The organism is Ornithinimicrobium cerasi (assembly GCF_003702705.1).
GTDB lineage: Bacteria > Actinomycetota > Actinomycetes > Actinomycetales > Dermatophilaceae > Ornithinicoccus > Ornithinicoccus cerasi.
In genome coordinates, this window is the sequence record NZ_QZMN01000002.1 from 282562 (window position 1) to 382903 (window position 100342).

The 100342-nt window shown below is 73.0% G+C and carries 84 protein-coding genes, 1 tRNA gene and 1 pseudogene (1 of these 86 cut by a window edge); 20 read left to right on the forward strand and 66 right to left on the reverse strand.

The genetic code is table 11. The features are described from left to right. The 3 genes from D4B81_RS03190 to D4B81_RS03200 all read left to right on the forward strand — a co-directional run. Positions 1-571, forward strand: partial view of a glutamate synthase subunit beta gene (locus D4B81_RS03190; protein WP_122261044.1) — the end only. It extends 887 nt beyond the left edge of the window; only the last 571 of its 1458 coding nucleotides appear in the window; its start codon lies off the left edge, out of view; it ends in the stop codon at positions 569-571. 66 nt (positions 572-637) lie between these two features. Beyond that, a complete protein-coding gene (locus D4B81_RS03195; RefSeq protein WP_122261045.1) occupies positions 638-1327 on the forward strand; it encodes an MBL fold metallo-hydrolase in 690 nt (229 codons plus the stop codon). Further along, positions 1324-2253: an EamA family transporter gene (locus tag D4B81_RS03200; RefSeq protein WP_122261129.1), complete on the forward strand. Its 930-nt coding sequence runs from the start codon at positions 1324-1326 to the stop codon at positions 2251-2253. The genes D4B81_RS03195 and D4B81_RS03200 overlap by 4 nt, the downstream gene beginning before the upstream one ends. A gap of 229 nt (positions 2254-2482) precedes the next feature. On the opposite strand, the pseudogene D4B81_RS03205 reads toward D4B81_RS03200, so the two are convergent. From D4B81_RS03205 to rpsA, 3 genes and pseudogenes are all read right to left on the reverse strand, one after another. Beyond that, positions 2483-3466 (reverse strand): annotated as a pseudogene (locus D4B81_RS03205) (TerC family protein); the annotation flags it as partial. A 208-nt stretch (positions 3467-3674) separates the two neighbouring features. Next, the gene (gene uvrB / locus D4B81_RS03210; protein WP_122261047.1) at positions 3675-5780 is read right to left on the reverse strand and encodes an excinuclease ABC subunit UvrB; all 2106 of its coding nucleotides are present in this window, start codon (positions 5778-5780) and stop codon (positions 3675-3677) included. A gap of 141 nt (positions 5781-5921) precedes the next feature. Next, complete coding sequence (gene rpsA / locus D4B81_RS03215; protein WP_097187556.1) at positions 5922-7379, reverse strand: 30S ribosomal protein S1; 1458 nt, start codon at positions 7377-7379, stop codon at positions 5922-5924. A gap of 141 nt (positions 7380-7520) precedes the next feature. Between rpsA and D4B81_RS03220 the strand changes: the two genes are divergently transcribed. The 5 genes from D4B81_RS03220 (at position 7521) to D4B81_RS03240 (ending at position 12547) form a co-directional block, all read left to right on the forward strand. After that, a complete protein-coding gene (locus tag D4B81_RS03220) occupies positions 7521-8354 on the forward strand; it encodes a class I SAM-dependent methyltransferase (protein ID WP_122261048.1) in 834 nt (277 codons plus the stop codon). 190 nt (positions 8355-8544) lie between these two features. After that, the gene (locus D4B81_RS03225) at positions 8545-9828 is read left to right on the forward strand and encodes a branched-chain amino acid ABC transporter permease (RefSeq protein ID WP_419866231.1); all 1284 of its coding nucleotides are present in this window, start codon (positions 8545-8547) and stop codon (positions 9826-9828) included. Between the two features lie 13 nt (positions 9829-9841). Next, positions 9842-10819 carry a branched-chain amino acid ABC transporter permease gene (locus D4B81_RS03230; protein WP_122261050.1) on the forward strand — a complete coding sequence of 326 codons (978 nt, stop codon included), beginning with the start codon at positions 9842-9844 and terminating at the stop codon, positions 10817-10819. A gap of 73 nt (positions 10820-10892) precedes the next feature. Further along, complete coding sequence (locus tag D4B81_RS03235; protein ID WP_122261130.1) at positions 10893-11765, forward strand: ABC transporter ATP-binding protein; 873 nt, start codon at positions 10893-10895, stop codon at positions 11763-11765. Continuing rightward, positions 11762-12547, forward strand: coding sequence for an ABC transporter ATP-binding protein (locus tag D4B81_RS03240; RefSeq protein ID WP_122261051.1), 786 nt, complete (start codon positions 11762-11764; stop codon positions 12545-12547). The genes D4B81_RS03235 and D4B81_RS03240 overlap by 4 nt, the downstream gene beginning before the upstream one ends. A gap of 95 nt (positions 12548-12642) precedes the next feature. Here D4B81_RS03240 and D4B81_RS03245 read toward each other — a convergent pair whose 3' ends face one another. After that, the gene (locus D4B81_RS03245; protein ID WP_122261052.1) at positions 12643-13950 is read right to left on the reverse strand and encodes an ABC transporter substrate-binding protein; all 1308 of its coding nucleotides are present in this window, start codon (positions 13948-13950) and stop codon (positions 12643-12645) included. A 136-nt stretch (positions 13951-14086) separates the two neighbouring features. Then, complete coding sequence (polA, locus tag D4B81_RS03250; protein WP_122261053.1) at positions 14087-16795, reverse strand: DNA polymerase I; 2709 nt, start codon at positions 16793-16795, stop codon at positions 14087-14089. A gap of 20 nt (positions 16796-16815) precedes the next feature. On the opposite strand from polA, the gene D4B81_RS03255 reads away from it, so the two are divergent. Both D4B81_RS03255 and D4B81_RS03260 read left to right on the forward strand, forming a co-directional pair. Further along, the gene (locus D4B81_RS03255; protein WP_122261054.1) at positions 16816-17253 is read left to right on the forward strand and encodes a PaaI family thioesterase; all 438 of its coding nucleotides are present in this window, start codon (positions 16816-16818) and stop codon (positions 17251-17253) included. A 24-nt stretch (positions 17254-17277) separates the two neighbouring features. Further along, positions 17278-18048: a DUF554 domain-containing protein gene (locus D4B81_RS03260; RefSeq protein WP_122261055.1), complete on the forward strand. Its 771-nt coding sequence runs from the start codon at positions 17278-17280 to the stop codon at positions 18046-18048. A gap of 102 nt (positions 18049-18150) precedes the next feature. On the opposite strand, the gene D4B81_RS03265 is transcribed toward D4B81_RS03260, so the two are convergent. The 12 genes from D4B81_RS03265 to D4B81_RS03320 form a co-directional block, all read right to left on the reverse strand. Continuing rightward, complete coding sequence (locus D4B81_RS03265; protein WP_122261131.1) at positions 18151-18762, reverse strand: ANTAR domain-containing response regulator; 612 nt, start codon at positions 18760-18762, stop codon at positions 18151-18153. Positions 18763-18861: 99 nt separating this feature from the next. After that, positions 18862-18944: transfer RNA gene (locus D4B81_RS03270), tRNA-Leu, on the reverse strand. 56 nt (positions 18945-19000) lie between these two features. After that, complete coding sequence (pyk, locus tag D4B81_RS03275; protein ID WP_097187565.1) at positions 19001-20458, reverse strand: pyruvate kinase; 1458 nt, start codon at positions 20456-20458, stop codon at positions 19001-19003. Between the two features lie 65 nt (positions 20459-20523). Beyond that, positions 20524-21252: a DsbA family protein gene (locus D4B81_RS03280; RefSeq protein ID WP_122261056.1), complete on the reverse strand. Its 729-nt coding sequence runs from the start codon at positions 21250-21252 to the stop codon at positions 20524-20526. Positions 21253-21255: 3 nt separating this feature from the next. After that, positions 21256-21789 carry a MauE/DoxX family redox-associated membrane protein gene (locus D4B81_RS03285; RefSeq protein ID WP_122261057.1) on the reverse strand — a complete coding sequence of 178 codons (534 nt, stop codon included), beginning with the start codon at positions 21787-21789 and terminating at the stop codon, positions 21256-21258. A 28-nt stretch (positions 21790-21817) separates the two neighbouring features. Further along, a complete protein-coding gene (gene trpA / locus D4B81_RS03290) occupies positions 21818-22600 on the reverse strand; it encodes a tryptophan synthase subunit alpha (RefSeq protein WP_122261058.1) in 783 nt (260 codons plus the stop codon). Continuing rightward, the gene (gene trpB / locus D4B81_RS03295) at positions 22597-23865 is read right to left on the reverse strand and encodes a tryptophan synthase subunit beta (RefSeq protein ID WP_122261059.1); all 1269 of its coding nucleotides are present in this window, start codon (positions 23863-23865) and stop codon (positions 22597-22599) included. Before trpB ends, trpA begins: the two co-directional genes overlap by 4 nt. Beyond that, complete coding sequence (trpC, locus tag D4B81_RS03300; RefSeq protein WP_122261060.1) at positions 23862-24695, reverse strand: indole-3-glycerol phosphate synthase TrpC; 834 nt, start codon at positions 24693-24695, stop codon at positions 23862-23864. Before trpC ends, trpB begins: the two co-directional genes overlap by 4 nt. Before the next feature lie 71 nt (positions 24696-24766). Next, positions 24767-24976, reverse strand: a complete 210-nt coding sequence (locus tag D4B81_RS03305; protein ID WP_122261061.1) for an HGxxPAAW family protein — start codon at positions 24974-24976, stop codon at positions 24767-24769. An 83-nt stretch (positions 24977-25059) separates the two neighbouring features. After that, complete coding sequence (locus D4B81_RS03310) at positions 25060-25590, reverse strand: Trp biosynthesis-associated membrane protein (protein ID WP_122261062.1); 531 nt, start codon at positions 25588-25590, stop codon at positions 25060-25062. Positions 25591-25615: 25 nt separating this feature from the next. Then, positions 25616-27436: an ABC transporter ATP-binding protein gene (locus D4B81_RS03315; protein WP_122261063.1), complete on the reverse strand. Its 1821-nt coding sequence runs from the start codon at positions 27434-27436 to the stop codon at positions 25616-25618. Next, the gene (locus D4B81_RS03320) at positions 27433-29268 is read right to left on the reverse strand and encodes an ABC transporter ATP-binding protein (RefSeq protein ID WP_237565779.1); all 1836 of its coding nucleotides are present in this window, start codon (positions 29266-29268) and stop codon (positions 27433-27435) included. Before D4B81_RS03320 ends, D4B81_RS03315 begins: the two co-directional genes overlap by 4 nt. 114 nt (positions 29269-29382) lie before the next feature. Between D4B81_RS03320 and D4B81_RS03325 the strand changes: the two genes are divergently transcribed. Genes D4B81_RS03325 through D4B81_RS03335 form a run of 3 tightly spaced genes read left to right on the forward strand, consistent with a single transcriptional unit; the run spans position 29383 to position 31835 of the window. Continuing rightward, positions 29383-30027, forward strand: a complete 645-nt coding sequence (locus D4B81_RS03325) for a TIGR03085 family metal-binding protein (protein WP_122261064.1) — start codon at positions 29383-29385, stop codon at positions 30025-30027. After that, entirely contained in the window at positions 30017-30598 is a 582-nt protein-coding gene (locus D4B81_RS03330; RefSeq protein WP_237565780.1) for a nucleoside/nucleotide kinase family protein, read from the forward strand. The genes D4B81_RS03325 and D4B81_RS03330 overlap by 11 nt, the downstream gene beginning before the upstream one ends. A gap of 4 nt (positions 30599-30602) precedes the next feature. Beyond that, positions 30603-31835 carry an FUSC family protein gene (locus D4B81_RS03335; RefSeq protein ID WP_122261065.1) on the forward strand — a complete coding sequence of 411 codons (1233 nt, stop codon included), beginning with the start codon at positions 30603-30605 and terminating at the stop codon, positions 31833-31835. Here D4B81_RS03335 and D4B81_RS03340 read toward each other — a convergent pair. The 9 genes from D4B81_RS03340 to D4B81_RS03380 form a co-directional block, all read right to left on the reverse strand. Continuing rightward, positions 31823-32299 carry a PH domain-containing protein gene (locus tag D4B81_RS03340; protein ID WP_122261066.1) on the reverse strand — a complete coding sequence of 159 codons (477 nt, stop codon included), beginning with the start codon at positions 32297-32299 and terminating at the stop codon, positions 31823-31825. The genes D4B81_RS03335 and D4B81_RS03340 overlap by 13 nt on opposite strands. Further along, positions 32296-33012 (reverse strand): nicotinamide riboside transporter PnuC, encoded by a 717-nt coding sequence (gene pnuC / locus D4B81_RS03345; protein ID WP_122261067.1) that lies wholly within the window; start codon positions 33010-33012, stop codon positions 32296-32298. Before pnuC ends, D4B81_RS03340 begins: the two co-directional genes overlap by 4 nt. Continuing rightward, positions 33009-33707, reverse strand: a complete 699-nt coding sequence (gene rpe / locus D4B81_RS03350) for a ribulose-phosphate 3-epimerase (RefSeq protein WP_237565781.1) — start codon at positions 33705-33707, stop codon at positions 33009-33011. The genes pnuC and rpe overlap by 4 nt, the downstream gene beginning before the upstream one ends. A gap of 5 nt (positions 33708-33712) precedes the next feature. Next, positions 33713-35215, reverse strand: coding sequence for an RsmB/NOP family class I SAM-dependent RNA methyltransferase (locus D4B81_RS03355; protein ID WP_419866228.1), 1503 nt, complete (start codon positions 35213-35215; stop codon positions 33713-33715). Beyond that, positions 35196-36134, reverse strand: coding sequence for a methionyl-tRNA formyltransferase (fmt, locus tag D4B81_RS03360; RefSeq protein WP_122261068.1), 939 nt, complete (start codon positions 36132-36134; stop codon positions 35196-35198). Before fmt ends, D4B81_RS03355 begins: the two co-directional genes overlap by 20 nt. Positions 36135-36162: 28 nt before the next feature. Further along, positions 36163-37965 (reverse strand): ABC transporter ATP-binding protein, encoded by a 1803-nt coding sequence (locus D4B81_RS03365; RefSeq protein ID WP_122261069.1) that lies wholly within the window; start codon positions 37963-37965, stop codon positions 36163-36165. Beyond that, on the reverse strand, positions 37965-39086 hold the full coding sequence (locus tag D4B81_RS03370) for an ABC transporter permease (RefSeq protein WP_237565782.1): 1122 nt from the start codon (positions 39084-39086) through the stop codon (positions 37965-37967). Before D4B81_RS03370 ends, D4B81_RS03365 begins: the two co-directional genes overlap by 1 nt. 55 nt (positions 39087-39141) lie before the next feature. After that, the gene (locus tag D4B81_RS03375) at positions 39142-40662 is read right to left on the reverse strand and encodes an ABC transporter permease (protein WP_122261070.1); all 1521 of its coding nucleotides are present in this window, start codon (positions 40660-40662) and stop codon (positions 39142-39144) included. A 252-nt stretch (positions 40663-40914) separates the two neighbouring features. Further along, positions 40915-42768, reverse strand: a complete 1854-nt coding sequence (locus D4B81_RS03380) for an ABC transporter substrate-binding protein (protein ID WP_122261071.1) — start codon at positions 42766-42768, stop codon at positions 40915-40917. A gap of 315 nt (positions 42769-43083) precedes the next feature. On the opposite strand from D4B81_RS03380, the gene D4B81_RS03385 reads away from it, so the two are divergent. Then, positions 43084-44073: an IS481 family transposase gene (locus D4B81_RS03385; protein WP_122261072.1), complete on the forward strand. Its 990-nt coding sequence runs from the start codon at positions 43084-43086 to the stop codon at positions 44071-44073. Here the strand turns inward: D4B81_RS03385 and D4B81_RS03390 are convergent. From D4B81_RS03390 to pyrR, 14 genes are all read right to left on the reverse strand, one after another. Beyond that, the gene (locus D4B81_RS03390; protein ID WP_161964973.1) at positions 44070-46250 is read right to left on the reverse strand and encodes a primosomal protein N' family DNA-binding protein; all 2181 of its coding nucleotides are present in this window, start codon (positions 46248-46250) and stop codon (positions 44070-44072) included. The genes D4B81_RS03385 and D4B81_RS03390 overlap by 4 nt on opposite strands. Continuing rightward, positions 46247-47461: a methionine adenosyltransferase gene (metK, locus tag D4B81_RS03395; protein ID WP_122261073.1), complete on the reverse strand. Its 1215-nt coding sequence runs from the start codon at positions 47459-47461 to the stop codon at positions 46247-46249. Before metK ends, D4B81_RS03390 begins: the two co-directional genes overlap by 4 nt. A 131-nt stretch (positions 47462-47592) precedes the next feature. Continuing rightward, positions 47593-48843, reverse strand: coding sequence for a bifunctional phosphopantothenoylcysteine decarboxylase/phosphopantothenate--cysteine ligase CoaBC (gene coaBC, locus D4B81_RS03400; protein WP_122261074.1), 1251 nt, complete (start codon positions 48841-48843; stop codon positions 47593-47595). Positions 48844-48857: 14 nt separating this feature from the next. Then, the gene (gene rpoZ / locus D4B81_RS03405; protein WP_097187584.1) at positions 48858-49121 is read right to left on the reverse strand and encodes a DNA-directed RNA polymerase subunit omega; all 264 of its coding nucleotides are present in this window, start codon (positions 49119-49121) and stop codon (positions 48858-48860) included. 4 nt (positions 49122-49125) lie between these two features. Continuing rightward, the gene (gene gmk, locus D4B81_RS03410) at positions 49126-49710 is read right to left on the reverse strand and encodes a guanylate kinase (protein ID WP_202613547.1); all 585 of its coding nucleotides are present in this window, start codon (positions 49708-49710) and stop codon (positions 49126-49128) included. 53 nt (positions 49711-49763) lie between these two features. After that, complete coding sequence (mihF, locus tag D4B81_RS03415) at positions 49764-50081, reverse strand: integration host factor, actinobacterial type (protein WP_097187586.1); 318 nt, start codon at positions 50079-50081, stop codon at positions 49764-49766. A 108-nt stretch (positions 50082-50189) separates the two neighbouring features. Then, complete coding sequence (pyrF, locus tag D4B81_RS03420) at positions 50190-51035, reverse strand: orotidine-5'-phosphate decarboxylase (RefSeq protein WP_122261075.1); 846 nt, start codon at positions 51033-51035, stop codon at positions 50190-50192. Between the two features lie 11 nt (positions 51036-51046). Next, positions 51047-51910, reverse strand: a complete 864-nt coding sequence (locus D4B81_RS03425) for a beta/alpha barrel domain-containing protein (protein WP_122261076.1) — start codon at positions 51908-51910, stop codon at positions 51047-51049. After that, entirely contained in the window at positions 51907-52713 is an 807-nt protein-coding gene (locus D4B81_RS03430) for an iron-sulfur cluster-binding protein (RefSeq protein ID WP_122261077.1), read from the reverse strand. The genes D4B81_RS03425 and D4B81_RS03430 overlap by 4 nt, the downstream gene beginning before the upstream one ends. Then, positions 52710-56126, reverse strand: a complete 3417-nt coding sequence (gene carB, locus D4B81_RS03435) for a carbamoyl-phosphate synthase large subunit (protein ID WP_122261078.1) — start codon at positions 56124-56126, stop codon at positions 52710-52712. The genes D4B81_RS03430 and carB overlap by 4 nt, the downstream gene beginning before the upstream one ends. Beyond that, complete coding sequence (gene carA / locus D4B81_RS03440) at positions 56113-57291, reverse strand: glutamine-hydrolyzing carbamoyl-phosphate synthase small subunit (protein ID WP_122261079.1); 1179 nt, start codon at positions 57289-57291, stop codon at positions 56113-56115. Before carA ends, carB begins: the two co-directional genes overlap by 14 nt. 74 nt (positions 57292-57365) lie before the next feature. Next, positions 57366-58688 (reverse strand): dihydroorotase, encoded by a 1323-nt coding sequence (locus D4B81_RS03445; protein WP_122261080.1) that lies wholly within the window; start codon positions 58686-58688, stop codon positions 57366-57368. Beyond that, the gene (locus D4B81_RS03450) at positions 58685-59617 is read right to left on the reverse strand and encodes an aspartate carbamoyltransferase catalytic subunit (RefSeq protein ID WP_122261081.1); all 933 of its coding nucleotides are present in this window, start codon (positions 59615-59617) and stop codon (positions 58685-58687) included. The genes D4B81_RS03445 and D4B81_RS03450 overlap by 4 nt, the downstream gene beginning before the upstream one ends. Then, positions 59614-60192, reverse strand: a complete 579-nt coding sequence (pyrR, locus tag D4B81_RS03455; protein WP_122261139.1) for a bifunctional pyr operon transcriptional regulator/uracil phosphoribosyltransferase PyrR — start codon at positions 60190-60192, stop codon at positions 59614-59616. Before pyrR ends, D4B81_RS03450 begins: the two co-directional genes overlap by 4 nt. Before the next feature lie 138 nt (positions 60193-60330). Here pyrR and D4B81_RS03460 point away from each other — a divergent pair, with 138 nt between their 5' ends. After that, positions 60331-62007, forward strand: coding sequence for a SulP family inorganic anion transporter (locus tag D4B81_RS03460; RefSeq protein WP_161964974.1), 1677 nt, complete (start codon positions 60331-60333; stop codon positions 62005-62007). A 27-nt stretch (positions 62008-62034) separates the two neighbouring features. Here D4B81_RS03460 and nusB read toward each other — a convergent pair whose 3' ends face one another. Then, positions 62035-62448: a transcription antitermination factor NusB gene (gene nusB / locus D4B81_RS03465; RefSeq protein ID WP_122261083.1), complete on the reverse strand. Its 414-nt coding sequence runs from the start codon at positions 62446-62448 to the stop codon at positions 62035-62037. A 1-nt stretch (position 62449) separates the two neighbouring features. Beyond that, complete coding sequence (gene efp, locus D4B81_RS03470; protein ID WP_097187596.1) at positions 62450-63010, reverse strand: elongation factor P; 561 nt, start codon at positions 63008-63010, stop codon at positions 62450-62452. Positions 63011-63136: 126 nt separating this feature from the next. On the opposite strand from efp, the gene D4B81_RS03475 reads away from it, so the two are divergent. Continuing rightward, positions 63137-64798, forward strand: coding sequence for an FMN-binding glutamate synthase family protein (locus D4B81_RS03475; RefSeq protein WP_122261084.1), 1662 nt, complete (start codon positions 63137-63139; stop codon positions 64796-64798). Positions 64799-64815: 17 nt separating this feature from the next. Here the strand turns inward: D4B81_RS03475 and aroB are convergent, their stop codons facing one another. The 10 genes from aroB to D4B81_RS03525 all read right to left on the reverse strand — a co-directional run bounded on the left by aroB (position 64816) and on the right by D4B81_RS03525 (position 79863). Further along, positions 64816-65901 (reverse strand): 3-dehydroquinate synthase, encoded by a 1086-nt coding sequence (gene aroB, locus D4B81_RS03480; RefSeq protein WP_237565796.1) that lies wholly within the window; start codon positions 65899-65901, stop codon positions 64816-64818. A 2-nt stretch (positions 65902-65903) separates the two neighbouring features. Next, a complete protein-coding gene (locus tag D4B81_RS03485) occupies positions 65904-66413 on the reverse strand; it encodes a shikimate kinase (RefSeq protein WP_202613548.1) in 510 nt (169 codons plus the stop codon). Beyond that, positions 66410-67675 (reverse strand): chorismate synthase, encoded by a 1266-nt coding sequence (gene aroC / locus D4B81_RS03490; protein ID WP_122261085.1) that lies wholly within the window; start codon positions 67673-67675, stop codon positions 66410-66412. The genes D4B81_RS03485 and aroC overlap by 4 nt, the downstream gene beginning before the upstream one ends. A gap of 62 nt (positions 67676-67737) precedes the next feature. Then, entirely contained in the window at positions 67738-68460 is a 723-nt protein-coding gene (locus D4B81_RS03495; RefSeq protein WP_122261086.1) for a prepilin peptidase, read from the reverse strand. Further along, on the reverse strand, positions 68457-69329 hold the full coding sequence (locus tag D4B81_RS03500) for a shikimate dehydrogenase (RefSeq protein WP_337189857.1): 873 nt from the start codon (positions 69327-69329) through the stop codon (positions 68457-68459). The genes D4B81_RS03495 and D4B81_RS03500 overlap by 4 nt, the downstream gene beginning before the upstream one ends. Then, positions 69299-70549 carry an endolytic transglycosylase MltG gene (mltG, locus tag D4B81_RS03505; protein WP_122261087.1) on the reverse strand — a complete coding sequence of 417 codons (1251 nt, stop codon included), beginning with the start codon at positions 70547-70549 and terminating at the stop codon, positions 69299-69301. Before mltG ends, D4B81_RS03500 begins: the two co-directional genes overlap by 31 nt. A gap of 7 nt (positions 70550-70556) precedes the next feature. Next, positions 70557-71081, reverse strand: coding sequence for a Holliday junction resolvase RuvX (gene ruvX / locus D4B81_RS03510; protein WP_237565784.1), 525 nt, complete (start codon positions 71079-71081; stop codon positions 70557-70559). Between the two features lie 6 nt (positions 71082-71087). Then, entirely contained in the window at positions 71088-73787 is a 2700-nt protein-coding gene (alaS, locus tag D4B81_RS03515) for an alanine--tRNA ligase (RefSeq protein ID WP_122261088.1), read from the reverse strand. A gap of 140 nt (positions 73788-73927) precedes the next feature. Further along, positions 73928-78316, reverse strand: coding sequence for a multicopper oxidase domain-containing protein (locus D4B81_RS03520; RefSeq protein WP_202613549.1), 4389 nt, complete (start codon positions 78314-78316; stop codon positions 73928-73930). Positions 78317-78474: 158 nt separating this feature from the next. After that, the gene (locus tag D4B81_RS03525) at positions 78475-79863 is read right to left on the reverse strand and encodes a replication-associated recombination protein A (protein ID WP_419866229.1); all 1389 of its coding nucleotides are present in this window, start codon (positions 79861-79863) and stop codon (positions 78475-78477) included. Positions 79864-79980: 117 nt separating this feature from the next. Between D4B81_RS03525 and D4B81_RS03530 the strand changes: the two genes are divergently transcribed. The 3 genes from D4B81_RS03530 to D4B81_RS03540 all read left to right on the forward strand — a co-directional run bounded on the left by D4B81_RS03530 (position 79981) and on the right by D4B81_RS03540 (position 83075). Further along, positions 79981-81165, forward strand: coding sequence for a phosphotransferase family protein (locus D4B81_RS03530; protein WP_122261089.1), 1185 nt, complete (start codon positions 79981-79983; stop codon positions 81163-81165). Positions 81166-81341: 176 nt separating this feature from the next. After that, the gene (locus tag D4B81_RS03535; protein WP_122261090.1) at positions 81342-82100 is read left to right on the forward strand and encodes a hypothetical protein; all 759 of its coding nucleotides are present in this window, start codon (positions 81342-81344) and stop codon (positions 82098-82100) included. Positions 82101-82223: 123 nt separating this feature from the next. Beyond that, the gene (locus tag D4B81_RS03540; RefSeq protein ID WP_122261091.1) at positions 82224-83075 is read left to right on the forward strand and encodes a GNAT family N-acetyltransferase; all 852 of its coding nucleotides are present in this window, start codon (positions 82224-82226) and stop codon (positions 83073-83075) included. On the opposite strand, the gene aspS is transcribed toward D4B81_RS03540, so the two are convergent. Then, positions 83056-84882: an aspartate--tRNA ligase gene (aspS, locus tag D4B81_RS03545; protein ID WP_122261092.1), complete on the reverse strand. Its 1827-nt coding sequence runs from the start codon at positions 84880-84882 to the stop codon at positions 83056-83058. The two genes, D4B81_RS03540 and aspS, sit on opposite strands and share 20 nt — an antisense overlap. Before the next feature lie 276 nt (positions 84883-85158). Between aspS and D4B81_RS03550 the strand changes: the two genes are divergently transcribed. Continuing rightward, complete coding sequence (locus D4B81_RS03550) at positions 85159-85947, forward strand: DUF1109 domain-containing protein (RefSeq protein ID WP_122261093.1); 789 nt, start codon at positions 85159-85161, stop codon at positions 85945-85947. Positions 85948-85957: 10 nt separating this feature from the next. Here D4B81_RS03550 and D4B81_RS03555 read toward each other — a convergent pair whose 3' ends face one another. From D4B81_RS03555 to D4B81_RS03615, 13 genes are all read right to left on the reverse strand, one after another. Next, complete coding sequence (locus D4B81_RS03555; RefSeq protein WP_122261094.1) at positions 85958-86560, reverse strand: NUDIX domain-containing protein; 603 nt, start codon at positions 86558-86560, stop codon at positions 85958-85960. A gap of 28 nt (positions 86561-86588) precedes the next feature. After that, a complete protein-coding gene (locus D4B81_RS03560; protein ID WP_237565785.1) occupies positions 86589-88277 on the reverse strand; it encodes a CTP synthase in 1689 nt (562 codons plus the stop codon). Positions 88278-88425: 148 nt separating this feature from the next. Then, positions 88426-89571: a glycosyltransferase family 4 protein gene (locus tag D4B81_RS03565; protein WP_122261096.1), complete on the reverse strand. Its 1146-nt coding sequence runs from the start codon at positions 89569-89571 to the stop codon at positions 88426-88428. Further along, positions 89568-91196, reverse strand: a complete 1629-nt coding sequence (locus tag D4B81_RS03570) for a lipid II flippase MurJ (RefSeq protein ID WP_161964975.1) — start codon at positions 91194-91196, stop codon at positions 89568-89570. The genes D4B81_RS03565 and D4B81_RS03570 overlap by 4 nt, the downstream gene beginning before the upstream one ends. Beyond that, on the reverse strand, positions 91193-92062 hold the full coding sequence (locus D4B81_RS03575; protein ID WP_122261098.1) for a hypothetical protein: 870 nt from the start codon (positions 92060-92062) through the stop codon (positions 91193-91195). The genes D4B81_RS03570 and D4B81_RS03575 overlap by 4 nt, the downstream gene beginning before the upstream one ends. After that, complete coding sequence (locus D4B81_RS03580) at positions 92059-93138, reverse strand: copper transporter (protein ID WP_122261099.1); 1080 nt, start codon at positions 93136-93138, stop codon at positions 92059-92061. Before D4B81_RS03580 ends, D4B81_RS03575 begins: the two co-directional genes overlap by 4 nt. Continuing rightward, positions 93135-94319, reverse strand: coding sequence for a putative cytokinetic ring protein SteA (gene steA, locus D4B81_RS03585; protein WP_122261100.1), 1185 nt, complete (start codon positions 94317-94319; stop codon positions 93135-93137). The genes D4B81_RS03580 and steA overlap by 4 nt, the downstream gene beginning before the upstream one ends. Then, positions 94316-96133, reverse strand: coding sequence for a DNA repair protein RecN (gene recN, locus D4B81_RS03590; RefSeq protein ID WP_122261101.1), 1818 nt, complete (start codon positions 96131-96133; stop codon positions 94316-94318). Before recN ends, steA begins: the two co-directional genes overlap by 4 nt. Then, positions 96130-97128 (reverse strand): NAD kinase, encoded by a 999-nt coding sequence (locus D4B81_RS03595; RefSeq protein WP_122261102.1) that lies wholly within the window; start codon positions 97126-97128, stop codon positions 96130-96132. Before D4B81_RS03595 ends, recN begins: the two co-directional genes overlap by 4 nt. Continuing rightward, a complete protein-coding gene (locus tag D4B81_RS03600; protein ID WP_237565786.1) occupies positions 97125-97991 on the reverse strand; it encodes a TlyA family RNA methyltransferase in 867 nt (288 codons plus the stop codon). Before D4B81_RS03600 ends, D4B81_RS03595 begins: the two co-directional genes overlap by 4 nt. Beyond that, on the reverse strand, positions 97988-98209 hold the full coding sequence (locus D4B81_RS03605) for a hypothetical protein (RefSeq protein ID WP_097187617.1): 222 nt from the start codon (positions 98207-98209) through the stop codon (positions 97988-97990). Before D4B81_RS03605 ends, D4B81_RS03600 begins: the two co-directional genes overlap by 4 nt. Continuing rightward, positions 98209-99057: an HAD-IIA family hydrolase gene (locus D4B81_RS03610; RefSeq protein ID WP_237565787.1), complete on the reverse strand. Its 849-nt coding sequence runs from the start codon at positions 99055-99057 to the stop codon at positions 98209-98211. Before D4B81_RS03610 ends, D4B81_RS03605 begins: the two co-directional genes overlap by 1 nt. After that, positions 99054-100178: a tetratricopeptide repeat protein gene (locus D4B81_RS03615; RefSeq protein ID WP_122261103.1), complete on the reverse strand. Its 1125-nt coding sequence runs from the start codon at positions 100176-100178 to the stop codon at positions 99054-99056. Before D4B81_RS03615 ends, D4B81_RS03610 begins: the two co-directional genes overlap by 4 nt. Between the last annotated feature and the right edge of the window lie 164 nt (positions 100179-100342).

Consider the following 100342-nt stretch of genomic DNA (forward strand, 5'->3'; position numbering starts at 1 on the left):
TGCGGACTGCCTGGGCACCGCCCACCGCCACGGGGCCCGCAGCGTGGTGCAGCTGGAGATCCTGCCCACCCCGCCGTCGGAGCGGCCGTCCTCGCAGCCCTGGCCGACGTACCCGATGCTCTACAAGGTGTCCGAGGCTCACGAGGAGGGCGGTGAGCGGTCCTACGGCGTGTCGACGCTGGAGGTCCTCGGCGAGGACGGGAGGGTCAGCGGGCTCCGTCTCGCCGACGCCCGCTTCGTCGACGGGCGGGTCGAGATCGTCGCGGGGACCGAGCGCGAGGTGCCGGCGCAGCTGGTCCTGCTCGCCATGGGCTTCGTCGGTCCCGACGAGTCCGCCGCCCCGGCGGCCGATCTCCCCCGCACGTCCCGCAACACCTACGAGCGGGACGACGCCTTCGCCACCCCGCTCGAGGGGGTCTTCGCCGCCGGGGACTGCGGTCGCGGCCAGTCCCTCATCGTCTGGGCGATCGCGGAGGGACGGGCGGCGGCGGCCTCGGTGGATCGCTATCTGACCGGACACACCACCCTCCCTGCGCCGATCCGGCCCACGGACCGGCCGCTCACGGTCTAGGGCGGGCCGACCTCGGGCGGAGGCAGGGGCGGGTCGCGGTCGGCCGCTCCTGCCTAGACTCGGGCCATGAGCCACGACAGCGACCGCGTCGGCCACGTCTCGCCCGGCGGGTCGGCCTGGGGTCTCCCCCTCCCGGGAGCGGTGGTGACGAAGTTCAGCGTCTCCACCATGGACAACAACGTCTACCTCGTGCGGTGCACCGCCACGGGTGAACGGCTGCTCGTGGACGCGGCCGACGACCCGGGTCGGATCCTCGCCGGCCTGGACGACGACGCGCGCGACGGGGGGCGCGGGCTGAGCGGCATCCTGACCACCCATCGCCACGCGGACCACCACCGCGCGCTGCCCGAGGTCACCCGTGCCACCGGGGCCCCGACGCTCGCCGGCTCCGACGACGCCGACCACCTGCCCGTCCGGGTGGACGTCCGGCTCGTCGACGGGGACGTGGTCCGCGTGGGTGACCTGATCCTGGACGTCATCGGTCTGCGCGGTCACACCCCCGGCTCTGTGGCGCTCGCGCTCAGCGCCGCCGGCGACGTCCCACGCACTGTCCTGCTGACCGGTGACAGCCTCTTCCCCGGAGGGCCCGGCAGGACCACCACCCCGGGTGACTTCGTCTCCCTCATGGACGACCTGCAGGCGCGCGTCTTCGACGTGTATGACGACGATGCCCTCGTCCTGCCGGGTCACGGCGACAACACCTGGCTCGGTGCCGAGCGTCCGCAGCTGCCCGAGTGGCGGGCCCGCGGCTGGTGACCGACCTCGCGACGCCGGAGCGGCGCCTGCCGCACCCCGTCGTCCTCGTCCTCGTGGCCGTGGTCTCCGTGCAGTTCGGGGGGGCCCTCGCGGCGACCCTGCTGCCTCTGGTCGGCGTGTTCGGGTCGGTCGCCCTGCGGCTCGCCCTGTCGGGCCTGCTGCTGTGGGTGGTGGTCCGTCCCCGGGTCCGGGGCCGGAGCCGCCAGGACTGGCTCGTCGTGTCCCTCTTCGCCGTGGCGCTCACGGCGATGAACCTGACGTTCTACGGGAGCCTGACCCGGCTTCCGATCGGCGTCGCCGTCACGATCGAGTTCCTCGGGCCGCTGGCGCTCGCAGCCGTCCTCTCCCGCCGGCCGCGGGACCTGCTGGCGGTCGCGTCCGCGCTCGTCGGGGTCGTGCTGATCTCGGGGGCCGTCGGCACACCCTGGGCGGAGCTGGACCTGGTCGGGATCGCCCTGGCCGGCACGGCCGGCGTCTGCTGGGCCGCCTACATCGTGCTCAGCCGCCGCACCGGGGCGCGGTTCGAACGGTTGGACGGGATAGCGCTCTGCCTGGCCATCGGCGCCGTCATCGCCGTGCCGGCCGGTCTCCTCACCGCCGGGTCGGCCCTGTGGGAGCCTGAGTCGCTGCTGCGGGGCCTCGGGATCGCGTTGCTGTCCTCGGCCATCCCGTACTCGCTGGAGCTGCTCGCCCTGCGGCGCCTCACCGCCGGCACCTTCGGGGTGCTGCTGAGCCTGGAGCCCGCGGCGGCCGCGCTGGCGGGCCTGCTGGTGCTGGGCCAGGTGCTCAGCGTGGTGCAGCTGGTCGGCATGCTCCTCGTCGTGACCGCCAGCGTCGTGGTCCTGGGCCGACCGAGCGGCTCCGGGGCCGACAAGGGGGCCGATCCTGGTGACGGGGGCCACCTGGTCCCCGACACCCCGGCGTGACCACCGGGGCTCAGCCCCTCCCGTCCGGGTCCGAGCCCGCCCTGCCCTCGCTGCCGGTCCCGGCGTTCGTGGTGTCCTGGGGCGCTGCCGCGTCACCGGTCTTCTCCGCCGGTCGACGACCGGAGGACGAGCCGTCCTCGGGCCGGTCGTGGTGGTGCTGGCTCTCGCCGAAGAGACTGACGTCGTCGAGGTGGAGCCGGTCGGCTCCCTCCGGGTCCACCAGCCCGGCCCTGACGTCCCGCCGGGTCTTGAGCAGGCTGGCCACGGCCGTCACGGCGAGGATGCCCACGATCGCGCCGAGGGAGAGCCAGATCGGGATCTCCGGCACGTCGAAGTGCTCGCCGCCGTTGAGGAACGGCAGCTCGTTCTCGTGCATGGCGTGCAGGATCAGCTTGATGCCGATGAAGGCCAGCAGGACGGCCAGGCCCAGCCCCAGGTAGACCAGGCGCTTGAGGAGGTCGCCCAGGAGGAAGTAGAGCTGTCGCAGCCCCATCAGGGCGAAGACGTTGGCCATGAGGACCAGGTAGGGCTCCTGGGTGAGGCCGAAGATCGCCGGGATGGAGTCCAGGGCGAAGAGCAGGTCCGTGGTGCCCAGGGCCAGGATGACGATGAACATCGGGGTGAGGACCCTCTTGCCGTTCTCCACGACGCGCAGCTTCGTCCCCCCGTCCCACGACTGGGTCACCGGGAAACGCTTCTCCACGGCCCGCAGGAGGGCGTTCTCCTGGTACTCCTCGTCCCCGTCGTCGTCGTGCGCGAGGTTCTCGCGGGCGAGCTTCACCGCGGTGTAGATGAGGAACGCACCGAAGATGTAGAACACCCACGACCAGCGCTCGATCGCGGCCGCCCCCACGAGGATGAAGATGGCCCGCATGACCAGCGCCATGACGATGCCCACCATGAGCGCGAACTGCTGGTACTTCCTCGGCACGCCGAACTTGGCCATGATGATGAGGAAGATGAACAGGTTGTCGATGGACAGGGAGTACTCGGTCAACCAACCGGCGAAGAACTCGCCCGCGAGCTGCCCCCCGCTGGTGACCAGGACACCCAGTCCGAAGAGGATCGCCATCCCCACGTAGATGGACAGTGCCACCGACACCTCACGCCGCGACGGTTCGTGCGGGCGACGCCCGAGCACGAGAAGGTCGAACGCGAAGATGGCGGCGATCACGACGAGTGTGAGGATCCAGACCCACGAGGGGACGGTCATTCCAGCACCTTCCGGTCAGTTCTGCGGACCGGAGGTCTCTCCCGCACCGCAGACCCACGGGGGGCCTTCCCGGTGCCGGCTCCCCGGGTCCGGTCGTGGCACGACCGAACCGTCCTGACGAGGACGCCGCCGGGGATACTCCCCTCCGATGGACGTCGTCCATTTTGACACAGCCGCGCGGGCCGTCGAGCCAGCCCGGCCCGGACGGTCACCCGGTGGCTTCCCGCATCTGCCGCAGCTCCTTCTTCAGCTCACCGATCTCGTCCCGCAACCGGGCCGCGAGCTCGAAGTGCAGCGTCGTGGCGGCCTCGTGCATCTGGTCGGTCAGCTCGTGGATCAGCTGGGCCAGCTCGGTCGCCGGCATGTCGTCGGTCGAACGCCGGTCGAGAACGCTCGTGCCCACCGCCGCCGCCGCGCCCCGACCCCTGCCCGTGCCCCGGGACTGCCGCCGGCCGCTGCCCATGAGCGACTCGGTGTCCGCGTCCTCCCGCTCGAGCATGTCGGTGATGTCCGCGATCTTCTTGCGGAGCGGCGTCGGGTCGATGCCGTGGGCGGCGTTGTAGGCGAGCTGCTTGTCGCGACGCCGGTTCGTCTCGTCGATGGCCTCCTGCATGGAGGGGGTGACGCTGTCGGCGTACATGTGCACCTGGCCGGAGACGTTGCGGGCCGCCCTCCCGATGGTCTGGATCAGCGAGCGGGCGGAGCGCAGGAAACCTTCCTTGTCGGCGTCGAGGATGCTCACGAGGGAGACCTCGGGCAGGTCCAGGCCCTCGCGGAGCAGGTTGATCCCGACGAGGACGTCGTACTCCCCCAGCCGCAGCTCCCGCAGCAGCTCGACGCGACGCAGCGTGTCGACCTCGGAGTGCAGGTAGCGGACGCGCACGCCCTTGTCGAGGAGGTAGTCCGTGAGGTCCTCGGCCATCTTCTTGGTGAGCGTGGTGACGAGGACCCGCTCGTCCCGGGCGGTCCGCTGGCCGATCTCGTGCAGCAGGTCGTCGATCTGGCCACGCGTCGGCTTGAGCACGATCTGGGGGTCGACCAGCCCCGTCGGCCGGATGATCTGCTCGACGGCGCCGTCCCCCTTGGCCAGCTCGTAGCTGCCCGGCGTGGCGGACAGGTAGACCGTCTGCCCGATCCGCTCGAGGAACTCCTCCCACTTCAGCGGCCGGTTGTCCATCGCGCTGGGCAGGCGGAAGCCGTGCTCGACGAGGGTGCGCTTGCGGGACATGTCACCCTCGTACATCGCCCCGATCTGCGGCACGGTGACGTGCGACTCGTCGATCACCAGGAGGAAGTCCTCGGGGAAGTAGTCGATGAGGCAGTTGGGGGCCGAGCCGGACTCGCGCCCGTCGATGTGCCGGGAGTAGTTCTCGATGCCCGAGCAGGACCCGACCTGCCGCATCATCTCGATGTCGTAGGTCGTGCGCATCCGCAGCCGCTGGGCCTCGAGCAGCTTCCCCTCGCGCTCGAACCGCGCCAGCTGCTCCTCCAGCTCGCTCTCGATCCCGCCGATGGCCCGCTCCATGCGCTCGGGGCCGGCGACGTAGTGGGAGGCCGGGAAGACGTACATCTCCTGCTCCTCCCGGACGACCTCACCGGTGACCGGGTGGAGGGTGTACAGCCGGTCGATCTCGTCACCGAAGAACTCCACCCGCAGCGCCAGCTCCTCGTACTGCGGGATGATCTCGACGGTGTCCCCACGGACCCGGAACGTGCCCCGGGTGAAGGCCATGTCGTTGCGGGTGTACTGCATCGTCACGAAGTTGCGGAGCAGCTGGTCGCGCTCGATCGTCTGCCCCACCTTGAGGCGGACCATGCGGTCGACGTACTCCTGGGGCGTGCCCAGCCCGTAGATGCACGAGACGGACGCCACCACGACCACGTCGCGGCGGGTCAGCAGGCTGTTGGTCGCCGAGTGGCGCAGACGCTCCACCTCGTCGTTGACGGAGGAGTCCTTCTCGATGTAGGTGTCCGTCTGCGGGACGTACGCCTCCGGCTGGTAGTAGTCGTAGTAGCTGACGAAGTACTCGACGGCGTTGTTCGGCAGGAGCTCACGGAACTCGTTGGCCAGCTGGGCGGCGAGCGTCTTGTTGGGTGCCATCACCAGGGTCGGGCGCTGCACCTGCTCGATCAGCCAGGCCGTGGTCGCGGACTTGCCGGTGCCGGTGGCGCCGAGGAGCACGATGTCCTCCTCGCCCGCGTTGACGCGCTCGGTGAGCTGGCCGATGGCCGCCGGCTGGTCGCCGCTGGGCTGGAACTCCGAGATGACGCGGAACGGGTTGACCGTTCGCTGGAGGTCGGTGGTGGGGCGCATGTCACCACGCTAACGCCGCGCGCCGACATACCCTTCCCGGCGGAGCCCGCCGTCGGCCGCCGTCCGCCCGGCACGCCGACGGGCCCGGCTCCCCCGAGGGGGAACCGGGCCCGGAGGCACCCCGGCGGCCGGGGCGTCGGCTCAGTTGCCGGTGAGCTTCTCGCGCAGGGCGGCGAGAGCCTCGTCCGAGGCGAGCGTGCCGGTCGCCTCGTCAGGCGTCTCCGAGGAGTAGGACGTCGACGCCGGGGCGGCAGCCTCCACGCCGTCCGAGGACTCGACCGCGTTGGCCGCAGCCTCGACCTGCGCCTTGTGCGCCTCCCAGCGGGAGTGGGCGTCGGCGTACTCCTTCTCCCACTTGTCGCGCTGGGTCTCGAAGCCCTCCAGCCAGTCGTTGGTCTCCGGGTCGAAGCCCTCGGGGTACTTGTAGTTCCCCTGGTCGTCGTACTCGGCGGCCATGCCGTACAGGGTGGGGTCGAACTCGTTGGCGACAGCCTCGTTGGCCTGCTTGAGCGACAGCGAGATCCGACGACGCTCGAGGTCGATGTCGATGACCTTGACGAAGACCTCGCCACCGACGGTGACGATCTGCTCCGGGAGCTCCACGTGGCGCTCGGCCAGCTCGGAGATGTGCACCAGGCCCTCGATGCCGTCCTCGACGCGCACGAACGCACCGAACGGGACGAGCTTGGTCACCTTGCCCGGCACGACCTGACCGATCGCGTGGGTGCGCGCGAAGGTCTGCCACGGGTCCTCGAGGGTCGCCTTGAGCGACAGCGACACGCGCTCGCGGTCCATGTCGACGTCCAGGACCTCGACGGTGACCTCGTCGCCGACCTCGACGACCTCGCCCGGGTGGTCGATGTGCTTCCAGGACAGCTCGGACACGTGGACCAGCCCGTCCACGCCGCCGCCGAGGTCGACGAACGCACCGAAGTTGACGATGCTGCTGACGACACCGGACCGGACCTGGCCCTTCTGCAGCTCGCGCAGGAAGGTCGTGCGGACCTCGGACTGGGTCTGCTCGAGCCAGGCACGACGGGACAGGACCACGTTGTTGCGGTTCTTGTCCAGCTCGATGATCTTCGCCTCGATCTGCTTGCCGACGTAGGGCTGCAGGTCCCGGACCCGGCGCATCTCCACCAGGGAGGCGGGCAGGAAGCCACGCAGGCCGATGTCGAGGATGAGGCCGCCCTTGACGACCTCGATGACGGTGCCGGTGACGACGCCGTCCTCCTCCTTGACCTTCTCGATCGAGCCCCAGGCGCGCTCGTACTGGGCGCGCTTCTTGGACAGGATGAGGCGCCCCTCCTTGTCCTCCTTCTGGAGGACCAGGGCCTCGACCTCGTCGCCGACGGAGACGACCTCGGAGGGGTCGACGTCGTGCTTGATGGCCAGCTCGCGGGCGGGGATGACTCCCTCGGTCTTGTAGCCGATGTCGAGCAGGACCTCGTCCCGGTCGACCTTGACGATGACACCCTCGACGATGTCGCCGTCGTTGAAGTTCTTGATCGTTGCGTCGATCGCTGCGAGCAGCTCTTCCTCAGTGCCGATGTCGTTGATGGCGATCTGGGTGGGCTGCTCGGCCGTAGTGGCAGTCATGTAGTAGGGGCTCCGATTGTGGACAGGCTGGTGAGATGGACAGTTGCAGCTGGCTCGGGGCATGCAGAACGCACGCTACGCGCCCCGCCATCTTAGGTGCTGGGGCCAGCACCGTCAAAGACGGTCCGGCAGGATGGCGGGATGACCACACCGCCCACCCCTGACCGGGTCAGCCGGCGCCCGGTCTCCCACGAGGAGTCCGTCCGTGCGGTGCGTTCCTGGTGGGACGCGGAGGCCGAGTCGTACCACGCCGAGCACGGCACCTTCCTCGGCGACGCCAGCCTGACCTGGGGGCCCGAGGGGTGGACGGAGGAGGACCTGGGCCTCCTCGGGCCGGTCGCCGGTCGCGACGTCCTGGAGGTCGGTGCGGGCGCCGGCCAGGGCGCGCGCTGGTGCGCCGCCCAGGGCGCGCGTGCGGTGGCGACGGACCTGTCCGCGGGGATGCTGCGCGTGGCCCGCCGGATCGACGCCGCGACCACTGCCCCGCCAGGTATGGCGACCGGCCGGCCGGTCGGGTACGTCCAGTGCGACGGAGCTCGCCTGCCGTTCCCGGACGCCTCGTTCGACCTCGTCATCACGGCCCACGGCGTGCTCTCCTTCATCCCCGACCTCCAGGACGCCCTGGACCAGTGGGCCCGGGTGCTCCGGCCTGGTGGACGGTGCGTCGCCTCAGTCTCGCACCCGTTCCGCTGGGCCTTCCCCGACGTGCCGGGACCGGAGGGGCTCACGGTCGGGTTCAGCTACTTCGACCGGCGCGCCTACGTCGAGGAGTCCGAGGACGGCGAGGCCACCTACACCGAGCACCACCGCACCGTCGGGGACCTCGTGCGAGCGGTGGCGGCGAGCGGTCTGCGACTGCTGGACCTGGTGGAGCCCGCCTGGCCGGACGGCGGGGACCACGTCTGGGGCGGCTGGAGCCGCCTGCGCGGCGAGCTGATCCCGGGGACCCTCGTCCTCGTGTGCGTCAAGGGCTGACAGCCGATCAAGGTCACGATCCGGACACGGTCGAGCCGAGGCCCGCCCACCCGGGCGCCCGTCGCTTATGCTCCGTCGCAGTCACGCACCATTCCGTGCGTGCAGCACCATCCGTGACCCCCAGGCTGGAGGAGCAGTGCAGCCCACCACCCCCCACCGGGTCCGTCGTCCTGCCCGGGCACCCCTGCACGTGCTCGGGCTGCTGCTGACGACGTTGACCCTGGTCCTGTTCCCCCTGCTCGTCCCTGCCGTCGCGTCCGCGCAGGCCCCGGACGACCAGTCCCAGGTGAACGTCGAGGAGCACGACCAGAACATCGCGATCAACGTCCGCTACGACAACGAGCCGGTGGCGGACGTGCGCGTCGTCGTGACCGGCGGCGGCTACGAGGCAGAGGCGCTCACCAACGACCGTGGCCAGGCCCGGGTCGGCGTCCCGACCACGGACGCCTACGAGGTGCTCATCGACGAGGAGAGTCTCCCGGAGGGCGTCACCGTCACGGGTGAGAACCCGCTGAACGTCGAGTACGGCTCGCAGTTCTTCCAGCCGGCCAACTTCTTCCTCGGCGAGGGAGAACGGCAGACCACCGGCCTGATGGCCCAGTTCGTCGAGCGGCTCGTCAACGGCCTCAACTTCGGCCTGATGCTGGCGCTGGCCTCCATCGGGCTCTCGCTGATCTTCGGCACCACCGGGCTGACCAACTTCGCCCACGCGGAGATGGTGACGTTCGGAGCGGTCGCGGCGCTCGCGCTCGGCGTCTTCGCCGACTGGCCGATCTGGATCGCCATCATCGTGGCGGTGGCGCTCAGCGGCGCCTTCGGCTGGGTGGTCGACGCCGGCATCTGGCGACCCCTGCGACGACGCGGGATCGGCCTCGTCCAGCTGATGATCCTCACCATCGGTCTCTCGCTGGCCGGGCGCTACGTCTTCCAGTTCTTCATCGGCGGCGGCACCTACCAGCTGCCCGGTGCCGGTGGCACGCGCCACCAGATCCTGGGACCCATCCGCCTGAGCACCGTCGACATGGTGAGCATGGGGATCAGCCTGACGGTCCTGCTCCTCGTCGCCTACTGGCTGCTGCGCACCCGCACCGGGAAGGCGACGCGCGCCGTCTCCGACAACCGCTCGCTCGCGGCGGCCAGCGGTATCGACGTGGACGCCGTGACCCGCATCGTGTGGGTCGCCGGCGCCGCGCTGGCCGGCCTCTCCGGCGTGCTGTGGGCCTACTTCCGGCCCGGCATCAAGTGGGACATGGGTGTGCAGATCCTGCTGCTCATCTTCGCCGCGGTGGTCCTGGGCGGTCTCGGGACGGCCTTCGGGGCCCTGCTCGGCGCTCTGGTGATCGGCGTCCTCGTCGAGGTCTCGACGCTGTGGATCCCCTCCGACATCAAGTACGTCGGAGCGCTCGGCGTCCTCATCATCATCCTCCTCGTGCGGCCCCAGGGAATCCTGGGCCGACGAGCACGTATCGGATAACGGAGGCACCGAGATGGACTGGGGCCAGATCCTCAACAACACCGCCAGCTTCATGCTCTCGGCCGAGACGATCGGTTTCATGCTCGCGGCCCTGGGGCTGTCGATCCACTTCGGGTATGCCGGGCTGCTCAACTTCGGGATGGCCGGGTTCATGGCCATCGGCGCCTACGGGTACGCCATCTCGATCCTCAGCTTCGGGCTGCCGTGGTGGGCAGCCATGGGGGTGAGCATGCTGGGGGCGATCGTCTTCGCCGTCGTGCTCGGCATCCCCACCCTGCGGCTGCGTGCCGACTACCTGGCCATCGTCACCATCGCGGCGGCCGAGATCGTGCGCCTCCTGTTCCAGACCCAGCTGTTCGACCGGTGGACCAACAGCGCGGACGGTCTGGGCGGTTACCACGCGAGCTTCCGCGCCGCCAACCCGCTGCCGACCGGCACGTACGGTCTCGGTCCGTGGACCTACACGGAGACGGGCTGGTGGGCCCGGGTCTTCGGCCTCCTCCTCGTCGCCCTCGCGGTCGTCCTGGTGTGGCTGCTCATGCGCAGCCCGTGGGGCCGCGTCCTCAAGGGCATCCGTGAGGACGAGGACGCGGTCCGGTCGCTGGGCAAGAACGTTTTTCTCTACAAGATGCAGGCGCTCATCATCGGAGGTGTGCTGGGCGCGCTGGGCGGCGTCGTGATCGCGCTGCCCTCGGCCGTCATCCCGCAGTACTACCTGCCCAGCCTCACGTTCTTCGTCTGGACCGCCCTGCTGCTCGGCGGGGCGGCGACGATCTTCGGCCCGGTCCTCGGTTCGATGCTGTACTGGATGCTCATGGCCTTCCTCTCGGGGGTGCTCCCCGCGATGGCGGCCGAGGGCTGGCTGCCGATCAGCACGACCCAGGCCGGCAACCTGCGCTTCGTCGTCGTCGGTGTGGCGCTGATGCTCCTCGTGGCGTTCCGGCCCCAGGGGATCCTGGGGAACAAGAAGGAGATGACCTTTGTCAAGTGACGAGCTGGCCCCGGCCCCGCACGACGACCACGAGATCCTCGTCGAGACGCAGGAGGTCGCACCGACGCACGAGATCCATGCCACGCACGACCTGGCCACCGGACCGGCCGCCCCCGGGGTGTCCAAGAAGGACCCGATCCTGGTCGCCGACCACGTCTCCCGCTCCTTCGGCGGCATCAAGGCCGTCGACGTCGAGCACCTGGAGATCCCACGCAACGCCATCACCGCCCTGATCGGGCCCAACGGTGCCGGCAAGACCACCCTGTTCAACCTGCTCAGCGGGTTCGACCAGCCGGACAGCGGCGAGTGGTCCTTCAACGGGCGCTCCCTCGCCGGCATCCCCGCCTGGAAGGCCGCGCGGCGCGGACAGGTCCGCACCTTCCAGCTGACGAAGGTGCTCCAGCGCCTCACCGTGCTGGAGAGCATGAAGCTCGGTGCCACGGGACAGACGGGTGAGCGCATCCTGGCCAGCGTCCTCCCGTTCCTGTGGCGGGCGCAGGAGAAGGCGATCGAGACGCGCGCGCTGGACCTCCTGCGCAAGTTCAAGCTCTACGACAAGCGGGCCGACTACTCGGCGTCCCTGTCGGGGGGCCAGCGCAAGCTGCTCGAGATGGCGCGAGCCCTCATGACCGAGCCCGAGTTCGTGCTCCTCGACGAGCCCATGGCCGGGGTCAACCCGGCTCTCGTCCAGTCGTTGCTCGACCACGTCATCGACCTCAAGAGCGAGGGGATGACCGTGCTCTTCGTGGAGCACGACATGCACATGGTCCGGCACATCGCCGACTGGGTCGTGGTGATGGCCGAGGGGCGCATCGTCGCCGAGGGACCCCCGCGGGAGGTCATGATGGACCCGGCCGTGGTGGACGCCTACCTCGGCTCGCACCTGGACGAGGACATCGGTGTCATCACCGGTCGGTACGACGAGGAGGGCAACCGCATCTCATGAGCACCATCGACACCGAGACCGCGTCGGGCGGCACAGGCGCACCCCGGACCACCGGCGAGCCCGTGGTGGCCGTGGACAACGTCACGGCCGGCTACCTCCCGGGCATCGACATCCTCACCGACACCAACCTGCGCGCCTACGACGGCGAGCTCATCGGGATCATCGGCCCCAACGGGGCCGGCAAGTCGACGCTGCTCAAGGCCATCTTCGGCCTGGTGACGGTCCGCTCGGGAACGATCTCCCTGCGGGGGGAGGACATCACCAACCTCAAGGCCAACAAGCTGGTCGCCAAGGGCGTGGGCCTGGTGCCCCAGACCGAGAACGTCTTCTCGACCCTGACGATCCGGGAGAACCTCGAGATGGGGGCCTACCAGCGGCCCTCCAAGCTCAAGGAGAGCCTCGACTTCGTCATCGACATCTTCCCCCCGCTCGGGGACCGCCTCAACCAGGTCGCCGGCTCCCTCAGCGGCGGTGAGCGGCAGATGGTCGCGATGTCCAGGGCGCTGATGATGCGGCCCGACGTGCTGCTGCTGGACGAGCCCTCGGCCGGCCTCTCGCCGGTGCGTCAGGACGACGCGTTCATCCGGGTCTCCTCCATCAACCAGGCCGGCGTGACCGTCATCATGGTGGAGCAGAACGCCCGACGCTGCCTGCAGATCTGTGACCGTGCCTACGTCCTCGACCAGGGCAAGGACGCGCACACGGGCACCGGACGAGAGCTACTCAACGACGAGCGCGTGATCGGCCTGTACCTCGGCACCCTGGGTCAGGCCGAGGCCTGAACCAGGACGCCCCACCACCTCACCCAGGCACGGCGAAGGCCCCGGGACCGTTCTTCGGTCCCGGGGCCTCGTCGTGGCGCTCGCGCGCCGGTGCCTCAGTTGAGGCGGGTCAGGCTGTTCTCGGCGTCGTACTCGAAGATGCCGATGGTCGCCTCGGTCGGGTCACCGTTCTCGTCGAAGGAGATCGGGCCGGAGGGGCCGTCGTAGTCCACGACGCCACCGTCGATGATGATCTGCGCGGCGGCCGCGAAGTCGGTGGCCTTCTCGCCACCACCGGTCCCGCCGGAGACCTCCTGCATCTTGCCGGCCATGGCCGGGCCCTCGACGGAGTTGGCGGCCAGGGCCGACAGCGCCGCGAGGATGACGGCGTCGTAGGACTCCGCCGCGTAGTTGTAGTCCACGAGCTCGGGGTTGCCGGCCTCGGTCCAGACGGTGTTGAGCTCCTCGCGGAACTCGTCACCCAGGTCCGGGCCGGGCTGGGTGCCCTTGGCGCCCTCGAGCAGGCCCGGGTCGAAGTCCTCGCTGTAGTCGGCGATGTTGCCGTCGACGAAGTACAGGTTGGTCGTGTCGAAGCCCGCCGCGTCGATCGCGGGGATGATCGTCTTGACCTCCTCGAAGGTGATCAGCACGATGGCGTCCGGGTTCTGGGCGATCACCGAGCTGATCTGCGCGTCGAACGTCGTGTCTCCGGCGTTGTAGGACTCGCTGGCCACGACGGTGCCGTTGGCCGCCTCGAACGTCTCCGTGAGCACGGCCTCGAGGCCGGTGCCGTAGGCGTCGTTGAGGTAGATGATGCCGAGGTTGGCCACCCCGTCCTGGGCGATGAGGTTGCCGAGCACCTCACCCTGGAGCAGGTCCGAGGGGGCGGTGCGCCAGTAGAGGTTGTCGTCGTCCCAGGTGGTGAAGTCCGGGGAGGTGTTCGCCGGCGAGATCATCAGCCGCTCGGCGGCCACGACCTCGTCGATGAACAGCTTGGACACACCGGAGGACGCCGCGCCGATGATGGCGTGTACGCCCGCGTTGAGCAGCTGGGGGACGGTCGTCGCGTAGGCGCGGTTGTCCGGGTCACCGGAGTCACCGAGCGTGACGTTGACGGTGATACCCAGGTCGGCCTCGTTGATGTGCTTCTCGGCGAGCAGCACCCCCGCCTCCTCGGGCGGGCCCAGGAAGGCGAGGGCGCCGGTCTGCGGGAGCACGGTGCCGATCTCCAGGGTCAGGTCGCGGTCCCCCGCCTCACCGGTGCCGGCTGCCTCATCCTCCTGGGTCTGCTCGTCGTCCTCGCCGGCGGGCGTCTCGTCGTCGCCGCCGTTGCCGCACGCCGTGAGCACCAGCGCGGAGGCGGCGAGCACGGCGATGCCGCGCGCGGCCACGGACCCACGCGGGCGGAGAGAGGTTCGGATCATGATGCTCCTCTGAATCGTCGGGGTGGGACTACTGTGTCTCCACTGCGCCGACCGTAGGTGTCCGGAGGGTCGCGCACAAGGGTTTGCGCGGCCGGTCCCACGATCGTTCCCACATCGTTATCAGGGGCGGCGCTGCTCAGTGTGCCGCGTCGTGCCAGGTCCGGCCCACGCCGACGCTGACGTCGAGGGGAACGGTCAGGTCCGCGGCGGCACCCATCTGCTCGCGGACGACCGACTCGACCAGATCGCGTTCGCCGGGGGCGATCTCCAGGACCAGCTCGTCGTGAACCTGGAGCAGCATCCGCGAGCGCACACCCGCCTCCGTGAGGGCACGCTCGGTGCGCAGCATCGCCACCTTGATGAGGTCGGCGGCCGACCCCTGGATGGGTGCGTTGAGCGCCATACGCTCCGCCATCTCCCGGCGCTGCCGGTTGTCGCTGGTCAGGTCGGGCAGGTAACGGCGCCGACCCAGCAGGGTCTCGGTGAAGCCGCTGCGCCTGGCCTCGCCCACGATGTCCCGCAGGTAGTCCCGGACGCCCCCGAAGCGCTCGAAGTACTCGTCCATGAGCGCCTTGGCCTCCGCGGTGGCGATGCCGAGCTGCTTGGACAGGCCGAAGGCGGACAGGCCGTAGGCCAGCCCGTAGCTCATCGCCTTGACCTTCGAGCGCATCTCGGGCGTGACGTCGTCCGGCGCGACACCGAAGACCCTGGACCCGACGAACCGGTGCAGGTCCTCCCCGCTCCGGAAGGCCTCGGTGAGACCCTCGTCCCCGGACAGGTGCGCCATGATGCGCATCTCGATCTGGCTGTAGTCGGCCGACATCAGCGCCTCGTACGGCCCGTCGGCGTCGGCGCCCACGACGAAGATCTCCCGGAGGCGGCGCCCCTCCTCCGTCCGGATCGGGATGTTCTGCAGGTTGGGCTCGGTCGAGCTCAGCCGGCCCGTGGCCGCGATCGTCTGCTGGTACGTGGTGTGGATGCGTCCGTCGTCGGCGACCGACTTCAGCAACCCCTCGGCGGTCACCCGGAGGCGAGCCTTGTCCCGGTGCCGCAGCAACGCCTCGAGGAAGGGGTGCTCGGTCTGGGCGTACAACCCGGCGAGCGCGTCGGCGTCCGTCGTGTAACCGGTCTTCGTGCGCCGCGTCTTCGGCAGCCCGAGCGTCTCGAAGAGCACGACCTGCAGCTGCTTCGGCGAGCCGAGGTTGACAGTGTCGTCCCCGAGGGACTCCCAGGCGTCGAGCTGCGCCTGCTCCATGGCGTCGCCGAACTCCCCCTCCAGCGCCTCCAGGGCGGGCAGGTCGACGGCGATGCCAGCCTGCTCCATCCGGCGCAGCACGCCGACCAGCGGCAGCTCGACCTCGGCGAGAAGACGGCGCTCCGCCTCCTCCGCGAGCTCGGTGTCGAGCGCGAGCGACAGGTCGTGCACCGCGCGGGCGTGCACCATCGCCGAGCGTGCGGCCGCACGGTCACCCGGATCCTGCTCCGCCTCCCCCCACGCGAGGTCGAGCGTCCCCTCCTCCCCGGCCTCCTCCTCCAGCCTCAGCTCACGCCGGAGGTAGCGCAGGGACAGGTCCGCCAGGTCGTAGGACCGCTGGTCCGGACGCACCAGGTAGGCGGCGAGCGCGGTGTCGCTGACCACGCCCTCGACGTCGAGCCCCCGGAGCTGGAGCGAGGACACCTGCCCCTTCGCGTCGTGCAGCACCTTGGGGCAGGCGGGATCGCGCAGGAACGCGGCGAGGGCAGCCTCGTCCGCCTCGGTGGCCTCGAGCAGGTCCAGGTATGCCGCGTGCTCGGCTCCCGCGAGACCCAGCGCCGTCGCCTCCCCCGGGCCGGCCGGGGTCCGGGGGCCGGCGTGCACGACGACCGCGACCCGCTGCCCGGGGCCGGCGTGCGCCGACAGCCAGGCCGCGGACTCGCCCTGGGACAGGGTCGTCCCCTCGACCTCGATCCCCTCCTCGGCCTCGGTCTCCGCCGACTCGAGCGTCGCGAAGAGCCGCTCGCGCAGCACCCGGAACTCCAGGCCGTCGAAGACCCGGTGCACCTCCTCGCGGTCCCAGCCGCGCGCCTGGAGGTCCGCGACGCCGACCTCGAGCGGCACGTCTGCCACGAGCTGGTTGAGCCGGCGGTTGCGCAGGACCTGGGGCAGGTGGTCGCGCAGCGCCTGACCGGCCTTGCCGGGGAGCTGGTCGGCCCCGTCCACGATCCCGGCCAGGTCGCCGAACTGCCCGAGCCACTTGGCCGCCGTCTTCGGTCCCACGCCCGGCACGCCCGGCAGGTTGTCCGAGGACTCCCCCACCATCGCCGCCAGGTCGCTGTAGCGCTCGGGCCGCACCCCGTACTTCTCCTCGATCTTCTCCGGCGTCATCCGCCAGGTCTCGGACACCCCGCGGACGGGGTAGAGCAGGAGCGTCCCCTCGTCGACGAGCTGGAAGGCGTCCCGGTCCCCGGAGACGATGACGACCTCCATCCCCTCGGCCCGCGCCTGGGCGGTGAGGGTGGCGATGATGTCGTCAGCCTCGTAGCCCTCCACCTCCAGGTGGGTGATCCGCAGCGCGTCGAGGATCTGCTTGACGAGGTCGACCTGGCCGACGAACTCCCCGGGCGTCGTGGCGCGCCCGGCCTTGTACTCGGCATACTCCGCGCTGCGGAACGTCTGGCGCGAGATGTCGAAGGCGACCGCCACGTGGGTCGGCGCCTCGTCCCGGAGCACGTTGATGAGCATCGAGGTGAAGCCGTAGACGGCGTTGGTGCTCTGACCCGTGGTGGTGGAGAAGTTCTCCACGGGAAGGGCGAAGAAGGCCCGGTAGGCCAGGGAATGTCCGTCCAGCAGCAGCAGTCGACTCACAGCATGGCAGCCTATGTCCCATGACCGACATCCCCCAGCCCCAGCCTCCGGGCACCCCGGTGGCTCTGCCGTTCCCCACCGAGGGGACGCTGCCGGAGCGGATGGGCATGGAGGTCCTGGAGATCGGCCCGGAGCGGACCGTCGGGCGGATGCCGGTGGCCGGCAACACCCAGCCCTACGGGTTGCTGCACGGCGGCGCCTCCGCGGCTCTGGCGGAGACGGTCGCCTCCGTCGCCGCTGCCGCACACGCCGGGGGGGACCGGATCGCGGTGGGCGTGGACCTCAACGCCACGCACCACCGTGCGGTGCGGGAGGGCTGGGTGACGGCGGTCGCGACGCCCCTGTCGCTCGGCCGGTCGGTCGCGAGCTACGAGGTCGTCGTGCAGGACGACGAGGGGCGCCGGGTCTGCACCGCCCGCCTCACCTGCGCGCTGAGGGACCGGCCCCCGGGCGCCTGACCGCAGCCGCCTAGGGTGTCCGCCATGGACGGTGGGTTCCCGGGTCTGGGCACGGTGATCAACGTGGTGGCCGTGGTCTTCGGCGCCCTGCTCGGCATGGTGGCCGGGCACCGCTTCCCCGTGCGGGTCCGGGACGTCGTCACCGACTGTCTGGGCCTCGTCACCCTGCTGGTGGCGGGTCTGTCCGCCCTGGAGGTGACCTCCCCGGCCCTCAGCGGCGCCGTGGGGTCCGGGGTCCCGGTGCTCGTGGTGCTCGGCAGCCTGCTGCTCGGGGGGATCCTCGGTTCGCTGCTGCGGATAGAGGACCGGCTGGAGTCGCTCGCGGGCGTGGTCCAGGGGTTCGTGCGCCGGGTCTGGGGCGGGGCGGACGACGGGCACGAGGGCCGGGAGCGGTTCATCGAGGGGTGGCTCACCGCGTCCCTGCTCTTCTGCGTGGGTCCGCTGACCATCCTCGGGTCGCTGTCCGACGGGCTGGGCCGCGGCATCGACCAGCTGGCGCTGAAGTCGGCGCTGGACTTCTTCGCCGCCACCGCCTTCGCCTCGACGTTCGGCGTCGGTGTGCTGGTGTCGGCGGTCTCGGTGGCGCTCGTGCAGGGACTGCTCACCGTGGTCGGGGTCACCCTGGGCGCGGTCGCCCCGGAGGCGCACATCGCCGCGCTGACGGCGGTCGGGGGCCTGCTCCTGGTGGGCATCGCGCTGCGGCTGCTCCGCATCCGCCAGGTGCCCGTGGGCGACCTGCTCCCGGCCCTGGTCGTCGCACCGCTGCTGGTCTCGGTCGTCGCGGCACTGCGCTGACCGTGCGGGGCTCCCGGTGCGCTCGTACCGACGGGTCGGTGCGACCGTGCGGTCCCGTCGTTGCGACCGTGCCGGCCGACCGGCGGTGCGTACCCGGGGGGTCTACTTCTTGCCGGGCATGCCCGCGATGACCGCGTCGGCCACCTCACGCATCGAGAGGCGCCGGTCCATGGCGGCCTTCTGGATCCAGCGGAACGCGTCGGCCTCGGTCAGCTTGAGCTGGCTCATCAGGAGGCCCTTGGCACGGTCGACGCGCTTGCGGGTCTCGAAGCGCTCGCCCAGGTCCGCGACCTCGCTCTCCAGCGCCTTGCGCTCGGCCCAGCGGGCCCGGGCGATGTCGATGGCCGGCAGGACGTCGGCCGCGCTGAAGGGCTTGACGACGTAGGACATCACGCCGGCGTCGCGGGCCCGCTCGACGAGGTTCTTGTCGCTGAAGGCGGTGAGCATGACGACGGGGGCGAGACCCTCGCGGCCGATCTGCTCCGCCGCCGAGATGCCGTCCATCCCGGGCATCTTGATGTCCATGACCACCAGGTCGGGGCTGGTCTCGGTGACCAGCGCCACCGCCTGCTCCCCGTCCGCGGCCTGACCGACGATCTCGTGCCCCGCCTCGGTCAGCATCTCCGCCAGGTCCATCCGGATGAGCGCCTCGTCCTCCGCCAGGACGATCCGCAGGCCGCCGTCCGTCCGGACCTCCGGCTGCTCCTCGGTCAGCTCACCGTCGTCCGGGGTCTGCGTCTGCGCATCGGTCACCGCGTCAGCCTATCTGTGAGTCTCGGCCTCCGACCATCGGGTCCGGGTCGGAGGATGCCGTGCCGGGAGCGGGACTTGAACCCGCACGCCCTTGCGGGCAGAGCATTTTGAGTGCCCCGTGTCTGCCATTCCACCACCCCGGCCGGGCGGGTGGAGCCGCCAGCGGACCAGCATACCCGCCGGGGAGCCCGGCCCCGGGTCAGACGACCGGGTCGTCCGTGTAGGCGGGTGCCTGCCCGTAGACGGCGTCCCCGATGCGGTGCATCCGCAGCGCGTTGGTGGTGCCGGACACGCCGGGGGGTGAGCCGGCGACGATGACGATGAGGTCGCCCCGGTCGCAGCGGCCCTCGCGCAGCAGCGCCTCCTCCACCTGCATGACCATCTGGTCGGTGTGCCAGACGAAGGGCACCAGGAAGGTCTCCACCCCCCAGGTCAGCGCCAGCCGCGACCGGGTCGACTGCTCCGTGGTGAAGGCCAGCATGGGGGTGGCTGCCCGCATCCGGGCCATCCGTCGCGTGGTGTCGCCGCTCTGGGTGAAGGTGGCGACGAAGCGGATGTCCTCGAGCGAGTCCGTCAGGCCCATCGCTGCCCGGGTCACCGCCCCGCCGGGGGTGCGCGGCTTGGTGAGGATCGGGGCGATCCGCGACAGGCCGTGGTCCTCGGTGGCCTCGATGATGTCGGCCATGGTCTCCACGCAGCGCACCGGCCAGGCGCCGATCGAGGTCTCACCGGAGAGCATGATCGCGTCAGCGCCGTCGAGCACCGCGTTCGCGCAGTCGCTCGCCTCGGCCCGGGTGGGCCGGGGGTTCTCGATCATCGACTCCAGGACCTGGGTGGCGACGATGACCGGCTTGGCGCTCTCCCGGCACATCTGGATGGCGTCCTTCTGCACCAGCGGCACCTGCTGCAGCGGCAGCTCGACGCCGAGGTCGCCGCGGGCCACCATGATGCCGTCGAAGGCGGCCACGATGCTCTCGAGATTCTCCACGGCCTGCGGCTTCTCGATCTTGGCGATGACCGGGAGGACCCGACCCTCCTCCTCCATGATGGCCCGGACCGGGTCCACGTCGGCGGCGGAGCGCACGAAGGAGAGGGCGATGAAGTCGGCGCCGGTGCGGATCCCCCAGCGCAGGTCCTCCTCGTCCTTCTCCGACATCGCCGGGACGCTGACCGCCGTACCGGGGAGGTTGATGCCCTTGTTGTTGGAGATGACGCCGCCGACCTCGACGCGGCAGACGACGTCGGTCTCGCTGACCTCGACCGCCCGCAGGAGGACCTTCCCGTCGTCGACCAGCAGGTCGTCGCCGACGGACACGTCCCCGGGCAGCCCCTTGTAGGTGGTGCCCACCTCGCGGTGGTCACCCGGCACGTCCCGGCTGGTGATGGTGAAGGTGTCACCGGGAGCCAGGGTGACCGGTCCCGAGGCGAAGGTGGCGGTCCGGATCTTGGGGCCCTGCAGGTCGACCAGCACCGCCACGGCATGCCCGGTCGCGTCACCGGCGCGCCGGACGTTGAGGTAGCGCTCGTGGTGCTCCTCGTAGGCGCCGTGGGAGAGGTTGAGCCGCGCCACGTCCATACCGGCCCGCACGAGGGCCTCGATCTGCTCGTAGGAGTCGGAGGCGGGACCGAGGGTGCAGACGATCTTGGCTCGACGCATGGGGGAGAGCCTAGTCCGACCGGGGCCGCCGTCGCGCGCCGCAGCCGCAGGGTCGCCGGAACCGGTCAGGAATGGTCGGCGAGGACCTCGTCCAGCGCGCCCGGGTCCTGCATCAGCCGGCTCATCTCCTCGTTGCCGACGGTCTCACCGTTGACGACGAGCGTCGGCGTGCCGGTGACGCCGTCCTGGTTGGCCCGGGTCTGCATGTCCTCGACGTAGCCGGTGTGGGGCAGGTCCTCGACGCACCGGCCGAAGGTCTCCAGCGCCTCTCCCTCCACCCCGGCCTCCTCCGCCCAGCGCAGGAACTGCTCGTCGGTGAATCCGGCGCCCTCCTGCTGCGGCTGGTTGGCGAAGACCGCCGCGTGGAAGTCGAGGAAGACGTCCGCGTCGTCCGCGCACAGCGCGGCGTTGGCGGCCCGGACCGAGGAGTCGTTGCCGAGGGAGCCGTCCAGGAAGGACATGATCTGGAACGTGACGTTGACCTCACCGGCCTCGATCTTCTCGGTGAGCGCCGGTCCGATCGAGTTCTCCAGGACCCCGCACCACGGGCACTGGAAGTCCTCGTAGATGCGGATCTGCGTGACGTCCGCGTCCGTCCCCGGGCCCAGGCTGACCCCACCCCCCTCCGGGAGGGTGCTTCCGGTGCCCTGCGAGTCGAGGCCGCCGGGGTCGCGCGTCGCGGCCCACACCAGCGCAGCCACGAGCACGACCACGAGGACGACCACCCCGCCGATGAGCGCCGTCGACGGCCCCTTGGAGACCGTCCTGACCTGGGGGGCGGGCGGACGCGGCATGGGTCAACGACCTTTCGGGAGGTGCCCGTCCAGCGAGAACGGGCTGCGGGGCCGGACGACGAGCCATCCGGCCAGGGCGAGGAGCCCGAGGTCGCGCAGGATCTCGGACAGGTAGCGGGTGTCCTCGGGGTCCACGGGTCCCCCGGTCCCGAAGCAGCCGCAGTCGATCGTGAGACCCCGGGACCAGGCCGAGACGATGCCGGCCACGAAGGCGACCATCAGCACGCCGCCGACCACCGCGGCGGACCGGGTGAGCAGACCGGCCAGCAGCAGCACCCCGGCGGCGATCTCCACGACGGGCAGGGTGGTGCCGATGAGCCTGGCCACCTCGTAGGGGAAGAGCTGGTAGGCCACCACGCTCTGCACCGAGCCGGTGAGGTCGGTGATCTTGAACAGGCCCGCCGCGAGGAGCACCCCGCCGAGCAGCAACCGGGCCACCAGCCCGACCGCGTCGGGCCACCCACGTCCTGGCGGGGTCGGGGCCGGGGCGGGGGCCGCCGGTGCATCGTGGTGCGCGTGGGTCGGGGCGCTGGTCATGGCAGTGGCGCGGCGGCGGGGACGAGGCTCACCGACGCACCCCCTCCGCGAGCTCCTGCGTGAGCTCCCGCAGACGCCCGAGGGTGGGGTCCTCCCCCACGGCGCGCACGAGCGCCGAGCCGACGATCGCGCCGTCCGCGAAGGCGGCGACCTCGGCCGCCTGGTCCCCGGTGCTCAGGCCCAGGCCGACGCACAGAGGGAGGTCGGTGAGGCTGCGGGTCCGCTCCACCAGGGTCCGGGCACTGGCGCCGACGCTCGAGCGGACCCCCGTGACGCCCATCGTCGCGGCGACGTAGACGAATCCCCGGCACGCCTCGACCGTCGTCCGCAGCCGTTCGTCGGTCGAGCTGGGGGCGACGAGGAAGATGGGGGCGAGGCCATGCTCGTCGGCGGCGGCACGCCATGCCCCGGCCTCGTCAGGGATGAGGTCCGGCGTGATCAGGCCGGCGCCGCCGGCCGCGGCGAGGTCTGCCGCGAACCGGTCTGGGCCGTAGCGCAGGACGGGGTTCCAGTAGGCCATGACCACCGGGACGGCACCGGCCTCGGCGACGGCACGGACGACGTCGAAGAGCTGGGAGAGCCGGAAGCCGTTCTTCAGCGCGGCGGTGGCGGCCCGCTCCACCACGGGCCCGTCCATGAGCGGGTCGGTGTAGGGGACACCGACCTCCACGATGTCGGCGCCCGCCTCCGCGAGGACCCGGACGGCGGCGACCGAGGTCGCCAGGTCGGGGTACCCCGCGGGGAGGTAGGCCACCAGGGCGGCTCGACCCTCGTCACGGCAGCGGGAGAACACCTCCTCCAGGGGGCTCACCAGCCGCTCCCCTCCGCCTCGGCCACGGGTTCGTCGGCCTTGAGCTGCTCGGCCTCCACGAGGTCCTGCCCGTCGACGAGGCCGAACCAGCGAGCGGCGGTGTCGACGTCCTTGTCGCCGCGGCCGGACAGGTTGACGAGGAGCACGGGCGGCTCCTCATTCGCGTCGCGCGCCATCGCCTGTCCCAGGCGCAACGTGCCGGCGAGGGCGTGCGCGCTCTCGATGGCGGGGATGATGCCCTCGGTGCGGCACAGCAGGGCGAAGGCGTCCATCGCCTCGTCGTCGGTGACCGGTTCGTAGGTGACCCGGCCGCTGTCGTGGAGGAACGCGTGCTCGGGACCGACGCTCGGGTAGTCCAGGCCGGCGGAGACGGAGTGCGTCTCCATGGTCTGCCCGTCCTCGTCCTGAAGGACGTAGGTCGCGGCCCCGTGCAGGACCCCCGGCACCCCTCCGGAGAACCGCGAGGCGTGCCTGCCGGGCGCGATCCCCTCGCCCCCCGCCTCATAGCCGTGCAGGCGCACGGCCGGGTCGTCGAGGAAGGCGGAGAAGATCCCGATCGCGTTGGAGCCTCCACCGACGCACGCGCACACGGCGTCGGGGAGTCGCCCGACGCGCTCGAGCACCTGCTCTCGCGCCTCGCGGCCGATCACCGAGTGGAAGTCGCGGACCATGCTGGGGAACGGGTGCGGCCCGGTGACGGTGCCGAGCAGGTAGTGCGTCCCCTCGACGTTGGTGACCCAGTCGCGCATGGCCTCGTTGATCGCGTCCTTGAGCGTGGCGCTCCCGGTCGCGACCGGCACCACCTCGGCGCCGAGGAGTCGCATGCGAGCCACGTTCAGCGCCTGCCTGCGGGTGTCGACCTCGCCCATGTACACGGTGCAGTCCAGACCCATGAGCGCGGCGGCGGTCGCGGTGGCCACGCCGTGCTGCCCCGCACCGGTCTCGGCGATCACCCGCCGCTTGCCCATCCGCACGGTCAGCAGGGCCTGGCCCAGCACGTTGTTGATCTTGTGGGAGCCGGTGTGGTTGAGGTCCTCCCGCTTCAGGAAGACCCTCGCGCCGCCCGCGTGCTCGGCGAATCGCCGGACCTCGGTGAGCGGCGACGGCCGGCCGGTGTAGTCCCGCTGCAGCTGGTCGAGCTCGGCGACGAACTTCGGGTCGGCCACCGCGTCGGTCCAGGCGCCCTCCAGCTCCTCCAGCGCGGCGACCAGCGCCTCCGGCACGTAGCGGCCGCCGAACGCGCCGAAGCGCCCGGGGGCGCTCACCCGCGACCGCCGGTGCGGTGGGCGTGGTCGGAATGGACGGCCGGGTGGGACCCGGCGGCGACCAGCTCGGCCACCGCCTCCCGCGGCGAGGCTCCGGTGACGAGGGCCTCACCGACGAGGACCGCGTCGGCGCCCGCCTCGGCGAAGGCCATGACGTCCAGGGGTCCGCGGACCCCCGACTCGGCCACCCGCAGGACGCCCTCGGGCACGAGGGGCGCGAGGGAGGCGAAGGTGGACCGGTCCACCTCCAGCGTCTTGAGGTTGCGGTTGTTCACGCCGAGGATGCGCGCACCGGCCGAGACGGCGCGGTGCAGCTCGGCCTCGTCGTGCACCTCGACGAGGGCGTGCATCCCGAGGGACTCCACGCGCTCGAGCAGGCTGACGAGCACCTCCTGCTCGAGGGCCGCGACGATGAGCAGGACCATGTCGGCGCCGTGCGCGCGCGCCTCCCAGACCTGGTAGGGGTCGACGACGAAGTCCTTGCGCAGCACCGGGACGTCGACCCGGGACCGGACTGCGTCGAGGTCGGCGAGCGAGCCACCGAAGCGGCGCCCCTCCGTGAGCACGCTGATGACGCTGGCCCCGCCGGCGGCGTAGTCCGCGGCCAGGGCCGCCGGGTCGGCGATCGCCGCGAGCGCCCCCTTGCTGGGGCTGCTGCGCTTGACCTCGGCGATGACGTGCACCCCCTCCCCCCGCAGCCGCCGCAGGGCGTCGACGGGCGACGGGACGTCGGCGGTCCGCTCGCGCAGGGCGTCGAGCGGCAGGGCGGCGCGCCGTTCGGCGAGGTCGGCGCGGACCCCCTCGATGATCTGGTCCAGGACGGTCGGCACGACCTCAGCGTAGGCGACCCCGGAGGCGGTCCGTGCACGCGGGTCGCTCGGTCAGGACGGGCGCACGAGGCTCAGGCGCGGGACCGCTCGGGGTCGCTCCCCAGACCGGCCCGGGCCATGGCGTACCAGACGACGGCCCCCAGGACGAAGCCCACCACGCCCGCCCAGAGCAGCCAGGCGGGGCCGAACACGGCGGCGTAGCACCCCAGGACGGTGGAGACCAGCATCACGGCGACCCCGGTCCAGGCGGCCTTGCTGTGACCGTGGTTGTCCTCGTGCATGGGTGCTCCTCCGTCAGGTCGGTCGGCCGTGCGGCCTGGGTACGTCACCGGTCATTGTGCCAGCCCGGGCACCGGGGCGGTGTTCACGCCCCGCCGGTCGGGTCGCCGCCCTCGCTGAGCATGCGCCACTGCTCCGAGGCCGCACGACGGTCCCGCTCGGCCGGGGTGTCGTCGGGCCCGGGTGGGCGTCCGGCCGGGCCCCGGGACGGTGCGCGAGGCGACCACAGGGCCGTCGCCGTCGCGGCCGGGGCCAGGACAGCCGCGGACCAGGCCCAGGCCGTCGTGCGTGCGGAGACCACCTCGGCACCGGTCAGGACGCCCGTCGGGTCCAGGGTGACGCGCACCGCCGCGGCCGCCGCCACGGCCCCTGCCGCCGCGACGACCAGCCTGGGCCACCTCCCGGTCGTTCGCGCGGCTCCGGACGCGGCAGCGGACGCCAGCCCGACCAGGGCGGCGGCCGGTCCCCAGGCCACCGCGGCCGCACCGGTCGTGGACGTCCTCACGGACGGCGCTCCGGGCGCCGGCTCGACCACCGCGACCACCCACTGCTGGGTCGTCACGAGGAGGAAGAGGGCCAGCGCGCCGGCGGCGAGGAGCACGGCATACCTGCTCATGGGTGTTCGGACCTGCGCGGCCGGGTCACGGCGCGACGACGTCGCTGCCCTGCTGCGACGACCAGGAGGCGTGCATCCGGCTGTAGACCCCGCCGCGCCCCACCAGGTCGGCGTGCCGCCCGAGCTCGACCACCCGGCCCCGGTCCACCACCACGACGAGGTCGGCCGCCTCCGCCGTGGAGAGCCGGTGCGCGATGGCGACCGACGTGCGACCCCTCGTCAGCCCCTCCAGCGCCCGCTGCACGCGGACCTCCGTCGACGGGTCGACGGCACTGGTCGCCTCGTCCAGGACGAGCAGGTCCGGGTCGGCGAGGTACGCGCGGGCGATCGCCACCAGCTGCCGCTCCCCCGCCGAGAGCGACTCCCCGCGCTGGCCGACCCGCGTCGCCAGCCCGTGCGGGAGCCCGTCGACCCAGGCGTCCAGACCGAGCTCGGTCACGGCCAGGGCGAGGTCGTCGTCGCTCGCCTCCGGCCGCCCGAAGCGGATGTTCTCGGCGAGGTCCTCGTCGAAGAGGAAGCCCTCCTGGGGCACCAGCACCACGCGGCGGCGCAGGGAGGCGAAGGCGATGTCCCGCAGGTCCACCCCGTCGAGCAGCACCCTGCCGCCGCTGGGGTCCATCAGCCGGGTCAGCAGCTTGGCCAGGGTGGTCTTGCCGGAGCCCGTCTCCCCCACCACGGCGACGCGCGTGTGCGGCTCGAGGCGCAGGGTGACCTCCTCCAGGACGGTCGGCCCGTCGGGGTAGGCGTAGGAGACGTCCTCGAAGTCCACGGTGATCGGCCCGCGCTCCTGGTGCACACCCTCGGCGCCGGGGTCGGAGACGTCGGCCTGGGTGTCGACCACGCCGATGACCCGCCGCCAGCCGGCCACCGCGTTCTGCATCTCGTTGAGGATCTCGGTGGCCATCAGGACCGGCTGGGTGAAGAGGTTGACCAGGAAGAGGAAGGCCAGGAGCTGGCCCAGGGACAGGTCCCCGCGGGTGGCCAGCACGGTGCCCACGACGAGCACGACCGCCGTCGTGAGGCCGGCGAACGCCTGTCCGGAGACGAAGGCCATCACCGACCGGACCTGCGCCCGGATCGCCGCGGCGCGGTGCTCCTCGATCGCCTTGTCGATCCGCTCGGCGGTCCGCTCCTCCACGCCGTAGGCGCGGATCGTCACCGCCCCGACGATGGACTCGCTGACCGCGCCGAGCAGGTCGCCGACCCGTTCCCGCACGACCCCGTAGGCCCGCCCGAGCATCGGCTGGAACCGCCGGATCAGGAAGACCAGGGGCACGAAGCACAGGTAGACCACGAGCGCGAGCAGCGGGCTGTAGACGAGCATGAGCACCGTCGCCAGCATGATCTGGGCCGTGGAGATGAGCAGCATCAGGCCGCCGAACTGCACGAACATCGAGATCGTGTCGACGTCGCTCGTCACCCGCGAGACGAGGGAGCCGCGCCGCTCGGTGCTCTGGGTGAGCACCGAGAGGTCGTGGATGTGGCGGAACGCCGTCATCCGCAGCGTCGCCAGCCCGCTCTCGGCGGAGGTGAACAGCCGCACGTTGACGAAGTACTGCGCCACGCTGGTGAGGGCGACCACCACCGCGGCACCGCCGATGGCGCGGGCCACGAACGCGATGTCCGGCCCGCCGGAGGCGAGGATGCCGTTGTCGGTCACCTGCTGCACGACGAACGGGATGATGACGCGGCCCAGGGTCGCGACCACGGCGAGCACCACCGTGACCAGCAGCCCGCGCCGCAGCTCCGGCGACAGCTCCAGCCCTCGGCGCAGGGTGGCCAGCGTCCCCAGCTCGGACTGCGCCCCGATCCGGCTGCTCGTGGGGTCGTGGTGCTCTGTGCTCATCGCGCCTCCTCCTCGGAACGCTCGACGGCTGCCCGTTCTGCCGCCTCGCGCGCGTAGGCGTGGACGAGGTCGGCGTAGCCCCGGCAGCGGTCCACCAGCTCGGCGTGCGTGCCGCGGTCGAGGACCCGCCCGTGCTCGAGGTAGACGACCTGGTCGGCGAGCGTGATGGTGGCCATCCGGTAGGCGACGACCAGGACGGTCATCCCGTCGCTGGCCTCGCGCAGCCCGGCGAGGATCGCCTGCTCCACCGAGGGGTCGACGGCGCTCGTGGCGTCGTCGAGCACGAGCAGGCGCGGCCGGCGCCACACGGCGCGCGCCAGCGCGACGCGCTGGCGCTGGCCACCGGACAGCATGCCCCCACGCTCGCCGATCATGGCGTCCAGCCCGCCGGGCAGGGCACGCACGAAGCCCTCGGCCTGGGCGACGCGCAGCGCGGCCCACACCGACTCGTCCGAGGCGTCGGCGCCCAGCGTGACGTTGTTGCGGACGGTGTCGTCGAAGAGGAACGTCTGCTGGGGCACGAGGGTGGCCACCGCGGGGATCTCCCCCTTGCCGAGGTCGCGCACGTCCGCGCCGTCCAGCGTCACCGCACCCCCCTCGACGTCCACGAGACGCAGCGCCAGGTTGGTGAGGGTCGACTTGCCCGACCCGGTCGGGCCGACGAGGGCGGTCGTGGAGCCCGCCGGGACCACCAGGTCGACCGCGTGGAGGGCAGGCTCCTCCTCGCCCTCGTGGCGGTAGGTCACGCCGTCGAGGCGCGACGCCGCCGGACCCCCGTCCCGACGGGCGCGACCCTCGCCGAACTCCAGTCCACCCCGCGCCGTGAGCACGTGCTGCACCCGGTCGTAGCCGACGACGGAGCGGGGGATCTCGGCGAGCACCCAGCCCAGCGCCCGGACGGGGAAGGCCAGGATCGAGAAGAGGTAGGCCATCTGGACGACCTGGGCGGCGTCCAGGTCCCCCTGCGCCACCTGCCAGGTGCCGACGCCGAGGACGGCGAGCGTGCCCAGCGTCGGGATCGCCTCGATGACCGGCTCGAACGTGCCACGGGTGCGGCCGACCTCCACGAGGCTGTCGCGCAGCTCCAGCGTGCGAGTGCGGAACCGGTCCGCCTCCTCGTCCTCGCGACCCATGGACTTGACGACGAGCGCGGCCTCGAAGGACTCGTGGGCCACCTGCGCCACCTCGGCCCGCAGCTCCTGCGCCCGGGTGATGCGGGGCGACATCGCGCGCTGGAAGACCAGGTTGGCCGCGAACAGGCCGGGGAAGACCAGCAGGCCGATGAAGGCCAGGAACGGGTCGACGAGGATCATCATGCCGCCGGCGATCAGCAGCATGAAGATCACCCCGATCGCCATCGGCAGGGGGTTGAAGACCTGCCAGGTGGCCTCGACGTCCGCGTGCGCGTTGGAGAGCAGCTGGCCGGACGGGTGCCGGTGGTGCCAGGCGAGCGGGAGCCGGAGGTACTGCCGGGTGACCCCACGGCGGTACCGCGCCTGCAGGTTGAAGCCGGCGACCGTGGCGTAGACCCGCCGCAGGATCACCCCGACCACGTTCACGGCGAGCACGAGGGCGAGGAGGCCGAAGATCGCCCACAGGTCGGCGGCCGAGACCGAGCGCCGCCCGACGGCGGGCTCGATGACGGCGTCGGTGAGCCAGCCGATGGCCCCCGCCGTGCCGACCGTCGCCGCCGCCCACAGCACCGAGCCCACGACCGCCAGCGCGAACGGGCGCCGCTCCACCCGGATACCTCCCCAGATGACCCTCAGCCCTCGGCGCAGCACCGCCCTGGTGGCGGGCTGGCGCGGGACCGGGGCGCTGACGACGGACACGGCGGGACCGACCTCTCCGGGGCTTGGGTGGGTGCGGGCGATCGCCCGACCATGCATTGTGTCACCGTTCCCGGGCACTCCCGCACCCGAGCCCACCGCGTGATGAGATGGGGTATGCCGTCCGCACCCCTCCGCGAGCTCGTCGCCTCGACCGCGCTGCGCCTGGGCCCCGAGGCCCCCACCCTGTGCTCCCCCTGGACCGTGCAGGACCTGCTGGCCCACCTGGTGGCCCGCGAGTCCCGCCCCGACGTGCTGCCCGGTCTCGGGGCGCGCTCCGGCCGGCTGGCCGACCACACCGCGTCGGTGCAGCGCGACCTGGCCCGCGGCTCGACGCTCCCCGAGCTGGCCGAGCAGGTGCGGACCGGACCACCCCGGTGGTGGCCCACGCGGCTGCGCGTGCTCGACGACGCGGTCAACACCGCCGAGCTGGCCATCCATCACGAGGACATGGTCCGCGCCCAGGAGGGGTGGGAACCGACGGCGCTGCCCCCGGACGTGGAGGCCGCGCTGTGGCGGACGCTTCGCACGGGAGGACGGCTCTTCTACCGCAGCGCCCCGGTGGGCGTCGTCGTCGTGGCCGAGGGGCACGGGCGTGCCTCCCTGCGCCGCCCGCCGGCCGAGGCGGGCACCGTGGTGGTGCGGGGGCGGCCGCTGGAGCTGCTCCTGCACGCCTTCGGCCGGACGGACGTGGCCCGGGTCGTGGAGGAGGGTGACCCGGCCGACCTGGCGTCGCTGGCGGCCTCCCCCCGTGCCGCCTGACGGCGAGGATCAGCTCGCCGCGACGGTCCTGGACGCCCTGGCTCGCACCTCCCGGCGCCCGGTGCTCGTGGGCCTGGACGGTCGCAGCGGCTCAGGCAAGACCGAGCTCGCGGAACGGCTGAGGGCCGGGCTCGTCAGCCGGGGACGGACAGTGACGGCGGTCCACCTCGACGACCTCTACCCCGGCTGGACCGGGCTGGCCGCCGGGGTGGGCGTCCTGCGCGAGCACGTCCTGGAACCCCTGCGCGCGGGGCGGGAGGCGGCATACCCCAGCTGGGACTGGACCGCGGACGCACCCGGGCCCCGTCGGGCGGTCGAGCCCGCCGAGGTGGTGGTCGTCGAGGGCGTGGGAGCCCTGGCCGGGGGCTGCGCGGACCTGCTGGACGTGCGGGTGTGGCTCGAGGCACCGACGGACGTGCGCCGGTCCCGGGCGCTGGGGCGTGACGGCGCGACCACCGCCCCCTGGTGGGACATGTGGGCCGCGCAGGAGGACCTCGTGCTGGCCGCCGGACGCCCGGTGGCTGACGTGGTGGTCGACACCACCACGGTCCGGGTGGCTGGGACAGACTGAGGGCATGAGCTCCTCCAGGAGAGGGTTCCGGACGGGCGGGCAACGGCTCTGGGAACCGGTCCGCGACCAGCTCGGCCCCGCCAGCGCCAGGGGTCGGCTGCTGCGGCTGCGGGCTCGCGCCTGGCTCATCGTCCAGGCGGCCTCCGGCGCGGCGCTGGCGTGGTGGGTCGCGCAGGACCTCCTCGGGCACCCCCTGCCGTTCTTCGCCCCGGTGACGGCGGTGATCTGCCTCGGGCTCACCTATGACGACCGGGTACGCCGGATCCTCGAGCTGACGATCGGCGTGGCGATCGGCATCCTCGTGGGCGACCTCTTCGTGCAGGTCTTCGGCTCCGGGGTGTGGCAGATCCTCGCCGTGTGCGTGGTGGCCATGTCGCTGGCCGTCCTGCTCGGCGCCGGGCAGCTGCTCATGATGCAGGCCGGGATCCAGGGGGTCATCATCACCACGCTGGTCGCCGGTGAGGGTGAGGCCCTGGGCCGGTGGGTCGACGCCCTGGTCGGGGGTGGGGTGGCGCTCGCCATCGCCATGCTCGCGCCGATGCGCTCGACGACCGAGCGCCCGCGCGAGCGGGCGATCGACGTCGTGGGCCACCTGTCCCAGGTGCTGACCGACACCGCGCAGGGTCTGCGCAACCGTGACCCGGGCCGGACCCGGGGGGCGCTGACCACGGCGCGTGAGCTGTCCCGTGAGCTGGACGCCCTGCGGGACGCGACGGCCGAGGCCCGGGCGGCCGCCCGGCTCGCGCCGCTGCTGAACCGCTCGCACAAGGAGGACGTGCGGGAGGTCGGCGAGCTCCTGGGCCCCCTCGACCTGGCGATCCGCAGCGTGCGGGTGCTCGTGCGACGGGCCGAGATCGCGGTGCGTGAGGAGGAGTTCGTGCCCGATACCTACATCGACATGGTCACCGGGCTGGCCGAGGCGAGCGCCACCATCCAGGAGCACCTGCGCAGCCGCACCCCGCTGGAGGCCGCCCGTGAGGACCTCGTCCACGTGGCCCGTGCCTCCACCTGGAGCCACTCGCGCGCCGGGCTCTCCGCAGAGGTGATGCGGGCCCAGGTGCGGTCAGCGGTGGTCGACCTGCTCGTCGTGTCGGGCATGACCACGGCCGAGGCGCGCCGTCGCGTACCGGAGACGCCGGAGGAGTTCGACCCGAGCCACCCTCCTGAGGAGGAGGACGGACCGGCCCGGTCGCGGGCGGAGCGGCCGGGGCGGCCGGGCCCGGCTCAGTCGTCCTGACCGCCGGACGGCCGGTGGTGGTGCTGGACGAGCGCCGCCAACCGGGCCGCCTCGCGGCGCGCACGCTCCCCGTCCGCCCGCTGGATGGCCATGACGGCGACCTCCTCGGTGTCTGTCAGCTCGAGGACGGCCCACGGGTCGCCCCCGGAGAAGCCGACCCGGACGATCTGCTCCCACGCCAGGTCGTGGGTGCGGACCAGGTTGACCACCCGCAGCCCCTCCGTCGACGGCTCGGCGCGGATCACGGCGTACCTCCAGAGGAAGGCGGCCCCCACCAGCCCGATCAGCGCGATGGCGACCCGGCTCACCAGGGACATCGTGGGGTCGGTGCCCAGCGGCATCGGCGAGAGGGCCGCCACCAGCACGAAGACGACGGCCGAGGCGAGGGCCATCGCCCTGGCCACCCACGCCCCGGTCACCGGTCGGAAGGTGTCGTAGGGCCTCCGTGACGTCGTGGGGGTCATGGCGCCAGGGTACGGTCCTCCACCAGTGGTGGCGGACCTCCCGTGGGGGCCTCGACGCGGGCGGCGCGGCGCCAGACGACGAAGCCCCAGAGGACGAAGACCCCGTAGACGGCGTAGAGGATCGCCGAGGGGTAGTAGCCCGAGTGCCACAGCAGCGGCACCCCGACGAGGTCCACGGCGATCCACACCAGCCAGAAGTCGACCCACCCGCGCGCCATGGCGTAGGTGGCCAGCATCGACCCCACGAAGATCCAGGCGTCGGTCCAGTAGTACCAGCGGGGTGCCGGCCAGCCGGCGCCGACCTGGGCGAAGAGCCACTGGGACAGCACCACCAGGACGACCGCCGCGAGGAGGTATGTCGTGCGCTCGGCCGCAGTCGCCCAGCGCGGCGTGATCGCGGGGGCACCCTTGGCCCGCCCGCGCCGGGAGCGGTTCCAGACCCACCAGCCGTAGACGCTGGTGGCGATGAAGAAGACCTGGCGCGCGGCCTGGCCGAAGAGGCTGTGCTCCTGCGGGGTGGCGAACCACACCCCCATGAAGACGGTGAAGAGCAGGGCGTTGCCCACGATGCCCACCGGCCACGCCCAGACCGTGCGGCGCATGCCCAGGACGGCGGAGGCCAGGCCGAAGACGTTCCCGACGACCTCCCGCCAGGCGATGGTGTGTCCCATCACGGTGAGCTGGGCGTCGAAGAGGTCGTTCCAGACGGTCACGACCGCGTCCCCGGCGGGCGGGTGGCCGGGGTGGCCTCCCTGGCCCGGGACCGCAGCAGATCGATCCGGGCGGGCACGTCCTCGGCTCCGTAGACCGCGGAGCCGGCGACGAAGACGTCCGCCCCCGCCTCGACGCACCGCCCGATGGTGTCCAGGGACACCCCGCCGTCGACCTGCACCCAGATCTCGCCGCCGTGGCGCCGCACCGCCTGCCGGACCTCGCGCACCTTGTCCATCTGGTCGACGAGGAAGGACTGCCCGCCGAACCCCGGCTCGACGGTCATGACGAGGACCATGTCGACCTCGGGCAGCAGCTCCTCGTAGGGGGCGAACGGTGTCCCGGGCTTGACCGCGAAGGCCGCGCGGGCACCCTCGGCCCGGATCGCCCGAGCGGTGCCCACGGCGTCCCGCACGGCCTCGACGTGGAAGGTCACCGACCGGGCTCCCGCCTCGGCGTAACCGGGCGCCCAGCGGTCGGGGTCCTCGATCATCAGGTGGCAGTCCAGGGGCACCGGGCTGACCCGTGCCAGCGCCTCGACCACCGGCAGGCCGAGGGTGAGGTTGGGGACGAAGTGGTTGTCCATCACGTCCACGTGCGCCCAGTCGGCGTCGCTGATGCGACCCAGCTCGCGCTCGAGGTTGGCGAAGTCCGCGGACAGGATCGAGGGGCTGATCTGCAGGTGCGGGTGCGACATGCGGATCACCCTAGGCGGCGCAGCAGGGCCACGAACATGCCGTCCGTGTCGTGCCGGTGCGACCACAGCTGCGCCCAGAGCTCGCCCTCGGCGCCGGTGCCCCCGAGCACCTCCCCCGACCGGTCGCGCAGCCACGGCCGCACGTCGACCAGCTCCACGTCCGGGCGGCGCTTGAGGACGTCCCGGACGACGAGGGTCGTCTCGGCGATGTGCGGGGAGCAGGTGGCGTAGGCGACGAGCCCGCCGGGGCGGACGGCGTCGAGGGCCGAGCGGAGGAGGTCGCGCTGGAGCGGACCGAGCCCGCTCAGGTCGTCGGGGCTGCGTCGCCAGCGGGACTCGGGACGCCGCCGCAGGGCGCCGAGCCCCGTGCACGGCGCGTCCACGAGCACGCGGTCGTAGGCGGCCGGCTCCTGGGCACCCACCTCCCGCCCGTCGGCCACCGTCACCTCGACCCGGGCGCCGGCGGCCACGGCCGCGCGCAGGGTGTGCCGGACCAGCTCGGCCCGGTGGGGTGAGACCTCGTTGGCGCGCAGCGACGCACGGCGCGGCAGCGCCAGCGCGGCCAGCAGCCCGGCCTTGCCGCCCGGGCCGGCGCACAGGTCGAGCCAGCGCTCGTCCGGACCCTCCAGGGGTGCGTCGACGAGGGCCAGCGTCAGCAGCTGGGACCCGGCGTCCTGGACGGCCACCCGGCCGTCGCGGACGGCAGAGAGCACCCCGGGGTCCCCGGACGGCAGCGTCCAGGCCGTCGGGGCGACCGGGGACGGGACGGCTCCGGCGTCCTCCAGGGCGGCCGGGTCCACGAGCCCGGGCCGGGCGACCAGGGTGAGAGGGCCGGGGTCGTTGTGGGCGGCGAGCAGGGCGGGCAGCTCCGCGTCCGCCCCCGCCGCCGTGCTGCCGTGCGCGACGAGCGCGGCGCGAAGGGCACGGACGACCCACTCCGGGTGCGAGTGCTCGAGGGCCAGCCGGGAGAGCGGGTCGGGGACGTCCGCCGTGACGGCCTGCACCCAGTCCTCGCGGCTGCGCTCGGACACCCGGCGCAGGACCGCGTTGGCGAAACCTCCGGCCCCCTGGCTCACGTGCTGGCGCGCGAGCGCCACGGTGGCGCTGACGGCGGCATGAGCCGGCACGCGCATCCCGAGGAGCTGGTGCGCACCCAGGCGCAGCACGTCCAGGACCGGGGGGTCGATGCTCGCGGCGGCCCGGTCGGCGGCCACCGCGACGACGGCGTCGTAGAGGCCCTGCAGCCGCAGCGTGCCGTAGGTCAGCTCCGTGGCGAACGCCGCGTCCCGGCCCCGAAGGCGGGCCCGGCGCAGGGCGGCGGGGAGCTCGAGGTTCGCGTACGCCCCGTCGCTGCCGACGGCGCGCAGGACCTGGTAGGCCACGTCGCGGGCCGGGTCACCCTGCCTCGACCGTTCGGCCGGCCGCTGGGCGGACCGTGGCCGGGGCCCCCTCCGCCCGGTCCCGTCAGGACCTCGGCCCTGCCCGCGCTCACCCGCCAAGTCGCTCACCCTCCTCCGGACGCACGCCCCGAGCCCAGTCCGCCGCGGGCATGTCCTTGCGCCCGTGGGGGCGGACGGTCCCCAGCCTCACCGGCGTCGTGGCGGTGCCGACGAGGACCTCCTTCCTGCCCGCGTGCAGCTGCCCCGGCCCCAGGCGCGGCACCGTCCCCCCGTCCTCGACCGGCCGCACGGGGTCCAGCTTGAGCCGTTCCCCCCGCCAGGTGGTCCACGCGCCGGGGGCCGGGGTCATGGCGCGCACCAGCCGGTCGACCGCGAAGGCCGGGCGTGCCCAGTCCACCCGCGCGTCCGCGACCTCGAGGCGGGGGGCGTGGCTGACGCCGTCGGCCGGCTGCGGGGCGGGGACCAGGGTGCCCGCCTCGAGCGCGTCGAAGGTGGCCACGAGGAGCTCAGCCCCGGACACCGCCAGCCTGCCCAGCAGGTCACCGCTGGTGTCGCGCGGCCGGACCGACTCGGTCAGTCGCCCCAGCACCGGCCCGGTGTCCAGTCCCTCCTCCAGGACGAAGGTGACCGCCCCCGTGACGTCGTCACCGGCCAGCACCGCGTGCTGCACCGGGGCGGCGCCCCGCCACGCGGGCAGCAGCGAGAAGTGGAGGTTGACCCAGCCGTGCGGCGCGAGCGCGAGCAGGTCGGGCGGCACCAGGGCGCCGTAGGCGACCACCGCGCACCCGTCGGGCCGCAGCGCCTCGAGCTGGGACCGCACGCCCTCGTCGCGCAGGCGCTCCGGGGCCAGCACGGGCAGGCCGGCGGCCTCGGCCACCGCGCGCACCGGCGAGGACCGGGTATGCCGTCCCCGTCCCGAGCGGGCGTCGGGACGGGTCAGCACTCCGACCACCTCGTGCCCGGAGGCCAGGAGCGCCTCCAGCGACGGGACGGCCACCTGGGGCGTGCCCGCGAACAGGACCCTCACGTCATACCCCCGCCGGCGCGGACGGCGGTCAGAAGGTGTCCTTCTCGTCCGAGATGGTCCCGCGGAACTCGCTGATGTCGTCCACCTGAAGCTCGGCGATCTCCTCCCCCTGGGCGAGGAGCAGCTCGTGGCGTTCGCGACGGCGGCGCTCCTGCTCGATCGGGTCGGGGACGGGGGCCGCCGCGATGAGGCGCTGGGTGTACTCCTCCTGCGGGTTCTCCATGATCTGCTCGCGGGGACCGGCCTCGACGACCTTGCCGTTCTGCAGGACGACGACCTTGTGCGCGAGCAGGTCGATCACCGCCAGGTCGTGGCTGATGAAGAGGCAGGCGAAGCCGAACTGGTCCTGCAGCTCGGCGAAGATCTTCAGCACCCGCGCCTGTACCGACACGTCCAGCGCCGAGGTCGGCTCGTCCGCCACGAGCAGCTCGGGGTCGAGCGTCAGGGCGCGGGCCACGCAGATGCGCTGTCGCTGACCGCCGGAGACCTCGTGGGGGTAGCGGTTGTAGACCTCCCGCGGCAGCTGCACCGCCTCGAGCAGGTCGTAGACCCGCTGCTGGCGGCTCTTGCGGTCACCGACCTTGTGGACCACCAACGGCTCGGCGATGCAGTCCCCGATGGGGAGCCGGGGGTTGAGCGAGGCCGCGGGGTCCTGGAAGATGACGCCGATCCGCTTCCGCAGGCTCTTCAGCTGCCCGCGGTTCATCGAGATGACGTCCTCGCCGAGCAGCTTGAAGTCGCCGCTGGCGGCCGGGATGAGACCCAGGGCGCAGCGTCCGATGGTCGACTTGCCGGAACCGGACTCGCCAACCAGCCCGACGATCTCCCCCTTGCGGACGTCGAAGCTCACGTCGTCCACGGCGCGGAACGGGGGCTTGCCCAGGCGCTGGTACTCGATGACGAGGTTGCGCAGCTCGATCGCCATCGGCGCCTGCGCGTCGACCTCCTCACGGACGCGGATGCCCATCTGGCCGCGTCCGGCGCCCATCCTCGGGACCGATCCGAGCAGCATCCGGGTGTACTCGTGCTGGGGGCGCAGCAGCACCTCCTCCACCGTGCCGCGCTCGACGATCTCACCCTTGAACATCACCGCGACGCGGTCGGCCATGTCGGCGACGACGCCCATGTTGTGGGTGATGAGCAGGATGCCCGTGTTCAGCTTGTCCTTGAGCGAGCGCAGCAGGTCGAGGATGTCCGCCTGCACCGTGACGTCGAGGGCGGTCGTGGGCTCGTCGGCGATGATGACCTTGGGGTCGCAGCTGATGGCCATGGCGATGACGACCCGCTGGCGCTGACCGCCGGAGAGCTCGTGCGGGTACTTCTTCATCTGGCGCTCGGGCTCGGGGATGCCGACCATGCCGAGCAGCTCGACGGCGCGGTCGTGGGCCGCCTGGCCACGGGCGACGGCGTGCAGCTCCATCGACTCGATCATCTGGGTGGCGATGGTCAGCACCGGGTTGAGCGCGGTCATCGGCTCCTGGAAGACCATGGCCACGTCGTTGCCTCGCAGCCGGCGCATGTTTCGCTCGGACAGCCGACCGACGTCCTTGCCGGCCACGTTGACCGCCCCGCCGATCCGGGCGTTGCTCGGGAGCAGGCGCATCGCCGTCATCGAGGTCACCGACTTGCCCGAGCCGGACTCGCCGACGAGCGCGACGACCTCACCGGGGCGGACGCGAAGGTCTACACCCTTGACGGCGTGGACGCTGCCGAACTCGGTCCTGAACCGGACGTCGACGTCGTCGAAGGCGAGCACGACCTCCTCGCCCTCGAGCGGCGTGCCGGAGCCGGTGTAGGTCTGGTCGCCGTAGTTGTCCGTCGTCGTGGTCATCAGTCGGCGGTCCTGTTCTGACGGGGGTCGAAGGCGTCGCGCAGACCGTCTCCGAGGAAGTTCACGGCGAGGGCGATGGCCAGGATGATCATGCCGGGCCACCAGAAGAGCCAGGGCCGGGACTGGAAGCTGTTCTGGTAGGTGGAGATGAGCAGCCCGAGCGAGGTGTCCGGCGCACGCACCCCCCAGCCGAGGAAGGACAGGGCTGACTCGGTCAGGATGGTCGCGGCGATCGCCAGGGTGGCGCTGACGATGATCGTCCCGACCGTGTTGGGCAGGATGTGCTTGAAGATGATCCTGCCCGAACCGGTGCCGATGGCCTCGGCGGCGGCCACGAATTCGCGCTCGCGCAGCGAGAGCACCTCGCCGCGCACCAGGCGGGCCAGGCCGGTCCAGCCGATCACCGAGAGCAGGAAGGCGAGCGGCCAGATGCCGCCGTTGGCCATCTTGCCGAAGACCGCCGCCAGGACAAGGGCCGGGATGACGATGAACAGGTCGGTGATGCGCATCAGGATCGCCTCGATCCACCCGCGGTAGAACCCCGCGACGGCGCCGATGATGGTGCCGATGATGGTGGAAAGGAGGCCCACGGTGAAGGCCACGATCAGCGAGCGCTGGGTGCCACGCATGGTCAGGGCGAAGTAGTCCTTGCCCGCGTTGTCCTGGCCGAACGGGTGCTCGCCCAGCGCGGGCGGCCAGAGCTCAAGCGTCGGCCGACCCTGGTCCAGTACCAGTCCGCCGCGCCAGTACTCCTTCTCCCACCACCCCGGGAACCACCCGTAGCCGATGGAGCTGAAAGCGAAGACCGTGATGACGACCAGACCCGCCAGCGAGACCATAGCCCCACGGTGACGCAGGAAACGGCGACGCACGAGCTGGCCCTGGGAGTACGACTTCTGCGACAGGTCGAGTGGCTTCTCGACCGAGTAGGTGGTCGCGTCTCCGTCGGCGCCCGCGCCGTCTGCGCGGTCCGTGACGTCGTCCATCCGGTCGGGGTCCTGGGGCGCGGCCTTGTCCTGCTGGTACGGGACGGGCGAGAGGCCCTCACGGCCGCTGCCGGGCGTCCTGGGCAGGTCCTGGTCGGGTCGGTCGTCACCTGGCGGGGTAGGCCGGTCGCTCATACGGAGGTCCTTCGGGTGCGGGCGGGCGTCAGGTAGCGTCGGGTCACGGGCACGCTCACCGCCGGATCCGCGGGTCGAGGAAGGCATAGGCGATGTCGGCCAGCATGTTCATGATCACGGCGGCACCGCCTGCCACCAGGTAGTACCCCATGACCGGCGCGGGATCCACGGTGTTGAGGCCGTCCCGGAACACCGCGCCCAGACCCTTCCAACCGAAGATCGTCTCGGTGATCACCGCACCACCCAGCAGGCTGGCGAAGTCGAAGGCGACGATGGTGGTGATAGGGATCAGCGCGTTGCGCAGCGCGTGCTTGGAGTACACCACCCGATCCGACAACCCCTTGGATCGCGCGGTGCGGATGTAGTCCTGGTTGATCGTCTCCAGCATGGAGGCGCGTGTGTAGCGGCTGTAGCCGGCGATCGAGACCAGGGTCAGGACCATGGTCGGCAGGATGAGCTGGACGCCCCAGTCGAAGATCTCCGCCCAAAAGGTGTCGTCGAACTGCGGGATGCCGGAGCCGATGGTGGAGATGGGGCGCGGCTTGATCTCCAGGAACGCGCCCCAGTTGCGCAGCAGGCGGTCCATGAAGACGAGGAAGCCGAACGCCACCCCGGTGCCGATCGTGACGAACATCGAGAGCTTTCGCTCGAACCCGCCGAAGAACCAGCCGATCGCGCCGGAGACCACCACGGTCGCCGCGAGCAGCCCGAGGATGACCAGCCACCCGGAGGGGTCGGCCATGATCGGGGCGGTCACGAAGTAGGCGACCAGCCCGGCGGCGACCGTGACGAGGCCTGCTACGACGATCTTGCGCTGGGAGAGCCCGACGGTGAGGGTGAGGAAGAAGGCGAGGGCGAGGAGCGCGCCGACGAGGATGAGCGGCAGGCCCAGGGCGGGCCGGCGCCACCAGCCGACCTGGTCGAAGGCGAAGACCGCTCCGAACACGGCGGCGCCGGTCACGAGGAAGGTCAGCGCCTGCCGTCGGATGTCGCCGCCGAGGACGGAGGCCACCAGGAGCGCGAAGACCAGCGCGACCACCGCCATGGCTGTCGTCGACAGGGCCGGGTCCGCGATCCAGTTGTTGAAGCGGATCGCGCCGAAGTCCTTCAGCAGCACGGCCGCCCAGAAGACGGGCAGGGAGAAGAAGAGGAAGGCGAGGAAGGTGATGCTGTAGTCGAAGCCGGAGTACTGCCGGATGGCGGACAGCACGCCGAGCGCGATGCCGATGACGATGGCGAGGATCACCGACAGGGTGACCAGGCGCAGGCTCGCCCCCGCGGCGTTGACGATCATCGTGTTGACGTTGGCCCCGTTGCGCGTCGTGCCCAGGTCGCAGCTCAGCACCAAGCACTTGCTCGCCCCCACCAGCCAGGTCAGGTAGCGCTGCCACCAGGGCTGGTCGAGGTTCATGTTCGCTCTGCGCGCCGCGATGAGCTGGTCGCGGTTCTCCGCGTTGCTTTCCCGCAGGTCAGCGAGGGGGTCACCGGAGTTGATGGTCGCGAAGAACATCAACGCAGATCCCATGAGCAGGACCACCGAGGAGATGGCGATCCTGCGAACAATGAACTGAAGCACGGGGGCTTACCTTCCTCGGAGAGCCACAGCTGCGTGGCTCGGTGACCGGGAGACTCTAGCCGACTCCCTGGTGAAGTGCCATCGCGTCAGGGTAGGCCGGTCGGGACTGGTCTGACCGCTTGCCGCGCCGTAGCCGCCGGCGTTTCCCGCTGGTCGCGCCACGGGGCGGGAGGGCGGTAGCCCTCCCGCCCCGTGGCGGTGAGCGGCCCGGGTGACGGAGTCACCGCGGACGGTGCGGGATGACCGGGTCGATCAGTTGGCGCGGACCCACTGCTCGGCGTTCCACGACACACCCGTCTGGGTGGAGTTGTGGCGGACGTTCTCGAGCGTGTTGTCGTAACCGACGACACCCGGGTGCGCGAACACCGGGATGCCGAACAGGTCGTCCCACAGGAGCTTCTCGATGATCTTGGTCTGCTCCAGGTGGACTGCGGGATCGGTGGAGGCGGCGAGAGTGTCCCAGGCAGCGTCCACTTCCTCGTTGCTGTACTTGCCGTAGTTCTGCGGACCGTCGGTCTGGTAGATGCCCGCACCGGAGGCGATCTGGCCCGAACCGGCCCACGCGAACAGGGCGACCTCGTAGTCACCGGTGTCCAGCGGACCGCCGGGCTCGAACATCTTCGGGTCGGCCGCGTCCGTGATGTTGAAGCCCGCCTCGTCGCAGGAGGACTTGATCGCGGCGACCTGGTCGGTGCGGCGCTGGTTGGGCGCCGAGTAGGCGATCCTGACCTCGACCGGCGCGGTGAGGCCGGCCTCCTCCAGCTTGGCCTTGGAAGCCTCGATGTCGGCGGTGTCGTAGCGGCCGTCGTAGGCCGCGTCCACAACCTCCTGGTAGTCGGGCATGAAGTTGAACTTCTCCCGCAGGTTCAGGACCTCAGCCTCGGGGTTGATGGGCTGGATCAGGTTCTGGACGATCTGCTGGCGCGGCACGCACAGGGCGAATGCCTCGCGGGCGGCCAGGCCACCCTCGTCGTTGGAGAACACACCAGTGCCGTGGTTGAAGTCCAGGTGCTCCCAGGTCATCTCGTCGCCCTTGAGGATGCCGATCGTGTCGGACATGCCCTCCAGCTGGGTGACGGTGTCAACCGTGGCCTGCGGCTCGATGACGTTGATGTCACCGTTCTGCAGGGCCTGGACCTGGGCCTCGGGGGCCACGAACCGGAACGTCAGGTTGGCCGTGGCCGGAGCCGGGCCGAAGAACGACTCGTTCGGCACGAGCCCCAGGGACTGGCCGGACTCCCAGGTGGAGCCCTCGAGGGTGTAGGGCCCCGAGGACGGCACGAGGGACTCGTCGGAGATCTGGTAATCCGGGAAGAGCCAGCCGGTGTTCCAGAACTCGGCCACGGTGGCCACCGTCTCGGCGTCACCGTCGAGGATGGCCTGCGCAAGAGCATCGGGCTCAAGGCCGGCTTGCTCTGCTGCCACATGGGACGGCAACGCGCTGCTGATCAGCAGTTCCCAGTCCGGGTAGGGCTCGGGATAGGTGACCGTGAAGGTCTTCGACCCCGGCTCGGTCTCCGGCGCCTCGGTGACGTACTGCGCGGTGGTGCCGACGGGGTTGAAGCCCAGCGCCTCAGCGCCGCCCATGGACTCGGGGTTGGTGGAGACCCAGTCCAGGAGGTAGTCATTGGCCGTTACGGGCGTGCCGTCAGACCATACGGCCTCGTCGGAGATGGTGTACTCGACGGTCAGCGGGTCGTCCGAGGTCTTCTCGTAGGAACCGAACCACTCGTTGGGGTAGATCGTGCCATCGGTGCCCCAGTACCAGAAGCCACTGAACAGTTGGTTGTTGACGACCGAGTTGTACGTGGAGTTCGTGTCCGCGGTCACGCCGTTGTAGGCGTTGTACTCCTCGGCGCCGCTGGAGAAGGTGACGACGTCGTCCTTCGGGGTCACGTCGCCGAGGTCGGCCTTGGCGGTGTCGCCCTCGGCGCCGGTCTCGCCACCGGCGGCGTCGGAGGTGGCTGAGCCGTCGTCGCCGCCTGTCTCCTCGCCCGTGTCGTCACCGGTCTCGTCGGCCGCGGGCGCCGAGGTGGTGTCCTCGGTCGTCTCGGGGTCGGACGTGCAGCCGGCCAGGACGAGGGCTCCGGCCGCCACTACGGCCATGGTCGCGCGCCTGATCTTCAATGTTCCTCCTAGTGAAAGGCTCGGGTCGGAGCGCGGCCGGGGCGGCCGACACCCAGGGTCGACGCCGAGCCGGGGGGTTGCTCACCGAACATAGGCACGACGACGGCCGCAGGTCCAGCGCTGTGTCCACACGGTGACTCGATCGTTACGCATTCGAGACTTGCCCGGCGCACCCCCGGACCCGCCTAGGTGTACCCGGCCAGGAGGTTGGTGACAGTGGGGTGTTGACGTGAGAAGGACCTCCGAGTGAGGTGTGGCTTGTCAAGAGTCACGACCCAGAGCCCGGAGGTCCTCATGCCCCACGCTAATGCCCGCCTGACCGTTCGTGGTCGTCTGCTACTCGTGCGTCGTGTCCGAGAGCAGGGCTGGGCCGTCGCTCACGCCGCCAAGGCGATGGGCATCTCGCGCCAGTGCGCCCACCGGTGGTTGGCCCGCTATGACCAGCACGGTGTCGCCGGCCTGGGTGAACGCTCCAGCCGTCCGCACAGCACCCCGCGCCGCACTCCGCCGCAGGTCGAGGAGCAGATCCTGGCCTGCCGAGACCAGCACCGGCGCGGGCAGGACTGGATCGCCGGCGAGCTCGGCCTGGCCCCGCGCACCGTGGGCCGGGTGCTGCGTCGCGCCGGCGTGCCACACCTGTCCTGCCTGGACCCGATGACCGGTGAGGTCATCCGCTCCTCCAAGGCCACCGCGGTCCGGTACGAGCGCGAGCGGCCCGGGGAGCTGGTCCACGTGGACGTCAAGAAACTGGGCAAGATCCCCGACGGTGGCGGGTGGCGCGCCCACGGCCGGGCGGCGACCGTGGCCCACAGACACAAGGCGGCGCGGGTCGGGTACGACTACGTGCACTCGATGGTCGATGACCACTCCCGCCTGGCCTACTCCGAGATCCATGACGACGAGAAGGTCGACACCTGCGCCGGCTTCCTGACCAGGGCCGCGGCCCACTGCGCCGACCACGGCATCCCCAGGATCGAGCGGGTGATGACCGACAACGCCTTCGCCTACCGGCACGGGCGCGCGTTCGTCGACGCCGTCGCCGCGATCGGTGCGGTGCAGAAGTTCATCAAGCCGCACTGCCCCTGGCAGAACGGCAAGGTCGAGCGGTTCAACCGCACCCTGCAGACCGAGTGGGCATACCGGTACGTCTTCACCTCCAACCAGGCCCGACGTGACGCCCTTGCGCCCTGGCTGAACTCCTACAACACTGAACGACGCCACAGCGCGCTCGGCGGACTCCCACCGACCAGCCGTGTCACCAACCTGATGGCCGAGTACACCTAGGACGCGGCTTCCGCGACGTCAAGGACGAGGCGGACGGAGTCCTCCGTCTTCCGTGCGCTGCGGGTCGCCCGGACGGCCCTCACCGCCGGCGCCAGGGTCCCGGCGGCCCCCTCCCTGACGACGGCTGCGCGGCGACCGTCCGGCCCTGCGGGCGAGGCTGCCCCGAGCACGACCTGACCCGCGGCCCCCAGGGCCTCGACGACGTCACGCACCCCCGACCCCGGGCCGCTGACGGTGACGTGGCGTCGCACCGGCGGGAGCCCGAGCGTCGTCCGCTCCGCCAGCTCGCGGGCGGCCAGGGAGACGGGGTCCCACCGCACCAGAGCCTCCACCGCGGGGACCCCGGCGTGCGCTGGAACCCCGCACAGGACGACCCCCGGGCGGGGACCGTCACCCCCGGGGCTCCTGACCAGGGCGGCGGCGGACAGCCAGCGGCGGTGGGCCTCCACCGAGGCGTCCAGGGCGGCACGGTCCAGCAGCCGCCACCCGTCCAGCAGCACCACGGCGCGGTAGCCCTCCTCGGCGACCGGTTCGGCACCGGGGGTGGCGACGACGAGCGCCGGGGCGTCCGGCACGCGGGCGACCACGTGCTCGCCGCCCGAGCGGACCACGCGCGCCCCGGGGAAGGCCCGGCCCAGCTCCTCGGCGGTGCGCCCCGCCCCCACGCCCGCCGCTCGCAGGCGTGGCGAACCGCAGCTGCGGCAGCCGGCGCCGCGCGGCAGGCCGTCGCCGCACCACCGGCAGGTCGCGGCCGCGGCCGCCCCGGGAAGGCCGACAGGGCCCTCGCACCGCGGGCAGCGGGCGGGGGTCCGGCACCCGGGCTCGGCACAGGTGAGGGACACGACATACCCCTGCCGGGGAACCTGCACGAGGACGGGTCCGAGCGTCAGACCGTCCCGCAGCGCGCGCCAGGCGGTCGAGGGGATCCGCGCCGTGCGGGCCGCCGGGTCCCGCTCCTCCGCCCGCCCCTCCCCCGCGACGGTCACCCTGGGGGCGCAGCTGCGCACGACGGCCCGCGGCGGCTCGATCCGGGCCACCACCCCGGCGGCGGCCCAGGCCTCCAGCTCGACGCTGCGGGCGTAGCCGCCCACCAGGAGGGCCGCCTCCTCGTGCCGGGCGCGCTCGAGCAGGACCTTCCGGACGTGGGGGTAGGGGGCGCGGGGCTCCTGGTGGAGGTCGTCACCGTCGTCCCAGCAGACGAACAGACCCGGGCGCACGACCGGCGCCCACGCGGCGGACCGGGTGCCCACCGCGACCCGGGCGTGACCGCGGAGGAGGCTGAGGAAGGCCCGGTAGCGTGCTTCCGGCCCGAGGTCGGCGGTCAGCCGCGCGCACACCCCCTCCCCGGCCTCGGCGGTGACGGCGTCGACCACCCGGTCGACGTCGCGGTGGTCGGGGACGACGACCACCGCCCCTCGACCGCCCCGCAGCGCCGCACCCACGGCGGCCCCGACGGCGGCCGGCCAGTCGGTCCCGGGACCGCGGGCCGGCAGCGCCGTCCACGCGGCGGCCGGCGACTCACCCGCCTCGGTCCGTCGCAGGAAGGCAGGCCCCGCCGGGTAGGGGTCCCACGGCACCGCGACGAGAGAGCGGTCGGTGGGAGCGGCCTCCGGGCCGGTCGCCGCAGGCGACGGCGTCCCGGTCGACGGAGGCACCTGCGGGTCGGTCGACGGGTCGCCCGCCCGTGGCGGCACGCCACGCTCGGCCCGGGCGTGCCTCGGGGGGATCGCCAGCCGCAGCACGTCGGGCAGCGTCCCGCCGTAGTGCTCCGCCACCGACGTGGCGGCCGCCAGCACCGCCGGGGTCAGCACGCCCTCGGGGCTCACGACCGACCGCAGCGGGGCCAGTCTCCCCGGGTGGTCGGGCTCCGCGCGCCGCTCGAGCAGGAACCCGTCGTGGTCCCGCCCGGCGAAGCGCACCCGGACCCGGCAGCCGGGCCGGGCGTCGACGTCGAGGTCGGCGGGGACGAGGTACTCGAAGGGACGGTCGAGGTGCGCCAGGCCGGTGTCCACGAGGACGGCCGCGACCGGGTCGACCTCCGCGGCCGGGCGCTCGGACTCCGTCTTCCGCCGTCGTGACCGGGTGCCGGGCGGGGTGGGTGCGGGAGCCGGCACGAGGGCGAGCTGCCCGGTGGCCTCCCCCGACCCGTCCGGAGGGGTGCCCGCACCCCCGCTCACAGCGCCGCGCGCAGCTCCTCGACGCGGTCGAGCCGTTCCCACGTGAACCCGTCGACCAGCCCCTCGGCCTCCCGGCGTCCGAAGTGCCCGTAGGCGGCCGTGGGCTGGTAGATCGGGCGCAGCAGGTCGAGCTCGGCGACGAGGGCGGCCGGTCGTAGGTCGAAGACGGTCGTGATGGCCGCCTGGATGCGGTCGACGGGCACCGTCTCGGTGCCGAAGGTCTCCACGTAGAGGCCGACCGGTCGGGCCGTCCCGATGGCGTAGGCCACCTGGATCTCGCACCGGCGTGCCAGCCCGGCGGCCACCACGTGCTTGGCGACCCAGCGCATGGCGTAGGCCGCGGAACGGTCCACCTTGGAGGGGTCCTTCCCCGAGAACGCCCCTCCCCCGTGCCGGGCCATGCCGCCGTAGGTGTCCACGATGATCTTGCGCCCGGTGAGGCCGGCGTCGCCCATCGGCCCGCCGATCGTGAAGACCCCGGTGGGGTTGACGAGCAGCCGGTAGCCGTCGGTCCGCAGCTCCAGACCGGCGTCGTGCGCCTTGGCCAGCACGGGACTGATGACGCGCTCCCGGATGTCCGGGGTCAGCTGCTCGGGCAGCGAGATGTCCGACGCGTGCTGGGTGGACAGCACGACCGTGTCCAGCCGGACCGCCCGGTCACCCTCGTAGGCGATGGTCACCTGGGTCTTGCCGTCGGGGCGGAGGTAGTCGAGCTCGCCGCTCTTGCGGACCGAGGCGAGCCGCTCGGCCAGCCGGTGGGCCAGGTAGATCGGCAGCGGCATCAGCTCGGGGGTGTCGTCGCAGGCGTAGCCGAACATCAGCCCCTGGTCACCCGCCCCCTGCACGTCGTAGGCGTCTGCGCCGGAGTCCTCGCGGCTGGCCAGGGCAGTGTCCACACCGACGGCGATGTCCATGGACTGCTCGCCGATCGACACCTCGACGCCGCATGTGCGACCGTCGAAGCCCTTGTGCGAGTTGTCGTAGCCGATCGCCAGGATCGTCTCCCGCACGATGCGGGGGATGTCGGCGTAGCCGGAGGTGCGCACCTCGCCCGCCACGTGCACGAGGCCGGTCGTGACCAGGGTCTCCACGGCGACGCGCGACTGGGGGTCCTGGCGGAGGAGCTCGTCGAGGATGCCGTCGCTGATCTGGTCGCAGATCTTGTCGGGGTGACCCTCGGTGACGGACTCGGACGTGAACAGGCGGGCCATGGATCTCCTCGGGTGGCAGCGGCTGCTGACTGACCCCGGCAGTCTACGACCCGGCCCCGACAGACCCAGGGGCCGCGGTCGGCCGTCGCCGGGGTCTCCCACGGGTGCGTGCGGGGTGCGGTCGAACGGGCTCAGACGAGCTCGGGCGCCACCGCGTCCCACACGGCGGCGGCCACCAGCGCCTTGGTCGCCGGTCCGACGGTCACCACCTCGTCGGTGCCGGGACGCAGCAGGTGGACGGTGTTCTCGTCCTGCCCGAACGCCTTGTCGTCCCCGACGTCGTTGGCCACCAGCAGGTCGCAGCCCTTGCGCCGCAGCTTGGCCCGGGCGAGCGTCAGGACGTCGCCGGAGGCGTCCCCGGTCTCCGCCGCGAACCCGACCAGGTAGGGGGTGCGAGCTCCTGCCCGGCGGGCCACGAGAGCGGCCAGGACGTCGGGGTTGCGGACCAGCTCCACGACGGGCGCGCTGTCGTCCCCCTCGTCGTCGTGCGTCTTCTTGATCTTCGTGACGGCGTACGTCGCCGGCCGGAAGTCGGCGACCGCGGCCGCCATGACGACGGCGTCGACCCCTCCCCCGTCCAGGACGGCACTGAGCGCGGCCTCGAGCTCGCGGGCCGACCCGACGGGGACGACCTCGCACCCGTCCGGGTCCGGGAGTGCGACGTTTGCCGCCACGAGCGTGACGCGCGCGCCGCGCAGGGCCGCCTCAGCGGCGACGGCATACCCCTGCTTGCCGGAGGAGCGGTTGCCGAGGAAGCGCACCGGGTCGAGCGGCTCCCGCGTGCCACCCGCCGAGACCACGACATGACGGCCGGCGAGGTCCCGTGGGGATGCGGCCCCGTCCGGAGGACCTCCGGGTCCGGGGACGGCCGCCAGCGCGGCGGTGACGATCTCCTCGGGCTCCGGCAGGCGCCCGGGACCGCTGTCCCGACCCGTCAGCCGACCGGTGGCCGGCTCGATGACCGTGACCCCGCGCGAGCGCAGGAGCTCGACGTTGGCGACGGTGGCGGGGTGCGACCACATCTCCGTGTGCATCGCCGGGGCCAGGACGACCGGGCAGCGGGCCGTGAGCAGCGTGGTGGTGAGGAGGTCGTCGGCCAGCCCGTGGGCGGCGCGCGCGAGCAGGTCGGCCGTCGCCGGGGCGACGAGGACGAGGTCGGCCTCCTGGCCGAGCCGGACGTGGTTGACGGCCGGCACCTCGTCCCAGACCTCGCTCGTCACCGGCCGGCCGCTGAGGGCCTCCCACGTCGGCGCGCCGACGAAGCGCAGCGCCGCCGGGGTGGGCACGACGGTGACGGCGTGACCGGCCTCGGTGAGCAGCCGGAGCACGAGGGCGGCCTTGTAGGCGGCGATGCCGCCGGACACCCCCAGGACGACGCGCATGCCGGGGGTGGTCGTCAGCTCTCGGGGCTGCTCAGCTGCAGCTTGCCCTGGTCGACCTCGTGCAGGGCGATGGACAGCGGCTTGTCGGTCGCGTCGGCCTCGACGAGGGGACCGACGTACTCGAGCAGCCCCTCGGACAGCTGGGCGTAGTAGGCGTTGATCTGGCGGGCCCGCTTCGCGGCGTAGATCACCAGGGCGTACTTGCTGTCCGCACGCTCGAGCAGGGAGTCGATGGGCGGGTTGGTGATGCCGTCCGGGTGGGCGATGGTGCCGGTCACGTTGTCACGAATCCTTTGCGGGGTGGGGGTCAACCATCAATGATACGAGTTCCTCGGCCGCCCGGGCGACATCGTCGTTGACGATGGTCGCGTCGAACTCGTCCGCGGCGGCCAGCTCGGTGCGGGCCGTGGCCAGCCGGGTCTCCCGCTCCTGCGGGGTCTCGGTGCCCCGCCCGACGAGGCGGTGCACGAGCTCCTCCCAGGACGGCGGCGCCAGGAAGACGAAAAAGGCGTCGGGCAGCGAGGCCCGGACCTGCCGGGCCCCCTGCAGGTCGATCTCCAGCATGGCCGGACGGCCCTGCGCCAGGGCCTGGAGCACCGGGGCACGGGGGGTGCCGTAGCTGGCCCGTCCGTGCACGACCGCCGACTCCAGCAGCTCGCCCTCGTGCTCGAGGCGGGCGAACTCGTCTTCGTCGACGAAGAAGTAGTGCTCCCCGTGCACCTCCCCGGGCCGCGGCCGCCGGGTCGTGGCCGAGACCGACAGCCAGATCTCCGGGTGGTGCTCGCGCACGTAGGCGGCGACGGTCCCCTTGCCGACCGCCGTCGGACCGGCCAGCACCACGAGGCGTCGACCCGCCGCGCCGGTCACCTGGCCGGGCGCGGCGGGGAGCTCACCCGGGGGCAGGGGGGCTGGGGTGCCGATCAGCGCTCGCCGAAGCGCTCGAGCAGATGCGCGACCTGGTTGGCGCCGAGACCTCGCACCCGACGGCTCTCGGAGATCCCGATGTCCTCCATCATCTGGCGGGCCCGCACCCGTCCGACACCGGGCATGGACTCCAGCAGGGCCGAGACCTTCATCTTGCCGATGACGTCGTCGGTGCGACCCTTCTCGATGACGTCCTTGAGCGAGCCCTGCGCGTTCTTCAGCTGGTTCTTGACCACCGCACGCTTCCGGCGCGCGTCGGCGGCCTTGGCGAGCGCCTCGGCGCGCTGCTCGGGCGTCAGCTGGGGAAGGGCCACGGTCGAACTCCTCGATGGTCTCGGGATGGGCGTGGGACGGCGTCGCACGCACGCTCACAGGCGAACCTAGCGACTTGCGCACAGGTCTGCCAACCCTGGGTGCGACGCTCAGCGCGCCCTGGCCAGCGCCTCGCGCAGCTCCTCGGACCAGCGGCTGACCCGGTCGCGCAGCGCCACCGCGTCCGGACCGGCCGACAGCACGCCGCGGCTGACCGGGACCAGCACCCGCTCCGTCATGCCCGCGAAGGTGCGGGCCACGTCCTCGGCGCCCGCACCCTGTGCCCCCACGCCGGGTGCCAGGACCGGCGCGGCGGCAGCCACGACGTCGACGCCCAGCTCGCCCGGGGTGGCCCCCAGGGTGGCGCCCACCACCAGCCCCACGTCGCCGAACGGGACGAGGCCGGCGTTGTCGCGGGCGACCTCGGCGACGACCCGGGCCGCCACGCTCGGCTGCCCGACGAGCTGGACGTCGCGTCCCTCCGGGTTGGAGGTCAGTCCCAGCACCCACACCCCGCGGCCACCCCGGCGGGCGAGCTCGACCGCGGGTCGCAGCGAGCCGTAGCCGAGGTAGGGGCTGAGCGTGACGGAGTCGGCCGCCAGGGGACGACCCTCGGCGAGGTACGCCTCCGCATACCCGGCCATGGTGGAGCCGATGTCGCCGCGCTTGACGTCGAGGACCGAGAGCAGGCCGCGGTCCCGGCACCCGGCGAGCACCTCCTCGAGCACCGCCACCCCGGCGGCCCCGTGCCTCTCGTAGAAGGCGGACTGCGGCTTGACCGCCGCGCACCGGCCCTCGGCAGCCTCCAGCACGGCCTCCCCGAGGCTGCGCAGCCCGTCGGGGGTGTCCGGCAGCCCCCAGCGAGCGAGGAGGTCGGCGCTCGGGTCCAGCCCGACGCAGAGGGGTCCGTGCTCCTCCATCGCCGCGGCCAGGCGGGTGCCGAAGTGCGGTCTCATGACAGGGCTCCTCAGGTGCTCTCGGGCGGACGGGGACCGCCCCGGGTGTGGGGGTGCGGCGCGTGCGCGGGTCGTCCCGGCTCCAGGGCCGACCGCACCGCCCAGAGGAGCAGCGGGTCGGCCCACAGCGCGGTGCCGAGCTGGACGGCGCAGGCCCCGGCGTCGACGGCCGCGAGGGCGCTCGCGGCGTCGTGGACGCCGCCGGCGGCGACGAGCGGCGCTCCCGGCCAGCGCTGCTCCGCCGCCGCCGCGCGCAGCTCGCGCAGACCGCTCAGGCACAGGGCGGCCGTGGAGGGCCCGGACCACCAGCGGCCGGGCCCGAGCGGCACCTGGGCGCTGACGACCACCGCACCCGCTCCCCCGGCGACCGCGGCCCGGGCGCGGGCCACGAGGTCAGGGGCCACGATGGACAGCCGGGCGAGGAGCAGCTGGCCCCGGGGTGCCGCCTCGCGGACGCGGGCCATGCTCCGCAGGACCTGCTGGTCGTCCGCCGTCCTGAGGTCGACCTCGACCGCGGCGACGGCCGAGCCCACGCTGCTCCGCCGCAGCCGGTCGAGCACCGAGGCCAGGTCCTCGGGGCTCTCCCCCCGCAGGGCGACGCACACGGACAACCCGCGGGCGGTGGCCCAGCCCAGCAGCTCCTCGGCGGCGCCCACGCCCACAGCGCGCGCGTCCTGGTGGTCCACCCCGCCGACGCCGAGGCCGTGGACCACCGTGCGCCCGGTGCGGCGGCGGCGGGCGCCGGCCGCCACCGGACCGGCCACGAGCGGGACGCCGGCGAGGTCACCGAACCGGGCGAGGGCCCGCGGGTCGCTCACCGCTCCCGGGCCGAGCCAGACGCGGGGCAGGCCCTGACGGTCGCTCGTCGTCGTCATCGCGGGGGTGCCTCGACAAGCCACTCACCGGGCACGACGGGCCCCTCCAGGCACGGGCGGACCACCGTGGTGGACCGGTCCAGGGTCACCTCGAGGTCGCAGGCGCCGCACAGCCCGGTGCCGCACACCACCGGTCCGGCGAGGTCGAGGGCCGCCACCCGCACCACCCGTCCACGCCTCAGGGCGGCGGCGGCGACGGTGCGCAGCACGGGGATCGGGGCGGCGGCGTAGACGACGGCGGGGTCGACGCCCGGGTCGCCGAGGGCCCGCTCGAGCGCCGCGGGCAGGTCCTCGGGCAGGGTGAGGACGACGCTGCGGGCGTGCCGGCGCAGGTGCACGAGGTCGAGGTGGAGCTCGGGGTCGGAGGCGCTGAGCAGCACGTGCGCGGGGCAGCCGCGCTCGCGCAGCACCTCGACGAGCCAGCGCAGCGGGACCGCGCCCCCCTCGTGCCCCACCAGGAGCGCCGGCACCGGCTGGGCGGGAGGGGCGAAGCCGCGGCCGAGCGGGCCGAGCACCCGCAGCACCTCGCCCGCCTGGGTCTCCCGGGTCGCGGGCAGCAGCAGCACGACGCCGGTGCCGTGGACCGGGTCGTCGTGCACACCGGCGAGCCAGTGGACCTGCGCGAGCACCGAGCCGCACCGCGGGTCCACCGGCACGACCACCAGCTGCCCGGGGCGCGCGCCCGCCCAGGGCGACGGCCCGGGGACCTGCAGGGACACCACGTCGAAGGCTCCCGCCGGCCGCACCGCGGTGACGACCGCCTCGACACCCGTCCGCAGGAGGGCACCCCGCTCCGCGTTCACGCCTCCGGGTGACCCGCCGCCCGGCGCCCGAAGAGGTCGAGCGCCGCGGCGTGCTCCTGCAGGGTCGCCACCCCGAGCGGACCGGCGCGCATGGCCTCGATCCCGAGCACCGCCACCGCCAGCTGCTGCACCGTGGTGATGATCGGCTTGTCGAGGCTGGTCGTGGCGGCGCGGATGGCGTAGCCGTCCGCCCGTGCGTCGCGCCCGGAGGGGGTGTTGATGACCATGTCCACCTCCCCGGCGGTGATCCGGTCGACGATCGTCCGCGCCGTGCCGTCCGACCCCCGTCCCGAGCTGTGCTTGCGGACGACCTCGGCCTGGATGCCGTTGCGGCGCAGCACGTCCGCCGTGCCAGCGGTCGCCAGCACCCGGAACCCCAGGTCGACGAGCCGCTTCACCGGGAAGATCATCGAGCGCTTGTCGCGGTTGGCGACCGACACGAAGACGGTGCCGCCGGTCGGCAGGCTCGAGCCGGCCCGCAGCTGGCTCTTGGCGAACGCCGCGCCGAACGAGGCGTCGATGCCCATGACCTCGCCGGTCGAGCGCATCTCCGGGCCCAGGATCGAGTCCACGGCCTCTCCGGTCTGGGTGCGGAACCGCCGGAACGGCAGGATCGCCTCCTTGACCGAGAACGGCGCGTCGTCCGGCATCGCCCCGCCGTCCACCTCCCCGGGCAGCACCCCCTCCTCGCGGAGCTGGGCGATCGTCGTCCCCATCATCACGCGCGCGGCCGCCCGGGCCAGGGCGACCCCGGTGGCCTTGGCCACGAAGGGCACGGTCCGGCTGGCGCGGGGGTTCGCCTCGAGGACGTAGAGGACGTCCTGGGCCAGCGCGAACTGCACGTTGATCAGTCCGCGGACCCCGATCGCCTCCGCGAGCCTGCGGGTGGCCGACCGCACCTCCTCCAGCTCGGTCCGGCCGAGGGTGAAGGGCGGCAGCACGCAGGCCGAGTCCCCGGAGTGGATGCCGGCCTCCTCGATGTGCTCCATGATCCCGCCGAGGTAGAGGTCCACCCCGTCGTAGAGCGCGTCGACGTCGATCTCCACGGCCGTGTCCAGGAACCGGTCGACGAGGACCGGGTGGACGGCCCGCCCCGGGGTGGTCTGGGTGGCCCGGCCCACGTAGCCCGCAAGGGACTCGTCGTCGTAGACGATCTCCATCCCGCGACCGCCCAGGACGTAGGAGGGACGGACGAGCACGGGGTAGCCGATCTCGTGCGCCACCTCGAGAGCGTCCTCGACGGAGTATGCCGTCCCGTGCCGGGGTGCCGTCAGGCCCGTCTCGGCCAGCACCCGGCCGAAGGCTCCCCGGTCCTCGGCGAGGTGGATGGCCTCCGGCGAGGTCCCGACCACGGGCACCCCCTCGGCCTTGAGGGCGGCGGCCAGGCCCAGCGGGGTCTGGCCCCCCAGCTGGACGATGACCCCCGCCAGCGGACCGGCCTGCCGCTCGGCGTGCACGACCTCAAGAACGTCCTCGAGGGTGAGCGGCTCGAAGTAGAGGCGGCTCGAGGTGTCGTAGTCGGTGGACACGGTCTCCGGGTTGCAGTTGACCATCACCGTGTCGAAGCCGTGCTCGCGGAGCGTGAGCGAGGCGTGCACGCAGGAGTAGTCGAACTCGATGCCCTGCCCGATCCGGTTAGGACCCGATCCCAGGATGATCACCGCCGGCCGCTCGCGCGGCGCGACCTCGGTCTCCTCGTCGTAGGAGGAGTAGTGGTACGGGGTCCTCGCCGCGAACTCCCCCGCGCACGTGTCGACGGTCTTGTAGACGGGCCGCACCCCGAGGGCGTGCCGCACCCCGCGGACGACGGCCTCGTCCATGCCGGTGAGCTCGGCGAGCTGGGCGTCGGAGAAGCCGTGGCGCTTCGCGTGCCGGAGCAGCTCCGGGGTGAGGCGGCCCCCGTCGGAGCGCACCTCGTGCTGGACCCGCGCGGCGATGTCGTTGAGGAGCGCGATCTGGTCGAGAAACCAGGGGTCGATGCCGGTGCCGTGGTGCACCTCCTCGACGGTGCACCCGCCGCGGAGGGCCTGCTGGACGAGCACGAGCCGTCCGTCGGTCGGGGTGCCGGCCTGCTCGAGGAGGGCGTGCGCCATACCCGGGGTGGGTGCCTCCTCCTCACGCCAGTGGAAGGAGCTGTTGCTGCGCTCGACGGAGCGGAGCGCCTTCTGCAGGGCCTCGGTGAAGTTGCGGCCCAGGGACATCGCCTCCCCCACGGACTTCATCGTCGTGGTCAGCGTCGGGTCCGCCGCGGGAAACTTCTCGAAGGCGAACCGGGGCACCTTGACCACGACGTAGTCGAGGGTCGGCTCGAACGCCGCCGAGTAGAAACGCTCGGGGGGCTCCGCCCCCCGAGTCCCCCCCGGACCGCCTGCGGCGCGCCCGCCGCGGGCCGAGGTAATGTCGTTGGGCACCTCGTCGAGCGTGTAGCCCAGCGCCATCTTGGCCGCGATCTTGGCGATCGGGTAGCCGGTGGCCTTGGACGCCAGCGCCGAGGAGCGGGACACCCGGGGGTTCATCTCGATGACGATGACGCGGCCGTCCTCGGGGTTCACCGCGAACTGGATGTTGCAGCCGCCCGTGTCGACGCCGACCTCGCGGATGACCGCGATACCGATGTCGCGGAGCCGCTGGTACTCCCTGTCGGTCAGCGTCATCGCCGGTGCGACCGTGATGGAGTCGCCGGTGTGCACGCCCATGGGGTCGAGGTTCTCGATGGAGCAGACCACGACGACGTTGTCCGCGCGGTCGCGCATGACCTCGAGCTCGTACTCCTTCCACCCCATGATCGACTCCTCGAGGAGGACCTCGGTCGTGGGGCTGTCCTGGAGGCCGGCACCGGCGATCCGGCGCAGGCTCGCCTCGTCGTGGGCGAAGCCGGAACCCAGACCGCCCATCGTGAACGAGGGCCGGACGACGACGGGGTAGCCGAGGTCCTGGGCCGCTGCGAGCGCCTCGTCGAGGGTGTGGCAGATGGCGCTGCGCGCGACCTCTGCCCCGCACCGGCTCACCACGCCCTTGAAGAGCTGCCGGTCCTCGCCCAGCTGGATCGCCTCGACGTTGGCGCCGATGAGGGGGCAGCCGTAGCGCTCCAGCGTCCCTGCCTCGTGCAGCGCGATGGCGGTGTTGAGCGCGGTCTGGCCGCCGAGCGTCGCGAGCACGGCGTCGGGCCGCTCCTTGGCGATGATCGCCTCGACGATCTCGGGCGTGATGGGCTCGACGTACGTGGCGTCCGCGACGCCGGGGTCCGTCATGATCGTCGCCGGGTTGGAGTTGACGAGGATGACGCGCACGCCCTCCTCGCGAAGCACGCGGCAGGCCTGGGTGCCGGAGTAGTCGAACTCCGCCGCCTGGCCGATGACGATCGGGCCGGACCCGATCACCAGGACGCTCCTGATGTCCTCACGCCTGGGCACGGTGGTCCCTCTCCTGCTGGTGGGTGGTGAGCAGCTCGACGAAGCGGTCGAAGAGGTACTCGGCGTCGTGCGGGCCCGCGGCCGCCTCGGGGTGGTACTGCACGCTGAAGGCGGGTGCGTCCTCGCAGCGCAGGCCCTCGACGACGTCGTCGTTGAGGGCCACGTGCGAGCAGCTGACCCGGCCGTAGGACGTCTCGACCGGCTCGTCGGTCGGGATCCCGGCGGGCCACCCGACGGCGAAGCCGTGGTTGTGGCTGGTGACCTCCACCTTGCCGGTGGAGCGGTCCAGCACCGGCTGGTTGAGGCCCCGGTGGCCGAACGGCAGCTTGTAGGTGCCGAGCCCCAGCGCCCGTCCCAGCAGCTGGTTGCCGAAGCAGATGCCGAAGAACGGGATCCGCTCGTCCAGCACGCGGCGCAGCAGCTCCACCTCGTGGTCGGCCGTCGCCGGGTCGCCCGGCCCGTTGGAGAAGAAGACACCGTCGGGTCGGAGGGCGGCGACGTCCTCGAAGCTGCTGGTCGCGGGCAGCACGTGGACGCGCACGCCCCGCGCGGCGAGGAGGGCGGGGGTGGTCTCCTTGATGCCCAGGTCGAGCGCCGCGACGGTGAAGCGCACCGGCGCCCCCTCCGGCGGGGACACGACGTAGGGCTCCTTCGTCGAGACCTCCGCGGCGAGCGCCGAGCCGACCATGACGGGCGCGGAGGTGACGGCGCCGAGCAGCTCGTCGACGGGGGCCCGGGCGGCGTCGCCGGAGAAGATGCCGACGCGCATCGCACCCCGGTCCCGCAGGTGGCGGGTCAGGGCGCGGGTGTCGACACCGCTGATCCCGACGACCCCCGCCTCGCGCAGGGCCTGCTCGAGGTCACCCTGCGAGCGCCAGTTCGAGGGCCGGATCGCGGGGTCGCGGACGACGTAGCCGGCGACCCAGATGCGTCGGCTCTCCATGTCCGCGCTGTTGACCCCGGTGTTGCCGATGTGCGGTGCCGTCATCACGACGACCTGACGGTGGTAGGAGGGATCCGTGAGGGTCTCCTGGTAGCCGGTCATGCCGGTGGAGAAGACCGCCTCGCCGACGGTCCGGCCGACGGCTCCGTAGGCCGCTCCGTGAAAGGTGCGCCCGTCCTCGAGGACCAGGATGGCCGGCTCGTGTCCTCGCGCTGTCGTCACTGCTCCTCCTCCCTGGTCGCGTTCCTCGGCGCTCCGGGCCTCGCTCGTCCCTCGCTCGTGTCCTCGGCCGGTCGTCACTGCTCCTCCTCCCCCCAGACCAGCCCCTCGCGGGCGGTCACCCGGCCGCGGAGCATGGTCAGGTGGACCGCCCCGGTGAGCTCGCGCCCGTGCCAGGGGTTGTTGCGGGACAACGACCTCGACCGGGCCGCGTCGACGGTGACGACGCGGGTCGGGTCGACCAGCGTCAGGTTGGCGGGGGCTCCGGTCTGCACGCCGCGGCCCTGGCTGGTCAGGCCGGCGATCCGCGCCGGGGCGGTGGACATCACCCGGGCGACGTCCGCCCAGCCCATGCGGCCTCCGGTCACCATCGTGCTGGTGACCACGGCCAGGGCTGTCTCCAGACCGAGCATCCCGAAGGCCGCGTCCACGAACGCGTGCTCCTTGTCCTGCCGGACGTGCGGCGCGTGGTCGGTGGCGACCGCGTCGATGGTGCCGTCCGCGAGCGCCTCGCGGAGCACCTCGACGTCCTCGGCGGGACGCAGCGGCGGGTTCACCTTGAAGGTGGGGTCGTAGTCGGAGAGGAGGTCCTGGGTGAGCATCAGGTGGTGCGGCGTCACCTCGGCGGTGACGGCGACGCCCTGGGCCTTGGCCCAGCGCAGCACCTCGACGCTGCCCGCCGTGGAGACGTGGGCGACGTGCACCCGCGACCCGGTGTGGCGGGCCAGCATGACGTCGCGCGCCACCACCACCTCCTCCGCGACCGAGGGCCAGCCCGGCAGCCCCAGCCGGCCGGAGAGCTCACCCTCGTGGCAGCAGGCGGTGCCGTCCGCCAGGCGGGGGTCCTGGCTGTGCTGGGAGATGACCCCCCCGAAGGCCTTGACGTACTCCAGCGCTCGACGCATGAGGCGGGCGTCCTGGACGCAGCGGCCGTCGTCGGAGAACACGCGCACGCGGGCCCGCGACCGGGCCATCAGCCCCAGCTCGGCCAGCTCCTCCCCCCGCAGGCCCTTCGTGACGGCCCCGACCGGGTGGACGTCGACGTAGCCGGCTCGGCGGCCGAGGTCGTGCACCCGCTCCGCCACCTCGGCGTTGTCGGTCACCGGGTCGGTGTTGGCCATCGCCAGGACCGCCGTGAACCCGCCGAGGGCGGCCGCCTGGGACCCGGTCGCGACGGTCTCGGCGTCCTCCCGGCCGGGCTCGCGCAGGTGGGTGTGCAGGTCGACGAGGCCGGGGAGCAGGACGAGGCCGTCGGCGTGCAGCTGCTGGGTGCCCCCGGGTGCCTGGGTGGCGGCGTCCGGGCCGGTGGCCACGACCGTGCCGTCGACGACGAGGACGTCCCGGGAACCCTCCCCGAGGACGTCGGCTCCGCGGATGAGAAGTGCGGGCTGCGTGCTCACTGGTCGTTCCCTTCCCCGGCGAGGAGGTGGTAGAGGATGGACATCCGGACCGCGACGCCGGCCGACACCTGGTCCAGGACGATGGACCGGGCGGCGTCGGCGGCCTCTGCGGAGATCTCCAGCCCGCGGTTCATCGGGCCGGGGTGGGCGATGACCGCGTGCTCCGGGAGGAGCGCGAGGCGACGGGCGGTCAGGCCGTAGGTGACGGCATACTCCTTGGCGGTCGGGAAGTAGCCGCCGCTCATCCGCTCGCGCTGGACACGCAGCATCATCACCGCGTCGACCGTGGGCAGGACCGCGTCGAGGTCGTAGGAGGTGGCGAACCCGTCGGCGGTGGACCACGAGTCGATGCCGCTGGGCATCAGGGTCGGTGGCGCCACCAGGGTGATCTGCGCACCGAGGGCGCGCAGGCACAGCAGGTTGGAGCGCAGCACCCGCGAGTGCGTCAGGTCGCCGACGATGGCGACGTGCCGGCCGGCGAGGTCGCCGAGCGCGGCGCGGAGCGTGTAGGCGTCGAGCAGGGCCTGGGAGGGGTGCTCGTGCGTGCCGTCCCCGGCGTTGACCACGGAGCAGTCGACCCACTCGGCGATCTGCCGGGGTGCGCCGCTGGCGGGGTGGCGCACGATGATCATGTCCACGCCCATGGCGTCGATGGTCAGCACCGTGTCCCGCAGGCTCTCGCCCTTGGAGATCGCGGTGCCCTTGCCGGTGAGGTTGATCGTGTCGGCGCTCATCCACTTGCCGGCGATCTCGAAGCTGCTCCGGGTGCGCGTCGAGTCCTCGAAGAAGAAGTTGATGATGGTGCGCCCGCGCAGGGTCGGCAGCTTCTTCACGTCGCGCCGCTGCACCTCGTGCATCGAGACGGCGGTGTCGAGGACCGCGCGGATCTCCTGCGCCGAGAGGTCGGCGATCGAGAGCAGGTGCTTCACGGGGTCCCCTCCTGGGCCGGCGGGGCGGCGATCCGCACGCCCTCGTCGCCGTCGTCGCTCTCGGCGAGGCGGACCATGACCCGCTCGCTGTGGCTGGTCGGCAGGTTCTTGCCCACGTAGTCGGCCCGGACGGGCAGCTCGCGGTGGCCGCGGTCGACGAGGACGGCCAGCCGGACGGCGCGCGGGCGGCCGAGGTCGGCGAGCGCGTCGAGCGCGCTGCGCACGGTGCGGCCGGAGTAGAGGACGTCGTCCACCAGGACGACGACCTTGCCGTCGACACCGGGTGGCGGGATGTGCGTGGGCTCGACCGCCCGGGTGGGCTGGTGCCGGAGGTCGTCGCGGTACATCGTCACGTCCAGCGAGCCGACGGGGACCTCGACGTCCTCGACCTGGCGGAGCGCGTCGCCCAGCCGACGGGCGAGGTGGGCGCCACGGGTGGGGATGCCGAGCAGGACCAGGTCCTGCGCCCCCCGGTTGCCCTCGAGGATCTCGTGGGCGATGCGCCGCAACGCGCGGCTGATGTCGTCGCTGGTGAGGACCTCACGTCCTGGACCAGCATCGTGGGCAGAGCTCAACGGCCCGGTCTCCTTCCCCGCCTCACAGGACGGTGGTTAAAGGATGGTGCTCGGTGGCCGTCACTGTACTGCACCGGCAGCAGCGACCCGCTCCCGGCCCGGGCCCGACCCAGCCCGGGGTTGGACTACCGTCTGAGCGTGACACTCCTGCCCGGCCTGGCCGTGCTGCGCGGCTACCAGCGCGGGTGGTGGCGACCCGACCTGGTCGCCGGCGCGACGGTCGGCGCCATGCTCATCCCCCAGTCGATGGCCTACGCCGAGCTGGCCGGGATGCCGCCGGAGTACGGCTTCTACGCCGTCCTCGCACCGCTGGTGGTCTACGCGCTGGTGGGGACCAGCCGGCACCTGGGGGTGGGGCCGGAGCCCGGGACGGCCATCCTCGCGGCCACTGGTGTCGGGGCCATCGCCGCCGGGGACCCGGCCCGCTACCTCGTGCTCATGTCCGGCCTGGCCCTGGTGGTCGGTGCCGTCGCCGTGCTGGGCTCGCTGGCGCGCCTGGGGTTCATCGCGTCGGTGCTCTCCAAGCCGGTCCTGGTCGGCTACATCACCGGGATCGGGCTGACCCTGCTCTCCAGCCAGATCGCGGCGTTCACGGGAGTGCCGATCGAGGCGGGACGCTTCTTCCCGAGGGTGGCCGAGCTCCTGCGCGGCCTGGACGACGTGGACGCGGCGACCCTGGCCGTGGGGGCCGGGTCGCTCGCCGTGGTGCTGGGGCTGCGCCGCTGGGCCCCGCAGGTCCCCGGCGCCCTCGTCGCGGTGGGCTCGGCGACGCTGCTCGTGTGGGCCCTTCCCGGGGTCGCCCCGGGGGTGCCGGTGGTCGGGGCCGTCCCCCAGGGGCTGCCGTCGCCGGCCCTGCCCCCCGTCAGCCTCCGGGACGTGCTCGCCCTCGTCCCGGTCGCCCTCGGCATCGTGCTCGTCGGCTTCACCGACAACGTCCTGACCGCCCGGTCGATCGCCGCCCGCCACGGCTACCGGATCGACCCGAACCAGGAGCTCTTCGCGCTGGGCGTCACCAACCTGTCCTCCGGCGCCCTCCAGGGTTTCCCGGTCTCCTCCAGCGCCAGCCGGACCGCGGTGCCGGCCGCGCTGGGGAGCCGCACCCAGGTCGTCTCCCTCGTGGCGGCGGCGCTCGTCGTCGCCACCCTGCTGTTCCTGGGGCCGGTGCTGGGGCAGATCCCCCGCGCCGCGCTGGCGGCGGTGATCGTGGCGGCCGCCTTCGCCATCATCGACGTCCGCGGCTACCGCGCGCTGTGGCGGGTGAGCCGGTCCGAGGCGCTGCTCGCCGTGGCCGCCGCCCTGGGGGTCGTCGTCTTCGACGTCCTCGTGGGCGTGCTCCTGGCCGTCACGCTGTCCGTCGTGGTCGCGCTGGGGCGGATCGCCCGGCCGCACGACGCGGTGCTCGGCGACCAGCCCGAGCTGGACGGCTGGGTCGAGGTCGACGCCTACCCCGGGGCGCGGATCGAGCCCGGCCTGCTCGTCTACCGCTTCGACGCGCCGCTCTTCTTCCTCAACACCGACCGGTTCCGGACCAGGGTGCTGGACACGCTGGAGCGCAACCCCGGGGACGAGGAGTGGCTGGTGCTCGACTTCGAGGGCGTCGGGGGCCTGGACGCGACCGCTCTCGACGGGCTGACCGACCTGACGGGCTCCCTGGCCGGGCTGGGCCTGAAGCGGGTCGCGGTCGCCCGGGCCAACGACCAGGTGGTCCGGCGGCTGCGCAAGGTGCACCTCCTCGCCCCGGAGGGGCCCCTGCACCACTACCCGACGATCAACGCCGCCGTCCGCGACTTCCGGTCGGCGCGGGGCACCGGCTGAGCACCGCGGCCCGGTGCCCGGGAGCGCTCAGACGAGCGTGGGCTTGATCTCCAGGACGCGGGCGAGCAACCCGTTGACGAACCGCGGCGAGTCGTCGGTCGACATGTCCTGCACCAGCGCCACCGCCTCGGAGATGGCCACCCCGTCGGGCACCTGGTCGTTCCACACGATCTCCCACGTGCCCAGCCGCAGCGCCGCCCGGTCCACCGCCGCCATCCGCTCCAGGGCCCAGCCCTGCGAGTAGGTCGTCAGCGTCTCGTTGATCTCGCCCCAGTGCTCGAGCACCCCCCGGACCAGCTGCACGGCATACTCGGGGAGCGGGTGCTGGGTGGTGGGGGCGGCGATCCGCTCCTCGAGCAGGGTGCCGACGTTCACGCCCCGCTGCTCCGCCTCGAACAGGAGCTCCAGGGCACGCTTGCGCGCCTTGGTGCGGGCGGCCACGTCAGCTCACGCGGCCCAGGTAGGAGCCGTCGCGGGTGTCGACCTTGACCTTGGTGCCGGTCTCCAGGAAGAGCGGCACCTGGATCTCGGCACCGGTCTCCAGGGTCGCGGGCTTGGTGCCGCCGGTGGAGCGGTCACCCTGCAGGCCGGGCTCGGTGTGGGTGATCTCCAGCACCACCGAGGCGGGCAGCTCGACGTAGAGCACCGAGCCCTCGTGCTGGGCGATCATCGCCCGGCCGTTCTCGAGCAGGTACTTGGCGGCGTCCCCCATGGCCTCCGGGGAGACGTGGATCTGCTCGTACGTCTTCTCGTCCATGAAGATGTAGTCGGTGCCGTCGTTGTACAGGTACTGGAAGTCGGACCGGTCCACGGTCGCGGTCTCCACCTTGGTGCCGGCGTTGAAGGTCTTGTCGACGATCTTGCCGCTGGTGACGTTCTTGAGCTTGGTGCGCACGAAGGCCGGGCCCTTGCCGGGCTTGACGTGCTGGAACTCCAGCACCTGCCACAGGCCGTTGTCCATGTCCAGGACCAGGCCGTTCTTCAGGTCGTTCGTCGATGCCACAGGTGTCTCGTCTCCTCGGGTATGACGTGCGCGGGGCCGGGCGGACGGGCCTGCCCGCGCCAAACCTGGGCAAGTCTACCGGCGTCCGGGACTGCGGCCTGCATCGTTCCGCGCGAGAGTGTGCTGATGAAGTGGACCCGAGCACTCGCCCTGCCGGCCGCCGCCGTCGCGGCCGTCGCCGTCCGTGACCTCACCCAGAAGCAGCACGCGATCCTGCACAACTTCCCGGTGCTCGGCCACGCGCGCTACCTGCTGGAGAAGGTCGGTCCGGAGCTGCGGCAGTACATCGTCACCGACAACAACGACGAGCGACCCTTCAGCCGCGACCAGCGTCGGTGGGTGTACGCCTCCGCGAAGCGGCAGAACCCCTACTTCGGGTTCGGCACCGACAACGACGTCGAACGCAACGAGGGGTACGCCGTCATCAAGCACCGCACCTTCGCCGACGTCCAGCCGGCGGTGCACCCCAACGTCGGGGAGGAGACGCCGCTTCCCTGCGCCAAGGTGCTGGGTGCGCCCCGCGGTCGTCGGCACGCCTTCCGGCCCGCGTCCACCATCAACGTGTCGGCGATGAGCTACGGGGCGCTGTCCGGCCCCGCGGTCGAGGCGCTCAACCGCGGCTGCGCTCTCGCGGGTGCCCTCCACAACACCGGTGAGGGAGGGATCTCGGTCCACCACCGTCACGGTGCGGACCTGGTCTTCCAGATCGGCACCGCCTACTTCGGCTGCCGCGACGGGCGCGGTCGCTTCGACCTCGAGCGGCTCAAGGACCTCGTGGCGGCCGACCCGGTCCGGGCGATCGAGGTGAAGCTCTCCCAGGGCGCCAAGCCGGGTCTGGGCGGCCTCCTGCCCGCCGCCAAGATCAGCGAGGAGATCGCCCAGATCCGCGGCATACCGCTGGGTGAGGACTGCCACTCCCCCTCCCGGCACGCCGAGTTCTCCGACGTCGACTCGATGCTGGACTTCGTCGAGCTGCTCGCGGCGGAGACGGGGCTGCCCGTGGGGATCAAGTCGGCCGTGGGCCAGGACGACCTGTGGCAGGACCTGGCGCGGATGATGAGCTCCGGCGACCGTGGCGTGGACTTCATCGCCGTGGACGGCGGCGAGGGCGGGACCGGCGCCGCGCCGCTCATCTTCAGCGACTCCGTCTCCCTGCCCTTCCGGCTCGGCTTCCCGCAGGCGTATGCCGCGTTCGCCCGGGAGGGGATCGCCGACCGGGTCGTGTGGATCGGCGCCGGAAAGCTGGGGCTGCCCGAGAACGCCGCCGTGGCGTTCGCCCTCGGCGTCGACCTCGTCAACGTGGCCCGCGAGGCAATGATGTCCATCGGCTGCATCCAGGCCCAGCGCTGCCACGACGACCGGTGCCCCACGGGGGTGGCCACGCAGAACGCCTGGCTCACCCGCGGCCTCGACCCCGACACCAAGTCGGAGCGGGCGGCGAACTACCTGCGGTCCTGGCGCCGGGAGATGCTCAAGGTCGCCGAGGCGTGCGGGGTCCAGCACCCGGGGCTGATGGGCGGCGACATGGTGGACATCCTGCTCGGCACCCGGCTGGCCACACCGTTGTGGCAGACGGTCGGTTACGACGACCCGGGCTGGGGCCTCCCGTCCCGGCAGCAGCAGGAGGACATCAGGCGGCTCATGGTCGGGGCGCCGGAGGGCGGCTCGGCACCCCCGTCCGCGACCGCGGTGGACGCCCCCGACGAGGGCCGGGAGGAGGGGGCGCCGAGCAGCGGCGACGGTCCTGCACGGGACTCCCGGATCGAGGACTCCGCCACGCCCGGCTGAGGCCGGTCGGGCACCACTCAGCTCACGGCGACGTGGGCTGCCCGCAGCAGCGCCTCGTCCGGCGCCTCGAGCCGGGTCGGGCGGGCCAGGCCCTCCAGCACGACGAACCGCAGCGTGTCGCCGCGGGACTTCTTGTCGCGGGCCATGGCGGCGCGCAGGTCCGGCCACCGTGCCGCCCCGCCGGGGTAGGAGGTCGGCAGCCCCACGGCCGTCAGCACGGTGCGGTGCCGGTCCAGCAGCCCCCGGTCGAGGAGCCCGGCGCGGTGGGCCAGCTCGGCGACGAAGACCATGCCCACCGCCACCGCGTCACCGTGCCGCCAGGTGTAGTCCTCGACCAGCTCGACCGCGTGCGCGAACGTGTGCCCGTAGTTGAGGATCTCGCGCAGCGACGCCTCGCGCAGGTCGGCTCCGACCACGTCCGCCTTGACCTGCACGGCGCGGGCGATGAGCTCGACGGCGAGCGCGGGGTCGGCCGTGGGGTCGGTGGCCCGGCCCGGGTCCGCCTCCACCAGCTCGAGGATGACCGGGTCGGCGATGAGGCCGCACTTGAGCACCTCGGCCAGCCCGGAGACGTAGTCGGCCCGCGCCATGCCCGCGAGCCAGGTCGGGTCGCAGATGACGGCGCGCGGCGGGTGGAAGGCGCCGACGAGGTTCTTGCCCTCGGCGGTGTTGATGCCGGTCTTGCCGCCGACGGCCGCGTCGACGACCCCGAGGAGAGACGTGGGCAGCAGCACGGCGTCGACGCCCCGCAGCCAGGTCGCGGCCACGAAGCCCGCCAGGTCGGTGACCGCACCCCCGCCCACCCCGACCACGAGGTCGTCGCGGGTGAAGCCCTCCCTGCCCAGGGTGGACCAGAGGCCGGTGAGCACCTCGGCGGTCTTGGCCCCCTCGGCGTCGGGCACCGTGACCGGGACCACCCGCGCGCCCGCGCCCTCCAGCACCGAGGACGCCCCGGCGACCGGCCCCTCACGTCCGGGCTGCGCGACGAGCAGCACACGCCGGCCCGCCCGTCCGTGGCGGGCCAGGTGGTCGAGCGCGCCGGGGCCGACGTGCACGTCATACCCGGGCTCGCCGCGCACCTCGATGGTGCGGGCCGCAGGCACGCTCACCGGTGCTCCCCCAGCCCGGCCAGGATCTCGTCCACGACCTCCTCCGGGGCGCGGGAGCCCGTCGGCACGGTGAGAGCGGCGAGGGCCTCGTAGGTCGGCCGGCGAAGGGTCATCAGGCGGGTCCACGCCGCCCGCGGGTTGACCAGGAGCAGCGGGCGCGAGGTGTCGAAGCCGACCCGGGAGGCCGCGTCCGCGATCGTCACGTCGAGGAAGACGACGCGGTGGCGCGCGTCCCGGAGGGCCTCGGCGACCTCGGGCTGCATCACCGCTCCCCCGCCCAGGGAGAGCACGCCCGGGTCCTCGCCGAGCGCGCGGACGACGACCTGCCGCTCGAGCACCCGGAACGCGGCCTCGCCGTCCTGGACGAAGATGTCGCTGATCGGACGGCCTGCCTCGCTCTCGACGGCGGCGTCGGTGTCGGTGAACGGCACGCCCAGTCTCTCCGCGAGCAGCGCGCCCACGGTCGACTTGCCCGCGCCCGGCGGTCCGATCAGCACGACGCTCACGGCGCCACCTCCCCGGTGGCGGGGGTGCGCAGGTGCTGCGGCACGGCGGCGAGGTATGCCGCGTGGTTGCGGGCCACCTCGGTCACCGAGTCGCCGCCGAACTTCTCCAGGACCGCGTCGGCCAGGACGAGCGCGACCATGGCCTCGGCGACCACCCCGGCGGCGGGCACCGCGCACACGTCGGAGCGCTGGTGGATCGCGGTGGTGGCCTCGCCGGTGGCCGTGTCGACGGTGCGCAGGGCGCGGGGCACGGTGGAGATGGGCTTCATGGCGGCCCGCACCCGCAGGACCTCGCCGGTGCTCATCCCGCCCTCGGTGCCGCCGCTGCGCAGGGTGGTGCGCCGGACCAGCCCGGCCCCGTCGGTCTCGATCTCGTCGTGGGCCTCGCTCCCCCGGCGGGCGGCGGTCCGGAAACCCTCCCCCACCTCCACCCCCTTGATCGCCTGGATGCCCATCAGGGCAGCGGCGAGCCGCGCGTCCAGGCGCCGGTCCCAGTGCACGTGCGACCCCAGCCCGGGCGGGAGCCCGTAGGCCAGCACCTCCACGACGCCCCCGAGCGTGTCGCCGTCGCGGCGGGCCGCGTCGACCTCGGCGACCATCGCGGCGGACAGCTCGGGGTCGAGGGTGCGGACGGGGTCGGCGTCCACGAGGTCGACGTCGTCGGGGGTGGGCAGGTCGTCCGGGCCGGGGGCGTCGGTGCCCAGGTCGGGCACTCCCGCCCGGCCGATGCTCACGGTGTGTGACACCAGCCGTACCCCTACCGCCTGCTCGAGGAAGGCGGCCGCGACCGCTCCCAGCGCGACGCGGGCCGCCGTCTCGCGGGCGCTCGCGCGCTCGAGGACCGGGCGGGCCTCGTCGAAGCCGTACTTGGTCATCCCGACGAGGTCCGCGTGGCCGGGCCGGGGGCGGGTGAGCGGCTTGTTGCGGGCCAGCTCCTGGGGGGCGCCCACGTCGTCGGCCCGACGGAGCTCGACCGCCTCCACGGGCTCGGGGCTCATGACGGCCTGCCACTTGGCCCACTCGGTGTTCTCGATCTGCAGGGCCAGCGGTGAGCCCAGGGACAGACCGTGGCGCATCCCGCCCAGGAAGAGCAGCCGGTCGGCCTCGAAGGCCATCCGCGCCCCGCGTCCGTAGCCGAGCCGGCGCCGTGCCAGCGCGCCCTCGACGTCGGCACGCTCGACCCGGACCCCGGCGGGCAGGCCCTCCATCACCGCGGTCAGGGCAGGCCCGTGGGACTCCCCGGCGGTCAACCATCGCAGCATGGGCAGATTGTTCCACGGGGCGACGGACCTTCGGGACGGGCTCCGGCGGCCTCGTCACCGGGTCAGAGCAGCGAACCCAGGAGACCGGGTGCCGTCAGCAGGCCGACGAGGGCGCCGACCATCATCGGCGGCCCGTAGGCGAAGTGACCCTCCCACCGGACCCGGCGGCCGACGAGCAGCACGACGGCGACGAGACCACCCACGAGGAAGCCGGCGTAGATGCCCGCCACGGCCTCGGACCAGCCGAACCAGCCCAGGGCGGCGCCGAGGACGACCGCCAGCTTGACGTCTCCCAGCCCCAGCGCCAGCGAGCCGCGGGCCAGCGAGAGGAGCGCGAGGGCGAAGTAGAAGCCGCCCGCGGCCAGCCCGGCGAGCACTGCCCGCAGCCACGGGTCGAACCCGCCCCCGACCACCGCCGCGAGCGTGATGCCGGCGGCCAGGAAACCCATGGTGGGCCACATGATGCGGTCGGGGAGGCGGTGGACGTCGAGGTCCATGGCGGCCAGGCAGACGCACGAGAGGACCACGAGCAGCAGGGTGCCGGTGAGCACACCGGCGACCCACGCCGAGCCGACCGCCTCGTCCTCGACGAACCAGAGGCGGTGCACGACCAGGCCGGCCACGATCCCCAGGGCGAGGGGCACCCACCAGCGACGTCCCGGGAGGGGCTCGTCCACCTCGTCCGGCTTGCGGTAGGTCACCTCCGCGAGCCACCGGGCGACGGGGATGCCCAGCAGGGCGCCCACCACCGCGACCAGCACCGGCACCACGACCTCGGCGTTCACCCGGGACCCCCCGCCGCGGCCAGCGCCGCCCTCATCGCCTCCACCGGGCCATTCTGCCCCGTCATCAGCTCGACCTGGCGCACGGCCTGATGGAGCAGCATGCCGGTGCCACGGACGACGGAGGGTGCCTCCGGCCCGAGCGCCCCGACAGCGCGCGCGAACGGGCTCGGCCACGGTGCGTAGACGACGTCCATCACGACGCTCGGGTCCTCGTCCCCGAGCCTCAGCCGCGGGGCGGGCGCGTCCGCGGGGAGAGTCGAGACGACGACGTCCACCCCCGCGGCGCCGAGGTCGAGCGCGCCGTCTGCGAGCCGACGGACCGGCACCGACATGTCCAGCCGCGCGACCAGGTCCTGGGTCCTGCGCCGCGGACGGTCCCGGAGCAGGAGCGTCACCTCGGTGGCGCCGAGCTGCGCGAGGGCCAGGAGGGCAGAACGGGCCGTGGCACCTCCGCCCACGACGATCGCCCGGCGCACCGACGGCGCACCCGCCTCGACCAGCGCCGCACGCAGGCCGGCGACGTCGGTGTTCTCGGCCCACCACCCGGTAGGCGTGCGCAGGAGCGTGTTCGCGGCACCCGTCATGCGGGCAGACGTGCCACTGCCCTCGGCCAGGGCGAGCGCCTCCTCCTTGCCCGGCGCGGTCACCGACAACCCGGCCCACTCGGGGCCGAGGCGGGCCACGTGGTCGGCGAGGCCACCGGCCGGGACGTCCTGCCGGTCGTAGGACCAGCCGGTCAGCCCCAGCGCGTCGTAGGCCGCCAGGTGCAGGACCGGGGAGAGCGAGTGTGCCACCGGGGAACCCACGACCGCGGCCCGGCGGGCGGCAGCCGGGGCGCTCAGCACTGGTCGGGGTTGTCCGCGCACCACTGCTGGAAGAGGGCGACGTTCTCCTGGTGCCCGGCGAAGTCGGTCGCGAACCGGGTCTCACCCGTCGACGGGTCGACCGTGACGAAGTAGAGCCAGTCCCCCTCCTCGGGGTTCATCGCCGCCCGGATCGCCTCCTCGCCAGGGCTGTTGATCGGCCCGACCGGCAGCCCGGCGTTGGCGTAGGTGTTGTGGGGGTCGGGGTTGGCGCGCTGCTCGTCGGTGGTCCCGGCCAGACCCCGCTCCTGGTAGATGAAGTGGACGGTGGAGTCCATCTGCAGGAAGCCGTTGGTCTCCGGGTTGGGCTGGAGCCGGTTCTCCACGACCTGGGCCACCTTCGGCAGGTCTTCGGAGAACATCCCCTCGCCCTGGACGATGCTGGCCTTGATGATGATCTCGCGCAGCTCCGGCCCGTCCGCGATCCCCAGCTCCTCGTACGTCCGCCTGCCGGTGTCGACGAGCGTCTGCAGCTGCTCCTGGGGGGTCGCGTCCGGGGAGAACTCGTAGGTGCTGGGGTAGAGGAAGCCCTCGAGCTCACCCTCGGCCGCGTCAGGCAGGTCGAGCGCCGACGGGTCGACCGCCTCGTAGTCGGCCACGTCGTTGCCGGTCGCCTCGGCGAGGACCTCGAAGGTCTCGGAGACCCAGAGCCCCTCGCGGACCGTCACCCCGTCGATCTCGCGGTAGTTCCCGTCCAGGAGGCGGGACAGGGCGGCCTGGGAGCTCATCTGCTCGGCCATCCGGTAGGTGCCCGGCTGGATGCCAGCGGAGCGCGGGTCCGCCTGCAGCACGGCGGTGAAGGCGCCGGCGCTGGCGACGACGTCCTCGGAGACGAGGATCTCGGCGATCTGGCCGCCACCGGCGCCCTCCGGGATCTCGACGACCACCTCCCCGGTGCCGGCCCCCTCGTAGTCCTGGGCGGTCGGCTCGCCCCCCATGGAGATCTGCGGCAGCAGTCCGTCGAGCGAGCTGACGGCGAAGAAGGTCGCCACGAGCACCAGCCCGGCGGCGAGGATGAGTGCCAGGACCTTGGCCACGGGGTTGCGCCGCTTGCGTCGGCGGGGGCGGAACATCTCCGGCTCCGCCGGGTCCAGCACGTCGTCGGCCAGCGACTCGTCGTGCTCGGAGTATCGGCGCAGGCCGAGGACGTCGTCGTCGAAGGTCGACCTGGCGGAGGTGCCTCGGACGTCGTGCTCGTCCCAGTCCTCGTGAGGAGGATGGCTCATCCGTGTCCTATCTCGTGCCGGACCGGGGGGTCCGGGGCTTGCGCGCCTTCAGGGGAACGCCGGCGGGACGACCGGCGCGTCGGGCATCGAGCGCCGCCTGGAGGATCAGGACGGCGGCGGCCTGGTCGACGACGCCGCGCTGGCGTCGGCCGGGGACACCGCTGCTGCGCAGCGCCCGGTGCGCGTCCACGGTGGTCAGCCGTTCGTCCCAGAGCCGCACCGGCACCTCCAGGTGTCGCTGCAACGCTTTAGCGTACAGACGCGCCCGGCCTGCGGCCAATCCCTCCTCGCCGGAGAGGGACCGGGGCAGTCCGACGACGACGCCGACGGCGCCTCGGTCACGGACCTCCTCGGCGATGCGGACGAGGTCCGAGCCGTGCTCCTGGTCGCGGCGCAGCGTGTCCACGGGGGTGGCGATGAGGCCCTCCGGATCGCTCGCCGCCAGACCCACACGTACCTCGCCGACGTCGACGCCCAGCAGGGCACCGCGCGCAGGTGACGGCCCGTCCGGGGGGATCGTGCTGGTGCTCACCCCGGGTCAGCCGCGCAGCGCGTCCTCGACGGCGCGCAGGGCGGCGCCGGTCTGGGCGGGGTCCTGGCCACCCCCCTGAGCGAGGTCGTCCTTGCCCCCACCTCCTCCGCCGAGCACCTGCGCGGCGACGCGCACGAGCGCTCCCGCCTTGACGCCGCGCCCGCGGGCCGGCTCGTTGGTGGCGACGACCACGACCGGCCGTCCACCGGAGGAGCCGGTGAGGGTCACGACCGACGGGCCGTCGTCGCCCAGGCGGGAGCGGAGGTCCGTGACCAGGGCGCGCAGGTCGTCCGCGCCCGCGCCCTCCCCGAGGTCGGACCCCAGGAAGCGGACTCCGGCCACGTCGCGGGCCTGCTTCACCAGCCCGGCCGCCGACGCGACAGCCTGCTGCGAGCGGGCGCGCGCGATCTCCCGCTCGGCCTCCTTGAGCCGGGCGAGCAACCCGGCGACCCGGTCGGGAAGCTCGTCCGGACGGACCTTGAGGGCATCGGTGAGCTGGTTGACGATGACGTTCTCCCGCGCGAGGTGCTGGTAGGCGTCGGCGCCCACGAGCGCCTCCACCCGTCGCACGCCGGAGCCGATCGAGGCCTCACCCATGATCTTGACCAGGGAGAGCTGGGCGGAGTTGAGCACGTGCGTGCCGCCGCAGAGCTCCAGCGACCAGGGGCCGCCGACGGAGACCACCCGCACCACGTCGGGGTAGCGCTCGCCGAAGAGGGCCATCGCCCCCATCTCGCGGGCCTGGGCCAGGGGCATCTGCTCGGCCGTCACCTCGAGGTCGTCCATGAGCCGCTCGTTGATGCGCGACTCCACCGCCGCGAGCTCGTCGGGGGCCAGCGCGCGGTTGGCGCGGAAGTCGAAGCGCAGCCGCCCGGGCGCGTTCTCCGAGCCGGCCTGGGTCGCGGTGTCGCCCAGCGTCTCCCGCAGGACCTTATGGACGAGGTGCGTCGCCGTGTGGGCCCGCGAGACCGCGGCCCGGCGCAGCGTGTCGATCTGGGCGGTCGCACGCTCGCCCACGGTCACCCCGCCCTCGAGCAGGCGACCCCGGTGGACGACGAGACCGGGCAGGGGTCGCTGCACGTCCGTGACCTGCACGACGGCCCCGCCGTCGAGACGGATGACACCGTGGTCGGCGAGCTGGCCACCGGCCTCGGCGTAGAACGGCGTGCTGCCGAGCACGAGCTCGATCTCGGCACCACCGTGCTCGGCGTCCGCGGGAGAGGCCTCGAGGCGGTCGCGCTCGACCCCGCCCGAGAGCAGCCCGACGACGGTGGCGTCGCCCGACATCGCGGCATACCCGGTGAACTCCGTTCCCGTTCCGAGCCGGTCGGCGACGGCGCGGTAGGCGGTGGTGCCGCCGTGCCCGTGCTTCTTGGCCCGGGCGTCCGCCTTGGCGCGCTGGCGCTGCTCGGTCATGAGCGAGCGGAAGGCGTCCTCGTCCACGCTCAGCCCCTGCTCGGAGGCCATCTCCAGGGTCAGGTCGATGGGGAAGCCGTAGGTGTCGTGCAGCTGGAACGCCTCGGTCCCGCCGAGCACGCGGACGCCGGCGCGCTTGGCGCGCTGCACCGCTGTGTCGAGGATCGTCGTGCCGCTGGCCAGGGTGCGTCGGAACGCCTCCTCCTCCGCGTAGGCCGTCTCGGCGATCCGCCCCCAGTCCTGCTCCAGCTCGGGGTAGGAGGAGCGCATGACGTCCTTGCTGACCGGCAGCAGCTCAGGCAGCGCCGCCCGCGAGCTGTCCAGGCCGAGCAGCCGCATCGAGCGCACGGCCCGGCGGAGCAGCCGCCGCAGCACGTAGCCACGCCCCTCGTTGCCCGGGGTGACCCCGTCCCCCATGAGCATCAGGCCGGACCGCACGTGGTCGGCGACGACCCGGAAGCGGACGTCTGCCTCGTGGTCGGCGCCGTAGGTGTGCCCGGTCATCTCCTCCGCGCGCTCGATGACGGGGTAGACCTCGTCGATCTCGTAGAGGTTGTCGACCCCCTGCAGGAGGTAGGCGACCCTCTCCATCCCCATGCCCGTGTCGATGTTCTTGCGCGGCAGCTCGCCGGCGATGTCGAAGTCGGTCTTGGACCGCACCGCCGACAGCTCCTCCTGCATGAACACCAGGTTCCAGATCTCCAGGAACCGGTCCTCGTCGACGACGGGACCACCGTCGGGCCCGTGCTCGGGGCCGCGGTCGATGTAGATCTCGCTGCAGGGACCACCAGGCCCCGGCACGCCCATGTGCCAGTAGTTGTCCGCCAGGCCGCGACGCTGGATACGGTCCTGCGGCAGCCCCGCGACGCGGTGCCACAGGTCCGCGGCCTCGTCGTCGCCGTCGAGCACGGTGACCCAGACGGAGCCGGGGTCGAACCCCAGGAAGCCGTCCCGCTGGGAGCCGGTGACCAGCTCCCACGCGTGGCTGATCGCCCCCTCCTTGAAGTAGTCGCCGAAGGCGAAGTTGCCGTTCATCTGGAAGAAGGTGCCGTGCCGGGTGGTCTTGCCGACCTCCTCGATGTCGAGGGTGCGGACGCACTTCTGCACGCTGGTCGCGCGGGGCCAGGGCGCCGTCTCCTGGCCGAGGAAGTAGGGCTTGAACGGCACCATCCCGGCGTTGACGAAAAGGAGGTTGGGGTCGTCGTGCACCAGCGGTGCGCTGGGGACCACGGCGTGGCCCTTGCTCTCGAAGAACGACAGCCAGCGACGGCGGATCTCGGCGGTTTCCATGGTCTCCTCGGCAGGTACGTGCGGACTGACCTACTCTAGCCGCCGCACCGTCGGGTCCCCCGCGCGTCGACCTGCCGTCGGGCGGACCGGGGCCCGGAGGGTTCCACTCCCTCCGGGCCCCGGTCGTCAGCGACGGACCGTCAGGGTGTGGTGACCGTCGCCGTGTTCGACCACCCTGACTGGTGCGTGTCGTTGTAGGCCAGGACCCGGTAGTAGTAGGTCTGGCCCCTCGCGAGCGCCTGGGTCAGCGTGGTGGTGGGGGTGGACACCGTGGCGTTGACGACGTTCAGGGAGAAGTTGGACGTCGTCGACCGCTGGACCAGGAACCCGGTCTCGTTGGTCGCGTTGTCCGTCCACGTCACCGTCACGTCGGCCCGCTTCTTGCCCGCCGCGACGGCGCTCGCCGTGACGTTGCTCGGCGTGGCGACCGTGGTGAGGGACGGCTGCCCGGCACCACCGCGGCTGTCGAGGGTGAGGGTCGGGAAACCCCCGCCCGGCGGGATGTTGTTGAACGCCGGGTTGGAGTAGTCCCACACATCGCCGACGGTGTTGATGGCGTACACCTGGTACTGGTAGACGGTGTTGGTGTTGCCGATGCGGTCGGTGTAGGTCCGGGGGCCGGTACCGGACCCGACGCCGCTGTCCGCGTAGGGGACCACCCCGAGCCGCTCGGACGGCACCGTCGCGAGCGTCGACCAGGGACCTGTGGTCCCGGCGCGGCGCTCGATGACGAACCCCGTCTCGTTCTTCGAGGTGTCGGTCCACACCAGCTCGTAGCGCCGCTGGTTCCCGTTGCCCACCCGGGTGAAGGTGAGCCCGGTCGGGGCGGTCGGCGCGATCCCGACGATCTGGGCGTGCATCATGTCCATCTCCTCGTGGCTGAGGATGTGGCAGTGGAGCACGTACTCCCAGCCGAAGTTGACGTAGTGGTTGACCACGTCGATCGGCTCGCCGTCGGGGTTGAAGGCGAAGATCGGCAGACCCGCGGCCTCCTGCGCCGTCGTGTTCTCGATGTAGGCACCCTCGGGCATCGACGGGTCGAGCAGCCTGATGCTGTTCGGCAGTCCGCCCCAGGCCTGCGGGACCGGCGGGATGATCGCGCGCAGGGCGACGATCGTGTCCTCCAGCGGGCTGATCCGGACCGTGTCCTTCCAGCCGAGCTCGGTCGGGTCCGGCTTGCGGATGATCCCGTCCCAGCCCACCCGGTTGAGCAGCTGCACGTCGTACAGGTGGAAGTGGATGGGGTGCGTGTCCACCCCGTTGTGCGTGAACTTCCAGATCTGCGTGCCGTCGTCCTGGGACGCGATGGGCGTGGCCTGGACGCCGGGCGGCAGCTCCACGCCGTCGATGATCTCGGTCGGCGGGAAGGTGTACGGGCTGAGGATCATGTTCTGCTGCCCGGCCTGGGCGTTGGGCGTCTCGACCCCGAGGAAGCCGCTCATCCGGCCGTACTCGTGCTCGAACGCCTCACCCATCTCGTCCTGGATCATCTTGGGCTTCATCGAGAGCGTCAGCCGCTGCCCCGGGGTCGAGGTGGCGTAGGGCGCTCCCGGCGTGCCGTCGTCGACGAGCCGGTCGAAGGTGATCGAGGTGTCGTAGATCTGCGCCAGACCCGCGGACGGTCCGTTGTTCTGGAACGTCGTGCCGTAGGCGCCGTTGTAGGCACCCTGACCCACGATGATCGGCTTCTGCCCGGACTCGAACACGCCCTGACCGCCGCTGGCGACGCTCTTGAACGCGGTCTGCAGCCTGGCCAGGTCGTACGGCGCGGCAGGGGCCGTGTCGGCGACCTTGATCTGCATCACGGTCCGGGTGTTGGGGCCGTACCCTGCCAGGGTGGACGGCGCGCCGCCGGAGCCCCGCAGGTCCGCGTTGCCCGTGTAGTAGTCGTACCTCGGGTCACGGGCCGGGAACGCCGCCGGGGCGTCGTTGTACAGGATCAGCGTCTGCCCGGCGTACGGGGACAGGTCCACGACCACGTCGTGCCGCTCGGCGGGCGCCACCAGCAGCGAGTGCTTGTCGACGTTGCCCGCGTTGAACACGGTGGGGTCGTTGACCCAGGTCGTGGGTTGTGGCGGGACCACGGTCGGCGTGGGCACGAACCCGCCCTCGGTGCCGATGTGGATCCAGCTCGGACCCGCGGTGTTCGCCAACGGCGTCGGGAATACCGTGGTGTCCTCGAGGGCCGCTGCGACCTCGTCGGGGTTCAGCGCCACCTCTGTGCAGGCCACGTCCGTGACCTCCGGTGCGGGGGCGGGGTTGGTCTGGTCGCAGACGTTCCCGTCGGCGTCGACCGCCTGGTACAGCGAGAGGTTGAAGAACCTGTCGTTGGCCGCGTTGAGCACCCGGAAGCGGTAGGCCTTCGGGTCTACCGTCAGCGTCGGGTAGGCCACGCCGTTGACGACGGGGGTGTCGTTGAAGGACTCCATCCCCATCGACAGGTAGGGCGTCCCCGGCATCTTCGGCGGCTCGCACCACGTGAGGTCCGGGTCGCAGTTCGGGTCGTAGTACGGGTTGTCGATCGGGCCGTGGTCGATGCTGTTCGTCGGCGGCCAGAACCACGGGCCGTAGGCCCACCGGCCGTAGGCGTTCACCCCGGAGGCGTCGCCCGGGTTCTGCGCCGGCGAGTAGACGTGCGGGACCCACAGGTCGCCCTTGTCGCCCCACCGCGCGCTGTCCCACGTCTCGTCCTGCACGTCCAGCTGAGCCTGGTCGGGGACGAACGTCTTGTCCTGCACCACCAGCTCGATGGTGTCATCGGCGGGAGGCAGGACGCCTGTGTTGACCAGCGCCTCCTCGGTGGCGTCGGTGATGATGTACGGCGCCGCCTCACCGGCATACACGTTGAGGCGGGTGATGCCCCAGGCGTGGTCGTGGTAGAACATCAGCCGCGCGCTCTGGGCGTTGGTGTAGAAGAACGTCTGGGCGCCGGGGCCCGGGTCGGGCATGTCCGGCACGTTCTCCACGCTGACACCCTCGGGGTACTCCGTGGTCTCCCCTGCGGGCGTGATCCACTGGTGGGGGGTCCCGTCGGAGATCCACGGCGTGATGCCACCGTGCAGGTGCAGGGTGGCGCGGTTCTCCGCGTAGCACATGTTCATCGCCACGTGGTCAGCCTTGTCGATGCCGCTGCAGACCGGATTCTGGGGGTCGGCTGCGGTGGGGTCCATGGTGTGGCCGTCGGCGGTCAGGCCCGACCCCATGACGGTGGTGTCGGTGGGGATGAACAGGTTGCCGGCGGCCCCCGTCGGCAGCAGGTTGCGGAAGAGGATCCGCACCGGCTTGTCCTTGGCGGTGACGATGGCCGGGCCGAGGTAGTTGGGCTGCGTCACGCCGCGTGCCGGCGTGCCGTTGGGCAGCAGGATGGGCGACCCGTCCACGCCCGTCAGTGCCACCCCGTCACCGGGGACGACCGAGGTGTCGAGCTGCACGTAGCCGCGCAGCTTCGTGGCGGGCAGGTCGGTGTGCATCTTCTGCTCGTACTCGACCAGCGCGATCTCGTAGTAGCTGGACCCCGGGTAGGTCGTCGTGTCGGCGACGGCCGCGGGGATGCTCGGGCCGGTCTCGGCGCCCACCTGCGGCAGCTCGTCGACGAACTTCCGGATGCCGGTACCGTCCACCACCACCTGGTTCGTGCCGGAGGTGTCCTGCACCTGCGCCCCGAAGGAGTACGTCCTGAGCTGGGGATACACCGGGTAGTCGGTCGAGCCGAGGGTGATGGCACTGTCCTGGAGCGGCTGAGCTGCCGGGTAGTGCAGCACGTCGGTCCCGGTGCCGGTGTCGACCGGGATCCCCTGGCCGTAGAACGCGAGCCGGTCACCGGGCTGCACCGGGAGGTTGGCGACCCCGAAGACGGCCTTCTCGCTGACGGCAGGGTCCGCGAGCGCCGGCACGGCGAGCGGTCCGCTGTCGAACATCACTGTGAACTCGTTGGCGACGCCGGTGGGCCGCAGCACGTAGGCGTGGAAGACGTTGCCGGCCGACGGGAAGTCGCTCTGCCCCGCGCCTGCCTGGTTCCAGGTCTCGAACGCGGTGAGCATCCCGGCGGGCAGCTCCTGCGGCAGGACGACGAGCACGGGTGCCAGCTCCCCCACCTGGACCGGGAAGTCGGTCGCGTAGGCGCGGTCCTGCAGCGGGTTGCCGACCGGCACCGTCGCCCCCACGAGCTCCGGGAGCGGGCTGTTGGCGTAGTTGGGGTGGCTGAAGTAGTGCGGGGCCCCGTCGATCAGCGGAGCTGCGGCAGCCTCCACCATCAGCGGGTTCAGAGCACCGTCCTGCAGGGCCCGTGCCGCGGCGGCGTCCCGGTCCTGCTGGGTGATCCGCTTCTCGGCCTTCTCCTTGACCTTGTCAGCCTTCTTCTCGTAGTTCTTCCTCAGCTGGTCGGCCTGATCGCCGGAAGGAGCGGCGACGACGCCGCTCGCGGACGTGCCACTCACGCCGGGTGGTCCGGCGGTGGCGGTGACGTTCCCTGCCCCCACGGACAGGACGGCGAGGGTCGCGAACGCGACCATGCCGGGGCGCATCTTCATCGAGGCTCCCTCACGCACATGGAACGGCTGGGGTTTGAGGCGGGCGTAATCACGTCACGGGTTTGGCGTCCCTGCCCGCCACCGTCCCTACGAGCGACGGTAGTACTCACCCGCGTAGCACAACACCCGTACGTCGTTTTTAATCAGTGTGAGACGGCTCACACAGACGTTCCCCTGACGATGCGACGCAGCTCGGCCCAGCGCGGCCCAAGACGCTCCTCCCAGCCGCGACCCGTCGGGCGGTAGTAGTCCACGTCCGCCGCGAGGAGGTCGTCGGGGAGGTACTGCTGCGGCCCGACGCCCGACGGCTCGTCGTGGGTGTAGCGGTAGCCGTCCCCGTGCCCGAGCCGCGCGGCCCCGGCATACCCGGAGCCGCGCAGGTGGGCGGGGACGGGACCGCCCCGCCCTGCCCGCACATCGGCGATCGCCGCGTTGATCGCGGCGTAGGCCGCGTTCGACTTGGGCGCGAGCGCGTTGTGCACAACCGCCTGGGCGAGGATGATGCGCGCCTCGGGCATGCCGATCTGGGCCACCGCGTGCAGCGCCGCGACCGCGGTCTGGAGAGCCGTCGGGTCGCCCATGCCGACGTCCTCGCTGGCGGCGATGACGATGCGCCGCGCGATGAACCGGGGGTCCTCCCCCGCCTCGAGCTGGCGGGCCAGGTAGTGCAGGGCGGCGTCGACGTCGGACCCGCGCATCGACTTGATGAAGGCGCTCGCGACGTCGTAGTGCTGGTCCCCGGCCCGGTCGTAGCGGACGGCCGCGTGGGCCATCGCCTGCTCGACGTGCGCGAGGGTGATCTCGGCGACGCCCTCCTCGGCCCCGGCCGCCCGGGCGTCGGCCGTGACCCCGGCCGCCGCCTCGAGCGTCGTCAGGGCGCGCCGCGCGTCACCCCCGGCCATCCGGACGAGGTGCTCGGTGGCCTCCTCCGGCAGGGTGAACTCCCCCGCCAGTCCGCGCTCGTCGACCAGCGCCCGCGCCACCACCGCACGGATCTCCTCGTCCTCCAGCGGCCCCAGCCGGACGAGGACCGAGCGGGACAGCAGCGGCGCGATCACCGAGAACGACGGGTTCTCGGTGGTGGCGGCCACGAGGATCACGAGACGGTTCTCCACGCCGGGCAGCAGCGCGTCCTGCTGCGCCTTGGTGAAGCGGTGGATCTCGTCGAGGAAGAGGACGCTCTGGCGCCCGTGGAGCGAGCGTTCCTGCACAGCCTGCTCCATCACCGCGCGGACGTCCTTCACCCCTGCGGTGACGGCGGACAGCTCGACGAAGCGACGGTCGGAGGCGGTCGCGACAAGGTGGGCCAGGGTCGTCTTGCCGGTGCCCGGGGGGCCCCAGAGGATTGCCGAGAGGGGGCCGGCGAGCCCGCCCGACCCCTCGATGAGCCGTCGCATGGGCGAGCCGGGCAGCAGGACGTCCTGCTGACCTGCCACCTCCTCCAGACCGCGCGGCCGCATCCGCACGGCCAGCGGCGGACGGAGGTCACCCGGGCCGACAGGGCCGTCGCCGGGCACGCTGAACAGGTCTGCACCGCCGGAGGACACGAGCCGAGGCTACCCGGCTGCCTGGGCCCCCGAGCATGATCCCGTCGCCGCCCTGCCCCTGCGGTTACCGTGGTGATCCCCGCCGTTCCCCTCGACCGGTGGGTGAGGAGGTCGGATGTGGGTAGGGACTGGCGGGAGCGGTCCAGGCGTGTCGGCGGCGCCGTGCTGCGGCGCGCACGCCGGGGCCTGACCGCCCCCGCGCCGCCGGCTCCCCCCGTCACCACACCTCAGCAGCGGCAGGACGCCCGGGTCGAGGAGGCCCTGGCGGCCGTCGGCGCGGTGGAGGCCTCGGACGCCGGCTTGCCAGCGACGACGTCGCCCGTCGCGCTGCTCGCGCTCGACCGGGTCGTCCGCCGGCCCGACCTGCCCGCACGGCTCACTCACCTCGTCCCCGCCTCGCTGCGCGGCAGCTGGGAGGGTCGTGCCGGCGTCCGTCCCCTCGAGGCCCCCGTCGCCGCGGACGCCGTGGTGCTGGCCAAGTTCGACCTGGGGTCGCGGGTCAAGCTCCGGGCGGGGTATGCCGAGGCGGGGCTGGCCCTGGCCGTGCAGCCGCGGCGGGCCGACGGTACGTCGGGGGTGACCGGCGCGGCCCGCTCGGCCGAGATGGTCAACCGGCACGTCCCCGGCCTCGCGCCCACCCTGCACGCGGTGGGGACCCTGGACGGGGGGTACGACTGGCTCGTCGAGGACTGGGTTGAGGGCGAGCCGCTCGTCAGCGATCATCGGCTCGCGGCCCACCTCGACCCGCTCCTGGAGCGGCTCGCCGAGCTGCACCGAGGTCACGGCGTCCGCCACGCACGACCGGCCGAGGTGTGGGGGGAGAGCTTCCTGCAGCAGTGGGGAACGGTCCGGGATGAGGGTCTGGTCAGCGACGCGGTGGGCGGGGCCGTCGCCCGCCTCGTCGCCGCCGACCGCCTGCTCCGGGTCTCCTGGACCCACGGTGACCTCGCGGCCTCCAACGTCCTCCTGACCGACCGCGGTCTCGTGGTCATCGACTGGGAGCACGCCGCCGAGCGACCGGTGATGTACGACGGTGCCCGCCTGCACCTGTTCGCCGCCGACCCCGCACGGACCGTCGGACGGATCCGCGCCCTCTGGGGCGGGGAGCCGGCCAGGTCCACCTACCCGCCCGAGCAGGAGCTCGCGATCCTTCACGCCCGCCTCGTCTGCAACGCCCCCAGGCGGCTGGCCCGGCTCGCGGACCACCCACGCCGGGAGATCTACGTCCGGCAGCTCGCACGTCAGACGGACCTCCTGGCCGGCCTGCTCGAGCTGCCCCCTGGACCTCTGCCGACCGCGTAGGGGCGCCCGGGGCGGTGGTGACCTCTGGCCGTCGATGCCGGGACCTTGGTCCCTACTACTGATCGTCGTACTCAGGCACAGTAAACGTCATGGAACCTCGGCCACGGGGTTCTGGGCCGGCCTTCCCCGACCGGCCCCAACCCACGATCCGGGTTCTCACCCGGAGGAGGATTCTCATGACACAGCGCCTTCGCCTCGTCGGGATCATGCTCATGGTCTTCGGCCTGGTCTTCTTCGGCGGTTCCGCCGTCGCCTTCAGCATGTACCAGGACGGCGCGCACTCGCTGCAGAGCTTCAGCGAGGTTCAGGGCGTCGAGCTCGACTACAACGACCAGGGCCAGCTGGTCGACCGTGGCGACACCGCGGCGGCCGAGGGCATCATGGCGATGCTCGAGGACGAGTGGGGCTACCCGGTCTCCGACCGTGAGATGGACCCGAACGACCCGCTGGTGAACACCGCGAGCGAGTACATGTACCAGATGGCCGTGGTCACCCACCACGTCATCGACGGCACCTACGAGGTCACCCTGACCGAGGACCAGGTCGTCGACGCCGACGGCAACGCGCTCACCGAGCTCGCGATCAACGGTGAGACCGTCCCCGTCCCCGACCCGTTCCCGGCCGACGGCTGGACCTTCGAGGTCAACGGTGACGGCCGCTACTGGAACGACTTCGACCGGACCAACCCGGTCGACGCCGCCGCCCGTCCGATGATCTGGACCGGCACCGTCCACGGCCTGGTCGGCGAGCTCGGTGTCGGCACCGTCACTGCCTCCGCCCTCAAGCTGGCCCTCGGCTTCACCGCCCTCCTCGCCGGCCTCGGCGCGATCAACCTGCTGACGGGTGCGGGCCTGTTCTGGGCCGCCGGTCCCCGCAAGGCCGCCGAGCTGCCCGCGGCCCCGGTGGAGCAGCCCGAGCTGGAGCGCATCGGCTGACGATCACCAGCTGTCCCCCGGATGAGCCGGGTGCGGAGTCCCGCACCCGGCTCTCTGGCGTGCGGGGCCGCTCGCCTCGGCCTCGAGGGCTGAGCCGGTCCGCGGCGCTACCCTGACCCGGGTATGCCGTCACGCCCCGACCCCCCGTCCTCCGCCCCCGCGTCCTCGCGCCTGCGCGAGGTGTCCCGGGCCGAGCTCGTGGCCACCGGCGGGAACGACCCCTGGCTGCGCTGGGCCGTGCCCGACCCCGTCCCCCACGCCCTGCTGCAGGACGGGGTCGCCGTCGTGCAGAGACGTGGGCACCGTCCGGGCTTCTGGGTGGTGCCGCTGCGGCCAGGGTCGCCGCCGGGGTCCCCGCCCGCCGGTGGGGCGCTGGCCCAGGAACGCGCCCGGGTGGTCACCGTCCTGCAGTCGTTCGTCACCGCCGGACTGCTGGCGGACTGGGGCGCAGCGTCGGCGACGGTGCCGCAGGAGCACGCCACGGCGGCGCGCTCGGTCCTGCCCCTCACCGACCAGGGCGGTGACTGGGAGTGGATGTGGACCACCACCGCACCACGCCCGGACCCCCGGGAGGCCCGCCTGGTCGAGCTGGACGACCGCCGGGACGCCGAGGAGCTGCTCGCCTTCGCGCAGGCCCACAACCCCCGCGTGTGGACCACTATCGGGGAGGGCCAGGTCGAGCGCTGGGTCGGGGCTCGCGGCGACCGGGGCGAGCTCGTGGCCGTCGGCGGAGCCGAGCTGGAGGCGACCGGGGTGCCCCACCTTGCCGGCATCCTGACCGCCACCCATGCCCGCGGTCAGGGCTGGGGAGAGGTCGTCTCCTCAGCCCTGACCCGTTGGGCGGTGGACCGCGACGGGGTGTGCACGCTCGGCATGTTCAGCGACAACGCGACGGCCCGCCGTCTCTACCGGCGGCTGGGCTACGTCACGGCGCGGGCGTGGCACTCGCGGATGCTCAGCCCTGGCGCGGGTTGACCTCCTCCGCCCCCTGGGGGGCAGCCGCACCCTTCTCCGGCTCGGCGTCGACGCCGGCCTCCTTGCGCTGCTCGGCCGTGATGGGGGCCGGGGCCGCGGTGAGCGGGTCGAAGCCGCCGCCGGACTTGGGGAAGGCGATGACGTCGCGGATGGAGTCCGTGCCGGCCAGCAGAGCCACGATCCGGTCCCAGCCGAAGGCGATCCCGCCGTGCGGCGGCGCACCGTACTTGAACGCCTCCAGCAGGAAGCCGAACTTCTCCTCCGCCTGCTCGGGAGAGAGGCCCATCAGCCCGAACACGCGCTCCTGCACGTCCCGCCGGTGGATACGGATGGACCCGCCGCCGATCTCGTTGCCGTTGCAGACGAGGTCGTAGGCGTAGGCCAGCACGGCGCCCGGGTCCGACTCGAGGGAGTCGACATACTCGGCCTTGGGCGAGGTGAAGGCGTGGTGCACCGCGGTCCAGGCGCCCGACCCGACGGCGACGTCGCCCGCGGCGACCGCCTCGCCGGCCGGTTCGAGGAGCGGCGCGTCGACGATCCAGAGGAAGCTCCAGGCGTCCTCGTCGATCAGCCCGACGCGCCGGCCGATCTCCAGGCGGGCCGCGCCGAGGAGGGCGCGCGAGGTCTTCGTCGGGCCGGCAGCGAAGAAGACGCAGTCACCCGGACGCGCGCCCACGTGGGCGGCGAGGCCCTGACGCTCGCCGTCACCGAGGTTCTTCGCGACTGGTCCGCCGAGCTCACCGTCCTCGCCGACCGTCACGTAGGCCAGGCCCCTGGCGCCACGCTGCTTGGCCCACTCCTGCCACGCGTCGAACTGCCGCCGCGGCTGCGACCCGCCGCCGGGCATGACGACGGCACCGACGTACTCCGCCTGGAAGACCCGGAACGGGGTGTCCGCGAAGTAGTCGGTGCACTCGGTGAGCTCGAGGTCGAAGCGCAGGTCCGGTTTGTCCGAGCCGTAGCGGCGCATCGCCTCCGCGTAGGTCATGCGCCGGAACGGCGTGGTCAGCTCGATCCCGCGGACCGCCCACACCGCCCGGGCGACGGCCTCGCCGAGCTCGATGACGTCGTCCTGCTCGACGAAGCTCATCTCGATGTCGAGCTGGGTGAACTCCGGCTGCCGGTCGGCGCGGAAGTCCTCGTCGCGGTAGCAGCGGGCGATCTGGTAGTAGCGCTCCAGCCCGGCAACCATCAGCAGCTGCTTGAAGAGCTGCGGGCTCTGCGGCAGGGCGTACCAGCTGCCCGGCTGCAGACGGGCCGGGACGAGGAAGTCGCGGGCGCCCTCGGGCGTCGACCGGGTCAGCGTCGGGGTCTCCACCTCGACGAAGTCGCGCTCGGCCAGGACACCCCGCGCGGCCGCGTTGACCCGGGAGCGCAGGCGCAGGTTCTGCCCGGCGGCGTTGGCGCCGGGCCGGCGCAGGTCCAGGTAGCGGTGGCGCAGGCGGGCCTCCTCACCGACGCTGACGCGCTCGTCGATCTGGAACGGCAGGGGTGCGGACTCGCTGAGCACCTCGATGTCGACCGCCACCACGTCGACGGCACCGGTGGGCAGGTCGGGGTTGACGTCCTTGTCCGCGCGGGCGGTCACCTCGCCGACGACCTTGACGCAGTACTCGTTGCGCAGGTCGTGGGCGCTTCCGGTGAGGACCTCGTCGCGGGCGACGACCTGGACGACGCCGCTGGCGTCACGCAGGTCGACGAACGCCACGCCGCCGTGGTCGCGCCGCCTGGCCACCCAGCCGGTGAGGGTGACGGTGGTGCCGACGTGCTCGGGTCGCAGGGTGCCGGCCTCGTGCGTGCGAAGCATGGGGTCTCCTCTCGGGTCGGTTCCGACAGGGACGGGTGCCCTGGCGGAGGGCAGCCCTGAAAGGTGTGGGCGGGGGCCAGGTCGCGGTGCCACCACACCTTCGCCGAGGAGTTCTCGGCCTCTCGTCGGTCCGCCGCACGCGCGGTGCACGGGCGGGCCCGCAGGTCCGGCGGGTCGTCACTCCGCCCCGTGCACGGGAGCCAGTCTAGGACGCGCCGGGCTGCCGTCGCACCACCGTTCCCGGCGCGCGGGGCGCAGGTCTGGCAGGGTGCGGGTATGACGCTCGTCCAGGGGGACCTGCCCGGCACCGACCACCGGGCGCGGCGTGGTCCCCTGCTCCGGCTGGCGGCCGCGGCGGCGCTGGTGCTGGGATGGGTCGTGCACCTGGTGGCCTCCTTCGGCGGCGGGTACGAGAGCGTGCCGTGGGCAACGCTCGAGCACGAGCAGCACCGGGTCACCTCCGTCTCCGTGGTGACCTCCGACCCCTGGCCGTCGGGTCCGTGGTGGACGGTGACGGAGCCGCGCGGCACCAGGCTCACCGACCGCTCCGACCTCGCGGACGGCAACCCGTGGCAGGTGGTCTACACCGTGAGGGACGGGCAGCGGCTTCGGGTGGCCGACCCCCAGCACGGCGCGTTCGGACCGCCCAGCTCCACGAGCGGCTGGAGCTCCGAACCCTCCGGCGAGGAGCTGCTGGACGCCCTCCTCGCGCGGGACCTGCCCGCCGTCGGGACCGGGATCATGCCCTCCGCCTGGCGCGTCAGCGCGGTGAGCGGGCTCGCCCTGGCGCTCGGCACGCTCGTCCTCGTGGTGGCCGGGCCCCGGCCGGTGCACGGCAACCGGTGGTTCTGGTTCTGGATCGTCCAGCTCCCCGCGGCCCTGGGGGTGCTCGCGTACGCGGTCTACGAGCTCGGGGGGCGCGGCCACGCCCGGGCCGCCGCCGAACCGGAGCGACGGGAGGGCGGCGGGTGGGGCTTCCTGCGTCTCCTCGCCGGCTACGTCGTCATCGGCCTCGTCGTCAGCCTGCTCGCCATGCTGCTCGGCACCACCGTCGTGCCCCTCTGACCGGGGCCGGTCAGCCCCGCCGGGCGTGCAGCGCCAGCACGGCCAGCATCATCGGGCCGTTGCGCACCTGCCCGCCCAGCACGGCGGACACGGCGTCCTCCAGGGAGACCCAGCCGCACGGCATACCCGCCTCCTCGTGCTCCCGCTCGTGCCGGTCCGCGTGGGGGACGTCGGTGAGCCCGGTCGCGAGGTAGACCGTGATGACCTCGTCGAGCCCGCCGGGAGACGGCGTGAACGACACGAGCTCCTCCCAGTCCGCGGCCACGAGGTCGGCCTCCTCGGCCAGCTCGCGCTGCGCGGCGAGCACGGGGTCCTCCCCCGGGACGTCCAGCAGCCCGGCGGGGATCTCCCAGTCCTCGGCGGCCACCGGGTGGCGGTACTGCCGGATGAGGAAGATCTCGGGCACGCCGCGGTCCTCGCGCAGGGCCAGGATCGCGACCGCGCCGGTGTGCGCGACGTACTCGCGGACCACCTGCCCCTCGCCCAGCCGCAGGGTGTCTCGCCGCACGTCCCACACCCGGCCGCCGAAGACCGTCTCGCTGGCGACCACGTCGGCCCGCCCGGGCAGGTCGCGCAGCTCGGCAACCGGGAGGCGGGGGGCGTCCAGGCTCATCGGGTATGCCGTGCGGAAGGTCCGCCGGTCACGGCAGCTCGTGCTGGTGGTGGCGCACCTCGACCTCGACGAGCCGCTGGCTGCGCTGCTGCTCCAGGGCGGCGGCGACCAGCCCGGCGAAGAGCGGGTGCGCGTGGTCGGGCCGCGACCGGAACTCCGGGTGGGCCTGGGTGGCGACGTAGTAGGGGTGCACGTCGCGGGGCAGCTCGACGAACTCCACGAGCGACCCGTCGGGCGAGGTGCCGCTGACGACGAGGCCGGCCTCGCCGAGCTGCTCGCGGTAGGCGTTGTTGACCTCGTAGCGGTGGCGGTGGCGCTCCGAGACGGTGGTCGCGCCGTAGACCTCGGCGGCGACCGAGCTCGCCTCGAGGTGCGCCTCGTAGGCGCCGAGCCGCATGGTCCCGCCGAGATCTCCTGCGCCCTCGACGAACTGCTCCTGCTCGGCCATCGTCGCGATGACCGGGGCGGACGTCTGGGGGTCGAACTCGGTCGAGCTGGCGCCCTCGATCCCGGCCACGTGCCGCGCGTACTCGATGACCATGGCCTGCAGCCCGAGGCAGATGCCCAGCGTGGGGACCTGGCGCTCGCGCGCCCAGCGCAGGGCACCGATCTTGCCCTCGATCCCCCGCACGCCGAAGCCGCCGGGCACGAGGATCGCGTCGGCACCGCCGAGCGCGCGGCTGGCACCTGCCTCGGTGCGGCACTCGTCGGAGGCCACCCAGCGGATGTCGACCCGGGCGTCGTGGCGGAACCCGCCGGCCCGCATCGCCTCGGTCACCGACAGGTAGGCGTCGGGCAGGTCGACGTACTTGCCGACCAGCGCGATCTCCACGCGGTGCTCGGGCTCGTGGACGCGCTCGAGCAGGGCGTCCCACGCCGACCAGTCCACGTCCCGGAACGGCATCCCGAGGGTACGGACGACGTAGGCGTCGAGCATCTCCCGGTGCAGCACCTTGGGGATGTCGTAGATGCTCGGCGCGTCGATGCACGCGGCGACCGCCTCGGCGTCGACGTCGCACATCATGGAGATCTTGCGCTTGATGCCCTCCGGGATCTCCCGGTCCGCGCGGAGCACCAACGCGTCCGGGGTGATGCCGACCTGGCGCAGCGCCGCGACGGAGTGCTGCGTCGGCTTGGTCTTCAGCTCCCCGCTCGGGGCGAGGTAGGGCACGAGCGAGACGTGCAGGAAGAAGCAGCTGGCCCGCCCGATGTCGTGCCGGACCTGGCGGGCGGCCTCGAGGAAGGGCAGCGACTCGATGTCGCCGACGGTGCCGCCGATCTCGGTGATGATGATGTCGGGCCGCTGCCCGTCACCGGGGTCGGCCGGCGCCCGCATCCGCAACTTGATCTCGTTGGTGATGTGCGGGATGACCTGGACGGTGTCGCCGAGGTACTCCCCCCGCCGCTCCCGCGCGATCACGTCGTTGTAGACCTGCCCGGTCGTGACGTTGGAGCGGCCCGACAGGTCGGTGTTGAGGAACCGCTCGTAGTGGCCGATGTCCAGGTCGCACTCGGCGCCGTCCTCGGTGACGAAGACCTCCCCGTGCTGGAAGGGGTTCATCGTCCCCGGGTCCACGTTGATGTAGGGGTCGAGCTTCTGCATCGTCACCCGCAGCCCCCGGCTCCGGAGCAGGAAGCCCAGGCTGGAGGCCGTCAGGCCCTTGCCGAGCGAGGAGGCCACGCCCCCGGTCACAAAGATGTGCTTGGTCTCCGCCACGGGCTGCCAGTCTACGTCACCGTCCCGGGGGTGCCCGCAGGCGGTGGGGGGTGTCGCGCCAGGCGTGAGTCCGGCCTCGCGGCGGCCGTTGGCCGCCTCCGCCATCGCCTCGTGTGCCGGGGCCGCGGCAGTGGGGGTCAGGTGCGCGTCATGCCTGGCCGAGGTATGCCGCCAGCGCCGCCTCGAGCGCGTCGTCCTCCGTGGGCAGCTCGGCCGCCCTCGCCAGCGCACGGCCGCGCAGCGCGTCCCGGAACGCGTCGTCGCGCAGGACCCGTCGGAGCGCCACGGCGACGTCCTCGGGCACGGCCGCGTCGGTGGTGCCCGCGTGGCCGCCGCGCACGAGCAGTGCGGCGTCGCCGACGACCGCCGCGGTCCCGCCGACGTCGGTGGCCACGATCGCCGCCCCCTGCTGCAGGGCCTCCTGGAGCCAGACCGGCTGCCCCTCCCACCGTGCGGTCGAGAGCACGACGTCCGCCGCCGCCAGGAGCGCCGGGACGTCGGGGCGGTGCCCGAGGAGGTGCACCCCGGACCTGTGCTGGGCGGCGAGGCCTGCCAGCCAGGACCTCTCCGGGCCCTCCCCGACGATGACCAGGTGGGCGTCCTCGACGGGGCTGGCCCCCGGGTCGTGGACCTCGACGAGCGCCGCGTGGGCCGCGACCGCCGTGTCCAGGCCCTTCTGCGGGGCGAGACGTCCGACGACCATCACGACCCGGGCCCGGTCAGGCAGGCCGAGCTCGGCGCCGAGGGCGGCCCGGGCCACCGTCCGGTCGACCCGGGCTGCTGACGCGGCGGGCACAACGGCCTGACCGGTCCGGACGGCCCCGGCTCGCGCGGACCGCTCGACCAGGTCGGGCGAGACGCCCAGCACCAGGTCGGCGCCGCGGGCCACGAGCCGTTCCATGGCGACGTAGACGGCTCGCGCTGCCCGACCCTGCGGCGGGTCGTTGTGGCTCGTCACGACCAGCCGCGGGTGGCGCAGCGCCGGGGTGGGCCGACGCGCGGCGACGCCCCGGGCCAGCACCGCCAGGGCACCGGCCCGCAGCCCGTGGGCGTGGACGACGTCCGCCCCGGCCACGAGCGGTCGCAGGGTGCGCAGGGCCAGGACGTCGCGGACGGGGTGCGGTCGCGACCCCACCGGGATCGGGACCGTCCGGCCCAGGTCGAAGCGGGACGAGACGTCCGCGGGGCAGGCCACCACGACCTGGTGGCCCCGAGCCCTCAGGCCCCGGACGAGCATCTCCACGTGGCGACCGACCCCCCCGGCGACGAGCCCGGTCACGAGCAGGACCCTCATCGGGCCGACCTCGACCGCAGGCCGCGCCAGGCCGCGGGGGCGAGCAGCCGCAGGCCGGCGGCCGAGCCGAGCAGCACGAGGGCTCCCCCGCCGGCGGCGCGGAGCAGGCTCGCGCCCCACCCGCCGTCGTCGGTCGGCAGGACCAGCTCCCGCAGCACCAGGGCCACCAGCGCACCGGCCAGGACGCCGGCCCCGGCGCGGGTCGCCCCCCGGACGGCCGAGCTGCCCCACACCGAGCGCACCTCCCTGACCAGCAACCCGCCCGCCAACGTCATGCCGACCGAGGAGCCCGCCGCGAGCACGGCCAGCGTGGTGCCCACGTCGGTGCCGTTCCGCAGGAGGGCGAGCGGGAGCGCCGCCGCGACGGCCCAGCCCAGGGAGGCGGCGGCCGCGGCCCTGCCGGGCGAACCCACGGCATACAGGGCGCGCGTGGCGACGGCGAGCAGCGCGTAGCCGAGCAGGCCGGGGGCCAGCAGCGCGAGGGTGAGGGGCAGGGCGTCCAGGGCCTCGCGTCCCGCGCCTGCCGACCCGGCGTCGAGGAGCACGAAGAGCTGGCCCACCTCGCGACGCACCGCCACGAGCGCCACCGCGGCGGCGACGGCCGCGACCACGGCCCCGAGGAGGGCACCCCGCAGCACCCGGGTCGCCTCCCCCGGGGCGGCGGTGAGCCGCGGGAACGCGGCCGTGGCCAGGGGCACCACGAGCACGGCGTAGGGAAGCAGGTAGGCGGTCTGGGCGTAGGTCCACACGTTGATGCCGGCGACCCCGTCGCTGGCGTTGGTGAGCAGGAGCACGACCACGGCCGTGAGCTGCTGGGCGGCGACGACGGTGACGCCGGCCAGCACGAGGGCGCCGGCCCGACGGCCGGTGCCGTCGGGGAAGCGCCACGTCGGGCGCCAGCGGATCCCGAGACGGCCGGCCGGGACGAGCAGCGGCAGGCTCAGCGCGGCGACGCCCAGCGTGGTGCCCCCGGCGAGCAGCCACAGGGCCGAGGGTGGCAGCGACCCGACGGGCCGGGTCGGGTCGTGGGCCGCGCCGAACGCGAGGTAGATCCCGATGACGACCACGCTGGAGAGCAGCGGTGCGAGCGCCGCGGCCAGGAAGCGGCGGTGGGCCTGCAGGACCCCGCTGAGCACGATCCCCACCCCGTAGAGCACCACCTGCGGGGCGAAGAGGACCAGCATGAGGCGCCCGGCGTCCTGGACCGCCCCGGGGTCGCACCCCTCGGGCGACCCGAGCAGCCACGCGGTGACGGGACCGGCCGCGAGGGCGACGAGGACCGCGAGCGGCAGGAGCACCGTGACGGCCCAGGTGGCCAGGGCCGACGCGGTGCGGTCGGCCGCGCCCTCGTCGCCGCGCTGGAGGTGGCCGGCCACCAGCGGGACCGCCACCGCGGCCAGCGCCCCGCCCGCAGCCACCTCGAAGAGCACGTTGGGCACCGTGTTGGCCGTCGCGTATACCTGGCCGACGCAGGTGGCACCGACCGCCTGCGAGAACACCACCCACCGGACCAGGCCGACGGCCCGGGCGGCCAGGGTCACGACCGCCACCAGGCCCGCCGCCGCCACCAGCCCGCCCGGGGCGAGCCGTCCGCTGGGCCGGGGACGGCCCGCGTCGACGCTCACGCCGGTCGGCCCCAGCGGTCGAGGGCGCGCAGGACGGGCGTCGCGTCGATGACACGGCTGAAGCTGACCCGCTCGCTGGCGAGCACCAGACCGGCCACCAGGGCCAGCGCCGCCGCCCGGCCCCGAGGCCCCAGGGTCTGGGCTGCGGCCAGCCCGACGGCGGCGCCGAGGGGGTTGGCGCCGGTGTCGCCGAGCATCGACCGCCCACGCAGGTCGTCCGGCAGCACCGTCAGGCCCGCGCCGCTCACGGCGGCGGCCGTGGGCGTTCCCCCCAGCCCGAGAGGTATGCCGCAGGCCAGGGCCACCTTGAGGGCGCGGCCGGGGCGCAGGTCGAGAAGGTTCGCCAGGTTGGCAGCACCCGCCACGAGCGCCGCCCCGGTCAGGGTGTCCAGGAGGACGGTGAGCGCGTCGTGCTCGCCGGTCCTCCCCGACGACCGTCCTGCGCGGGCGTCCGACCAGGCGCACGCCACGAGCCCGGTGCCGCCCAGGACGAGGACCTTCAGCGCGCCGGTGGTCACCGTCCCCCGCCGCAGGGCGCCCAGGTGGCCGCGCAGCCCCTTGGTGGCCGTCCCGCCGGTGAGGTCGTCGACGGCGCCGGCCAGGGCGCTGCCGCCGACGGCGAGCGCGGCCGGCGGGTCGAGCAGCACCAGGGGTGCCGCCGTGCCCACGGCGAGGGCGACCCCCTCGGTGAGGGTGACGGGGGCGCCGAGGTGGTTGGTGCGCTCCCAGCGTCCGCTCCCACCCGGGAGCCGGCCCTGTCGGTGCAGCGTACGCACGCCGACGGCGACCCCCGCGGCGACGCAGGCGGCCACTATCGCGCGCCGGCCGGCCCCCGCCGCCCGCCCGGCGGCTCCCGCCGACCTCACGGGGCCGTCGTGGACGAGGCGTCGTCGGGCACCGGCGCGGTCGGGGTCGGTCCGCCGACGCCGGGGACCCCGCCGCCCGACGGCGTCCGCGTGCGCGGGACCGCCGGCAGGGCGGTCTGCGCCTGCCCCCCGACCCCGTAGTGCCCGGCCTGGCCGTCCAGCTCCCAGGCGACCGCCATCGCGGCGGCCACCTGACCGCTGACACTCTCCAGGTTGTCCACGGTGGAGACCTCCTCGGCGAGGTCCTCGTCCTCGCGCACCGCCGTGACGAGCGGGTCGACCGTCTCGACGCCGGCGTCGCTGAGCGTCTCCCCGCCGGTGGCGGTGACCACCGTGGGGGTCTCGAGGGCGGCGAGGGCAGCCACGAGCTCCAGCCGCAGGCCGAGACGCTCCACGCCGGGCTGCTCCTCGGCGGCCTCCACGCTCAGCCCTCCGCTCTCGATGACCAGGACGTCAGGAGGTCGCCGGTCGGTGAGGCCGACCGCGGTCTCCTGGCGCCAGGTGAGGTCCACGAGGCCGGCCGACTCCATCTCCTCCGCCGCCTCCAGCCAGGCCCCGACGGCACCGACCCCGTCGGCCCCGGCGAGCGTGGCGGCGAGCACACCCGCGGCCGTCGGTCCGGTCCCGTCGCCCACGTCGGGGACGTCCAGGGTCGAGGCCAGCCGTTCGAGCAGCTCGACACGCTCCGGCGGCGGCTCCAGGTCCCCCGCACGGTTGTCCACCTCGACCATCAGCACCACGTCGGCACCGGCCAGCTCCAACCGGTCCTCGAGCTCGCCCAGGACGTTGCGGTCCGCCCCCGGCAGCAGGACGAGGCCCACGCGCGAGCCGTCGAGGGTACCGGGCAGGATCGTCTCGGAGAGCACCGCCACGGCCTCGTCCTTGACGTCTGCCCGGCGCGTCGCGTCGTCCACCTGGGCGCGCAGGTCCGCCCGTTCGTCGCGCAGCTGGGCCACCTCGCTCTCCAGGGTGGAGGAGATTCCCTCCCGCAGGGGACCGGCGCCCAGGGCGATGCCGACCGCGAGCGCGATGAAGACGGCCACCAGCGAGACCAGGTGGTAGCGGAAGTCGATCATCGGAACACCCCCTCGACCCACGCCCAGACGTCGTCCCACCGCACCGCCAGGACGCCGAAGAGCGCGCGTCCACCGGGCGTGGCGGCCAGCGCCACCCCCAGCGCGAGCAGCCCGGCGAGCACCAGCCACACGAGCGACAGGGTCGAGATGCGCGAGCGGTAGAGCAGGCTGACCCCCTTGGCGTCGACCAGCTTGCTGCCGACGCGCAGGCGGGTCAGGAACGTGCTCGCCATACCCTGCCGGCCCTTGTCCAGGAACTCCACGAGGGTCGCGTGGGTCCCGACCGCGACGATCAGCTCCGCGCCCTTGTCGTCGGCGAGGAGCATCGCGACGTCCTCGCTGGTCCCGGGCGCGGGGAGCACCACGGCGTCGGTGATGCCCAGGGCCTCCACCCTCTCCAGGCCCGGTGCCCGACCGTCCCGGTAGGCGTGCACCACCAGCTCGGCGCCGCAGGTCAGGGCGGCGTCGGAGACGGAGTCCATGTCGCCGACGATGAGGTGGGGGCGCAGCCCCTGCTCCAGCAGCGCGTCGGCGCCGCCGTCCACCCCGATGAGCACAGGTCTGGCCTCGCGGATGAACGGGCGCAGCGTGTGCAGGTCCTCCTTGTAGTGGTAGCCCCGCACGACGACGAGGGCGTAGCGCCCCTGCAGGTCGGTCCGCAGGGTGGGCACGAAGATGCCGTCGAGGAGGAGCTGGCGCTCGGCCCGGACGTACTCCATCGTGTTGACCGAGAACGCCTCGATCTGGCTGGAGAGGTTGGCGCGGGCGTCCTGGAGCTGGCTGGCCACGAGCGCCTCGGTCAGCCGGACGCCCCTTGCGACGACCTCGCCGTCGACGCGCAGCTCGTCCCCCGAGACCGTCCCGACGGCCCCCTCCGGGATCTCCATCACTGCGGGACCGACCATGTCCAGGAGCGGGATGCCGGCGGACAGGACGATCTCGGGGCCACGGTTGGGGTAGGAACCGGTCGTGCTCATCGCCGCGTTGACGACGGCGGCCGGCGCGCAGGCGACCAGCGCGTGGGCGCTGACCTGGTCGAGGTCGTCGTGGTCGATGACGGCGATGTCGCCCGCCTGGAGGCGCTTCGTGAGGTCCTTGGTGCGCGGGTCGACCCGCACCGTGCCCGAGACGGGGGACCCGCTCTGCCCGGTCCGGGAGCGGTGCCGCCTGCGTGTCGTCATGGTCCCGCCATCGTCGCACGACGCGCGAGCAGCTCCCGGGCGTGCTCGAGCGCGGCCTGCGAGTCGTCGACACCGCCCAGCATGCGCGCGAGCTCTGCCTCGCGGTCCTCGCCCACCACGGCGGTCACGCCGCTGCGCGTGACCTGCCCGTCGGTGCTCTTGCGGACCACGAGGTGCCGGTCCGCGTGGGCGGCGACCTGCCCGAGGTGGGTGACGACGATGACCTGGGAGGACCTGGCCAGCCGGGCGAGCCGTGCCCCGAGGTCGAGAGCGGCACGCCCGCCGACGCCGGCGTCCACCTCGTCGAAGACGTAGGTCGCCACTCCCCCGCCACCGCACACCACCTCCAGGGCCAGCATCACCCGGGACAGCTCGCCGCCGGACGCGGCCCTGGTCACCGAGCGTGCCGGGGCTCCCGGGTTGGCCGCGAGGCGGATCTCGACGTCGTCGAGCCCGTGAGCCCGGGGGCGAGCCATCCGCCCGTCGGGCAGGGGAACCTGCGCGGGGGCGCCACCCTCACCCTCCCCTGCTGCGGCACCGGCGGCGGCGGAGCCACCGGCGGAGGCAGCACCGTCGGCGGGCTCGACGACGCGCTGCCCGACGTGCACCGAGACGGTCGCCGAGCCCATGGCGAGGTGGCGCAGCTCCGCGGTGACCTCGCGGCCCACACGCTCGGCCGTGCGCACGCGCGCGGCACCGAGGTCCGCGCCCAGGCGACCGACGTCCGCGGCCAGCTCGGCGGTGCGGCGCTCCAGCGCCGTCCGGTCCTCGTCCGAGACGTCCAGGCCGGCCAGCTCCTCGGCCGACGTCCTGGCGAACGCGAGCAGCTCGGTGGTGCCCGGACCGTACCTGCGCAGCAGCGCGCCCAGCGCGGCGCGCCGGCGGTGCACCTCGTCGAGCCGCTGCTCGTCGACCTCGATCCCCCCGGCGTAGGAGGCCAGGTCGGCCGCGAGGTCGGAGGAGAGGTAGGAGATCTCGTCCAGGCGGGCGCGCAGGCCGGCCAGCTCCTCGTCGTGGGCGGCGACCGGTGCGAGCGCGGTCGACGCGGCTGAGAGCATCCCGGTCACGAAGGGCTGGTCCTCGCCGACCTCGTCCGCCCCGCCCAGCGCCGCGTGCGCGACGAGTGCGGCGTTGCGCAGCTCCTCGGCGTGGGTCAGCCGCTCGGACTCCGCGCGCAGGGCCACCTCCTCCCCCTCGGTGGGCCCGACCGCCTCGATCTCGGCGAGGGCGGCGCGCAGCATCGCGATGCGCAGCTCGCGCTCGACGGAGGTGCGGGACAGCTCGGCCAGGCGGGCGCGCGCGGCCTGCCACTCGTCATACCTGCTGCGGTATGCCGCGCGCGCGGCGGCGACCTCCTCCCCACCGGCGTCGTCCAGCAGCAGACGGTGCTGGTCGGCGTCGCGCAGCCGCCACTGGTCGGCCTGGCCGTGGACCGCGACGAGGTGCTCGCCCACCTCGGTAAGCACCCCCACCGGCGCGGACCGGCCGCCGACATAGGCCCGTGAGCGACCTCCCGCCTGGACGGTCCGCACCAGCAGCAGCCCGTCCCCGGCGTCCCCGCCCGCCTCCTCGACCCGGCGGGCGGCGGGGTGGTCGGCGGGGACGTCGACCTCCCCCTCGACCACGGCCTGGGCGGCACCGTCGCGCACCAGGCCCGCGTCGGCCCGGGCGCCGAGGAGCAGCCCGAGCCCGCTGACCACCATCGTCTTGCCGGCCCCCGTCTCGCCGGTGATCACGTTGAGGCCCTCGGTGAGCTCGAGCTCGGCGTCGTCGATCACCCCGAGCCCCTGGATCCGGATCCGCCGCAGGGTCACGCGCGCCCCTCGACGTGCTCCCCCGACCGGTCGCTGTCCCGGTGGGCGACGGTGTCGGTGCCGAGGTCGGCGAGGGCCCGCCCGCCTCCCACCGGCCCCCTCCACCCGGTCACGGGGAGGCCGAACTTGGCGACGAGCCGGTCGGTGAACGGCGCCTCGGTGAGACGGACCAGCAGCACGGGGGTCTCCGAACGCCGGACCTCGATCCGCGCCCCGGCGGGCAGCTCGACGGTCCGGCGCCCGTCGCACCACATCACCCCGTCGACGTAGGAGTGGGGGACGACCTCGACGGCCAGGCGGGTGTCCGGACCGAGCACGAGGGGGCGCGCGAACAGGGCGTGGGCGGAGATGGGGACGAGCAGGATGGCCTCGACGTCGGGCCACACGACCGGTCCACCTCCGGAGAACGCGTAGGCGGTGGACCCGGTGGGCGTGGAGACGACCACGCCGTCGCAGCCCCACGTCGACAGCGGCCGCCCGTCGACCTCGACGGCGACCTCGAGCATCCGCTCGCGGGCGGACTTCTCGACGGAGGCCTCGTTCAGGGCCCAGTTGGAGGAGATGACCCGACCCTCGTGGACGACGTCGACCTCCAGGGTCATGCGCCGCTCGAGGTGGTAGTCGCGGGTCACGATGCGGCCCACGACCGCGTCGACGTCGTCGCGCTCGGCCTCGGCCAGGAAACCGACACGCCCGAGGTTGACGCCCAGGAGGGGGGCGCCGGCGGGTCGAGCGATCTCGGCGCCGCGCAGGATGGTGCCGTCGCCGCCGAAGACCACGACCAGCTCGCACCCGGTCGCGTCGACATGCGGCGGGACCGGGCTCTTGTTGTGCGTGACGACCCGTCCGGCGCTGAGCACCTCGTGGGTGGGCTCGCCCTCGGGGACCAGCTCGACCTCGATCCCGTGCGCCTCCAGGCGCTCGGCGAAGGTGCCGGCCAGGTCGGGTGCGTCCGGGCGCGTGGGGTGGGTCACGAGCATGATCCGACGGGTCACGTCTCCTCCTCCGCGCGAAGCTGGGCACGCACCGACGCCAGGTCGTCCGGCGTCAGGCCCCAGTCCATCATGCCGGGGCGACACGGGCGGGCCCACAGGAGGTACTCGACGTTGCCGCCGGCCCCCCGCAGGGGCGAGCGGACCAGTCCGAAGGGCGCCAGCCTGTGCGTCGGCAGCGCCTCCAGGACGGTAGACAGCGCCTCCTGGCGAAGACCCGCGGAGCGCACGACGCCGTCGCGGGCCAGGCGCTCGGGACCGACCTCGAACTGCGGCTTGACGAGGAGCACCACGTCGGCGTCCTCGCTCAGCAGGGGCGGCAAGGCGGCGAGCACGTGGCGGGCCGAGATGAAGGAGACGTCGACCACGGCCACGCCGACCGGGCCGCCGATCGTCCCGAGGGAGGTGCTGCGGATGTTGGTCCCGGACAGGTCCTGGACGGCGGGATGGGCACCCACCCGCGGGTCGAGCTGACCGTGCCCGACGTCCAGCGCGACCACGTGCGTGGCGCCGTGCCGCAGGAGGGCCTGCGTGAAACCGCCCGTGGAGGCGCCCACGTCGAGGCAGCGGCGGTCCCGGACCCTCAGGCCCAGAGGTTCCCAGGTGGTCAGGGCGTGCTCGAGCTTGAGCGCGCCGCGGCCGACCCAGCCGGCCGCGATCCAGTCCGACTCCCCGCCGGTGGTGCCGGGGCGCACCGTGACGTCCCGCCCGTCGTCGACCGGGGTGGACGGCTTGACGACGACGACCCCGTCGACGTGCACCCGCCCGTCGCGCACCAGCGCCTGCGCCTGTGTCCGGGAACGGGCAAGCCCGCGCCGCACGAGCACGGTGTCCAGGCGCGCCACGCCGGCTCCGGCGTCGGTCACCGGCGCGACGGGCCCGGTCGCGCGTCGGCGGGGGACGCGGAGGTGGGGACGGGGGTGGTGAGCCGGGCCTGCAGGGCTCGGTGCGCCTCGACGGCCGCCTCGACCTGCTCGGCCGGCGGACCGTCGAGGGACCGGGCGAAGGTGCTGAGCGCCTCGTCCACACTGCGGTCACCGGTCGACGGCGGGTCGGGCCGGGTCGGGGTGCCGGGCTGGTCCATCAGGCGCTCCAGAGCTGCTCGAGGTCGGGGATGCGGGGGACGACGTGGTCGGGCCGCTCCTGCGGGCCGGCGTCCTGAGCCTCCTGCGCCGAGGAGACCCCGGTGAGGACGAGGGCACTGCGCATGCCGACGGCCACGGCCCCGGCGATGTCGGTGTCCAGCCGGTCCCCCACCATGAGGCAGTCCGCCAGCGGCACGTCGAGCGCGGCCAGGGCCATCCGGTATGCCGGGGCGTGCGGCTTGCCGACCACCTCCGGACGGCGTCCGGTGGCGTGGGCGACGGCGGCGACCAGGGACCCGTTGCCGGGGCCGAGCCCGCGGGCGGTCGGGATGGTCGCGTCGTCGTTGGTCGCGATCCAGGAGACGCCGGCGCGGATGGCGTAGACCGCCTCGGTGAGGTCGGAGACGTCGACCCCGGGCCCGTAGCCCTGGACCACCGACACCACCCGCAGGTGGTCGCCGGTGGTGAGGGCGGTCCGCACCTCGTCCGCGGGTCGCCACGGCAGCCCCTCCTGGGTCAGGGCCGCTCCCACCCCCTCGCCCCCGACGGTGAGGACGACGTCGCCCGCGTGCAGCTGCAGACCTCCTCGCGCCACCCGGTCCGCCAGCGTGCGGGCGGCCACCTGGGAGGCGGTCATGACCTCCTCCGGTGCCACCGGGAGCCCGAGACCGGTGATGTGCGCCGCGACGTCCTCCGGCGTCCGTGAGGCGTTGTTCGTCATGAAGAGCAGCCTCACCCCTGCCTCCCGCGCGGCGGAGAGACCCTCCACGGCGCCGTCGCAGGCGTGGTCACCGCGGTAGACGACGCCGTCCAGGTCGACGAGCATGCCGCGGACCCGACCGCTCACGTCGGCGACCCCGGGCGATCGTCCTCGCGGGCGGCCCCGTCATTCCCGTCGGCCTCCTCCTCGTCCCACCCGAGGTCGACGAGCTCGGGCTCCTCCTCGAGGCCGAGGACCTCACGCACGTCGGTCTCGCCGTCGGCGTCCAGGGCTGCGGCGCGCACGTACCACTCCTTCGCCTCCTCGGCCTGGCCGTCCGCCTCGAGGGCTGCGGCGTACGCGTAGCGCAGACGCACCGCCCAGGGAGCCTGCGGGTTGCCCGCCAGGGCCAGGTCCCGGAGATGCTGCACCGCGGCCGCGGTCTGGCCCATGTCGCCGCGTGCACCCGACACGACGATGGCCATCTCGATCTGCTCCGCGGGGGCGAGCCGGCGCGCCTCGGGGGTCGAGGCCAGCTCCAGGGCTCGTTCCGGTCGTCCGAGACCTCGCTCGGCGTCGGCCATGAGAGGGAGCAGGTGATGCGTCCCCGACAGCCGTCGGGCGGTGCGGAACTCCGCCAGGGCCTTGGCCCACTCCGCCCGCCGGTAGTGCACGACACCGAGTATCTCGCGCACCCCCGCGACCCGACCCGCGCGACGGCTGGCGGCCTGGGCGTGCGCGAGGGCCTCGTCGAAGTCCTCCTCGTCGAGGTAGCGGCCCACCGCGACGAGGTGGCGCGCCACGCCCTCGGCGTTGTCCTTGCTCAGGGTGAGGAGCTCGGAGCGGATCTCCTTGGCCAGCATCCCGGGCTCGATGTCCTCGGGGATCTCCGGGTCCGGCTCACGGCGTGGACGGGAGTCGCGGTCGCGGGGCGGGCGACGGTCGCCGTACCTGTCGTCGCGGTCGCGCGGCGGACGGGTGCCCCGGTCCCGCGGCGGACGGGTGTCCCGGTCCCGTGCGGGTCTGCGGTCGTCCCGGTCCCGCGGCGGACGCCCGTCCCGGTCAGGTGCGGGTCTCCGGGCGTCCCGGTCCTGCGGCGGTCGGCGATCGCCTGACCGGTCCTCCTGCCGTCGCTGCGGCCGGTCGTCCCGGTCACGAGGTGGCCGGCGGTCGCCGTCGCGGGCGTCACGCGGGGGCCGCTGGTCCCGGCGGGAGCTCTCACGCCCGGGCGTGCCCTCCCCGTCACCAGGCCGACGATCATCAGTCATGGAACTCACTCTCCTCGCCTCGCGTGTGGGGGGTGCGGAAATGCGGACGGGCCCTGGTCGTCACCCGAGGGTGTCGACCAAGGCCCATCCTAGAAGTGGTCCGGCGGTGTCCTACTCTCCCACACCGTCTCCAGTGCAGTACCATCGGCGCTGTCAGGCTTAGC

Excerpts from the sequence above, each read along its gene's own strand:
- D4B81_RS03195 (WP_122261045.1), top strand. The coding sequence starts at position 638 with ATGAGCCACGACAGCGACCGCGTCGGCCACGTCTCGCCCGGCGGGTCG.
- uvrB (WP_122261047.1), bottom strand. The coding sequence starts at position 5,780 with ATGCGCCCCACCACCGACCTCCAGCGAACGGTCAACCCGTTCCGCGTC.
- rpsA (WP_097187556.1), bottom strand. The coding sequence starts at position 7,379 with ATGACTGCCACTACGGCCGAGCAGCCCACCCAGATCGCCATCAACGAC.
- D4B81_RS03220 (WP_122261048.1), top strand. The coding sequence starts at position 7,521 with ATGACCACACCGCCCACCCCTGACCGGGTCAGCCGGCGCCCGGTCTCC.
- D4B81_RS03230 (WP_122261050.1), top strand. The coding sequence starts at position 9,842 with ATGGACTGGGGCCAGATCCTCAACAACACCGCCAGCTTCATGCTCTCG.
- D4B81_RS03240 (WP_122261051.1), top strand. The coding sequence starts at position 11,762 with ATGAGCACCATCGACACCGAGACCGCGTCGGGCGGCACAGGCGCACCC.
- D4B81_RS03245 (WP_122261052.1), bottom strand. The coding sequence starts at position 13,950 with ATGATCCGAACCTCTCTCCGCCCGCGTGGGTCCGTGGCCGCGCGCGGC.
- D4B81_RS03255 (WP_122261054.1), top strand. The coding sequence starts at position 16,816 with ATGACCGACATCCCCCAGCCCCAGCCTCCGGGCACCCCGGTGGCTCTG.
- D4B81_RS03260 (WP_122261055.1), top strand. The coding sequence starts at position 17,278 with ATGGACGGTGGGTTCCCGGGTCTGGGCACGGTGATCAACGTGGTGGCC.
- pyk (WP_097187565.1), bottom strand. The coding sequence starts at position 20,458 with ATGCGTCGAGCCAAGATCGTCTGCACCCTCGGTCCCGCCTCCGACTCC.
- D4B81_RS03280 (WP_122261056.1), bottom strand. The coding sequence starts at position 21,252 with ATGCCGCGTCCGCCCGCCCCCCAGGTCAGGACGGTCTCCAAGGGGCCG.
- D4B81_RS03285 (WP_122261057.1), bottom strand. The coding sequence starts at position 21,789 with ATGACCAGCGCCCCGACCCACGCGCACCACGATGCACCGGCGGCCCCC.
- D4B81_RS03305 (WP_122261061.1), bottom strand. The coding sequence starts at position 24,976 with ATGCACGAGGACAACCACGGTCACAGCAAGGCCGCCTGGACCGGGGTC.
- D4B81_RS03310 (WP_122261062.1), bottom strand. The coding sequence starts at position 25,590 with ATGAGCAGGTATGCCGTGCTCCTCGCCGCCGGCGCGCTGGCCCTCTTC.
- D4B81_RS03315 (WP_122261063.1), bottom strand. The coding sequence starts at position 27,436 with ATGAGCACAGAGCACCACGACCCCACGAGCAGCCGGATCGGGGCGCAG.
- D4B81_RS03325 (WP_122261064.1), top strand. The coding sequence starts at position 29,383 with ATGCCGTCCGCACCCCTCCGCGAGCTCGTCGCCTCGACCGCGCTGCGC.
- D4B81_RS03335 (WP_122261065.1), top strand. The coding sequence starts at position 30,603 with ATGAGCTCCTCCAGGAGAGGGTTCCGGACGGGCGGGCAACGGCTCTGG.
- D4B81_RS03340 (WP_122261066.1), bottom strand. The coding sequence starts at position 32,299 with ATGACCCCCACGACGTCACGGAGGCCCTACGACACCTTCCGACCGGTG.
- rpe (WP_237565781.1), bottom strand. The coding sequence starts at position 33,707 with ATGTCGCACCCGCACCTGCAGATCAGCCCCTCGATCCTGTCCGCGGAC.
- D4B81_RS03365 (WP_122261069.1), bottom strand. The coding sequence starts at position 37,965 with ATGACCACGACGACGGACAACTACGGCGACCAGACCTACACCGGCTCC.
- D4B81_RS03370 (WP_237565782.1), bottom strand. The coding sequence starts at position 39,086 with ATGAGCGACCGGCCTACCCCGCCAGGTGACGACCGACCCGACCAGGAC.
- D4B81_RS03380 (WP_122261071.1), bottom strand. The coding sequence starts at position 42,768 with ATGGCCGTAGTGGCGGCCGGAGCCCTCGTCCTGGCCGGCTGCACGTCC.
- D4B81_RS03385 (WP_122261072.1), top strand. The coding sequence starts at position 43,084 with ATGCCCCACGCTAATGCCCGCCTGACCGTTCGTGGTCGTCTGCTACTC.
- metK (WP_122261073.1), bottom strand. The coding sequence starts at position 47,461 with ATGGCCCGCCTGTTCACGTCCGAGTCCGTCACCGAGGGTCACCCCGAC.
- coaBC (WP_122261074.1), bottom strand. The coding sequence starts at position 48,843 with ATGCGCGTCGTCCTGGGGGTGTCCGGCGGCATCGCCGCCTACAAGGCC.
- pyrF (WP_122261075.1), bottom strand. The coding sequence starts at position 51,035 with ATGAGACCGCACTTCGGCACCCGCCTGGCCGCGGCGATGGAGGAGCAC.
- D4B81_RS03425 (WP_122261076.1), bottom strand. The coding sequence starts at position 51,910 with ATGACGACGACGAGCGACCGTCAGGGCCTGCCCCGCGTCTGGCTCGGC.
- D4B81_RS03475 (WP_122261084.1), top strand. The coding sequence starts at position 63,137 with ATGAAGTGGACCCGAGCACTCGCCCTGCCGGCCGCCGCCGTCGCGGCC.
- aroC (WP_122261085.1), bottom strand. The coding sequence starts at position 67,675 with ATGCTGCGATGGTTGACCGCCGGGGAGTCCCACGGGCCTGCCCTGACC.
- mltG (WP_122261087.1), bottom strand. The coding sequence starts at position 70,549 with ATGAGCCATCCTCCTCACGAGGACTGGGACGAGCACGACGTCCGAGGC.
- alaS (WP_122261088.1), bottom strand. The coding sequence starts at position 73,787 with ATGGAAACCGCCGAGATCCGCCGTCGCTGGCTGTCGTTCTTCGAGAGC.
- D4B81_RS03520 (WP_202613549.1), bottom strand. The coding sequence starts at position 78,316 with ATGAAGATGCGCCCCGGCATGGTCGCGTTCGCGACCCTCGCCGTCCTG.
- D4B81_RS03535 (WP_122261090.1), top strand. The coding sequence starts at position 81,342 with ATGACACAGCGCCTTCGCCTCGTCGGGATCATGCTCATGGTCTTCGGC.
- D4B81_RS03540 (WP_122261091.1), top strand. The coding sequence starts at position 82,224 with ATGCCGTCACGCCCCGACCCCCCGTCCTCCGCCCCCGCGTCCTCGCGC.
- aspS (WP_122261092.1), bottom strand. The coding sequence starts at position 84,882 with ATGCTTCGCACGCACGAGGCCGGCACCCTGCGACCCGAGCACGTCGGC.
- D4B81_RS03550 (WP_122261093.1), top strand. The coding sequence starts at position 85,159 with ATGACGCTCGTCCAGGGGGACCTGCCCGGCACCGACCACCGGGCGCGG.
- D4B81_RS03555 (WP_122261094.1), bottom strand. The coding sequence starts at position 86,560 with ATGAGCCTGGACGCCCCCCGCCTCCCGGTTGCCGAGCTGCGCGACCTG.
- D4B81_RS03565 (WP_122261096.1), bottom strand. The coding sequence starts at position 89,571 with ATGAGGGTCCTGCTCGTGACCGGGCTCGTCGCCGGGGGGGTCGGTCGC.
- D4B81_RS03580 (WP_122261099.1), bottom strand. The coding sequence starts at position 93,138 with ATGATCGACTTCCGCTACCACCTGGTCTCGCTGGTGGCCGTCTTCATC.
- steA (WP_122261100.1), bottom strand. The coding sequence starts at position 94,319 with ATGACGACACGCAGGCGGCACCGCTCCCGGACCGGGCAGAGCGGGTCC.
- D4B81_RS03605 (WP_097187617.1), bottom strand. The coding sequence starts at position 98,209 with ATGGACCAGCCCGGCACCCCGACCCGGCCCGACCCGCCGTCGACCGGT.
- D4B81_RS03615 (WP_122261103.1), bottom strand. The coding sequence starts at position 100,178 with ATGACTGATGATCGTCGGCCTGGTGACGGGGAGGGCACGCCCGGGCGT.